The sequence below is a fragment of the Amycolatopsis sp. GM8 genome, assembly GCF_021653975.1.
Taxonomy (GTDB): domain Bacteria; phylum Actinomycetota; class Actinomycetes; order Mycobacteriales; family Pseudonocardiaceae; genus Amycolatopsis_E.
Map to the genome: position 1 here is coordinate 338,890 of NZ_JAJKFK010000002.1, position 110,194 is coordinate 449,083.

Annotated in this window: 120 protein-coding genes and 2 tRNA genes (2 of these 122 running past the window's edge); 59 read left to right on the forward strand and 63 right to left on the reverse strand. The window is 67.2% G+C overall.

The genetic code is table 11. The features are described from left to right. Positions 1-439 carry the 3' portion of a DNA-binding response regulator gene (locus tag LOZ83_RS08855; RefSeq protein WP_236789805.1) on the forward strand. It extends 203 nt beyond the left edge of the window, so only the last 439 of its 642 coding nucleotides appear in the window; the start codon falls outside the window, past its left edge; its stop codon occupies positions 437-439. A gap of 60 nt (positions 440-499) precedes the next feature. Here the strand turns inward: LOZ83_RS08855 and LOZ83_RS08860 are convergent, their stop codons facing one another. The 5 genes from LOZ83_RS08860 to LOZ83_RS08880 all read right to left on the reverse strand — a co-directional run bounded on the left by LOZ83_RS08860 (position 500) and on the right by LOZ83_RS08880 (position 5,761). Continuing rightward, positions 500-1,240 carry a phosphoglyceromutase gene (locus LOZ83_RS08860; protein WP_236789806.1) on the reverse strand — a complete coding sequence of 247 codons (741 nt, stop codon included), beginning with the start codon at positions 1,238-1,240 and terminating at the stop codon, positions 500-502. A gap of 550 nt (positions 1,241-1,790) precedes the next feature. After that, a complete protein-coding gene (locus tag LOZ83_RS08865) occupies positions 1,791-2,627 on the reverse strand; it encodes a DUF4349 domain-containing protein (RefSeq protein ID WP_236789808.1) in 837 nt (278 codons plus the stop codon). 65 nt (positions 2,628-2,692) lie between these two features. Then, positions 2,693-3,208, reverse strand: coding sequence for a YbjN domain-containing protein (locus tag LOZ83_RS08870; RefSeq protein ID WP_236789809.1), 516 nt, complete (start codon positions 3,206-3,208; stop codon positions 2,693-2,695). Continuing rightward, positions 3,205-4,503: a D-inositol-3-phosphate glycosyltransferase gene (gene mshA, locus LOZ83_RS08875; RefSeq protein ID WP_255823627.1), complete on the reverse strand. Its 1,299-nt coding sequence runs from the start codon at positions 4,501-4,503 to the stop codon at positions 3,205-3,207. Before mshA ends, LOZ83_RS08870 begins: the two co-directional genes overlap by 4 nt. 94 nt (positions 4,504-4,597) lie before the next feature. Beyond that, on the reverse strand, positions 4,598-5,761 hold the full coding sequence (locus tag LOZ83_RS08880) for an Ig-like domain-containing protein (RefSeq protein ID WP_236789811.1): 1,164 nt from the start codon (positions 5,759-5,761) through the stop codon (positions 4,598-4,600). Positions 5,762-5,856: 95 nt separating this feature from the next. On the opposite strand from LOZ83_RS08880, the gene LOZ83_RS08885 reads away from it, so the two are divergent. Further along, entirely contained in the window at positions 5,857-6,591 is a 735-nt protein-coding gene (locus tag LOZ83_RS08885) for an SDR family oxidoreductase (RefSeq protein ID WP_236789812.1), read from the forward strand. Here the strand turns inward: LOZ83_RS08885 and LOZ83_RS08890 are convergent. Continuing rightward, positions 6,583-7,623, reverse strand: coding sequence for a UDP-N-acetylmuramate dehydrogenase (locus tag LOZ83_RS08890; protein WP_236789813.1), 1,041 nt, complete (start codon positions 7,621-7,623; stop codon positions 6,583-6,585). The two genes, LOZ83_RS08885 and LOZ83_RS08890, sit on opposite strands and share 9 nt — an antisense overlap. Positions 7,624-7,649: 26 nt before the next feature. Between LOZ83_RS08890 and LOZ83_RS08895 the strand changes: the two genes are divergently transcribed. The 7 genes from LOZ83_RS08895 to purU all read left to right on the forward strand — a co-directional run bounded on the left by LOZ83_RS08895 (position 7,650) and on the right by purU (position 12,693). After that, positions 7,650-8,150, forward strand: coding sequence for a DUF2505 domain-containing protein (locus LOZ83_RS08895; protein ID WP_236789814.1), 501 nt, complete (start codon positions 7,650-7,652; stop codon positions 8,148-8,150). Continuing rightward, a complete protein-coding gene (locus LOZ83_RS08900) occupies positions 8,129-8,920 on the forward strand; it encodes a class I SAM-dependent methyltransferase (RefSeq protein ID WP_236789816.1) in 792 nt (263 codons plus the stop codon). Before LOZ83_RS08895 ends, LOZ83_RS08900 begins: the two co-directional genes overlap by 22 nt. Positions 8,921-9,036: 116 nt before the next feature. Continuing rightward, complete coding sequence (locus LOZ83_RS08905; protein WP_236789817.1) at positions 9,037-9,702, forward strand: GNAT family N-acetyltransferase; 666 nt, start codon at positions 9,037-9,039, stop codon at positions 9,700-9,702. A gap of 109 nt (positions 9,703-9,811) precedes the next feature. Further along, positions 9,812-10,507, forward strand: a complete 696-nt coding sequence (locus LOZ83_RS08910) for a 1-acyl-sn-glycerol-3-phosphate acyltransferase (RefSeq protein ID WP_236789819.1) — start codon at positions 9,812-9,814, stop codon at positions 10,505-10,507. Continuing rightward, positions 10,500-11,213: a DedA family protein gene (locus LOZ83_RS08915; protein WP_236789822.1), complete on the forward strand. Its 714-nt coding sequence runs from the start codon at positions 10,500-10,502 to the stop codon at positions 11,211-11,213. Before LOZ83_RS08910 ends, LOZ83_RS08915 begins: the two co-directional genes overlap by 8 nt. Then, complete coding sequence (locus LOZ83_RS08920; protein ID WP_236789823.1) at positions 11,098-11,805, forward strand: maleylpyruvate isomerase family mycothiol-dependent enzyme; 708 nt, start codon at positions 11,098-11,100, stop codon at positions 11,803-11,805. The genes LOZ83_RS08915 and LOZ83_RS08920 overlap by 116 nt, the downstream gene beginning before the upstream one ends. Before the next feature lie 24 nt (positions 11,806-11,829). Further along, positions 11,830-12,693, forward strand: a complete 864-nt coding sequence (gene purU, locus LOZ83_RS08925) for a formyltetrahydrofolate deformylase (protein ID WP_236789824.1) — start codon at positions 11,830-11,832, stop codon at positions 12,691-12,693. On the opposite strand, the gene LOZ83_RS08930 is transcribed toward purU, so the two are convergent. Beyond that, positions 12,690-13,436: a hypothetical protein gene (locus tag LOZ83_RS08930; protein WP_236789825.1), complete on the reverse strand. Its 747-nt coding sequence runs from the start codon at positions 13,434-13,436 to the stop codon at positions 12,690-12,692. The two genes, purU and LOZ83_RS08930, sit on opposite strands and share 4 nt — an antisense overlap. Before the next feature lie 152 nt (positions 13,437-13,588). Between LOZ83_RS08930 and LOZ83_RS08935 the strand changes: the two genes are divergently transcribed. Further along, positions 13,589-14,605 carry a phosphatidylinositol-specific phospholipase C domain-containing protein gene (locus tag LOZ83_RS08935; RefSeq protein ID WP_236789826.1) on the forward strand — a complete coding sequence of 339 codons (1,017 nt, stop codon included), beginning with the start codon at positions 13,589-13,591 and terminating at the stop codon, positions 14,603-14,605. Positions 14,606-14,657: 52 nt separating this feature from the next. Here the strand turns inward: LOZ83_RS08935 and LOZ83_RS08940 are convergent, their stop codons facing one another. Together LOZ83_RS08940 and LOZ83_RS08945 are read right to left on the reverse strand one after the other, a co-directional pair. After that, entirely contained in the window at positions 14,658-15,092 is a 435-nt protein-coding gene (locus LOZ83_RS08940; RefSeq protein ID WP_236789827.1) for an SRPBCC family protein, read from the reverse strand. A gap of 50 nt (positions 15,093-15,142) precedes the next feature. Beyond that, positions 15,143-16,057, reverse strand: coding sequence for an ABC transporter substrate-binding protein (locus tag LOZ83_RS08945; protein ID WP_236789828.1), 915 nt, complete (start codon positions 16,055-16,057; stop codon positions 15,143-15,145). Between the two features lie 101 nt (positions 16,058-16,158). Here LOZ83_RS08945 and LOZ83_RS08950 point away from each other — a divergent pair, with 101 nt between their 5' ends. Both LOZ83_RS08950 and LOZ83_RS08955 read left to right on the forward strand, forming a co-directional pair. Beyond that, positions 16,159-16,845, forward strand: a complete 687-nt coding sequence (locus LOZ83_RS08950) for an ABC transporter permease (RefSeq protein WP_236789829.1) — start codon at positions 16,159-16,161, stop codon at positions 16,843-16,845. Further along, the gene (locus LOZ83_RS08955) at positions 16,842-17,564 is read left to right on the forward strand and encodes an ABC transporter permease (protein WP_236789830.1); all 723 of its coding nucleotides are present in this window, start codon (positions 16,842-16,844) and stop codon (positions 17,562-17,564) included. Before LOZ83_RS08950 ends, LOZ83_RS08955 begins: the two co-directional genes overlap by 4 nt. On the opposite strand, the gene LOZ83_RS08960 is transcribed toward LOZ83_RS08955, so the two are convergent. The 8 genes from LOZ83_RS08960 to LOZ83_RS08995 form a co-directional block, all read right to left on the reverse strand. Then, on the reverse strand, positions 17,500-18,957 hold the full coding sequence (locus tag LOZ83_RS08960) for an aromatic amino acid lyase (RefSeq protein WP_236790739.1): 1,458 nt from the start codon (positions 18,955-18,957) through the stop codon (positions 17,500-17,502). The two genes, LOZ83_RS08955 and LOZ83_RS08960, sit on opposite strands and share 65 nt — an antisense overlap. Continuing rightward, the gene (locus LOZ83_RS08965; RefSeq protein WP_236789831.1) at positions 18,957-19,508 is read right to left on the reverse strand and encodes a YbaK/EbsC family protein; all 552 of its coding nucleotides are present in this window, start codon (positions 19,506-19,508) and stop codon (positions 18,957-18,959) included. The genes LOZ83_RS08960 and LOZ83_RS08965 overlap by 1 nt, the downstream gene beginning before the upstream one ends. A 21-nt stretch (positions 19,509-19,529) precedes the next feature. After that, positions 19,530-19,826, reverse strand: coding sequence for a DUF2516 family protein (locus tag LOZ83_RS08970; protein WP_236789832.1), 297 nt, complete (start codon positions 19,824-19,826; stop codon positions 19,530-19,532). Positions 19,827-19,938: 112 nt separating this feature from the next. Beyond that, complete coding sequence (locus LOZ83_RS08975; protein ID WP_236789833.1) at positions 19,939-20,508, reverse strand: hypothetical protein; 570 nt, start codon at positions 20,506-20,508, stop codon at positions 19,939-19,941. After that, positions 20,492-20,932 carry a helix-turn-helix transcriptional regulator gene (locus LOZ83_RS08980; protein WP_236789834.1) on the reverse strand — a complete coding sequence of 147 codons (441 nt, stop codon included), beginning with the start codon at positions 20,930-20,932 and terminating at the stop codon, positions 20,492-20,494. The genes LOZ83_RS08975 and LOZ83_RS08980 overlap by 17 nt, the downstream gene beginning before the upstream one ends. A gap of 43 nt (positions 20,933-20,975) precedes the next feature. After that, entirely contained in the window at positions 20,976-21,629 is a 654-nt protein-coding gene (locus tag LOZ83_RS08985) for an AAA family ATPase (protein WP_236789835.1), read from the reverse strand. Further along, entirely contained in the window at positions 21,630-21,938 is a 309-nt protein-coding gene (locus LOZ83_RS08990) for a zf-TFIIB domain-containing protein (RefSeq protein ID WP_308190200.1), read from the reverse strand. Between the two features lie 18 nt (positions 21,939-21,956). Beyond that, positions 21,957-22,328 carry a VOC family protein gene (locus LOZ83_RS08995; RefSeq protein ID WP_236789837.1) on the reverse strand — a complete coding sequence of 124 codons (372 nt, stop codon included), beginning with the start codon at positions 22,326-22,328 and terminating at the stop codon, positions 21,957-21,959. Positions 22,329-22,412: 84 nt separating this feature from the next. On the opposite strand from LOZ83_RS08995, the gene LOZ83_RS09000 reads away from it, so the two are divergent. The 3 genes from LOZ83_RS09000 (at position 22,413) to LOZ83_RS09010 (ending at position 24,670) form a co-directional block, all read left to right on the forward strand. After that, complete coding sequence (locus LOZ83_RS09000) at positions 22,413-22,874, forward strand: CGNR zinc finger domain-containing protein (RefSeq protein ID WP_236789838.1); 462 nt, start codon at positions 22,413-22,415, stop codon at positions 22,872-22,874. A 192-nt stretch (positions 22,875-23,066) separates the two neighbouring features. Continuing rightward, positions 23,067-23,927 carry an SMP-30/gluconolactonase/LRE family protein gene (locus LOZ83_RS09005; protein ID WP_236789839.1) on the forward strand — a complete coding sequence of 287 codons (861 nt, stop codon included), beginning with the start codon at positions 23,067-23,069 and terminating at the stop codon, positions 23,925-23,927. Beyond that, positions 23,918-24,670, forward strand: a complete 753-nt coding sequence (locus LOZ83_RS09010; RefSeq protein WP_236789840.1) for an SDR family NAD(P)-dependent oxidoreductase — start codon at positions 23,918-23,920, stop codon at positions 24,668-24,670. The genes LOZ83_RS09005 and LOZ83_RS09010 overlap by 10 nt, the downstream gene beginning before the upstream one ends. Here LOZ83_RS09010 and LOZ83_RS09015 read toward each other — a convergent pair. Continuing rightward, entirely contained in the window at positions 24,667-25,950 is a 1,284-nt protein-coding gene (locus LOZ83_RS09015) for a DUF445 domain-containing protein (protein WP_236789841.1), read from the reverse strand. The genes LOZ83_RS09010 and LOZ83_RS09015 overlap by 4 nt on opposite strands. Positions 25,951-25,979: 29 nt before the next feature. Here LOZ83_RS09015 and LOZ83_RS09020 point away from each other — a divergent pair, with 29 nt between their 5' ends. Continuing rightward, positions 25,980-27,146: a pyridoxal phosphate-dependent aminotransferase gene (locus tag LOZ83_RS09020; protein WP_236789842.1), complete on the forward strand. Its 1,167-nt coding sequence runs from the start codon at positions 25,980-25,982 to the stop codon at positions 27,144-27,146. On the opposite strand, the gene LOZ83_RS09025 is transcribed toward LOZ83_RS09020, so the two are convergent. Beyond that, positions 27,143-27,694, reverse strand: a complete 552-nt coding sequence (locus tag LOZ83_RS09025) for an RNA polymerase sigma factor (protein ID WP_236789843.1) — start codon at positions 27,692-27,694, stop codon at positions 27,143-27,145. The two genes, LOZ83_RS09020 and LOZ83_RS09025, sit on opposite strands and share 4 nt — an antisense overlap. A gap of 359 nt (positions 27,695-28,053) precedes the next feature. Here LOZ83_RS09025 and LOZ83_RS09030 point away from each other — a divergent pair, with 359 nt between their 5' ends. Continuing rightward, positions 28,054-28,860, forward strand: coding sequence for a hypothetical protein (locus tag LOZ83_RS09030; RefSeq protein WP_236789844.1), 807 nt, complete (start codon positions 28,054-28,056; stop codon positions 28,858-28,860). 323 nt (positions 28,861-29,183) lie between these two features. Here LOZ83_RS09030 and LOZ83_RS09035 read toward each other — a convergent pair whose 3' ends face one another. Beyond that, positions 29,184-29,813 (reverse strand): NeuD/PglB/VioB family sugar acetyltransferase, encoded by a 630-nt coding sequence (locus LOZ83_RS09035; RefSeq protein ID WP_236789845.1) that lies wholly within the window; start codon positions 29,811-29,813, stop codon positions 29,184-29,186. 99 nt (positions 29,814-29,912) lie between these two features. Continuing rightward, positions 29,913-31,322 carry a PLP-dependent aminotransferase family protein gene (locus tag LOZ83_RS09040; RefSeq protein ID WP_236789846.1) on the reverse strand — a complete coding sequence of 470 codons (1,410 nt, stop codon included), beginning with the start codon at positions 31,320-31,322 and terminating at the stop codon, positions 29,913-29,915. A gap of 60 nt (positions 31,323-31,382) precedes the next feature. Here LOZ83_RS09040 and LOZ83_RS09045 point away from each other — a divergent pair, with 60 nt between their 5' ends. After that, positions 31,383-32,015 carry a YitT family protein gene (locus LOZ83_RS09045; RefSeq protein ID WP_236789848.1) on the forward strand — a complete coding sequence of 211 codons (633 nt, stop codon included), beginning with the start codon at positions 31,383-31,385 and terminating at the stop codon, positions 32,013-32,015. On the opposite strand, the gene LOZ83_RS09050 is transcribed toward LOZ83_RS09045, so the two are convergent. From LOZ83_RS09050 to LOZ83_RS09065, 4 genes are all read right to left on the reverse strand, one after another. Beyond that, the gene (locus LOZ83_RS09050; RefSeq protein WP_236789849.1) at positions 31,994-33,805 is read right to left on the reverse strand and encodes a LamG-like jellyroll fold domain-containing protein; all 1,812 of its coding nucleotides are present in this window, start codon (positions 33,803-33,805) and stop codon (positions 31,994-31,996) included. The two genes, LOZ83_RS09045 and LOZ83_RS09050, sit on opposite strands and share 22 nt — an antisense overlap. A gap of 79 nt (positions 33,806-33,884) precedes the next feature. Next, entirely contained in the window at positions 33,885-34,412 is a 528-nt protein-coding gene (locus tag LOZ83_RS09055) for a Clp protease N-terminal domain-containing protein (RefSeq protein ID WP_236789851.1), read from the reverse strand. Next, entirely contained in the window at positions 34,412-34,621 is a 210-nt protein-coding gene (locus LOZ83_RS09060) for a helix-turn-helix domain-containing protein (protein WP_236789853.1), read from the reverse strand. Before LOZ83_RS09060 ends, LOZ83_RS09055 begins: the two co-directional genes overlap by 1 nt. A 52-nt stretch (positions 34,622-34,673) precedes the next feature. After that, entirely contained in the window at positions 34,674-35,387 is a 714-nt protein-coding gene (locus LOZ83_RS09065) for a TetR/AcrR family transcriptional regulator (protein WP_236789854.1), read from the reverse strand. On the opposite strand from LOZ83_RS09065, the gene LOZ83_RS09070 reads away from it, so the two are divergent. From LOZ83_RS09070 to LOZ83_RS09080, 3 genes are all read left to right on the forward strand, one after another. After that, positions 35,364-36,296 carry a zinc-binding dehydrogenase gene (locus LOZ83_RS09070; RefSeq protein WP_236789855.1) on the forward strand — a complete coding sequence of 311 codons (933 nt, stop codon included), beginning with the start codon at positions 35,364-35,366 and terminating at the stop codon, positions 36,294-36,296. The genes LOZ83_RS09065 and LOZ83_RS09070 overlap by 24 nt on opposite strands. Before the next feature lie 59 nt (positions 36,297-36,355). Further along, positions 36,356-37,129, forward strand: coding sequence for a hypothetical protein (locus LOZ83_RS09075; protein ID WP_236789856.1), 774 nt, complete (start codon positions 36,356-36,358; stop codon positions 37,127-37,129). Positions 37,130-37,284: 155 nt separating this feature from the next. Then, complete coding sequence (locus LOZ83_RS09080; protein WP_236789857.1) at positions 37,285-39,102, forward strand: multicopper oxidase family protein; 1,818 nt, start codon at positions 37,285-37,287, stop codon at positions 39,100-39,102. A gap of 43 nt (positions 39,103-39,145) precedes the next feature. Here the strand turns inward: LOZ83_RS09080 and LOZ83_RS09085 are convergent, their stop codons facing one another. Beyond that, the gene (locus LOZ83_RS09085) at positions 39,146-39,595 is read right to left on the reverse strand and encodes a nitroreductase family deazaflavin-dependent oxidoreductase (protein ID WP_236789858.1); all 450 of its coding nucleotides are present in this window, start codon (positions 39,593-39,595) and stop codon (positions 39,146-39,148) included. A gap of 125 nt (positions 39,596-39,720) precedes the next feature. On the opposite strand from LOZ83_RS09085, the gene LOZ83_RS09090 reads away from it, so the two are divergent. Beyond that, on the forward strand, positions 39,721-40,401 hold the full coding sequence (locus LOZ83_RS09090; protein WP_236789859.1) for a TetR/AcrR family transcriptional regulator: 681 nt from the start codon (positions 39,721-39,723) through the stop codon (positions 40,399-40,401). On the opposite strand, the gene LOZ83_RS09095 is transcribed toward LOZ83_RS09090, so the two are convergent. From LOZ83_RS09095 to LOZ83_RS09120, 6 genes are all read right to left on the reverse strand, one after another. Beyond that, the gene (locus tag LOZ83_RS09095; protein WP_236789861.1) at positions 40,394-40,999 is read right to left on the reverse strand and encodes a dienelactone hydrolase family protein; all 606 of its coding nucleotides are present in this window, start codon (positions 40,997-40,999) and stop codon (positions 40,394-40,396) included. The two genes, LOZ83_RS09090 and LOZ83_RS09095, sit on opposite strands and share 8 nt — an antisense overlap. After that, positions 40,996-41,634, reverse strand: coding sequence for a phosphoribosyltransferase (locus LOZ83_RS09100; protein WP_236789862.1), 639 nt, complete (start codon positions 41,632-41,634; stop codon positions 40,996-40,998). Before LOZ83_RS09100 ends, LOZ83_RS09095 begins: the two co-directional genes overlap by 4 nt. Before the next feature lie 235 nt (positions 41,635-41,869). Continuing rightward, a complete protein-coding gene (tsrT, locus tag LOZ83_RS09105; RefSeq protein ID WP_236789864.1) occupies positions 41,870-43,519 on the reverse strand; it encodes a tryptophan 2-C-methyltransferase in 1,650 nt (549 codons plus the stop codon). A 72-nt stretch (positions 43,520-43,591) separates the two neighbouring features. Further along, a complete protein-coding gene (locus tag LOZ83_RS09110) occupies positions 43,592-43,906 on the reverse strand; it encodes a helix-turn-helix domain-containing protein (RefSeq protein WP_236789866.1) in 315 nt (104 codons plus the stop codon). Between the two features lie 51 nt (positions 43,907-43,957). Next, positions 43,958-44,953, reverse strand: a complete 996-nt coding sequence (locus LOZ83_RS09115; protein WP_255823457.1) for an AraC family transcriptional regulator — start codon at positions 44,951-44,953, stop codon at positions 43,958-43,960. Between the two features lie 161 nt (positions 44,954-45,114). Then, a complete protein-coding gene (locus LOZ83_RS09120) occupies positions 45,115-46,482 on the reverse strand; it encodes a tryptophanase (RefSeq protein ID WP_236789868.1) in 1,368 nt (455 codons plus the stop codon). A 208-nt stretch (positions 46,483-46,690) separates the two neighbouring features. Between LOZ83_RS09120 and LOZ83_RS09125 the strand changes: the two genes are divergently transcribed. The 3 genes from LOZ83_RS09125 (at position 46,691) to LOZ83_RS09135 (ending at position 49,736) form a co-directional block, all read left to right on the forward strand. Next, a complete protein-coding gene (locus LOZ83_RS09125) occupies positions 46,691-48,358 on the forward strand; it encodes a GGDEF domain-containing protein (RefSeq protein WP_236789870.1) in 1,668 nt (555 codons plus the stop codon). 224 nt (positions 48,359-48,582) lie between these two features. Continuing rightward, entirely contained in the window at positions 48,583-48,792 is a 210-nt protein-coding gene (locus LOZ83_RS09130; RefSeq protein WP_255823641.1) for a winged helix-turn-helix domain-containing protein, read from the forward strand. A gap of 290 nt (positions 48,793-49,082) precedes the next feature. Further along, positions 49,083-49,736, forward strand: coding sequence for a hypothetical protein (locus LOZ83_RS09135; RefSeq protein WP_236789872.1), 654 nt, complete (start codon positions 49,083-49,085; stop codon positions 49,734-49,736). Here the strand turns inward: LOZ83_RS09135 and LOZ83_RS09140 are convergent. From LOZ83_RS09140 to LOZ83_RS09170, 7 genes are all read right to left on the reverse strand, one after another. Next, the gene (locus LOZ83_RS09140; RefSeq protein WP_236789873.1) at positions 49,733-50,944 is read right to left on the reverse strand and encodes an alanine racemase; all 1,212 of its coding nucleotides are present in this window, start codon (positions 50,942-50,944) and stop codon (positions 49,733-49,735) included. The two genes, LOZ83_RS09135 and LOZ83_RS09140, sit on opposite strands and share 4 nt — an antisense overlap. 11 nt (positions 50,945-50,955) lie before the next feature. Continuing rightward, a complete protein-coding gene (locus tag LOZ83_RS09145; RefSeq protein ID WP_236789874.1) occupies positions 50,956-51,843 on the reverse strand; it encodes a helix-turn-helix domain-containing protein in 888 nt (295 codons plus the stop codon). A 4-nt stretch (positions 51,844-51,847) separates the two neighbouring features. Beyond that, entirely contained in the window at positions 51,848-52,822 is a 975-nt protein-coding gene (locus LOZ83_RS09150; RefSeq protein ID WP_236789875.1) for an AraC family transcriptional regulator, read from the reverse strand. 77 nt (positions 52,823-52,899) lie between these two features. After that, positions 52,900-53,748, reverse strand: a complete 849-nt coding sequence (locus LOZ83_RS09155) for a fumarylacetoacetate hydrolase family protein (RefSeq protein WP_236789876.1) — start codon at positions 53,746-53,748, stop codon at positions 52,900-52,902. A 2-nt stretch (positions 53,749-53,750) separates the two neighbouring features. Then, positions 53,751-55,193: a M81 family metallopeptidase gene (locus tag LOZ83_RS40365; RefSeq protein WP_236789877.1), complete on the reverse strand. Its 1,443-nt coding sequence runs from the start codon at positions 55,191-55,193 to the stop codon at positions 53,751-53,753. Between the two features lie 4 nt (positions 55,194-55,197). Then, positions 55,198-55,563, reverse strand: a complete 366-nt coding sequence (locus LOZ83_RS09165) for a RidA family protein (RefSeq protein ID WP_236789878.1) — start codon at positions 55,561-55,563, stop codon at positions 55,198-55,200. Continuing rightward, positions 55,560-56,834 (reverse strand): aspartate aminotransferase family protein, encoded by a 1,275-nt coding sequence (locus tag LOZ83_RS09170; RefSeq protein ID WP_236789879.1) that lies wholly within the window; start codon positions 56,832-56,834, stop codon positions 55,560-55,562. Before LOZ83_RS09170 ends, LOZ83_RS09165 begins: the two co-directional genes overlap by 4 nt. A gap of 234 nt (positions 56,835-57,068) precedes the next feature. Here LOZ83_RS09170 and LOZ83_RS09175 point away from each other — a divergent pair, with 234 nt between their 5' ends. Beyond that, a complete protein-coding gene (locus LOZ83_RS09175; RefSeq protein ID WP_236789880.1) occupies positions 57,069-57,896 on the forward strand; it encodes an IclR family transcriptional regulator in 828 nt (275 codons plus the stop codon). Here the strand turns inward: LOZ83_RS09175 and neuC are convergent. Together neuC and LOZ83_RS09185 are read right to left on the reverse strand one after the other, a co-directional pair. Further along, on the reverse strand, positions 57,871-59,082 hold the full coding sequence (gene neuC, locus LOZ83_RS09180) for a UDP-N-acetylglucosamine 2-epimerase (protein WP_255823459.1): 1,212 nt from the start codon (positions 59,080-59,082) through the stop codon (positions 57,871-57,873). The two genes, LOZ83_RS09175 and neuC, sit on opposite strands and share 26 nt — an antisense overlap. Positions 59,083-59,158: 76 nt before the next feature. After that, the gene (locus tag LOZ83_RS09185; protein ID WP_236789882.1) at positions 59,159-60,241 is read right to left on the reverse strand and encodes a pyridoxal-phosphate dependent enzyme; all 1,083 of its coding nucleotides are present in this window, start codon (positions 60,239-60,241) and stop codon (positions 59,159-59,161) included. Between the two features lie 156 nt (positions 60,242-60,397). On the opposite strand from LOZ83_RS09185, the gene LOZ83_RS09190 reads away from it, so the two are divergent. Genes LOZ83_RS09190 through LOZ83_RS09200 form a run of 3 tightly spaced genes read left to right on the forward strand, consistent with a single transcriptional unit; the run spans position 60,398 to position 63,935 of the window. Then, positions 60,398-61,684: a glycosyltransferase gene (locus LOZ83_RS09190; RefSeq protein ID WP_236789883.1), complete on the forward strand. Its 1,287-nt coding sequence runs from the start codon at positions 60,398-60,400 to the stop codon at positions 61,682-61,684. Between the two features lie 60 nt (positions 61,685-61,744). Continuing rightward, complete coding sequence (locus LOZ83_RS09195) at positions 61,745-62,752, forward strand: GDP-mannose 4,6-dehydratase (RefSeq protein WP_236789884.1); 1,008 nt, start codon at positions 61,745-61,747, stop codon at positions 62,750-62,752. A gap of 7 nt (positions 62,753-62,759) precedes the next feature. Then, positions 62,760-63,935, forward strand: coding sequence for a DegT/DnrJ/EryC1/StrS family aminotransferase (locus LOZ83_RS09200; RefSeq protein ID WP_236789886.1), 1,176 nt, complete (start codon positions 62,760-62,762; stop codon positions 63,933-63,935). Here the strand turns inward: LOZ83_RS09200 and LOZ83_RS09205 are convergent. Further along, on the reverse strand, positions 63,904-65,091 hold the full coding sequence (locus LOZ83_RS09205; RefSeq protein WP_236789888.1) for an amidohydrolase family protein: 1,188 nt from the start codon (positions 65,089-65,091) through the stop codon (positions 63,904-63,906). The two genes, LOZ83_RS09200 and LOZ83_RS09205, sit on opposite strands and share 32 nt — an antisense overlap. A gap of 187 nt (positions 65,092-65,278) precedes the next feature. Next, the gene (locus tag LOZ83_RS09210; protein ID WP_236789889.1) at positions 65,279-66,340 is read right to left on the reverse strand and encodes a nucleotidyltransferase family protein; all 1,062 of its coding nucleotides are present in this window, start codon (positions 66,338-66,340) and stop codon (positions 65,279-65,281) included. Positions 66,341-66,584: 244 nt separating this feature from the next. Between LOZ83_RS09210 and LOZ83_RS09215 the strand changes: the two genes are divergently transcribed. From LOZ83_RS09215 to LOZ83_RS09260, 10 genes are all read left to right on the forward strand, one after another. Further along, on the forward strand, positions 66,585-67,967 hold the full coding sequence (locus LOZ83_RS09215; protein ID WP_236789891.1) for a transcriptional regulator: 1,383 nt from the start codon (positions 66,585-66,587) through the stop codon (positions 67,965-67,967). A gap of 9 nt (positions 67,968-67,976) precedes the next feature. After that, positions 67,977-68,705 (forward strand): triacylglycerol lipase, encoded by a 729-nt coding sequence (locus LOZ83_RS09220; RefSeq protein WP_236789894.1) that lies wholly within the window; start codon positions 67,977-67,979, stop codon positions 68,703-68,705. A gap of 22 nt (positions 68,706-68,727) precedes the next feature. After that, on the forward strand, positions 68,728-68,985 hold the full coding sequence (locus LOZ83_RS09225) for a hypothetical protein (protein ID WP_236789897.1): 258 nt from the start codon (positions 68,728-68,730) through the stop codon (positions 68,983-68,985). Between the two features lie 234 nt (positions 68,986-69,219). Further along, on the forward strand, positions 69,220-71,559 hold the full coding sequence (locus tag LOZ83_RS09230; protein ID WP_236789899.1) for a PEP-utilizing enzyme: 2,340 nt from the start codon (positions 69,220-69,222) through the stop codon (positions 71,557-71,559). Next, positions 71,556-72,071: an adenylyl-sulfate kinase gene (locus LOZ83_RS09235; RefSeq protein WP_236789900.1), complete on the forward strand. Its 516-nt coding sequence runs from the start codon at positions 71,556-71,558 to the stop codon at positions 72,069-72,071. Before LOZ83_RS09230 ends, LOZ83_RS09235 begins: the two co-directional genes overlap by 4 nt. Then, positions 72,068-72,805, forward strand: a complete 738-nt coding sequence (locus tag LOZ83_RS09240; RefSeq protein ID WP_236789901.1) for a class I SAM-dependent methyltransferase — start codon at positions 72,068-72,070, stop codon at positions 72,803-72,805. Before LOZ83_RS09235 ends, LOZ83_RS09240 begins: the two co-directional genes overlap by 4 nt. Before the next feature lie 44 nt (positions 72,806-72,849). Beyond that, positions 72,850-73,515, forward strand: a complete 666-nt coding sequence (locus LOZ83_RS09245) for a gamma-glutamyl-gamma-aminobutyrate hydrolase family protein (RefSeq protein WP_236789902.1) — start codon at positions 72,850-72,852, stop codon at positions 73,513-73,515. Further along, positions 73,412-74,113 carry an NTP transferase domain-containing protein gene (locus LOZ83_RS09250; protein ID WP_236789904.1) on the forward strand — a complete coding sequence of 234 codons (702 nt, stop codon included), beginning with the start codon at positions 73,412-73,414 and terminating at the stop codon, positions 74,111-74,113. The genes LOZ83_RS09245 and LOZ83_RS09250 overlap by 104 nt, the downstream gene beginning before the upstream one ends. Positions 74,114-74,213: 100 nt before the next feature. Next, positions 74,214-75,035, forward strand: a complete 822-nt coding sequence (locus tag LOZ83_RS09255) for an endonuclease/exonuclease/phosphatase family protein (RefSeq protein WP_236789906.1) — start codon at positions 74,214-74,216, stop codon at positions 75,033-75,035. Positions 75,036-75,087: 52 nt separating this feature from the next. Continuing rightward, positions 75,088-75,990, forward strand: coding sequence for a sulfotransferase domain-containing protein (locus LOZ83_RS09260; protein WP_236789907.1), 903 nt, complete (start codon positions 75,088-75,090; stop codon positions 75,988-75,990). A 6-nt stretch (positions 75,991-75,996) separates the two neighbouring features. On the opposite strand, the gene LOZ83_RS09265 is transcribed toward LOZ83_RS09260, so the two are convergent. The 7 genes from LOZ83_RS09265 to LOZ83_RS09295 form a co-directional block, all read right to left on the reverse strand. Continuing rightward, positions 75,997-76,977, reverse strand: a complete 981-nt coding sequence (locus LOZ83_RS09265; protein ID WP_236789908.1) for an ABC transporter ATP-binding protein — start codon at positions 76,975-76,977, stop codon at positions 75,997-75,999. After that, the gene (locus LOZ83_RS09270) at positions 76,974-77,960 is read right to left on the reverse strand and encodes an ABC transporter ATP-binding protein (protein WP_236789909.1); all 987 of its coding nucleotides are present in this window, start codon (positions 77,958-77,960) and stop codon (positions 76,974-76,976) included. The genes LOZ83_RS09265 and LOZ83_RS09270 overlap by 4 nt, the downstream gene beginning before the upstream one ends. Beyond that, positions 77,957-78,856 carry an ABC transporter permease gene (locus LOZ83_RS09275; RefSeq protein ID WP_236789910.1) on the reverse strand — a complete coding sequence of 300 codons (900 nt, stop codon included), beginning with the start codon at positions 78,854-78,856 and terminating at the stop codon, positions 77,957-77,959. Before LOZ83_RS09275 ends, LOZ83_RS09270 begins: the two co-directional genes overlap by 4 nt. Further along, positions 78,853-79,815, reverse strand: coding sequence for an ABC transporter permease (locus tag LOZ83_RS09280; RefSeq protein ID WP_236789911.1), 963 nt, complete (start codon positions 79,813-79,815; stop codon positions 78,853-78,855). Before LOZ83_RS09280 ends, LOZ83_RS09275 begins: the two co-directional genes overlap by 4 nt. Next, positions 79,815-81,356, reverse strand: coding sequence for an ABC transporter substrate-binding protein (locus LOZ83_RS09285; protein WP_236789912.1), 1,542 nt, complete (start codon positions 81,354-81,356; stop codon positions 79,815-79,817). The genes LOZ83_RS09280 and LOZ83_RS09285 overlap by 1 nt, the downstream gene beginning before the upstream one ends. Before the next feature lie 161 nt (positions 81,357-81,517). Then, positions 81,518-82,540 (reverse strand): MurR/RpiR family transcriptional regulator, encoded by a 1,023-nt coding sequence (locus LOZ83_RS09290; protein WP_255823464.1) that lies wholly within the window; start codon positions 82,538-82,540, stop codon positions 81,518-81,520. A gap of 60 nt (positions 82,541-82,600) precedes the next feature. Continuing rightward, entirely contained in the window at positions 82,601-84,139 is a 1,539-nt protein-coding gene (locus LOZ83_RS09295) for an MFS transporter (protein ID WP_236789914.1), read from the reverse strand. A gap of 291 nt (positions 84,140-84,430) precedes the next feature. On the opposite strand from LOZ83_RS09295, the gene LOZ83_RS09300 reads away from it, so the two are divergent. The 5 genes from LOZ83_RS09300 to LOZ83_RS09320 all read left to right on the forward strand — a co-directional run bounded on the left by LOZ83_RS09300 (position 84,431) and on the right by LOZ83_RS09320 (position 88,327). Further along, positions 84,431-84,520: transfer RNA gene (locus tag LOZ83_RS09300), tRNA-Ser, on the forward strand. A gap of 239 nt (positions 84,521-84,759) precedes the next feature. After that, positions 84,760-85,020, forward strand: a complete 261-nt coding sequence (locus LOZ83_RS09305) for a hypothetical protein (protein ID WP_236789917.1) — start codon at positions 84,760-84,762, stop codon at positions 85,018-85,020. A gap of 84 nt (positions 85,021-85,104) precedes the next feature. Beyond that, the gene (locus LOZ83_RS09310) at positions 85,105-85,269 is read left to right on the forward strand and encodes a hypothetical protein (protein ID WP_236789919.1); all 165 of its coding nucleotides are present in this window, start codon (positions 85,105-85,107) and stop codon (positions 85,267-85,269) included. Continuing rightward, complete coding sequence (locus tag LOZ83_RS09315) at positions 85,269-87,968, forward strand: FtsK/SpoIIIE domain-containing protein (RefSeq protein WP_236789921.1); 2,700 nt, start codon at positions 85,269-85,271, stop codon at positions 87,966-87,968. The genes LOZ83_RS09310 and LOZ83_RS09315 overlap by 1 nt, the downstream gene beginning before the upstream one ends. After that, a complete protein-coding gene (locus LOZ83_RS09320; RefSeq protein ID WP_236789923.1) occupies positions 87,968-88,327 on the forward strand; it encodes a hypothetical protein in 360 nt (119 codons plus the stop codon). The genes LOZ83_RS09315 and LOZ83_RS09320 overlap by 1 nt, the downstream gene beginning before the upstream one ends. Positions 88,328-88,353: 26 nt before the next feature. Here LOZ83_RS09320 and metK read toward each other — a convergent pair whose 3' ends face one another. Then, positions 88,354-89,532: a methionine adenosyltransferase gene (gene metK, locus LOZ83_RS09325; RefSeq protein ID WP_308190201.1), complete on the reverse strand. Its 1,179-nt coding sequence runs from the start codon at positions 89,530-89,532 to the stop codon at positions 88,354-88,356. 144 nt (positions 89,533-89,676) lie between these two features. On the opposite strand from metK, the gene LOZ83_RS09330 reads away from it, so the two are divergent. After that, positions 89,677-89,913, forward strand: a complete 237-nt coding sequence (locus LOZ83_RS09330; protein ID WP_236789924.1) for a hypothetical protein — start codon at positions 89,677-89,679, stop codon at positions 89,911-89,913. On the opposite strand, the gene LOZ83_RS09335 is transcribed toward LOZ83_RS09330, so the two are convergent. From LOZ83_RS09335 to LOZ83_RS09350, 4 genes are all read right to left on the reverse strand, one after another. Continuing rightward, on the reverse strand, positions 89,907-92,291 hold the full coding sequence (locus LOZ83_RS09335; RefSeq protein ID WP_374202656.1) for an endonuclease/exonuclease/phosphatase family protein: 2,385 nt from the start codon (positions 92,289-92,291) through the stop codon (positions 89,907-89,909). The two genes, LOZ83_RS09330 and LOZ83_RS09335, sit on opposite strands and share 7 nt — an antisense overlap. A 407-nt stretch (positions 92,292-92,698) precedes the next feature. Beyond that, a tRNA-Ser gene (locus LOZ83_RS09340) sits at positions 92,699-92,788 on the reverse strand. Between the two features lie 25 nt (positions 92,789-92,813). Next, the gene (locus LOZ83_RS09345; protein WP_236789925.1) at positions 92,814-93,272 is read right to left on the reverse strand and encodes a nucleoside deaminase; all 459 of its coding nucleotides are present in this window, start codon (positions 93,270-93,272) and stop codon (positions 92,814-92,816) included. Next, complete coding sequence (locus tag LOZ83_RS09350; protein ID WP_236789927.1) at positions 93,265-93,753, reverse strand: tRNA adenosine deaminase-associated protein; 489 nt, start codon at positions 93,751-93,753, stop codon at positions 93,265-93,267. Before LOZ83_RS09350 ends, LOZ83_RS09345 begins: the two co-directional genes overlap by 8 nt. A gap of 48 nt (positions 93,754-93,801) precedes the next feature. Between LOZ83_RS09350 and LOZ83_RS09355 the strand changes: the two genes are divergently transcribed. Next, complete coding sequence (locus LOZ83_RS09355) at positions 93,802-95,055, forward strand: M20 family metallopeptidase (protein WP_236789928.1); 1,254 nt, start codon at positions 93,802-93,804, stop codon at positions 95,053-95,055. 21 nt (positions 95,056-95,076) lie between these two features. Then, on the forward strand, positions 95,077-96,030 hold the full coding sequence (locus LOZ83_RS09360) for a prephenate dehydrogenase (protein WP_236790743.1): 954 nt from the start codon (positions 95,077-95,079) through the stop codon (positions 96,028-96,030). A gap of 1 nt (position 96,031) precedes the next feature. Here the strand turns inward: LOZ83_RS09360 and LOZ83_RS09365 are convergent, their stop codons facing one another. Next, positions 96,032-96,286 carry an antitoxin gene (locus LOZ83_RS09365; protein ID WP_374202644.1) on the reverse strand — a complete coding sequence of 85 codons (255 nt, stop codon included), beginning with the start codon at positions 96,284-96,286 and terminating at the stop codon, positions 96,032-96,034. Positions 96,287-96,310: 24 nt separating this feature from the next. Between LOZ83_RS09365 and LOZ83_RS09370 the strand changes: the two genes are divergently transcribed. Then, positions 96,311-96,751 (forward strand): SRPBCC family protein, encoded by a 441-nt coding sequence (locus LOZ83_RS09370; protein ID WP_236789930.1) that lies wholly within the window; start codon positions 96,311-96,313, stop codon positions 96,749-96,751. Between the two features lie 75 nt (positions 96,752-96,826). Next, positions 96,827-97,564 (forward strand): polysaccharide deacetylase family protein, encoded by a 738-nt coding sequence (locus LOZ83_RS09375; protein ID WP_236789932.1) that lies wholly within the window; start codon positions 96,827-96,829, stop codon positions 97,562-97,564. Here LOZ83_RS09375 and LOZ83_RS09380 read toward each other — a convergent pair. The 5 genes from LOZ83_RS09380 to LOZ83_RS09400 all read right to left on the reverse strand — a co-directional run bounded on the left by LOZ83_RS09380 (position 97,561) and on the right by LOZ83_RS09400 (position 103,546). Further along, positions 97,561-99,954, reverse strand: a complete 2,394-nt coding sequence (locus LOZ83_RS09380) for a CHAT domain-containing tetratricopeptide repeat protein (protein WP_255823647.1) — start codon at positions 99,952-99,954, stop codon at positions 97,561-97,563. The two genes, LOZ83_RS09375 and LOZ83_RS09380, sit on opposite strands and share 4 nt — an antisense overlap. A gap of 243 nt (positions 99,955-100,197) precedes the next feature. Further along, positions 100,198-100,677 (reverse strand): carboxypeptidase regulatory-like domain-containing protein, encoded by a 480-nt coding sequence (locus LOZ83_RS09385; protein WP_236789935.1) that lies wholly within the window; start codon positions 100,675-100,677, stop codon positions 100,198-100,200. Beyond that, the gene (locus tag LOZ83_RS09390; RefSeq protein WP_236789936.1) at positions 100,674-101,279 is read right to left on the reverse strand and encodes an RNA polymerase sigma factor; all 606 of its coding nucleotides are present in this window, start codon (positions 101,277-101,279) and stop codon (positions 100,674-100,676) included. Before LOZ83_RS09390 ends, LOZ83_RS09385 begins: the two co-directional genes overlap by 4 nt. Before the next feature lie 291 nt (positions 101,280-101,570). After that, entirely contained in the window at positions 101,571-102,014 is a 444-nt protein-coding gene (locus tag LOZ83_RS09395) for a hypothetical protein (RefSeq protein WP_236789937.1), read from the reverse strand. Positions 102,015-102,397: 383 nt separating this feature from the next. Continuing rightward, complete coding sequence (locus tag LOZ83_RS09400) at positions 102,398-103,546, reverse strand: C1 family peptidase (protein ID WP_236789938.1); 1,149 nt, start codon at positions 103,544-103,546, stop codon at positions 102,398-102,400. A gap of 210 nt (positions 103,547-103,756) precedes the next feature. Between LOZ83_RS09400 and LOZ83_RS09405 the strand changes: the two genes are divergently transcribed. Together LOZ83_RS09405 and LOZ83_RS39730 are read left to right on the forward strand one after the other, a co-directional pair. After that, the gene (locus LOZ83_RS09405) at positions 103,757-103,933 is read left to right on the forward strand and encodes a hypothetical protein (RefSeq protein ID WP_236789939.1); all 177 of its coding nucleotides are present in this window, start codon (positions 103,757-103,759) and stop codon (positions 103,931-103,933) included. Beyond that, positions 103,933-104,055 carry a hypothetical protein gene (locus LOZ83_RS39730; protein WP_255823476.1) on the forward strand — a complete coding sequence of 41 codons (123 nt, stop codon included), beginning with the start codon at positions 103,933-103,935 and terminating at the stop codon, positions 104,053-104,055. The genes LOZ83_RS09405 and LOZ83_RS39730 overlap by 1 nt, the downstream gene beginning before the upstream one ends. Here the strand turns inward: LOZ83_RS39730 and LOZ83_RS09410 are convergent. Next, complete coding sequence (locus LOZ83_RS09410) at positions 104,052-104,687, reverse strand: NAD(P)-dependent oxidoreductase (protein WP_236789940.1); 636 nt, start codon at positions 104,685-104,687, stop codon at positions 104,052-104,054. The genes LOZ83_RS39730 and LOZ83_RS09410 overlap by 4 nt on opposite strands. Positions 104,688-104,775: 88 nt before the next feature. Between LOZ83_RS09410 and LOZ83_RS09415 the strand changes: the two genes are divergently transcribed. Beyond that, entirely contained in the window at positions 104,776-105,339 is a 564-nt protein-coding gene (locus LOZ83_RS09415) for a TetR/AcrR family transcriptional regulator (RefSeq protein WP_236789942.1), read from the forward strand. Here LOZ83_RS09415 and LOZ83_RS09420 read toward each other — a convergent pair. After that, positions 105,323-105,814, reverse strand: a complete 492-nt coding sequence (locus LOZ83_RS09420; protein WP_236789943.1) for a GbsR/MarR family transcriptional regulator — start codon at positions 105,812-105,814, stop codon at positions 105,323-105,325. The two genes, LOZ83_RS09415 and LOZ83_RS09420, sit on opposite strands and share 17 nt — an antisense overlap. A gap of 93 nt (positions 105,815-105,907) precedes the next feature. On the opposite strand from LOZ83_RS09420, the gene LOZ83_RS09425 reads away from it, so the two are divergent. The 7 genes from LOZ83_RS09425 to LOZ83_RS09455 all read left to right on the forward strand — a co-directional run. Continuing rightward, positions 105,908-106,804: an ABC transporter ATP-binding protein gene (locus LOZ83_RS09425; RefSeq protein ID WP_236789945.1), complete on the forward strand. Its 897-nt coding sequence runs from the start codon at positions 105,908-105,910 to the stop codon at positions 106,802-106,804. Next, on the forward strand, positions 106,801-108,396 hold the full coding sequence (locus LOZ83_RS09430; RefSeq protein WP_236789947.1) for an ABC transporter permease: 1,596 nt from the start codon (positions 106,801-106,803) through the stop codon (positions 108,394-108,396). The genes LOZ83_RS09425 and LOZ83_RS09430 overlap by 4 nt, the downstream gene beginning before the upstream one ends. 72 nt (positions 108,397-108,468) lie before the next feature. Continuing rightward, positions 108,469-108,732, forward strand: a complete 264-nt coding sequence (locus LOZ83_RS09435) for a hypothetical protein (protein WP_236789948.1) — start codon at positions 108,469-108,471, stop codon at positions 108,730-108,732. Between the two features lie 165 nt (positions 108,733-108,897). Beyond that, a complete protein-coding gene (locus tag LOZ83_RS09440) occupies positions 108,898-109,083 on the forward strand; it encodes a hypothetical protein (RefSeq protein ID WP_236789950.1) in 186 nt (61 codons plus the stop codon). After that, the gene (locus LOZ83_RS09445) at positions 109,071-109,289 is read left to right on the forward strand and encodes a hypothetical protein (protein ID WP_236789954.1); all 219 of its coding nucleotides are present in this window, start codon (positions 109,071-109,073) and stop codon (positions 109,287-109,289) included. The genes LOZ83_RS09440 and LOZ83_RS09445 overlap by 13 nt, the downstream gene beginning before the upstream one ends. A gap of 185 nt (positions 109,290-109,474) precedes the next feature. After that, positions 109,475-110,005 carry a YbaB/EbfC family nucleoid-associated protein gene (locus LOZ83_RS09450; RefSeq protein ID WP_236789956.1) on the forward strand — a complete coding sequence of 177 codons (531 nt, stop codon included), beginning with the start codon at positions 109,475-109,477 and terminating at the stop codon, positions 110,003-110,005. Further along, a protein-coding gene (locus LOZ83_RS09455) for a type VII secretion target (protein ID WP_236789958.1) crosses the window boundary here: on the forward strand, positions 110,005-110,194 show its 5' portion. The gene runs 137 nt beyond the window's last position; only the first 190 of its 327 coding nucleotides appear in the window; it begins with the start codon at positions 110,005-110,007; its stop codon lies beyond the right edge, outside the window. Before LOZ83_RS09450 ends, LOZ83_RS09455 begins: the two co-directional genes overlap by 1 nt.

Here is a 110,194-nt window from a genome sequence, read left to right on the forward strand (position 1 = left end):
CGACGCCCCACAGGTGGGGCACCTGCACGAGCTGAAGCGACTCGGCGCGAAGATCCGCATCACGCCCGAGGAGATCAACGAGACGATCATCCTCGACCACCGGGTCGCGATCCTGGCCGGTGATCTTTCCCAGGGCGAGCGCAGCTACAGCGTGATCACGCGCCCCGAGGTCGTGCAGAGCGTGACCTCGCTGTTCAACGTGGCCTGGCGCGCCGCGACCGACGTCGAGGTGTTCGAGATGCGGTTCGCCGAGGTGCGGGCGCTGGCACCGCAGATCCTCGACGTGCTCGCCTCCGGCTGCAAGGACGAGACCGCGGCCCGGACGCTGGGCCTCGGCCTGCGCACGTACCGGCGCCGCGTGGCCGAGCTGATGTCGGCGCTGGGCGCCACGTCCCGGTTCCAGGCGGGCGCCCGGGCGCGCGAACTCGGCCTGGTCTGACCCCGGCGAGTCCGACGCTCAGGCCCGCGAGTCCGACGCTCACGACGCCGAGTCCGACGTTCAGCGGCCCTGGTTGGCGACCGCCGCGGCGGCTTCCTTCGCCGCGTCCGGGTCGAGGTACTCGCCGCCGGCGGTGACCGGCTTCAGGTCCTCGGTGAGGTCGTAGCGCAGCGGGATCCCGGTCGGGATGTTGAGCTCCGCGATGGCCTCGTCGGAGATCCCGTCGAGGTGCTTGACCAGGGCCCGCAACGAGTTGCCGTGCGCGGCGACCAGCACGTTCTTGCCCGCGCGCAGGTCCGGCACGATGGCCGACTCCCAGTACGGCAGCAGCCGGGCCACGACGTCCTTGAGGCATTCGGACAGCGGCGCGTCCGCGTCGTAGCGGGGGTCGGTGTCCTGGCTGAACTCGCTGCCGCGCTCGATCGGGGGCGGCGGCACGTCGTAGGAGCGGCGCCACAGCATGAACTGCTCGTCGCCGAACTCGTCACGCACCTGCTTCTTGTTCTTGCCCTGCAGCGCGCCGTAGTGCCGCTCGTTGAGCCGCCAGTCGCGGCGGACGCCGATCCAGTGCCGGTCGGCGACGTCGAGCGCGATGTTGGCGGTCGAGATCGCGCGGCGCAGGAGGGAGGTGTGCACGACGTCGGGCAGCAGGCCGTTCTGGGCCAGCAGCTCGCCGCCCTTGCGGGCCTCGGCCTGCCCCGTCTCGGACAGGGGCACATCGACCCAGCCGGTGAACAGGTTCTCCGCGTTCCAGGTGCTCTGCCCGTGCCGGAGCAGCACCAACGTCCCTAGTTCGGCCATGGCGCCAAGCCTGCCAGACCATCAGCTGGGTGAGTACGACGGGCCGCGCCATGGTGCGCTCTACACACAGTGCGTTACCCCGGGGTAACAGAATCGACCAGGCGGCCCGAAGGCCCTGCAGAACCACGCGGAAAGTGACACTCACTGCGTACTGTTAACACGCGTTATGAATTTCACTCGAATGGAGTATCCAGTAGTCTTGTGATTACTGGTCGATATCTGACAAGTTGACTACGTCCCGCACCGCTGGATTCCACGCACTCCCCAGCGGCAGCGGGGTACGACCGCAGCTCGTCTCCCCCCTGCCGAGCTGCGGCCCCGCCGGCCCCGTTGGCACTCCCCCTCGCCACCGGGTCCACAGCGGCGGGAGCGTCAGCGGGGCGGCTTGAGTTCGCGACTCCCCCTCCCTCAAGCCGCTCCGCCTCCGCCGCAGCGTGCTCGCGGGGCTCGCTCGCTGCTTGTCGGCGGTCGCTCTTTTCTTCTGGGGGTCGAACCCCCAGACCCCCGCCAGGAGGGCTGCGCCCCCTGGACCCCCATCGTGGTGGGCGCGTTAGGTGGTTTGGTGCGGGGTGCGGGTGCGTCGCCGCCAGAGCCAGATCAAAGCGGTGAGTGGGATTCCCAGGATTAGCAGGAACGGTAGGGCTGCGCCTAGGACGTGGAGGGAGGCGGCGCCGAAGGTTTGGAAGCCGTTCCAGCCTGTGGTTAGGCCTGTGAGGAAGCCGGGGTCCTGGGGTGTTAGCGGTGGGGCTGGTGTCGGGGTCACGGTGAGGGTGAGGGTGGCCAGGGTGACGGTGGTGGTTAGGGATTTCTGGCGGGCTTGGAGGGACTCTAGGTCGGACTCGCGGGTCGTTAGCTGGGACTCGATGCTGGTGATGTCGCTCAGGCTGGTGGCTCGGTCGAGTAGGGCGCGTACTCGGTCGACGCTCCGGCGGGCGGTTTCCAGGCGGGACTCGACGTCTACGACCTGGTCGGTCACGTCCGCCGCCGATTGCTGGGTGCTGGTGACCTGCCCGAGCTTCGACAGCCGGGCGAGTACGTCGTCCAGTGAGTCGCTCGGCACAGCCAGTGTGAGCGTTGCTGACCTGGGGTCTGTTTGTTCCGAGCCTGAGTAGCCGCCCGCGGTGACGGCGATCTGCCGGGCTTGTGCGGCCGCCCCGCCGACATCGGGCGCTGTCATGGCCAGTTGCGCCGTGCGCGCCAGTTGCCGGGCCTGGCCTGCAGTGCCGGGCGCCGTGGCTGTTGCGGGCGCGGCCTTGGCCGCAGCGCCATGTTCGGGTTGTGGGGCGCGGCCCACGGCGGCCATGTCACCGGCCGAGTTGCCGGTACAGCCGCTCGCCAGCGTGAGCACCGCCAGCCCGGCCAGCAGCAGCCCTGTTCTCGTTCTCATCCTCGTCTCCCTCCGGTCGCGGCGGGAAGACGGGCGACCGGATCAGACCGGTTGCACGCGGGAGATCACGAATCGGTCAGGGAGCCGGGTTCGTGTGGCTGCTCCGGCTCCACCAGGTGCTTGAACGCCTGCAGGTTCGCCAGGGACTCGCCGCGGGACACCCGCCAGTCCCATTCGCGCTTGATCGACGACGCGAAGCCGAGCTCCAGGATGACGTTGAAATCACCGTCCGCGGCCTCCAGCACCTGGCCCAGCAGCTTGTCCAACTCCTCCTCGGACACGGTGTTCAGACCGAGCTTGCCGACCAGATAGATGTCGCCGAGAGCGTCCACCGTGTAGTGCACGCCGTAGAGCTTCGCGTTGCGGCGCAACAGGAATCGGTAGACCTCTTCGTGCGCCTCGTCGGGGCGGCGGCAGACGAAGGCCTCCACCGCGAAGGCGTGTTCCCGCACGATCAACCAGCAGTTCGTCTGCAGCTTCTTCGTGCCGGGCAGCGTGACGAAGTACCGGCCCTCGGCCTTACGGTCGTACTTCAGCTCCGCTTTGTCCAAAGTGGACTGGACTACCTCGTCGACGCTCAAACCGCGACCTCCGCCCGTAGTGCGTTCCGGAACGAGTGGAAAGCAGCAGCGTAGGTGTCGAGCAGCGCGCCGGTCGTGCGCTCCCAGGAGAACCGCCGCGCGTGGTGCACGGCGTTGCCGGCGAGCTCGGCCCGCCGGTCCGGCCGCAGCGCCACGCTCGCGAGCGCGCCGGCCCAGTCCTCCGCCGAGTGCGACGGCACCAGCAGCCCGGACACGCCGTGCGCCACCGCCACCGGGAGCCCGCCGACCTCGGCCGCGACCACCGGCGTGCCGCAGGCCTGTGCCTCCAGCGCGACCAGCCCGAACGACTCGTTGTAGCTGGGCACCGCCACCACATCCGCGGCGCGGTACACCTCGGCGAGCATCTCGCCCGCCTGCGGCGGCAGGAACCGGGTCTGCTCCTGGATGCCCAGCGTGACGGCCAGCTCGCGCAGGGCCTGCGGCTGTTCGAGCCCGGTGCCCGACGGTCCGCCGACGACCAGTACGACGAGCCGGTCCCGCAGCTCCGGACGTCGTTCGAGCAGTTGCGCCGCGGCACGCAGCAACACGTCCGGCGCCTTGAGCGGCTGGATGCGCCCGGCGAACGCGAGCACGATCGCGTCCCGCGGCAGGCCCAGCGTCGCGCGCGCGGCGGCCTGCGAACCCGGGGTGAACCGCTCCAGGTCGACACCCGGTTCGACGGTGTGCACCGCGTGCGGATCGGCGTCGTACAGGCCGACCAGCTGCCGCGCCTCCACGGGCGTGTTCGCGATCAGGCAGTCCGCCTCGGCGACCACCTGCTCCTCGCCGAACACGCGGGTCCGCGGCTCGGGCTTGTCACCGTCGGCGAGCGCGGCGTTCTTGACCTTGGCCAGGGTGTGCGCGGTGTGCACGAGCGGCACGCCCCATCGGTCCCGGGCAAGCCAGCCGACCTGGCCGGACAGCCAGTAGTGCGAGTGGATCACGTCGTAATAGCCGGGCTCGTGGAACGCCTCGGCGCGCAGCACACCCGACGTGAACGCGCACAGCTGGCCGGGCAGCTCGTCCCGGCCGAGCGGCTCGAACGGGCCGGCCGGGATGTGCCGCACCAGCACGCCGGGTGCCAGCTCGGCCACCGGCGGCTGCTCCGACGACGTCGCCCTGGTGAACACCTCCACGGCGATCCCGAGCCGCGCCATCTCTCTGGCGGTATGCGTGATGTAGACGTTCATCCCGCCGGCGTCACCCGTTCCGGGCTGTTCCATCGGTGAGGTGTGCACGGACAGCACCGCGACCCTGCGCGGCCAAATCGTCGAGGCTGGTCGAGATCCGCGCAGCAAGCTCGTCACCCTGGTTCACTCCCATGTGTGTCGTCGGCCCCTCATCGCAACGTCCGAGGGGTCCCGACATCTTCCCGATGGGGCACGAGAGCTACAGCGCGGACTTCCCGCGCCACGCCGACCAGGAGACCAGCCAGTCCATCACGTCCGAGTTGACCGGACCACCGAGGCGCGAGCCGGTGATCTCCACCGGGTCGCCGATCAGGGCCGAGTCGAAGTAGTTCTTCGCGTCGGCCGCGAGCAGGTTGACGCAGCCATGGGAGTTGTTGGTGTGGCCGATCGCGGCCGCGTTGTCCTGGTTCTCGTGGATGTACTCGCCGTGGTTGGAGATCCGGCAGGCCCACTTCTTGTTGACGTTCGTGTAGCCGTACCGGGCGTTGTCGAAGATCGCGGCCGGCTCCCTGGTCATCACGATGAAGGTGCCGTTGGGCGTGTTCCGGTTCACATCGGAGTCCAGCCCGTTGCTGCACGGGTAGCTTTTGACCTTCGCCCCGCCGCGGTAGACGTTCATCACATGGTCGGGGGTGTTGATCTTGACCACCTGGTTGCGCCCGATCTTGAACTTCGTGGTCACGTCGGCGCGCGCGTAGGCGCCGCCGCCGAGGTCGATGCCGTACAGCTTCGCGGCGGCGTTGATGGTGATGTTCGCCGGCCAGTACTCCTTCGGCCGGAAGTCCACCTGCCGGTCCGAGAGCCACCCCCAGGAGCCCTCGACCTGCTGGCCGGTGTCGAGCGTGAGCGCCTTCTCGATCTCGGCCTTGTTCGACACGTCGGCGGAGAACTTGACGCTGACCGGCATCGCGACGCCGACCTGCGCGTTGTCGGCCGGGTTGATGGTGACCCGGATCTGCTGCTTCGGGTTCAGCGTCGTGAAACTGCCGGCGAGCTGCGCGGGCTTGTTGTCGGTGCCGGTCGCCGACGCGGTGTACGTGTACGTCTTGCCGTAGCCGAGGGTCTCGCCACTGGTCCAGACCGTGCGGTCGGCGTTGAACGAACCCTCGACCGCCTCGCCGTCGGCGTTGGTGAGCTTGACGTCGGCCAGCGCGCCGTCAGCCACGCGCACCGTGACCGGGCCGCGTACCGGGACGTCCTTGGCGTCGACCGCGGGCTGCGCGGTGAGCTTCGCCACCGGTCCGCTCTCGGCCTGCTGCCCGCCGCCGGGAACGGGGCTGTCGTTCCCGCCGCCGGTGCACGCCGCGACGACCACCCCCGTGCCCGCGACCAGCGCGGCTCTGACCACTGTGCGCCTGTCCACGTACTTTCCCCTCCCCTGTCCAGGTCCTTCCAGGTGTCAACGCCTACCGGTCGCCCCGCGTTATCCGGCCTTCCCCCGCTGGGAGTATGGGCGGCATGAGCGAACGAACCGCAGTGATCACCGGAGCCAGTGCGGGAATCGGTGAGGCCACCGCCCGCGCCCTGGCCGAAGCCGGGTTCCACGTCGTGCTCGGCGCCCGCCGCCTCGACCGCCTCGAGAACGTGGCCGCGGAGCTGGCCGGTACCGCGTTTCCGCTGGACGTCACCGACCCCACCTCGGTTGCCGCTTTTGTCCAGCGGGTCCCAGAATGCCACGTCCTGGTCAATAACGCGGGCGGAGCGCGCGGTCTCGAACGGGTCGTCGATGCGGACGAGGACAACTGGCGGTGGATGTGGGAGACCAACGTGCTGGGCACCCTGCGGATGACGAAAGCGTTGCTACCCAAGCTGATCGCGTCCGGTGACGGACACGTGATCACGGTGACGTCGATCGCCGGGCACGAGGTGTACGACGGAGGCTCGGGCTACACGTCGGCGAAGCACGCTCAGGCCGCGCTGCACGAGACGCTGCGCTCGGAGCATCTCGGCGAGCCGGTGCGGATCACGGAAATCATTCCGGGCATGGTCGAGACCGACTTCTCGATGAACCGCTTCGACGGCGACACCACCCGCGCCGCGAATGTCTACCGTGGACTGACGCCGCTCACCGCGCAGGACGTCGCCGAGGTGATCGCCTTCGCCGCGACCCGGCCGTCGCACGTGAACCTGGACTCGATCGTGTTGAAGCCGAGGGCGCAGCTGAACGGGTCGAGGTACGACCGGTCAGAGTGAGCAGTTGATCAGCAGCGGTTCCGGGTGGAGTGTGACGCCGAACCGGGCCTCGACGCCGTCGCGGACTTCCCTCGCCAGGGCGAGCAGGTCGTCGGTGCGGGCCTGGCCGCGGTTGGTCAGCGCCAGGGTGTGCTTGGTGGACAAGGAAACCCGGCCGCCCGGGCCGGTGTGTCCCTTGTGGAAGCCGGCGCGTTCGATGAGCCACGCGGCGGACAGCTTCACCCCGCCGTCGGCCGGGTACTGCGGCGCCGGGGTGTCGACGACCGCGGCGATCCGGGCCAGCACGTCCGGCAGTTCCGGCTCCGGCACGATCGGGTTGGTGAAGAACGAGCCCGCGCTCCACGTGTCGTGATCCCCCGCGTCGAGCACCATTCCCTTGCCGCGCCGCAACCCGAGCACGGCCTCGCGGGCAGCCGCGGCCCGCACCCGTTCGCCTGGCTCCGCGCCGAGCGTCCGGGCCAGCTCGGCGTAGCGGATCGGGGCGGACAGGCCATCGGGCCGCAACTCGAACCGGGCGCTGAGGACGATCCCGCCGGCCAGGCCCTTCAGCACACTCGTGCGGTACGCGAAACCCAGCTCCGCGGCGCTCATCGTGCGGATCTCGCCGGTGCGCCGGTCGAAGCACTCGATCGAGGTGAGCAGGTCGGACACCTCGCAGCCGTAGGCGCCGACGTTCTGGATGGGCGTCGCGCCGACCGAGCCGGGGATGCCGGAGAGGCACTCCAGCCCGCCGAACCCGGCGCCGACCATCGCCGCCACGAACTCGTCCCAGTTCTGGCCCGCGGCGACCTCGACGGACTCGCCGTCGATCCGCCAGCCACTCGTCGCGATCTTGACCACCGTGCCGTCGAATCCGCCGTCGCCGATCACGAGGTTCGAGCCGCCGCCCAGCAGGAGCACGTTGTCCCCCGCCCCGCGCACCGCGCTGAGCAGGTCTTCCGTGGTCTCCGCGACGACGAATCGGCGGGCTGGACCGCCCAGGCGCAGCGTCGTGTGCTCGGCGAGGACGGTCCGGGTTTCGACTGGTGTCACGAGGTCAAACGGTATCGTCTCAGCTCATGGCATCCCGTATCGAGCACCGCGCCGAGTTCTCACAAGGCGTTGACGAGGTGTTCGCCGCCCAGGCCGGAGAGCCCGCGCTGCGGGCCCGGCTCGCCGCGGTCGGCGGCCCGAACGCCGCCCTGCTGGATTACACGACCACCGCCGACGGCGTGAGCTACACGCTGCGCCAGGGTGTCGGCGCCGAAAAACTGCCGTCGGTCGTGCGCACCATCCACAGCGGCGACCTGTTCGTCGACCGGCAGGAGCGCTGGCACAAGACCGGCGCGGGCTATGACGGGACAGCCAGGGCCACGGTGAGCGGCGTGCCCGGGGAGATCGACGTCCGGACCGAACTCAGAGCCGAGGGCGGCAAGACCGTGCTGCGCATGGACGGGGAGGTGAAGATCCGCATCCCGCTCGTCGGGGGCAGGCTCGAGGAGTTCGTCGCGGGTCAGATCACCGGCCTGCTCAAGCGCGAAGTCGAGCTTTCGGCCCAGTGGCTCGCGGAAAGTACTTAGGCTCACCCACTCGAGGCACCACCAACCCCAACCGGCTACGCCGGGTCGACCGCTGGCTCACCGCTTCGCCACGCGTGTCCACCCTGCTGCGGCACGCGGCGGATCCGCTGGTGGTCGACCTCGGGTACGGCGCGTCCGGCGTGACCACCGTCGAACTCGCACACCGGTTGCGCGCCGTGCATCCCCGAGTGCGCGTGCTCGGCCTCGAACTGGATCCCGAACGCGTCGCCGCCGCCCGTCCCCTTGCCGAACCGCCGTGGCTCGACTTCCGGCAGGGCGGGTTCGAACTGGCCGGCACCGCACCGATCGTGGTCCGGGCGTTCAACGTGCTGCGGCAGTACGCCGAGGAGGACGTCGCCGGCGCCTGGAAACTGATCCTCGGCCAAGTGGCGCCCGGCGGGTTGCTCGTAGAAGGTACCTGCGACGAGATCGGGCGGCTCAGCTCGTGGATCACGCTGTCCGCCGACGGCCCGCTCAGCCTGACCGTATCCTATCACCTGCGTACGCTCGACCGACCGTCCACAGTGGCCGAACGGCTGCCGAAGTCCCTCATCCACCACAACGTTCCCGGCGAACCCGTGCACGAGTTTCTGTCCCTTTTGGACAGTTACTGGCTGGCGGCCGCACCACATCAGGCGTTCGGCGTCCGCTTCCGCTGGCTGCGGATGGTCGAGCAGGTGCGGGCGCGCGGCTGGCCGGTGCTCGACGGGCCGCGGCGCTGGCGCCTCGGTGAGCTGACCGTCCCATGGCACACGGTCGCCCCGGCGTGAAGTAGGGCCACCCCTACCCCAGGAGTAGGACGGCTGGTACGGGCGATCCCCGAGTTCTCCCGGAGATCTCGGAAACTCCTGGTCACGATCATGGCCGTGACGCCATGATCTTTCGCATGACAACGCTCACCGACTCGCGATACCGGGCGGTCGTGACCACCGATCCGGCGCTCGTCACCGCCTGCCAGGAACTGCGGCGGAAGGTGTTCTCACTCGAATTCGGTGCCGGCGACGACCGCGACGAGTTCGACGAGATCTGCGAGCACCTGGCCGTGCTGCGCGACGGCGAAGTCGTCGGCACGTACCGGATCCTGGTGCCCGGCCGCAGCGAACGTCTTTATTCACAAGGAGAATTCGCACTCGACAGGCTCGAGCCACTGCGGCCGGATCTCGTCGAGATCGGGCGGTCCTGCGTGCATCCGGGACATCGCACGGGGGCGGTGATCAACCTGATGTGGGCGACGCTCGGCCGCTACGCACGGTCGGCCGGGTACGGCCACCTGGCCGGCTGCGCGTCCGTGTCGCTGGCGGACGGCGGCACCGCGGCGGCCAACACCTGGGAACTGACGCGCACGAAGCATCTCGCGCCCGCCGAACTGCGGGTCGAACCGCACCAGCCGTGGGTTCCGCTGCCGCGCGCCGGAGATCGGCCGAGCTACGCGCCGTACCCCCGCTGCTGCGCGGTTACCTGCGGCTCGGCGCCTGGGTCTGCGGCCCGCCCGCGCACGACCCGGAGTTCGCGGTGGCGGACTTCTTCACGCTGCTGTCCTTCGACCGCGTAGGCCCGCGCTACCAGCGTTACTTCTTCGGGGACAACAGATGAACTCGTGGGCCATCTATTCACCGTGTACACCGCACTGCGTCACCTCCGCGCGACCTGAGGTGACGACAATGCAGACCGTGCGGAGGTGGCGCGGGGCGCTCGCGATGCTGGCCCGGACGGCTTCCACCCTGCGGGACGGCGAATTCCGGGCACCCGCGCGGCGGCTGTTGACCGAACTGGGGGTCGAGGTGGCGACCGACGCCGACCAGCTCAGCGTGCCCGGCGCGCGCGGCACGCTGGTCGTCGCCAACCACGTGTCGTGGCTGGACATCGTGGCGGCGCTGGCGATCGAGCCGGTCGCGTTCCTCGCCAAGCGCGAAGTGGGCCGGTGGCCGATGATCGGCCGGATCGCGCGGCGCGCGGGCACCCGCTTCATCAGCCGCGACGAGCTGCGCGGGCTGCCCGGCGTTGTCGCGGACCTGGCCGACACGCTGCGTTCCGGCCGGTCGGTCCTGGTCTTCCCGGAGGGCACGACGTGGTGCGGCCGGTACGGCGGGGTGTTCCGGCGCGCGGCGTTCCAGGCGGCGATCGACGCCGAGGCGCCGATCCGGCCGGTGACCTTCGCCTACCGCCAAGGCGACGAGCCGAGCACGATCGCGGCTTTCGTCGGCGACGACACGCTGGTGAACTCGCTGCGGCGGGTGACGCGGGCGCGTGACCTGCGGGTCGTGATCAGCGCGCACGAAGCGTTCGCCCCGGTGGGCGACCGGCGCGCGCTCGCGGCGCGGGCCGAGGCCGAAGTGCGTCGGGCCGCCCATGTTTGAGCTTCTCGACGGCATCGGCGAACTGCTCAAGGGCACGCTGGACTCGCCGTGGTTGTGGCTGATCGTGTTCGCGGTGGCCGCGCTCGACGCACTGTTCCCGTTCATGCCCAGCGAAACCACGGTGGTCACGGTCGCGGTGCTGCTGGGCTCGGACCTGCCGCGGCTCAGCCTGCTCGTCGCCGTCGCCGCGATCGGTGCGCTGGCCGGCGACTGCGCGTCGTACTGGATCGGCCGCCGCGCCGGGCCGCGGATGCTCGCCCGGCTGCAACGCGGCGAACGCGGCCAGGCCCGCTACGAATGGGCGCGGACGCAGGTGGACCGGCACAACGCGCTGCTGATCGTCGCCGCGCGGTACCTGCCCGGCGGGCGCGTCGCGAGTGGGCTGGCGACGGGCAGCATGGGCGTGCCGTGGCTCCGGTTCCTCGCGCTCGACGCGCTGGGCACGAGCATCTGGGCGGTGTACAGCGTGTGCATCGGTTCGGTGGGCGGTAATGCTTTCGACTCGCCGGGCAAGGGTTTGCTGTTGTCGTTCGCGCTCGGGCTGTTGCTGGTGGGCGCGCTCGAGATCGGTCGCCGGATACGCTCGCGGTATGCGGCACGACGAGTTCCTGACGGCGATCCGGACCCAGTGCGATGCGCTCCGCTCGGCGGCGCTGGCGGCGGGACCGGAAGCCGACGTGCCGACGTGTCCGAGGTGGACCGTTAGCCGGCTGGTCGGGCATATCGCGCGTGTGCAGTCGTGGGTGGTCAAGGCGCTGGCCGACCCGGGCGGGCGGGATGTGACGCCGGACCGGCCGCCCGCGGACTGGGCCGAGCTGGTCGACTGGTGGGACGCCCAGCGGACGACGATGGTCGACGGCATGGCCGATCCGGAGGCGCCGGCGTGGCTGCCGTTCGCGTCGTACCCGCAGCTCGCCGGCTCATGGGCGCGGCGGCAGGCGCACGAGGCGGCGATCCACCGGCTCGACGCCGAGCACGCGCTGGCGCTGTCCCCGCCGGTGGAGTTCGACGCGGAGTTCGCGTCCGACGGCATCGATGAGCTGATCACGATGATGGTGCCCCGGGGCGACTGGTCGAATTCTTCGTTCGAGGGCACGGTCCTGGTGCGGGCGACGGACACCGACCGCTCCTGGACGGTGCGGCTGTCGCCGGGCGTCCCGCCGTCTCCTGGCGCGGGCTCGCCCGACCTGACGATCGAGGGCCCGGCGGATGCGGTCTACCGGCAGGTCTGGGGGCGGCCGAGCCTGGCTGTGGTGACCGGGGATGTGGCGATGCTGGAGCCCCTCGCGTCGCCCTGAGCTGCGGCCAGGCAGGATGGGGCGGTGTCCGAACGACGTTATGTGATCACCTTCGGCTGTCCCGACCGCACCGGCATCGTGGCCCGGGTCGCCTCGTTCCTGGCGGATGCGGGTGGCTGGATCGTCGAGGCGGCGTATCACACGGATCCGGACACCGGCTGGTTCTTCACGCGCCAGGAGGTCCGGGCGGATTCGCTGGCGTTCGGGGTCGAGGAGTTGCGTTCGCGGTTCGCTGAGGTCGCGTCGTCGTTGTCCGCGGAGTCGAACTGGGGGGTCGAGGACACCGGAGTCCGGCGGCGCGTGGTGATCCTGGTGTCGAAGGACGGGCACTGCCTGTACGACCTGCTGGGGCGCGTCGCTTCCGGTGAACTGGATGTGGATGTGCGCGCGGTGATCGGCAACCACGATTCGCTGGCGGGAATCACCGAGGCACACGGGATTCCGTTCCACCACGTGAGTTTTGGTTCTGGTGATGACCGAGCGGCGGCGTTCGCTTCGGTCCGTGCCCTGGTGAACGCCCATGATCCGCATGCGGTCGTGCTGGCGCGGTTCATGCAGATCCTGCCGCCGGACCTGTGCGACGAATGGACCGGGCGGGCGATCAACATCCACCACAGTTTTCTGCCGTCGTTCATCGGCGCCCGGCCGTACCATCAGGCCCACCAGCGCGGCGTGAAGCTGATCGGCGCGACGTGCCACTACGTGACCGCGGACCTGGACGCCGGCCCGATCATCGAACAGGACGTCATCCGCGTGGACCATCGGGATACGGTGCCTGACCTGGTACGCAAGGGCCGGGACATCGAGAAGGTCACCCTGGCCCGCGGCCTGCGCTGGCACCTGGAAAGCCGAGTCCTGGTCCACGGAAACCGGACGGTGGTTTTTTAGCCGAACAGCACCCACGTTGCTGCGACCAAGATCGCGTAGACAACGGCGACCGCCGCGATGATGCGGGTGCGACGACGCTCGGTCCAGGTCGTGAAGCGCATCAGCCAGGCGAGCGCCGGTACGACGAGAATCGCATGCATGGCGACGAAATGCACGGGCTTCAGCGCGCCCGCCGTCGTATAGGCAAGTTGCGGCTGGCCACCCCGAGCCAGCGACACGCCGTCCGCGATCATGATCGCGCCGACGGCCAGGGCGGCGATCAGGACGACCAGCCCGAACCGCAGCGCAAGCAGCATGCTCGGCGACAGCCCGCTCGTCGACCGGAGCGCGGCGACGGTGAAGCCCAGCACGGTCACGATGATGACGCCACCACCGAGGGCGAGCGTCATCGAGACCACGGTGTCGAAGCCGGTCTCGAAGTTGAAATGCGACGGCACCCCGCGCCAGACCTGCATCGTCACGAGCGCGACCTCGACAACGCTCACCACGGTGAACGCCCCCAGCAGCACGTTTCGCGTCTTTTCGTTCATGCGCAGGAAGGACGCGGCCCACGCGAGCGTCGCCAGGGTGAGCCCGAACGACAGCCCGAACGTCATCGCCTTGCGGTAGGACAGCGGCCCCTCCCACGACGTGCCGGACGAGATCAGCACGACGAGGTGGACCAGACCACTCAGGAACAGGACCGCACCGACCTGATAGGCGATGCGCTCGATCGGACGGGCGTGCGTTTGCAGGATCGTCATGCGCAGAGCGTGCGCCTGCGGCACCGCCGAATCGTCACCCTACGAACGGCTCTGCCGCCTACGTTCCCCGTCGCACTACCTTGGCGTCAGATGTGAAACATTTTCCGGTAACGCTGGTCGGTCAGAGTTTTCCCGATGGGAAGGAGAACCTGATGAGGTTGGTCCGAGTACTGGGAATCCTGGCGGCCGTGGCCTTGCTCACCGCGCCGGAGGCGATGGCGGCGGACGGCGGCGCGCTCAAGCTGTCCGAGGCTACGACAGTGGGCGTACACAACACCTACACCAAGGACGCGTACAACTACCTCGCGCAGGGCCTGGACAGCGGCAGCTCGCTGATCGAGCTCGATGTGTGGGACAACATCTTCACCAAGACCTGGCAGGTCAGCCACCAAAACCCGCTCGGCAACGACAACAACTGCGTCGCGCCGTCGAACCTGTACGGGGGCAACCGCGACCAGAACTTCGGGACCTGCCTCGCCGACATCCGCACCTGGTTGGGCGCGCATCCGGGCGCGGGACCGGTCGTGGTCAAGGTCGAGCTGAAGCTCGGCTTCGACGACCGCGACGGGATGGGGCCCGACGAGTTCGACTCCTACGTCAAGGCCAACGCGGGCAGCGCGCTGTTCACCCCGGCCGACCTCATCGGTTCGTACTCCACTTTGGACGATGCGGCGAAGGCCAACGCCTGGCCGGCCCGCGACGGGATGGCAGGCAAGATGATTCTCGAGGTCATCCCCGGCACCGTCGAGCTGGCCAACCCGACCGACACCCTGCACACCGACGTCGAGTACGGGACCTACCTCAAGAACCTCAAGGCCGCGGGCACCCTGTCCAACGCGAGCGCGTTCGCCAGCGTGCTCGGCGCGAAGTCCGGCGACCCGCGCACCCAGTACGCCGACGCCTCGATCCGGCCGTGGTTCGTGTTCTTCGACGGTGACGCCAGCGCCTACATCGACGGCGGCATCGACACGTCCTGGTACGACACCAACCACTATTTCCTGATCATGACCGACGCGCAGAACGTGGCACCCGCGATCGACGGCGTCAACCCGACCGTCGACCAGGCCACCGACCGCGTGCACCTGCTCGCCGGCCACCACGCCAGCATCGCCAGCGCCGACTGGCGGACGCTGACGACCGTCCTGCCGCTCGTCCTCCCCCGAGGCTGAGCGGACTCCCCGACCGGCCTCCTTCCCGCCCGGGGAGGAGGCCGGTTTCAGTTCAGGCCAGTCCGGCGAGCTTGCCGAGCACGCCGTCGTAGATACGCTTCAGCCCGCCGGGAGCGAAGGTCTTCTCGAAGAACCCGCCGATCCCGCCCGCGCCCTGCCACGTCGTCTCGATCCGCACGATGCTCTTGCCGTCCGCCTCCCGCACGGTCCACGTGGTCACCATGCTGGAGTTCGCATCTGTCTCGACGAGCGTGCCGGGCTCCGGCTCGGTCACGGTCGCCGCGACGTCGCGCACCCGCTTCGACGTGGCCTGCAGCTTCCACGTCGCCTTCGTGCCCGCACCCTTGCCGCCCTCGGTGACCGCGTAGTCGAGGTACTGCTCGGTGAGGATCTTGGGGCGGGTGTCGGCATAGTCGGCGACGAGTTCGCGCACCTTGTCCGCCGGCGCGTCGATCGTCCGTTCCGCGGTGGCCGTGACCTGAGCCATTGCACTCCCCGATTCCGTTGTCGGTCAGTCGTCGAGGGCGACTCTAACGATCAGGCGAGCCCCTGTTTCGACAGCCAGCCCTTCGCCACATCCGTCACGGTGTCACCATCGGAATCGACCTGTTTGTTCAGATCACGCAGCTCCGGCGTGGTCAGTTTGGCACTCACCGCGTTCACCGCGGCCGCGAAGTCCGGGCCGCGCTCGTCAAGCACCTTCTGGTTCACGGCCGGCACGATGTTCTCCGTCGCGACGATGTTCAGGTCGTCCTGCAGCACGGTGTAGTCCGAGTCCGCGGTGGGCGGGCTGACCGAGTCGACCGGGATCACCGTCACCGCACCGGACTTGAGCTGCTCCAGCCGCGGCCCGGCCTCCTGCACGCTCTGGAACGTGACGTTCAGCTTGTAGGTGTCCCGGAAGCCGACGAAACAGTTGGCGCGCGTGCCGCACTCCGGCGGCCCGCCGAGCACGACCTTGTCGAGCTTCTTCAGGTCGCTGATCTTGGTCAGCCCCTGCTGCTTGGCAAGGTCGGACTTGACGATGTAGGTGTTCTTGTTCTCCGCCGGCGCGTAGTTGAGCAGGCCCACGCCCGACGGCTTGAGCAGCTCGGCGAGCTTGGCGTGCTCGGAGTCCGCGTCCTTCGGGGCGTCCTGGTTGAAGCCGGTGCTGATCGCGGCGCCCTGGTACTCCGGGATGAACTGCAGCTCACCGGACTTCAGCGACGGGTACACCAACTCGCGGGAGCCGATGTTGAACTTGCGCGTCACGGGGTAGCCCTTGGCCTCGAGCGCCTGCGAGTACAGCTCGGCGAGGATCTGGCTGTCGGTGAAGTTGAACGACGCCACGACGATCGGGTTCCCGCCCTTGCCCGCCGCGGCCGACTGGTCGCTTCCGCCACCGCACGCGGCCAGCCCGAGCACCGCGGCGGCGAGCACCACTCCCGCCTTGAAGCCCCTAGTCCAGCGCATCCTGTCCTCCCAGTTCGTGTGATCGCAGCCGACCCTAGCCGGGCCCACCGACAGAAACCACATGATGAGAAATCGACTGCTCGACGATCTATGCTCGCTCGGTGCGTGCGATCGTGCTGGCCGACTCCGACCGGCCCCTGTTCGAGTGGCGGTGGGTCGAGCGCAACGCCGACAACATCCTGCAGCGGCTCGGCGAGCATCTCGCGCTGACCGCGACGGCGCTGGCGGCCGGGCTCGTCGTGTCGATCGCGCTCGCGGTGCTCTCGCTGCGGTGGCGCTGGTTCTACCCGGTCGCGCTGGCCGGCGCCGGCGCCCTGTACGTGATCCCGAGCCTCGGCGCGTTCGCCCTGCTGGTCCCGTTTTTCGGGCTGTCGTTCACCACGGCGGTCATCCCGCTCGCGACATACACGCTGCTGATCCTCCTGCGCAACATCGTCACCGGGATCCAGCAGGTGCCGGCGGACGTCCGTGAGGCGGCGGTCGGGATGGGCTTCACGAGGGCACGGTTGCTGGTCAGCGTCGAGTTGCCGCTGGCGCTGCCGGTCGTGATCGCCGGCCTGCGGGTGGCCGCGGTGACGACGATCGGCCTGGTCACCGTCACGTCGATGCTCGGCATGGGCGGGCTCGGGTTCTTCATCCGGCAGGGCATCCAGACCACCACGCCGAACCCGACCGCGATCATCGTCGGCATCGTGCTGTCGATCGCGCTCGCCGTGGTGGTGGACTTCCTGCTCTGGCTGTCGGAACGGCTGCTCGCCCCGTGGGCGCGGAAGAAGGTGCGCGCATGAGCAACATCTTTTCCGAGGCGTGGGACTGGCTCGGCGAACCAAATCGCTGGAGCTGGAGCGACCCGGCGGGCATTCCCTATCGGACTGTCGAGCACCTGAGCTTTTCCGCGCTGTCACTGGTCATCGCGGCGGCGCTGACGGTGCCGACCGCGCTCTGGCTCGCGCATTACCGGCGCGGCGCGTTCCTCGCCAGCAGTCTGGTCAACATCGGCCGCGCGATCCCGAGCTTCGGGTTGATCATCCTGTTCTGGTTCCTCGCGAGCCGGTGGGAGCTGAACACGGATTTCTGGCCGCTGCTGATCGCGCTCGTCGCGCTCGCCTTGCCGCCGCTGTTCACGAACACCTATGCGGGCGTGATCTCGGTGGACGCCGATGCCGTGGACGCCGCGCGCGGCACCGGGTACACGGAGGCGCAGATCATGTTCCGGATGGAGCTTCCGCTGGCACTGCCGGTGATCCTCGCCGGCGCGCGGGTCGCGTTCCTGCAACTGGTCGCGACGGTCGCGATCGGCGCGATCGTGAACGACGGCGGCGGCCTCGGACGGTACATTGTGGACGGTTTCGCACAGGGCCGCGCCGGCTACGGCGAGATCCTGGCCGGCGGCCTCGCGGTGATCGTGCTGGCGCTGCTGTGCGAGGGGGCGTTCTCCCTGATCACCCGGTTCGCGGTGCCGAAGGGATTGAACCTGGAGAACGCAAAGCAGCCGCAAACGCTGTGAGCTCGGGGCCCAGCGAGCGGTCCTCGTTGACGGGCGGCACGAGCGCGCCGATCCAGCGGTAGGTTTCCCGCAGTGCGGGTGCGCCCGGTTCGCTCCGCAGGGCGTGCGCCTGGTGCGCGGTGATCAGCTCGCACGCGGTGATGACGAACAGGTGGTCGCAGGCTTCGCGCAGTTGCTCGCCGGCCTGGAGGCCGAAGATCTGGACGTCCTCCTGTCCGGACGAAGTGTCGAGCGAGCCGAGCGACGCCGCGGTCGCCGACCGGCGGAGGGCGTGGAGTTCGCCGACGGCGCGCTTGTGCAGGGGCGAAAGGCCCGCCTGCGGGCCCGGATCGGGCGTGAGCTGTGCGGGCAGGCCGCTGAAGCGTTCGTCGAGCAGGCGGTGCGTCCGTTGCACGCTGATCTCGCCGAGGTGCACGAGCGCCGCGGCCACGGCGTCCATCCGCAGCCCGAGTTCGGCGGGGTGGAATCCGGCTGTGGAAACGAATTCGCCGTCGAGGAACGATGGCGAGTCGGTCGGGGCCGCGAGCGTGCGCTCAACGGCGTCGGTTAGGTCTGCGACGACGCGGCGCGCGTGCGCAATCGCTTGCGGCCCAACACGAACGGACACCGGAGCCTGCACGACCTGCCGCGCTGTGGCGCCCTCGGTCAGCACCCGGATCCGGTCGAGTACCTCGCCGAGCACCGGATCGGGTCCGGCGAGTTCGGGGCGGTAAATCCCACGTGGGGCGCCGAGTGCGTCAATGGTCAGCGCGGTCGCAAGGATCTGGAATTCGACCAGCTCCGCAGCCGTAGCCGCACGGTGGATCGCGTGCGCGGTCGCGATCGGCGCGCCCTGGATGAGAGTCATACCCTCCTTCGGGCCGGGCCGGTACGGCGGGACGCCACGGCGCGCCAACGCTTCCGCCGCAGCGAGCCCGTCGCGCATCGTGCCCAGGCCGAGAAACGTCTGGAACGCATGGGAAAGCGGGAGGATCTCGCCCGCCGAACCACTTCCGGTCGCGGGCACGGCCGGGATGAAATCGTCGTTGAGGCGGTCGGCGAGAAAGCGCACGGCGTCCGCGCTCGCCCCACTCTCCGGGGTGAGCAAACCACGTAACCGCACCGCGAACAGCGCCCGCACGTCGGCTTCCGGCAACCACGGCGGCCCGCCGACCGCCCGCCCGACGAGCAGGCGCGACTGGTGGTCGGCCTGCTGTTCGGGGGTGAGCGGGGTGTCCGCCAGCCGGCCCATGCCGGTGTTGACGCCGTACACCGGCGCATCGGTGAGCGCGGCGAGAACGATCTCACGCTGCGCGGCGACGGTCTTCAGCAGCTGGTCGTCGAGCTGGACCCGCTCACCCGCGGCGATCCGCCGGATCGCGGCGACGTCGAGATCCCCGGGAACGCGGACGATCACGCGACCGGCTTGGCGAGGCCCTCGATGACTTCGGCGCCGGGCAGCGCGGCCAGCAGTTCACCGGTCACCAGCAGCTTGCTGCCGCGGACGCCACTGCCGATCACGAGCTCGGGCGACTCGGCGACTGCCTGGTCGATCAGGATGGGCCAGTCCGCGGGCAGGCCGACCGGGGTGATGCCGCCGTACGCCATGCCGGTGAGCTGGACGGCTTCGTCCATCGGCGCGAACGACGCCTTGCGCACGTCGAGGCGCCGCTTGATGACGCCGTTGACGTCGGCGCGGGTGGTGGCGAGAACCAGCGCGGCGGCGTAGCGGATCTCGCCCGCCCGCTTGCCGGCGACGACCACGCAGTTCGCCGAGGCGGACATGGGCGAGCCGTAGGCCTCACAGAACGCGGCGGTGTCCGCCAGTTCCGGATCGATCTCGACGGCACCGGCGTCGGGGTTCGCGAGCGCGGCCAGCGCCTTGGCGACCGGCTCCGCGAGAAGGTCCGTGCGCTGCTCGGCCGGTACAACGGTCAGGGTCCCGGCGATGGTCCAGTTCCTCATGACGCTGAGGCTAGCGGGCGGCTACCAGTTCTTGCCGCCGCGCTGGACCTCGATCAGTTTCGGCCGGACGTCGACGAGGTAGACCAGCACGGCGACGATCCCGGCGAGCCAGAACAGGCTGCCCGCGCCGCCGTAGCCGAACAGGCCCATCGCCACGGTGCCGGCGCCGGTGATGGCCAGCCAGATCGGCTTGGTCTTGCGGTCCGCGGCGGTGAACGCGTCGGCCCGCTGGATGAGCGCGTGGAAGAACGCGACAAGCCCTGTGAGGGTCCCGGCGTAACCGATGACCGTCATGATCCATTGCGCGATGAGCGGCACTTGTCCAGCCTACGTCCCTTCACCCCCGCCTGACCTGTCCCCTGTGACCAGAATGCCACGAAGAGCCCGGCCCGCACACGGGGTGCGCGGCCGGGCCGTCCGGAATCGGTGCTCAGTCCTCAGTTTTGGGCGCGGCGGCGGGCTTCTTCGGCGCCTTCGCCGGGGTCGTCTTCGGCTTGGGGGCCACGGCCTCCTCGACGTCCTCGATCTTCTCGGCGACCACTTCGGCGTCCACGGCCGCCTTGTCGCCCTCGGTGCGGGTCTTCTTCGCGGCCAGGCCCAGGACCTCCTCGACCCGCTCGCGGGCGTCGGTGCCGACACCTTCCAGCTGGTCGATGACGGCCTTCACGCGCGGCTCGGCGACGAACTTGTCCCACGCCTGCTCACCGTTCTCGGCGAGCCTGTTGTACAGCTTGAGCGCGGCCTCGGTGTACTCGTCGATCAGCTTCCGCAGCTCCGCCGGGTCCAGCTTCTCGCGCAGCGAGGTCACGTCGGTGGGCAGCTCCTCGAAGTTCTTGCGCGCCGCCTCGCTGCCTTCGGTGACCCGCTCACGGGCCTTGCCGACCACGTCGGCGACGGCCTGGCCGGCCAGGTTGCCCGCGCCCAGCGCGGCGAGCAGCGGGGTGCGGAGCTGCTCCACAGCGGTGTTCACGGCCTTGCGCACGTCATCGGTGCTCGTCATGGTGCTCACTCTCCTCAGGAGGAAGTTCTGTCGGGTGGTTGTTCTCTCGACGGAAGGACCCGTACACGTCGAGCAGCACCTGCTTCTGCCGCTCGGTGAGCGCGGTGTCCGCGCGGATCGCGTCCGGCACGGGCCCGCCGGCGGGTTGGTCGAGAATGCCGGCCTGCACGTACAGCGCCTCCGCGGAGATCCGCAGCCCCTTGGCGATCTGCTGCAGGATCTCGGCGCTGGGCCTGCGGACCCCGCGTTCGATCTGGCTCAGGTACGGGTTCGACACCCCGGCGAGCTTCGACAGCTGCCGCAACGAGATCTTCGCGTTGTTGCGTTGCTGGCGGATGTACTCACCGATGTCCGAAGCGATGCTGCCGACTTTCTCGATCGGCCCAGCCTGCGAGCTGGTGAGGTTGTCTCCCTCGTCTGCCATCCGGCTCATCTCCTCGCGACATCTCTTACGGTACCCGCGAGTGCTAGCTATTGCAAGCGCCCTGCATGCAACCATCGGGTGACCTTGCCTCGAACCAGGAGATCGCCTGGTCCACCGCCATTTCCACGGTCACGGAGGTGGTGTCGAAGAGCTGGACGGACGGGTGGAAGGTACCCGCGTGCTTGCGGAGCCAGTCGGTGAATTCGAGGGTCTCCGCGATGCGCGGCTCGTCCCATTGCCGCCACGCGGGCCGTGCGCGCAGACGCCGCGCGAGCACCTCGGGCTCGGCGACGAGGGCGAGGTAGTGGATCTCCGAGAACAGCGCACGTTCCGGCAGGTTCTCGAATTCGGGCGGCACGACGGTGCCGCACAGCACGACCGGCCGGCCGTTCTGCCCGATCATGGCGGCCATCCGCAGCCAGGTGGCGCGGAACTCGGGGTGGCCGTTGACGTCGTCGCGCAGCCCGCCGGTCCACAGCACGTCCTGTTCGAGCACCACCGCGCGACCACCGAGTCGCTCGGCGAGCGCCGGGCCGACCGTCGACTTCCCGCCGCCGCTGGGCCCGGTCAGCGCGAACAGCGGCAGCCGCCGGAACGGCCAGCGGTGACCGCAGCGGGCGCACACCCTCGTCGGTCCGTCGACGATCGGCGCTTCCGCACGGTCACCGCAGGCCGGGCAGATCCGCGGGTCGAGCATTTAGTCGAACAGGTTCTCGAGAAAACCGCGCCGGCGATGCCCGCCGTGATACGGCCGGGGCGAGTCGTCGTACCCGCCGCCGTAGGGCCGGGGTGAGTCGCGGTAACCGCCACCGCGATACGGCCTCGGCGAATCACCGTGGTCACCCCGGTACGGCGGCGGCGAGCCGTAGTAAGCACTTTCCGCGCCCGCGATCTGCTCCAGCTCACCGCGGTCGAGGAAGATCCCCCGGCATCCCTGGCACTGTTCGATGTGCACGCCGTTCTTGTCGACGGTACGCATGACGTTCTGACATTTCGGACAAATCACCCCGCCAGGGTACGCACGTCAGCAAGCACAGAGGCAGAACGGATGTCCGTCCGGGTCCGCATACACGTGAAAGGTCTCGTGCGAGTCGTCGAGCAGCTTCGCGCCCAGCGCCAGCGCGCGCTCGCGACCGGCCGCCAGATCGTCGACCCGCAGGTCGAGGTGCAGCTGTTGCGGCACATCCTGACCAGGCCATTGCGGCGCCCGGTAATCGTCGACGCGCTGGAACGAGATCATCACGCCGCCGGGGCCGGACAGGTCGGCCCAGTACGCGTCGCCGTCCTGGTTCAGCTCGGGCTGCCCCCAGTCGAGCAGCGCGCCGTAGAACTCGCCGAGCAGCTTGGGGTCGGGACAGTCCAGGACGACAGTGCCGAAGGTCGGTACCGCACTCATACTCCGCTCCTTTCGATAACCAGCGAAGCGAGTATGCGGGTTATGTCGTACGGGCACAACCGGCATCCGGCTTACACTGGTTAGGTGGCCGGTTCATCCGCGGATGCCTCGCTCGTCGTGGACTTCCTCAACACCGTCGACGTCGAAGAGGGCACCGACCTGCTGAACCAGGCCGCGAACTGGCACGAGTGGGCGAAGGAGCGCGGGCTGTCCCCGGACGCACTGCGGACGGTGCGCACCGCGCGCGACGCGTTGCGCGCGGCGGTCGGCGATCCGGACGCGAAGGCCGCGCCGCTCGTGGTGCCCGTGCACATCGAACTCACCGCCGGCGCGCCGACGCTGTCCGCGCCGGGTGCGCTCGGCGCGGTGCTGGCGGCCGCGACCCGCTTGGCGGTACTCGGCGAGTGGGATCGCGTCAAGATCTGCCCGGCGGACGACTGCCGGTGGGCCTTCTTCGACGAGTCGCGCAACCGTTCGCGGACGTGGTGCTCGATGCGCGTCTGCGGGAATCGCGAAAAGGCACGGGCCTGGCGGGAACGCCGGTAACCCCCGAACGAGTTACCCACAGAAGACCCTGTGGATAACTACCCGATCTGTGGACAACCTGCCGAAGTCGCAGGTCAGAGTCGGTGGAAAGAATCACCCGAGCGGCCGAGTGACTTACCCCTGTGGATAGGGCACACGGTCTGCTAGCGTGAAACTCGTATTTCACTGAGAAAACCGACCAGGGCGGTGACAGTGGCCGGAAAGTCTGCCTGCGAAGCCGTGGCCGTGTCCGCGCCGGCGGCCGAGCTGGGTGAGTCGCCGCTGTGGACCGACGGCATCGGACTGCGATGGCTCGACGTCCCCGGCCAACGGCTGCACACGCTCGATCTCGACGGCCGGCACAGTTGTGTCGCCTTGTCGACTCGGGTGACCGCAGTGGAACTGGGGCCGGGCGCGGAATTGCTCGCGGTGACAACGCACGGGTTCGCTTGGCTGGATCCCGCGACCGGCCACGCCGAGCAGTTCGCCTCAGTCGTCGTGGAACCGGTGTCGATGAACGACGGCGGTATCGATCCGAAAGGCCGATGCTGGGCCGGATCCGCCGTCCGCGACGGAAGCCGGCGCGGCGCGCTCTACCGCCTCGACGGTCGCGAACTCACCACGCACGTGGAGCGGCTCGCGATGTCCAACGGGATCGACTGGTCACCCGAGGGCGACGAGCTGTACCACGTCGACAGCACCGCCGGGACGGTCACGGCCTGGGAGTTCGACCTGGAGTCCGGCGAGCTGGGGCGCCCGCGCCTGCTGCGCCAGGTGCCCGCGGAGACCGGCCTGCCGGACGGGCTGACCGTCGACGAGGACGGCGGCGTCTGGCTGGCAGTCTGGGGATCGGGACAGGTGTGGCGACTCGACCCGGCGACCGGCGACCGGACCGCGATCGTCGACGTACCAACGAAATGTCCGACGAGCTGCGCGTTCGGCGGCGCCGATCTGTCCACTTTGTACATTACGACGGCGGACACCGATGGCACCGGCGGCCTGCTGTACACCGCCGAAGTGCCGGCCCGGGGTCTTCATCCCCATCGCTTCTCCGGAGGTACCCGATGCGCGTAGCACTCGTGACCGGCGCGTCCCGCGGGATCGGTGCAGCCTCGGCGCGCCGGCTGGCCCGGGACGGCATGGCCGTGGCGATCAACAGCTATCCCGACGGGGAGATGCTCGCGCAGGCCAAGGAAGTCGCGGAGGACATCCGGTCGGCGGGCGGCGAGGCCGTCGTGTTCGCCGCCGACATCGCGGACGCCGAAGCGGTCGACGAGATGTTCACCGACTGCGAGCAGCAACTCGGGCCGGTCGGCGCGCTCGTGCTGAACGCCGCCGCGACCGGACGGCTGCCGTGGGACGAGATCGCCGAAGACGCCTGGGACAAGGTGTCCGCGGTCAACCTCAAGGGCGCGTTCCTGTGCTCCCGCCGCGCGTTCGGTGGTTCGCGCGGGCAGGACGGCGGCGCGATCGTCACTCTCAGCAGCGTGCACGCGAAAATCGGCGCACCACAGTCCCTGCACTACTCGACGACGAAGGCCGGGATCCTCGGCTTCACCCGCGGGCTCGCCCGCGAACTCGGCCCGCGCGGTATCCGCGTCAACGCCGTGATGCCGGGCGCGATCCAAACCGAGGAAGAGCTGGAATCCTTCCCCGACCAGGAAGAAGTCCGCCGGCGTGTGCTGGACAACCAGATGCTGCAGCGCCGCGGCCTCGCCGACGACATCGCCGCCACGGTCAGCTTCCTGCTCAGCCCGGACAGCGGCTTCATGACCGGGCAGACCCTCTGCGTCGACGGCGGCTGGGTGCTCCTTTAGAAGATCGCTTGCGCCACCGAATAAATCACCAGGCCCGCGAGCGCACCGACGACCGTGCCGTTGATGCGGATGAACTGCAGATCGCGGCCGACCTGGAGTTCGATCTTGCGCGAGGTCTCCTCGGCGTCCCAGCGCTCCACGGTGTCGGTGATGATCGTGGTGATCTCACGCGAGTAGTGAGTGACCACATAAGCGGCCGCACCCTCCAGCCAACCGTCCACTTTGGACCGTAGCTCGTCGTCGGCGACGAGGCGTTCGCCCAGGGAGATCAGGCCGTCGCGCACGCGCAGCCGCAGTTCGCTCGACGGGTCCTCGGCCGCGGCCAGCAGCATGCCCTTCGCGGTGGTCCACGCCGAGCCGATCAGCCGCTGCACGTCGGGATGGTTCACGACCTGCTGCTTGACCTGCTCGGCCCGCGCCATCGTGTCCGGGTCCTTCTGCAGGTCCTGCGCGAACTCGCCGAGGAACTTGTCCACCGCAAGCCGCATCGGGTGGTTCACGTCGGTCTTCACCGCCCACGCGAACGACAGCACCTCGCCGTACACCTTGTCCGCGAGCATCGCGTCGACGAACTTCGGCGACCAGCTCGGTGCCCGGTCCGACACCACGCGCAGCACGGTGGAGTGGTTGTCGCGCACCCACTCGTACGCGCGGTCGCAGATCAGGTCCACCAGCTTGTAGTGCGCCCCGTCGGCGAACACCTGCTCCAGCAGCTTGCCCAGCGGCGGCCCCCATGGCTGGTCGAGCAGCCGCTTGACCACGGCACTCTCGAGCACGGCCTGCACGTCTTCGTCCCGCAACACCGTGACCAGGCCGCGCACGAGCGTCGCCAGCTCGGAGGTCACGCGCTCGGCGTTGTCGCGCTGCGCGACCCACTCGCCGAGCCGCCGCGTGACACCGGCCCGGCGGAGCTTGTCCCGGATCACCTGTTCCGACAGGAAGTTGGTGCCCACGAAGTCGCCGAGGCTGTCGCCCAGTGCGTCCTTCTTGTTCGGGATGATCGCGGTGTGCGGAATCGGGATCCGCAGCGGATGGCGGAACAGCGCTGTCACGGCGAACCAGTCGGCCAACGCGCCGACCATGCCGGCCTCCGCGGCCGCCCGCACATACCCGACCCAGCCGGTCCAGCCGGCGGCCTCGGCCCAGCTCGTCAGGGCGAACACGACCGTCGCCCCGAGCAGGAAGGACAGGGCGACGAGCTTCATCTTCCGCAATCCGCGCCGTTTGGCCTGCTCAGCGGCCAGGCCACCGGGCGGGTCGGCGAGGGTTGTTTGCTCCACACCCCCATTGTCCGTGAGGATCGTCAATTATGCGTGTACCTGCCCTCATCCCCCGGTTGCGACCCTTCAGCTCGACCATCTTCGCCGAGATGACAGCGCTCGCGGTGCGGACCGAAGCGATCAACCTCGGTCAGGGTTTCCCGGACACCGACGGCCCCACGGGAATGCTCGACGCCGCGAAGAACGCCCTGTACGGCGGGGCGAACCAGTACCCGCCGGGCCCCGGCCGCGCCGAGCTGCGCGCCGCGATCGCCCGGCACCGGACGCGCTACGGGCTCGAGTACGACCCGGACACCGAGGTCCTGGTCACGGCCGGTGCGACGGAGGGCATCACCGCCGCGGTACTCGCGCTCACCGAGCCCGGCGACGAGGTGCTCGTGATCGAGCCGTACTACGACTCCTATCCCGCGGCGGTCGCGATGGCCGGCGCGACCCGACGGACCGTGCCGCTGGCGGCGGGTCAGGACGGGCGATTCGTCCTCGACGTGCACGCACTGCGGGCCGCGGTCACCCCCGCGACCAGGGCGATCCTGGTCAACTCCCCGCACAACCCGACCGGCACCGTGTTCACCGCGCCCGAGCTGTCGGCGATCGCGGAACTCTGCGTGAAGAACGACCTCATCGCGATCACCGACGAGGTGTACGAGCACCTGACCTACGACGGCGCCGAGCATCGCCCGCTGGCGACCTTCCCCGGGATGCGCGAGCGGACGGTGTCGGTCTCCAGCGCGGGCAAGACGTTCAACTGCACGGGCTGGAAGATCGGCTGGGTCTGCTCGACCCCCGAGCTGGTCAACGCGGTGAAGGCGGCGAAGCAGTTCATCACGTTCGTCTCCGGCGGCCCGCTGCAGCCGGCGGTCGCTTACGCGCTCGACCACGAGCTGCCCTGGGTCGACGGACTGCGGGAATCGTTGGCGGGCAAGCGTGACCGGCTCTCGGCGGGATTGGCGGAAGCCGGATTCGCGGTGCACCCGAGTCTCGGCACGTATTTCGTCTGTGCGGACGTACGGCCGTTGGGCTATTCGGACGCGACGGAGCTCGCCTGGCAGCTGCCGGAACGGGTCGGGGTGGTCGCGGTACCGGTCAGCGTGTTCACCGACCACCCGGACGAGTGGAAGCACTTGCTGCGGTTTGCTTTCTGTAAGCGTGACGAGGTCCTCGACGAGGGCATCAAACGCCTGCACAAGCTGCGCTAAGCGTGGTCGTACCCCTGTTTCTCGAGCGCCCGGCGGAGGCGATCGAGCGCGCGGCGGCGTAGCGGGCCGACCGAGCCTGGCGGAATGCCCAGCTTGACGGCGATTTCCGCGTGGGTGAGCCGGGCGTCACCGGCGAGCAGGTGGATCAGCTCGCGATGCCGCCCCGGCAGCCGCTCGATTGTCTGCCACAGCACGCGATCCCGTTCGGCCGCCAGCAGCGCGTGCTCGGGTGAGCGCGCCGGCCCGGCCGGATCCTGGTCCGCACAAGGGATTTCCCGCCGGCGGGCGGTCAGCGTGTGCAGGGCCTGGCGGCGGGCCGTCGTCGCGAGCCAGGCCGGCAGGCGCGCCGGGTCGCGCAGTCCCGCCGGCAGCTGCGCGAGTTTGAGCCAGGTGCTCTGGCAGACGTCGAACGCGTCGGCGTCGGCGAGCCGGTAGGACCGGGCAATTCCCAGTACCAGCGCGGAAAGCGCGCGTACCAGAACGCGCCACGCCCCTTCGTCCCCGCTGGACGCGCGGTCGAGCAGGTCGCCGAAATCGAGCTGGGCCATGGTTCTCGTCTCCGTCCTGCCGATCGGCCACTCCACGTATTTCGGACGCGACGCATCGCGACACGGCTCCGGGAAAACACTGGTCAGCGGCAAGTTGAGTAGTCGTACTCAGCGACAGCACCGGATCCGGCCGGCGGAAGGCGATACCCAGAGTGATCGTTGTCTGGTTAGATGCACGCAAGCCGGTGGCTCTGTTCGGCCGTCTGGGGTGGATCGAACGCTTTCGAGATGAAACACTCGCCAGCGATGCTAGAAATGGCCGGGTTCCGCACGGCGGATGACCAGGTCGAACACTGCGTCGACAAGATCAACTCAGGATTCGCCCGGACTGGACCGAGGCCCGGATGGTGGTGATGGCGGTGAGGGATGTGGAGGTCACGCACCGCGCCGTCCCGCCATGGGGCAAGGTGCTGCTGGCCGCGGGCTTCGCGCTCGCCGGCTGGCTCCTCGCCGGATTGCTCGGCGGCGCCACCGCCTCGGCCGATGAGGCACCCCAGGGCAATCCGCCCAGCACGACACAGCCGACCGGGCTCCTCGGCGGGTTGCTGAACACCACGCTGACGACCCTGACCGGCACCATCAACCAGGTGACCAGCACAGTCGCCACCACGGTGCAGGCGACCGTCGGCACGGTCACCGGCACCGTCGACACCCTCACCAGCACGGTGACCGGCACGACCAACTCCATCGTCGCGCCGGTCACGTCGACGCTCATCGCACCCACGACGACGCCGGCCTCGAAGCAGCCCGAAACCACGACACGGACCCGCGTCGACACCGTCGCGCCGCAGCAGCCCGTGGCGGCCGCCGTCCGGCCGGCTCCCAAACCCGAGCCCGCCGCGGTGACCGCCGCAGCCCAGCCGGCCATCAAGCACAAGCAGCAGCCGGCACGGCCTGCCGCCGTGGCGCCGAAGCCGCAGGCACCCGTGCCCGAGCACACGGTGCAGGCGAAACGCACCCCACCCGCGCCGGTGCCGAGCGCGCCGGGCGGGCAGTCCTGCAGCACCGTCGCGGCGCATGACGCCGGCGGCAACTCCAAGCACCACCTGGCGATTCTCGACGCCCGCACCGACGCCGCGCACCTGGCGCCGATCGGTGTTCCCCGCGGGCACGCGCAGGTCGACAACAGCCGCGAAGCGGCGCTGCCGACCACCTCTCCCGACTGACCCCACCTCGGTTCCGCGGGTGACCCACACCCAAAACAAGATCAACTTCACTGGGTTCCGAGGGCTTTCTCATGCACACCACCAAGCTTCCCGACCGGCCGACCACGTCAGGCCGGTTCGGGCTCCGGTCCCGGCGACGCGCTGCCCCCGTGGCGCCGGGACCCGCAGGCACGCGTCGGACCGTGCTCACCGCGCCGAGCACGGCACCGATGCGCGCCTAGCCGCGGCGTCCGCCGGCACGTCGAGGGGCGGTGCCGGCGGACCGACCGCGGCGAAACGACAGCCGGTGCGCCGGGTGAACCCACCTGGCGCACCGGCTGTTCTCATGTCACCGGGCGAGCAGGTACTCCCACGACCACGGCGCCGGGGGCCACGTCCTGGGTGACCACGGCGCCTGCGCCGACCACGGCGTCCGCGCCGACCACCACCCCCGGCAAAATGACCGCGCCCGCACCGAGGAACGTCCGGGGCTCCAACACCACCCCACCGCAAACCGTCGTCAACGGACTCAGCGACGCGTAGTCCCCGATGACCGCGTCGTGGCCGATCACCGCATTCGCATTGACGAAGACATGCCGTCCGAGCACGGAATCCGCTTGAATCCGGACCCCGGCCATGATGAGACATCCCGGCCCCAGCGAAACTCGGGATTCGAGCGAGGAATTCGGATGCCGCAGCAACGCCGGTTCAGCACCGTGGCCCGAAGCGAATTGGTCGAGTCGCTGGCGCACCGACGGTTTCGCAATGCCGATCGTGTAGTTCGCATCAAGCTCGGCCAGACAGTCGTCGTCGCCGATCACGGGAATCCTCGAGCTCGGCTCCCGATCGAGAAAACCGACGATCTCATGGATGCGGCGACGGCCGTTGATGTCGTCGACGAGGGCCGGAAGTTGACGAGCAAGGCCACCGGCACCGAACACGACAAGTGCACGACGTCGCTTGGTTCTGAACATGGATCGGGTACCACCCAGCGTGCGTCCTGGTCGGCGACATCACCAGTGTTGCCTGGTTTCGCCGCCATCCTGAACAGAGCCGACTTGCACCGGCTGTTCTCATGTCACCGGAACGACATTCGCCTCGCCGCGGACGGATGCGGCGGCGAGGCTGATCCGCCGCATGGCTTCGTCGAGACGGTCGGGTGGCTGCGAGAACGGCAGCCGGATCCAGCGTTCGAGGCCGCCGTTCGCGGCGAACCGGGAACCTGGCGCCAGCAGCACACCCCGGCTCGCCGCGGCGACCGCGAGCCGGGTGCTCATCGGCTCGGGAAGCTTGCACCACAACCAGAATCCGCCGTCCGGAAACCGGAACGTCCACTCTGGACAGTGCTCGCGCACCGCGGCCGCCAGCGCGTCCCGTTGCGTGCGAACGGTTTCGCGTCGCCGGCGCAGCGGCTCGGGGTCGATGAGCAGCTCCGACAACACGAGCTGCTCGAACACCGGCGAACCGAGATCGCTGCCATACCTCGCCGAGGACAGCCGGGACAGCAAATCCTCCGACGCCCGCATCCAGCCGATCCGCAGCCCGCCCCAGTACGACTTCGACGAGCTGCCGACGAGGATCGACCAGTCACCGGCGGCGAACGGCCTTGGTGCGACGGCATTTCCGAAGTCCAACTCGACGAGCGTCTCGTCGACGACGACGGGTGTGCGCGCCTTCGTCAGCAGCGCCGCGAGCCGTTGCCTGCCCTCGTCGTCCATCCGCAGGCCGGTCGGGTTGTGGAAGTCCAGGATCAGGTACGCCAGCCGCGGGGCCGCCTGGCGCAGCGCGGCCTCGATGCCCTCGAAGTCCCAGCCGTCCCGGTCCAGCGCGACCGGCACCGGCAGCGCGTGCGCGGCACGGATCGCCTCCAGCGCGTTGGGATACGTCGGCTGCTCGACCAGCACACGGTCGCCGGGGCCGGCGATCATGCGCAGGGCCAGCACGAACGCGTGGTGCGCGCCGTTGGTGATCATGATCTGCGTGGGTGAGGTCGGCAGCCCGCGATCGGTGTAGCGCTGGGCGATCCGCTCCCGCAGCGTGACCAGGCCGCGCTCGCCGTAACCGGTTCCGGCGAACTCGTCGACCAGCTTGCGCCGCGCGGCGTCGACCGCGGCTGTCATGCCGGGAGCGGCGGGCGCGGACGCGCACACGAAGTCGATGTCGTCGGTGTCCGGTGTGGACCGGATCGGCGCGCTGCCCCCACTGCTCGGCGACGTGATCCACGAACCGGCGCCGCGGCGGCTCGCGACCAGGCCGGCCTCACGCAACCGGTCCAATGCGGCACCGATCAACGTGCGGCTCGCGCCGAGCGCGTCGGCGAGCTCGCGCTCGGCGGGCAGCTGGGTGCCGATCGGCAGGTGACCGTCGAGCACCTGCAGTTCGATCGCGGACGCCAGCGCGACCGCGCCTTGGCGCGAGCCGCGGCGCCACGACCCCAGCAGGACGGCCAACCGCTGGCCCGAGATCCGACCGCCGATGTTCATAAGACCAATACTTGCATATTGGCTCTGGATTGACAGTCCAATGCCACGGAGGATCAAGGAGTGGCTTCGCTCGAACTCGACCCGGTGCGCGTGACCGTCAGCCCCTGGCGCCGCTTCCCGCAACTACTGCTCGGCCTCGCGCTCTACGGCGCGAGCATGGCGATGATGACCAGGGCCGGCCTCGGCCTCGACCCGTGGGACGTGCTGCACGACGGGCTCACGAAACGCACCGGCCTCACGTTCGGCACCATCGTCGCGATCACGTCGGTCGCCGTGCTGCTGCTGTGGATCCCGTTGCGGCAGCGGCCGGGCGTCGGCACCGTACTCAACGTCGTCGTCATCTCGATCACCGTGGACCTCGTGCGCGCGGTACTGCCGCCACAGCACAGCCTCTGGGCGCAGATCCCGCTGCTCGTCGGCGGTGTCGTGCTGAACGGACTGGCCACCGCCGCGTACGTCGGCACGCGGCTCGGGCCCGGTCCGCGGGACGGCCTGATGACAGGACTGACCGCGCGGACCGGGTTTTCGGTCCGGGTGGCGCGCACGGCGATCGAGGTCGCCGTGCTGGCGGCGGGCTGGCTACTCGGCGGGAGCGTCGGACTGGGGACCGTGCTCTACGCCGTCACGATCGGCCCGCTGACGCAGGCCTTCCTACCGCTGGTGGTGTGGCGTCACCGCGCGGTCAGGAACTGATCGGGCCGCAGCGCCCGCGACACGATCCGGGTGTCGCCGAGCCAGCCGTAGAAGCCCTGCCCGTACTTGCCGCCACCCTGGGTGCCACCGATCGCGAACGGCTTGCCGACCGTGCTGATGCCGTTCGAGTCGAGGCCCGCGTTGCGCGCGATCTTCGAGCCGTCGACGTAGACCGACGTGTGGTGCCCGTCGTTGACGACCGCGATGTGCGTCCAGCGGCCGGGCGGCAGGGCGTGGCTCCAGCAGGTCGGGTCGTCGTTCTGGTTCACCGGGTAGACGACGAACTGCAGGAAGCGCTCGGACGTCACGTTGAGGCTGCACGGCGCGTCGTCCTGGGACCAGCCGCCGTCCTTGCCCGCGTCACCGGCACGGCCTTCCCAGCTGAAGATGCCCATCCACGCGTGGTCGCCCACGAACGGCTCCGGCAGCTTGATGAACGTTTCGAGGGTGTACCCGCCCTGGAACTTCATCGTCGCCAGCGGCGCGCTCGCGCTCGTGTGCAGCACGGCGCCGCGGTCGTGGGCGCCGTCGAAGCGGAGGCTGCCGTGCGCGGGCTGCGCCTCGTGGTACTCGGCGGAGTACTTCAGCACCTCCGGACCGCTGGCGCCGATCCGCTGCACCGCCAGGTCGTTGCCCCTGCCGGACAGGTCAGGCGCGGCGGTGGCGGCGTCGCCGTCCTTGCCCTCGAAGCGCCAGTACGCGACGGTGCCGGGAACCAGCACCGCGCGCGGCGGCAGTGCGGGGATCGGCTTGCCGGGGAACCGCTGGTGGAAGTCGATCTCGATGGTGAAGCGGTCGACGTCGCCGCTCAGCTCGCGGGTCTCGGCTTCGAGCGTGGACGGGTTCCGCTTCGACAGCAGCCACGGCGAGAACGTCTCGACCTCGATGGCGTTGCGGGCCAGGTCGAACGTGTAGTACCGGATCATGCCGGCGCCGCCGTAGTAGCGGTCCTGGTAGTTGGTGATGTGCAGGTGCACGGGGTTGCCGTGGTCGTTGGTCTGCACCGTGCGCGCGGCCGGCCAGTAGTGGCCGCCCATCGCGAGGAAGATCTGGTCGTAGCGGCGGATCAGGCCGTCCCACATGTGCCGGCCGTTGTCCGAGATCGTCGCGCTGCCGTCGTCGTTCGGCCAGACGATGTCGTGCGTGGTGAGAATCGTCGGTACGCCGGGGTTCTGGTCGAGCACCTGCCGCGCCCAGGCCAGCCCCTTGTCGGAGGTACGCCAGTCCAGCGCGAGCACGAGCCACGTGCGCCCGCCCGCGCGGAAGGAGTGGTACGTGTTGTAGCCGTCCGGGGAGGCGCCGCGGAACGTGTCGGACCGGGCGAACCGGCGCGGGCCGAACGTGCGCAGGAAGGGCGTGTCGCCGCGCTGGTCGTCACCGGACACGTCGTGGTTGCCGCCGAGCACGCTCCACGGCAGCTTGCCGTCGATGGCGCGGAACACCGGGTCGGCCGAGGCCATCTCGGCTTCGGTGCCGTGCTCGGTGACGTCGCCGAGGTGCGCCAGGAACACGATGTTGTCCTCCTGCCGCTGCCGCAGCAGGTATCGCAGCGACTCACGCACCGGCTCGGGATCGGTGCCGCCCTCGTCGAAGAGGTACTGGGTGTCCGGCATGACCGCGAGCGTGAACCGCGCCGCGGCCGGGTCGGCGGGACCGGATGTCGCCTCGGTGGCCTCGGCGGTGGTGCCACCGAGGAGCAGCGAGGACGCCGCCACCGCGGCGGGGGTGCCGACCGCGGCCTGCAGCAGTGCGCGGCGACCGAGACCGCGGGATCTGGGGGGCTGATCCATGACCTTTTTCCTCCTATGTCTGGAATCGGCCCCAGTGTCGTGATCATGGCTGGCCCGGCGGTGAAGCGAGGCGGAACGTTCAGGAAAGGGCGGCCCGCAACTTGGGTGCGTCCACGTCGAAGCGGGCCAGCACGTCGGCGGCGGGTCCGCGCAGCACGGTGAGCGCGACGAGGATGTGCTCGGAGCCGAGGTTCTTCTCGCCCCGCTCGACCACCTCGCGCAGGGTCAGCTCCAACGTCCGCTTCATGTCGTCGGCGAAGGGGAGGTGCCCGGCCTTCTTGTCGCGGCTGGTTCCGGCGAGTGCGCCCGGGCCGTGGAGCTCCTCGATCCGGTCGATGATCTTGTCGACGTCGATGCCGAACTCGCCCAGCGCCTCGGCGTCGGCCTCGCTGATCCCGGCGCGGCGGCGGACCCGGGCGGCCTCCGCGACGACTTCGTCGATCGGGACGCCGAGTCTGATCAGCAGTCGCGCGGCAGCACTCTCCCGCCCGCGAAGCAGCGCGACCAGCAGGTGAAGTGGCGTGACCTCCGGGGCACCGACCTCGGTCGCGTCTCGGTGCGCTTCGACGACGACCTCGCGGGCGTCCTTCGTGAACCTCTCGAACATCAGTTGCCTCCATGCTTCTTGTGCACGGCCTGCCGGCTCACCCCGAGCTCGGCCGCGATCTCCTGCCAGGACCAGCCGTGCCTGCGCGCACTGCGCACCTGCACGACTTCGAGTTGCTCCAGCAGCCGCCGCAGGGCGGCGACGGCCCGCAACCCCACCCGGGGATCGCGGTCGCCCGCGCGGGCGGCCAGGTCGGTTGCCTCAGTCATGATGTCAACATAGGTTGACACCGCGGCGGTGTCAACTTTGGTTGACAGACTGCTAGGCCTGGAGGTGCAGGCTGTTTTCCATGGCCGCGAAGGCGCGTCGCACACAATCGGGCAGTTCGCCCGCAGTGCAGGAGGGCAGCCACTCGTCCAACGCACAGCGCCAGGTAGCCACGCAGAACTCGATGAGCAGTCGCAGTTCGAGACTGCGCTGGTCGCCGAGCCGGTGTGCGATCTCCGACTGGATCTCCGCACAGTGCCGCAAGGAATATCCGTTCAGCGACGGCGACTGCTCGATCAGCCTGAGCGTGACCGGGAAGCGCCGGTACCAGTTCTCGTCCATGCGGTCGAGGGTGGCCAACATCGCGTCGCGGAAGACATCCGCGAGCGACCCGGATTTTTCCGTCGCATCCAGCACGTCGAGATAGGCGCTCCAGAGTTCTTTGACGGCGGTGAACGCCACGTCTTCCTTCGAGCGGAAGTTGCGGAAGAAGGTCCGCTTCGACACCTCGACCGCATCGAGCAGCGCGTCGAGAGGCGTGGTGTCGAACCCGCGCTCGCTGAACATCGAGAGCGATGTTTCCACCAGGGCCTGGTGGGTGCGCATCTTCTTCCGTTCGCGCAGGGTGGCGGGCTGCCCAGAGGTCGTCATCATGGTCAGTCTATCGAACGGGCTCCCACGAAGCATATGCTTCAGTGAAGCAAACGCTACACAGTGGCACATTAAGGCGAAGGAGATCCGACTGTGCGTGCCCTCGTTGTCGACCACACCGCGAAAGCGCACCTCTCGCCGGCCCAGGTCGCAGACCCGGTACTCGCGCCCGGCGAGGCGCTGGTGCAGGTCGAAGCGTTTTCGCTCAACTACGGCGAGGTCGTCGGCGCCACCAACCCGGACACTCCGGACGGCGCCGTGATCGGCTGGGACGCGGCGGGCGTAGTGGCGCAGGCGGCGGCCGACGGATCAGGCCCTGCCGCGGGGACCCCGGTGGTCACGCTGGGCGAGGCCGGTTGGGCCGAGCTGCGGGCGGTCCCGGCCACCCGGCTCGGTATCGTACCGGACGGCGCCGATTTCGGTGCCATCAGCACGATTCCCGTTGCCGGTCTGAGCGCCCTGCAGGTGCTGCGCCGCATGGGGCAACTCCTCGGGCGACGGGTGATGATCACCGGCGCTTCCGGTGGTGTCGGCCGCTACGCGGTGCAGCTCGCCGCTCGTGCGGGCGCGGAGGTCGTGGCGATCAGCGGGAACCCCGCCCGGGAACGCGGGCTGAAATCGCTGGGAGCGCACGAGGTGTACACCGATCCGGCCGAGGTCGGCCGGCCGGTGTTCGCGGTGCTGGACAACGTCGGCGGCCGGCAACTCGTGGACGCCTTCGCCGCGCTGCAGGCCGGCGGTGTGCTGGTGAGCGTCGGCCGGTCGTCCGAGGCGGACGCCGTCCTCCCGCCCAAGGCCTTGCAGGGCACCGACGGACGACACGACCGGTCGATCCGCACTTTCTTCCTTTTCGCCGACCCCACCACCGACTTCTCCGCCGACCTGACCTGGCTGGCCGCCGAGGTGGCCGCCGGCCGCCTCGATCCCGGAATCAGCTGGCGCGGCCCGTGGACCCGCTACGACGAGGCGGCCCAAGCCCTGCTCGACCGCCGCCTGCACGGCAAAGCGGTGCTGGACGTCGCCTGAGCGAGCGTCACCTTGCGGAATCCCGCGAAGCGGAGACCGTGCACGTACCCTCGGAGACCGTGCCCACGATCAAGGTCGCCGAGCAGGCGGGTGTCGGTATCGACGGACTACCCAGGCCGACCGAGGATCACGTGATCGTGCTGGACAACGCGGTGGTGCTGCTCGACGGCGCGACCGCGCCGAGGCCCGACCTGCCGGCGGGTGGCTGGTACGCCGGCCTGCTCGCGGCAGCGCTGGCCGACGTGCTGCGGGCGAAACCGGACGAGGAACTGCGCGCGCTGCTGTCCGTCGCCATCGCCGAGGTGGCACAGGCCCACGGGCTGCGCGCGGGTGCCTCGCCGTCCAGCACGGTGGCGATCCTCCGGTGGGGCAACGATTTCGTCGACGGGCTCGTGCTCGCGGACAGCCCGATCGTCGCGTTCGGTCCGGGCGGTGCGGATCCGCTGACCGACGACCGGCTGGCCCGGCTGCGGCTCGCGGGGTACCTCAACACCACGGCCGACGTCCAGGCGCTGCGCAACAAGCCAGACGGGTTCTGGGTGGCCGAGGCGGATCCGGACGCGGCGGCACACGCGTTGTGTCGCAGTTGGCCGCGTGATGGGGTCGACGCCGTGCTGCTCGCTTCGGACGGTGTGTCCGTCGCGGTCGACGACTACGGGATCTTCGACTGGCCGCACGTCCTGACCACCGCTCGCGATCATGGGCTGCTGTCCGTTCTCGAAGCGGTGCGCACGGCCGAGAGCGCTGATCCGGACGGGGAGCGATGGCCGCGCGCGAAGCGGCATGACGATCAAGCGCTCGTGCTGGTCGACTTCGCCGCGCCGCCCGATTAGACCGATCGGACCAACGGGCGTATCTGCGCGCCCGCGCCCGGCCTCTCCTCCACGACGGCCGCGTGAACGGCGGCCGCACTGGGGGCGCGGGGGGACGCGAATCCGTGGGATGGCAGACGGGTTCTCTCCTGCGCGAAAAACGAGGGAGGCCATCGATGACGGAAGTCATCATCCAACCGGAGCAGCTCAGCGCGCCTGACTTCGGACTCACCAAGTTCCTTGACCCGCTTCACATCCCGCCGGTCATCGGACCGCATCTGTGGTGGCGTCAGGAAGAGATCACCGTCCGGGCGCTGCGCACCCGGGTGCGGCTGCACTCACAGCTGCCCGAAACCGAGGTCTGGGCGTACGAAGGGGAGTTTCCCGGGCCGACGATCGAGGTGCGCAGCGGCAAGCAGCTGCGGGTCGCGTGGACCAACGAGGTCCAGGGCACGATGCCGCTCGTCGCCGTACAGGGCCCGATCGCACAGGCGCCGGGCGACGTGCCCGGCGGATACCGTGACGCACAAGGAAATCTGCTGCCCGGGTTCTCGCTCATCGACGGCGTCGCCGACCTGCCGCCGTGGCACGTGGTGCACCTGCACGGCGCGATGACCGGCGGCGGCAACGACGGCTGGGCGCACAACGCCGTCTTGCCCGGTTTCGCGCAGCTGGCCGAATATCCGAACGGCCAGCAGTCGACCACGATGTGGTACCACGACCACGCGATGGCGGTGACCCGCTTCAACGTGCACGCCGGCCTCGCCGGGATGTACCTGATCCGCGATGCCGAAGAGGACGCGCTCGACCTGCCACACGGCAAGCACGAGATCCCGCTGATCCTGTGCGACCGCAACCTCGACACCGACGCGACCACCGGCCGGCTCAGCGGCCGGCTGCTGTTCAAGATCGCCGTCGCGCCGGGCGGGGCGGCGATCCCGTTCACCGGCCCGTTCAACCTGGTCAACGGGACCATCTGGCCGCACCTGGACGTCGAACGCCGGTGGTACCGGTTCCGCGTGCTCAACGCCGCCAACTCGCGGTTCTACCAGCTCAACCTGATCGACGAGGCGGGCGCGAAGCACAACGACGCGGTGCGGATCATCGGCACCGACGGCGGTCTGCTGCCGGCGCCGGCCGAGCTGCCCGCCGCGGGGCTGACGCTCGCGCCGGCCGAGCGGGCCGATGTGCTGATCGACTTCAGCCGGTTCGCCGGCGAGCGGCTGCGGCTGACCGACACCGGCGTGACCGGCCCGACCGAGCCGGACCTGATGGAGTTCCGGGTCGAGAACTCGCCGCGGCACAACCTGTTCTATCCGCCGGCGAAGCTCTCGGTCTCGTATTTCCGGCTGCAGCACGGCACGACGGTGCCCGACGACCACGACCACGTGTTCGTGGCGCTGGTGCCGCCGGGCACGGCCGGTGAGGCGCACCCGCAGATGTGGGAACTGCGCGAGCTCACCGCGGCGCCTTCCGTTCCCGCGCAAGGGATCCTGCAGGTGAAGGACCCGTCGACCGGCGTGGTGCGGACGTTCGAGAAGGTCGCGAGCCTGTTCGACGACACGACGACCTTCTTCATCGACCACGGCCGGTGGGCGGTGTGGAACCTGATCCACTTCGGCGGTCCCACCCATCCCGTGCACATCCACATGACCCAGCTCCAGCTGCTGACGCGCAAGCAGTTTCCGCTGACACAAGGGAATGTGGCGGGTTTCGACGTGACGGTCGGCGGCACGACGGCGCCGCTCGAGGTGCCGCCGGACGGGCGGCCGATCGAGAAGTACGAGGAGGGCTGGAAGGACACGTTCCAGGTTCGGGCGGGGGAATGGGTGACCGTCGCCGGGCTCTTCGAGGGCGCGACCGGCGAGTTCATGTACCACTGCCACATCCTCGACCACGAGGACGAAGGCATGATGCGGCCGTTCGTGGTGCACCCGCCCGAGGTGGCGAAGTTCCACCTCCACCCCGGCGGCGCGGGTCACGGCGGGCACTGACCGCCCTGGGCACCGGCGGGCCTTCCCCGAGGCCCGCCGGTACTCACTTCACGGTCGTGATGCGGAAGATCGGGTAGCCCGGCGCGATCTCGCGCAGCTTCTCGTCCGTGGCACTGGCGTCCACGCCGTCGAAGAACATGCCGACCTCCCACTTCCAGCGCTTGAGGTACTCGCGCAGCACGGCGGGCTTGTCGTCGTCGGCGAGCTCGGCCGGTTCGAAGCGCTGGACGCGGCGGCCGACCCGCAGCTCGCCCTCCCCGGCGGCGCGCAGGTTGCGCACCCACTGCGTGACCCCGCGGGGCGCGACGAGGTACTGCTCCCCTTGGTAGGTCAGCAGGTTGACGGGGTTCGACCGCAGCTCACCGCTCTTGCGGCCGCGGACGTAGAGCACCCGGCTGCCCAGCAGGCTCATCCCGTGCTTCGTCAGCCACGCGACGCTGTTGTGCATCAGGAATTCGCCTGGGCGGGGCTTGATGTAGCGGGTCTCGTTCATCGGATCTCCTCAAGTTTGGAGAGCAGTGCTCTCGCTTGAGATCAGTGAACACCGACCGGTGCGCCGTGTCAAGAGCAGTGCTCTCGAATTTGTCTGACGCTCTCGACGGTGGCACACTGTCTCGCATGACGGCCATCAAGACCGCGCGGGACCGCGCCCGCGCCGAGCTGACCCAGGAGATCAAGAACGAGGCCCGGCGCCAGCTCGGCGAGGTCGGCGCGAACGGGCTGTCGCTGCGCGCCGTCGCGCGGGAGCTCGGCATGGTGTCGTCCGCGCTGTACCGCTACTTCCCCAGCCGGGACCACCTGCTCACGGCGCTGATCGTGGACGCGTACAACGCCGTCGGCGAGGCCGCAGAGCAAACCGCCGGCGGCGAGGGAAACCCTCGAGTGCAGTGGACCCGGGCCTGGCGCGCGGTCCGCGAGTGGGCACGGGCCCATCCACACGAGTACGCGCTGATCTACGGTTCGCCGATCCCCGGCTACCAGGCCCCGCAGGACACCGTCGGTCCCGCCGCGCGCGTCGCGCTGAGGCTCATCGAGGTGGCCTCGCAGGCACCACTGCAGCCGATCCACCCGGGCCCGCCCCTGCCGCAGCTGCTCGAGGAGCAGGCGAAAACAGTGGGTGAGCTGCTCGAATCGGAGCTGGCACCGGCTGACCTCAGCCGCCTGCTGATCGCCTGGACCCAGCTGTTCGGCACGATCAACTTCGAGCTGTTCGGCCAGTACGTGGGCAGCGCCGATCCCGCGGACGCCTTCTTCACCTACACCTGCGACCAGATGGCGGACCTCGTCGGTCTCAGCTGAGGTGCGTGGTGAACCAGGTCGCGGCCAGCTCGGCGACCGCCTGCAGCGCGCCCGGCTCCTCGAACAGATGTGTCGCACCCGGCACGACGCGCACCTCCGCGTGCCCGCCGAGCTGTTTCGCCGCGTCCTCGTTGAGCCGCAACACTTGCCGGTCCTCGCCGCCGACGATCAGCAACGTCGGCGTGGTCACCTGGGGCAGGTAGTCGCCGGCCAGGTCGGGCCGCCCGCCGCGGGAGACGACCGCCCGCACGTTCTCCGGCCAGGTCGCCGCGACGCCGAGCGCCGCGGCCGCCCCGGTGCTCGCGCCGAACAGCCCGACGGGCAGGCCCCAGTCGCGGCCGCCCAGCACCCGCAGCAGCCGGCAGACGAGCAGATCGACGTCGAACCGGCGGTCGTCCTCGTGCTCGCCGAGCAGGTCGAACAGCAGCGTGCCGAGGCGGTAGTCCTGCAGCGTGCGGGCGACCGCGATATTGCGCGGGCTGTGCCGGGAACTGCCCGAGCCGTGCACGAAGATCACGACGCCGATCGCGCCGGCCGGCATGGTGAGATCGCCGTGCAGGGGCTCGGCGCCGACGTCGAACACGACGGGCACGGTCACGGCTCCCCCAGCAGTTCGATCACCTCGTCGTCGGTGGTCTGCGCGAAATCGCCGTACCACTCGCCGATCGCGCGCAGCTCGTAAGGCATCAGGAGGCACACCACCTCGTCGACGTCTCCCTTGAGCCCGACCACCGCCTCCGCCGCACCGACCGGCGTCGCGAAGACGAGGGTGCGCGGCTGGTCCATCTGGATCGCGCGCGCGGCGGCCCGCGCGGTGACGCCGGTCGCGAGCCCGTCGTCGACGAGGATGACGTCCCGTCCGGTTCGCGGCTCGGGAGCGCGTCCCCGCAGGTAGGCCTGCTCCCGACGGCGGGCCTCCGCCTGCTCCGCGGCGCGGGTCTCCGCCAAATCCTCGGGGCGGAGCCCGAGTATGCGCAGGGCGCGCCGGTCGTAGATGGTCTCGCCGCTCGCGGTGAGCGCACCGACGCCGAACTCGGGTTGCCCCGGCGCACCGATCTTGCGCGCGACGACCACGTCCAGCGGCGCGCCGAGGGTCTGCGCGACGGCGTGCGCGACGACGACCCCGCCACGGGCGAGCCCGAGCACCAGCGGATCGTGCCAGCGGCGCCGGAGTTGCTCGCCCAGGTGCAGACCGGCCGTCCGCCGGTCGGGAAACACCCGTCTACGCCTCATGTTTCCTGGATACCCCAGGTTGAGCGATGGCACACCTGTCCATAATGGACACTGCATGCAAAGGGCCGGCCCGCGCGGCCGGCCACTTCGACGCTGAAGCGGCTGATCGCGCGGGCCGGAGCCACTCGGAGGCGGCTACGCTGCCGTGGGCAACTTCGCCTGACGCTACCCAACGGGTCCCGCCGAGGCGAATACTTGTATTGAAATCGAAATCTCACACCGCTGGGCAGGTGATTTACCCGGCGCTGGCCATGATCTCGTACCGCCGCGGCCAGTGCGACCAGAACGCGCCCGTGTAGCCGAGCTGGATGAGCCTGAGCAGGAACGGGTTGTCGGCGTAGTTGTTGTCGTCCTCGGTCAGCCCGGGCAGCGTCGGGAGCATCACGCGATGCCGCTCCGACTCCGGGACCAGGTCCCACAGCAGTTGCACGGTGTTCGCCCAGCGACCGTTCGGTGCCGCGAGCGTCGCGGGATCCTCGGGCAGCAGCGGCGAAAGGTAGTAGACCGGCCGGAAGTTGCCTTCGCGGTCGAACACGAACTGCCGCTCGTACTCGACCACGCCGGAGCACTGTGCCCGCGGTTTGAGGATGATCGGTTCGGTCGCGGTGTCGGACTGCAGCCCGGGCACCGTCTGCCGGCCGTCGCAGTCCCGCGCGAGCTGGATACCCAGCGGTGAATAGGGAAACGCCCGGATGCCGAGGCTGTACCCGGCGACGGTCACGTTCAGCGCGAGCGTCTCGCGCACCGCCTCGGTAATCGTTTCCCGTGTCTCACCCGGCATGCCGAGCAGCACCTCGACCATCACCGGCAGGTTGTACTGCTCGGTCATGGCCACGATCCGGCGCGTGTCGCTGAAGTCGTAGTAACGGCGGCCGCCGCCGGTCACCTTCCAATCGTCGAGCATGGTGTCGTTGACATGGTCGGGCGCGAGGTTGACCCCGGCACAGCCGGCTTGGATGAGCAACTCCATCAGTTCCTCGTCGAAAGGCGTTGGCTGCGCGTAGATCCACAGTCGCAGCCGCCGCAACGGCGACGCCTGGTCCTCCCGCCGCCGGACCACCTCCCGCAGCACGTTCTTGCTGTGCGCGATCGCCAGGTTGAACTCGCTGTCCGTGGTGTGCAGGTCATAGACACCTTGCGCGCACAGCATTTCCATCTCGTCGACCACGGCATCGACCGCGCGGCGGGTGAAATGCGCGCCCTTGGCGTCCGGCTCGACGCAATGGGCACAGGCGTACGTGCAGCCATTCTTGGTCAGAATATTGCCGAGACCGCCGCCCCGGTAATAACGCAGGTTGTCCACCTTCAATGGGATACCGGACCGGCGGGTGTATTTACTAACAGCGTTCAACGGCTTGAACAATGTTTTTCCGCGAGTGGCGGAGAAAACGATCTTTTCCACGTGCCGCCCGCCATGGTTCAGCAGCAGCCCGGGCACGGTTTCCGGGGATTCGCCGGACAGCAACACGTTCGCGAGTTGCGTGATGATGTTCTCGCCCGGCCCCTTCACGCCGAACGGGATGTCGAAATAGTCCATCAGGGCGAACGGCATCGACGAGAAGCCGACGCCACCGGCCACCAGCGGTGCGCCGGTCAAGCTCTTGATCTCGGCGATGATCGCACGATGGTCGCCGAGGAACACGCGTTGCTGCTGCGCGTAGATGGTGTCCGTGTTCCGCACGGTCACCCCGACCAGCAGCGGATCGCGGCCGGCGAAGTACTCGCGCAGCACGGTCTGCCAGTCGTCGCGGCGAAAGGTCAGGTCGACGACGTCCACGTCGAAGCCGTCGGATTCCAATGAGGTGGTCAGAATATCCAGTGCATACGGTGTGATCGGCGGATGGACAAGGTTCGGGTTGACCAGGGTCACCAGCGCTTTACCCATTTAGTTCTACTCCCAGGGCGAACAAGTTCGCCCTCCCCACAGAAGAAAGTGTGCCTGGGCGAGAAAGGAAAATCAGGGGACGAGCCCGATTTGTTGCCATCTGAGCTCTCTGGCCACCCTGGCGGACGAACGCAACCGGTCCGGCGCGATCCCCAGCACGTTGCCGAGCCATTGCTGCCAGTACGGACCGGGCACCCGCTTGCCCCGCTCCCAGCGGGAGACCTCGTCACGGCCGAGACTGTCGTTCCCGGACACCGAGACCAGCGCGTCCGCCAGCTCGTACTGGGTGAGCCCGCGCTCGCGGCGAACCGATCGGATCAGTCGTCCGATCGGTTCGCTGTCGCTGGATCTGAGGGGAGACCCCGCCCGGGTCTCGCGAGTCAGCATGGACTCGACGTTAGAGACCGGCCACACGGCCCACGATCCGTTTCGCGAACACTATTGTCCTTTTCGTGCATGCTGCCGGCTGAGGGTCTGCCTGGGCGACTCACCGAACCGGTCCCGGTAGACCGCGGCGAATCGCCCGTGATGAGCCATCCCCCACTTGCTCGCGATCTCGCCGACGGTGGTGGTGTCGTACTGCGCCGTGCTGAGCTCGTCGTGCACCCGCTGCAGCCGGACCCCCCGCAGGTACTCGCTGGGCGAGCTGTCGAGCTGTTCACGGAAGGCCTTCTGAAGTGCGCGCACGCTGACGCCGGCCTCGCGGGCCAGGGTCGCCGGCGTGTGCGACCACTCGGGGTGGCCCTCCAGCAGGTCGACCGCGATCCCGAGCAGCCGCGACGGCACCGGGCGGTCGTCCCCTTCGAGCATCGCGGAATAGTTGTGCGGCTGGGCCAGCAGGAGCCCGGTGATGGTGCTCTGCTCGAACTGCTCCATGGTCAGCGGATGCGTCAGGAGCGTCTCGTCGAAGTCCATCTCGGCGATGCCCTGCCGCAGCCCGGCGAACCAGCTGCGCGCGAGCCCCTTCGTGACGTCCATGCCGAGCTGGAACCTGATCGGCTCGCGCAGCGCCCCGTCGATCATCTCGGACAGCCGCGCCTCCACCGCGGCGCGCTCGATCCGGATGACGAGGTTGCCGCAGTCCTTCGACAACCGCATCTGCAGCGACGAGGTGGGCGAGGCGATTGCGATCCGGTGTGCGTCTGCTTGTACATGTTCGAAACCGCTCAGATACTGCCCCCTTCCTGCATCCGGTATCAGAATGGCGAAAAACGAGCCGAGTTCCCCGGGATTGACCCGGGCATCCCAGCCGTAGGAGACATACGTAATCGCCATATTGTGCATACGATGACAGTGCATCCGCGCGTCCAGTTCGGCCTGCCGTCCCACCACATCCATCTTGTGCGGGCAGAAGATCTTCCCTACCAGGTCACGCGTCTCATCGAGGTCTCTGGACTCGAAGAGTTTGTATTTCTCGAGGGGTAACGATGTCATTGTCCCGGGCGTCGTTTTCGATCAAGGTCTAGGCGATGCCGACTCCCACACCTCCAGACTCACCAGCCTCGAACTTTTCGCAGAAGAACTGTACCGACAAACGGGTGGAGTTTGCTGACTGCAACTTGCAGAGAACACCCGGGATGATTGCCGGTGCGTTTTTACGCTTGTTCTAGAACAGCGGTGAACTGCCGCATCGCGCCACCCTGGCGGACCAGCCGGTAGCCCCGCAGTTGCTCGGCCTTCGACCGGACCAGCTCCGCGACGTCGACGACGTATTCGAGATGGCTGGCGGTGTACACGCGGCGAGGCAGCGCGAAGCGGACCAGCTCCCGCGGCGCCGGGGTGTCCGGCGCGCCGTCCTGCCCCGGCCTGCCGAACACCAGCGTGCCCAGCTCGCACACCCGCACCCCGCCCGCCAGGTACAGCTCGTTGGCGAACGCGGTGGCCGGGAACTGTTGCGGCGGGATGTGCTCGAGCAGCACGCCCGCGTCGACGTAGACCGCGTGGCAGCCGGTCGGCTGCAGCACCGGCAGTCCCGCGAGTCCGAGCTGCTCGCCGAACCACCGCGCGGACTCCGCGCGGTAGCGCAGGTAGTCCGGATCCGTGACCTCGATCAGGCCCTGCGCGAGCACCTCCAGGTCACGCCCGGCGAGCCCGCCGTAGGTGGGGAACCCTTCGAACGCGATGACCTGGTCCGCGCACCGGCCGGCGAGCTCGGCGTCGCGAAGCGCGATGAGGCCACCGATATTGGCCAGACCGTCCTTCTTGAGGCTGGCCCAGCAGCCGTCGGCGAGATCGAACATGGTGCGCGCGACCGCGCGTGGCGTGGAGTCGGCGTAGCCCACTTCACGTTCGGTGATGAGATAGGCGTTCTCCGCGAACCGCGACGCGTCGAGGAACAGCGGGATGCCGTGCGTGTCACAGAGTTTGCGGGCACCGGCGATGTTGAGCAGCGAGACCGGCTGGCCGCCGTTGGCGTTGTTGGTCACGGTCAGCACGACGCACCGGATCCGTGGCCCGGATTGGCCGTCGAGCAGCTCGGCGAGCGCGTCCAGGTCGATGTCGCCGCCAAAAGGGTTCTGCACTCCTTCATACGACGGCACCGGCAGGTCGACGGCTTCTGCTCCGGCGGCCTCGACACTCGCCCGCGTGCTGTCGAAATGCGTGTTGCTCACCGAGATGTCGCCGAGTCCCAGCAGGTTGCCGAGCAGGATCCGTTCGGCCGCCCGCCCCTGGTGCGTCGGCAATACCTCCGGGAAGCCGGTGAGGTCCTGGACCACGGACTGGAACCGGTCGAACGAGCGCGCGCCGGCGTAGGACTCGTCGCCGGTCATCAGAGCCGCCCACTGGTCGGCCGACATGGCCGCGGTCCCGGAGTCGGTCAGCAGGTCGATCGTGATCTTCCGGGCAGGCACCCGGAAGAGGTTGTACCCCGCGGTGGTCAGAGCTTCGCGCCGCTCATCGGGTGATGGAAAAGGGATCGACTCGATGGCCTTGATACGGAACGGCTCCATGAAAGACGGCATGCTGAATCTCCTCGCCCCGAGGGAAGCCCAACCCCTCCAGCGTGACCGCCCGATCGCAGCAGCGCCAGAGGCCAATCAGCGCAGCGAAATTGCGCCATTACACCCTGATGAGTGAGCTGGACCACAGCGCTCGATTGAGCGTTACCCACATGTAACTATCGAGCCACGGATGTACGAAAGGGCCTCGCGAAGGGTGAAGATCTGAGTCGTGGAAGTCGCGGTCGAGCAAGTCAGCTTCGCGTTCCAGCCGCTCTACAGCCTGCACACGGGCGGCATCGTCGGAGTCGAAGCGCTCGCCCGGCCGACCTCGGGCAAGGTGCAGGAGCTGCTCCGGTACGCGATGCGGAAGGGCCGCCTGGTCAAGGTGGACGCCGCGCTCGCCGCCCGCGCCGTCGTCGAAGAGTCGTCTTACGAGACCCTGCTCCCGCTCCATCTCAACGTGACCGCAGAGTCGGCCGCCGACCCGCAGCTGGTGCTCGATTCCCTGCTGGAGACCCTCGCCACGACCGGCCGCCGCCCACGTGAGGTCGTCCTCGAAATCGGTTCGCCCTTCCACGGCGTGCCCGCGAAGGCGCTGGTCGACGGCACCGCCCGGCTCGCCGAACTCGGCTTCCGCATCGCGTTCGACAACCTCGGCCACGGCGACATCCCGCTCAACCTGCTCGCCGACGCCCGGCCCGACCTGATCAAACTGGACCGCAGCACCCTGCACCGGCTGCCCGGCGACCGGACGACCGTCGCGCTCATCGAGGCGCTCTGTCACTTCGCGGCGCGCACCGGCATCCGGATCGTCGCGACCGGGATCGAGACCGAAGCGCAGCTGGCGACCGTGCGGCAGCTGGGCATCCGGATCGTGCAGGGCAACCTGTTCGCCCCGGCGCGCGAAGGCGCGGTGCCGGCCAAGGGGCTCGCCGACGTCGTCGAGCCCGGGCCGGCGCGGGTGTCGACAGCCAGCCCGCGCGTCGACGATTTCCTGCACTCCCCCGCGACCCTGCCCGCCGACGCGAACTGCGACGACGTCCGCAAGGTGCTGCTCGATCAGGACGCGCCGACCGGGATTGTCGGGGTGGACCCGGACAACCGGCCCGTCTGGTCGATCGACCGGGCTCGCTTCCTGCTCGACCTGACCGGGCCGTTCGGCCACGCGCTGCACGCGAACCGTCCCGCGGCCCGGCTCGCCGACCCGCCGCGCACGATCCGTTCCGGCGCGGGCGCGCTCGAACTGCTCGACCTGGTCACCGATGCCGCACTGGATCGCACCGGCGACGACGTGATCGTGGTCGACGCGCAGGGGCGGTGTCTCGGCGTCGTGCTGGTGCACGAGCTGATCCGCGCGGTCGCGGAGATGAAGATCGAGGAAGCCGCGGCGCTCAACCCGCTCACCAGGCTGCCGGGCAGTGACGCGGTCGCCCGCACCGTCGACCAGCGGCTCGAGTCCGGGCATCCCCTCGTCGTGGCCTGGCTCGACGTCGACTCGTTCAAGCGGGTCAACGACACCGCGGGGTTCGCCGCCGGCGACGACCTGATCCGGGCGCTCGGGCGCGCACTGTCCGATCTGAGCACGAAGCTGCGCAGCGTCACGATCAGCCACGTCGGCGGGGACGACTTCCTGATCGCCTGCGATATCGACGAAATCACCACGGTGGCCGACAGTCTGCTGGACACCCCGTGGGCCGCCGACGGCATGCCGGTCACGGTCTCGCTGGCGACGGTGGTCTGTACCGGCGCGATGGCGAAGTCCTATCGGGACGTTTCCCGGCTGCTGGCGCCGCTCAAAAAGGCCGCCAAGGACGTTCGCGGGTCGAGCTGGGTGAACGGCTGGCCCGGTTCCGAACGGGTCGAGATTCTTCGTGGCCGGCCTGTTCCGGGGGCGTGAGCAAATTCCTGATCGCGAGCTCCGGATGCGCCGCCCGCCCCTCGGCAGGGCCGCGCCGCCGGCGATTCGCCGAGGATATCCACAGCCTTCATGGGAAGCGCATTGTCGCGCCCTGCCGCAGAATGTCGCACCCGCGCGAATATCGACGTTCAAGCAGGTCGTAGCTTTGCCACGTGGTCATTCCGAAGTTCGAACCCGGCGACACTCCGGGCTACGTCTACGAAATGATGGCCGAGCATCTCGCCGCCCGGATCGAGGCCGGCGAATTGCCCCCGAATACACCCCTGCCCTCGGAACGAAGGCTCGCCCAGGAATATGGGGTGTCACTGGGAACGGCCCGGCACGCGACCCGTCTTCTCCGTTATCGGGGACTGGTGGTCACGATCAGGTCGAAAGGAACTTACATAGCGAACCGGCACGGACGTCCGCAGTAAAAGCACACGCACTCACCCGTACGGGTATTTCTACATTGTCATCTCACTCAGCGCGACCAACCCCTGGACACCCGGCCGGCCCCGGCACCCATTTCAAAATCCCAGCTCCCGGCCCTCGTCAAACCTTTGGCGGTACCAATGTTTCATGTTTGGCGGATATCGTGACGACGATGCGTTCCGCAGCCCACCCGTTGACTGCCGGCCCGCACATGATTAAGACGGTGCGGGTGACCGGCATCCGTGAGCATGCACATGCACGTGCAAGTCGTGCCCGGGTCCGGTGACGAGTCATGGTCCCCGATCTTCCCGCCAACCCGCTCTCGATCGAAGTGAACCTGTCGCATCGGCGGTTCTGGTGGCAGATCGACGACGAGGACGAGCAGCCGGAGCAGTGGCACGCGTCGGCTGACATCTCCGCGCTGGACGTGTGCCCGGAAGGGCTGCGGCATGTCGGCGACATCTCGCTCGTCATCGCCGATCTGACGAAGGAACGTAACCTGCTCGACTCGGTCGTGCTCGGCGAATGGGCGCTGGAGTTCATCGCCGAGACCGTGATCGACCCCGACCAGGGCAGGCTGCATCCCGAGCTGGACAAGGAGATCTCGCCCGGTCCGCCGCGCATGGTCATCCTGCGGCGGGTCGAACTCGTCGAAGGCTGGCGCGGGCACGGCCTCGGCGCGGCACTCATCGCGAGTGCCCTGCGGATTCTCGCGCCGGACGCCCGGATCGGCGCCAGCCGGGTGTCCCCATTGGACTTCCCGTGCCCCGGCGACCGGGTGGCCGCGGAACTGGCGAGCGTCCGCGCCGGCGCGATGCTGGAGCGCATCGGTTTCCGCCGGTGGAACGGGGTGCACGTGGTCGACCTGCGTGACCCGGCGCTGCTCGACGCCCGCATGGAGATCCTCGACCAGTGGTGGCCGGAGTCCGACAGCAGCGACCGTTAGAAGAGCGTCTGCACCGTTCCACAAAGGACATACTCGTCGTCCACCACCGGGAACAGCCGCCACTTGTCGAATGTCGTGCACGGGTGGGAGATGCCGAACCCGACCCGGTCGCCCACGTCGAGTTCGCCGCGGAAGTACGCGTGCTGGTCGTTGAGAGCGGTTAGCTCGCCGGGTGGCGCCGGTTCGACCAGCTGCGAATCACGCCGGATCCGGTGCAGTGGCACGGGAAACCCCGAGTCGGCACCGGTGTCGCGCTTGCCGAAGTCGAGAATGGACAGTCCGGGTTCCGGCGCGGACAGCACGCGGCCCCACAGCTCAAGGCTGGGCCGCAACGGGATCGGCTCGTACTCGGTCGCGACCAGGTCGCGGAATCGCTGATAGGCGCCCGAATCGTGGGTTGCGTAACAGCCGCTGCGGAGCACGACGCGGATCGGCCTTCCTTGTTGCCAGGACGGTCCCAGCTCGTCGGCGACGAGTTCGGGAAACGCGCTGCCACCGATGGACACGAGGAACTCACCGTTGTGTGTCTCGAGCAACTCGTCGGCCGTGTCACGTAATCGACGCAGATAAGCGCGGACCTCGGCGAGCATGCGGGCATCGAGGTCGCCGCCGACGACTCCTTCGAAGCCGCCCACCCCGGCCAGCCGCAGCCGATCCGACGCCGCGACCCGGGCGGCGATCCGGCTCACGGAACCACGGACGCCTGCTCGGCCTCCCGTGAAGCCCAGTTCCAGGATCACCGGCAGCGCGCGGCGGCTTTCCCGCTGCGCCAGTTCCTTTTCGAGGATGTCGATACCGTCCAGCGAGTCGACATAGCAATAGCAGGTGAACTCCGGGTCGGCGTCCATTTCGGCGCTGAGCCAGGCAATCGCCTGCGGGTCGACCAGCTCGTTGGCGAGGACGATGCGCTGCGCGCCGAGATCACGGAACACCCTGATCTGGCTGGGCGTCGCAAGTGTGAGGGCCCACGCGCCGTGTGCCAGCTGCGCATCGGCGATCTCCGGCGACATCGTGGTTTTCACGTGCGGCGAAAGGGAAAGGCCGTGTTCGGCGCAGAACCGGGCCATAGTCGCCAGGTTGTAGTCGAATTCGGTGCGTTTGAGTACCAATATCGGCGTGAGGAAATCGTCGAGTTCGGCGGAAAGCGCTTTCACCGGCCGACCGGCCACGGCGACGGGAAAGCCCTTGTGCCGGACGTCGACCACCACCTCGGGAATCCTCAGCACTCGTCCCCCAAGGCGCCGCGATGCCAGGTGTCCCACGGCCATTCGCCGAATCGCGCGTGGTACCAGCGATACAACGTCGCTCTGTCGCGGAATCCGCACTGCTCGGCTGCTTCGCCCACGGAGGAACACCGGCCGTCCGACAGGATCCGCGCGAGGCAGTCCAGCCGCACGCCACGCAGGTAGAGGTGGGGCAGCTGACCGGACTCCTCGAAAGCCGCGACGAGCGCCGCCAGTGATACCCCGGCCTGCCGCGCGTAGTAGCCCATTTCGGTTCCGGCGAAGGGTTCGGCGTGCATCAGCACTTTGCCGAACGCCGCGAGGTCGTCGGGGTTCCTCGCCGCTTCCCGGCCGGAGTACGCGTACGGCTGGTGTTCGAGTAGCCAGTCGACGAAGACCACCTCGGACGGCCTGGCCAGCCGGGACTCGGGCGCGCCGGTCAGGAACCGCATCAGGCTCTTGGTGACGGTGTCGTTGATGCTGCGCAACGAGGTCACGACCGGCGCGAACGAGACCAGCCCCTCGGGTGGGAATCCGGACCTGCGCGCGTGCACGAAATCGGACGCGATGCGCACGACCCGCACCATGCCGCCGGACACCCACTCGATCTCGAACCGCTGGTGCGGGCCGGCGGCGAGCAGTGAAGCGGGGCCGGCTTCGAGGTACCGGTCGCCATGGCGGCACGCCACGCGTCCATTGAGGACGATGAGTACGACGTAGTCATGTTGTGGTTGCAGGAGTTCGAGCGATGCCTGACTGCGGGTGGCGAGTTTCCCGGCGCGCAGCCGGGTGCTCGCGCCGGGGCTCAGGTACCTGGCGAGTTCGTGTCCGGGCGTGATGCGCAGGACGTGGGGCCCCAGCAGGGCGTCGGTGTCGTCGGCCATCGCCTCACCGGTCCCTGTGCAGGGTCTGGTGCGGCGTCTCGCCGAACTCACGCCGGTAGCAGGGGGCGAAGCCCTCGACGGTGAAGCCCCATCGCTGCGCCACCTGCTCGATCGTGACCGCGCCGGGATCGGCGTCATGCAGGTCGATGTACGCGCGGCGGAGCCGGACGTGGAACAGGTGTCCGGGCACCGTGGTCTGTTCGTAGATCCGGAACGCCGCGTCGAGCGACCGGGCGCTGACGCCGAGATCGCAGGCCAGGGAGCACTCGGTGTGCCATCGCTCGGGCGAGCCGTCCAGCAGCGCCATCGCCTGCCGGAACACCCGCCGCGGCGCCGGTAACGCTGGCGCGTCGAGGATCTCGCTGTAGGTGTTCGGCTGGGCGCGCAGCAGGCCGACAGCGAGTTTCTCCTTGAAATGCGGCCCCCACAACCGCCGCCGCGGGATCCAGTCCGGGCGGCTCGCGCGCCGGTAGCACAGCAGGAGCAGGCTGAACCAGTCCTGGGCCCGGCCCGTGCGGATGTTCATCCCGAGGTCGAACCGCAGCGGCCACGGCGTGTCGATGCCCAGCATCGCGTTGAGCGTGCTGACCAGGAACGGCCACGACAACCGGGTGACGAGCACCTCGGCGTCCTCCGGCAACTCCATTCGTAGCGGCTCGTCCTGCCTGCTGACCAGCATGACGTCCGGGGTCGACTCGATTTCGTCATTCCCGCAGCGGACGTGCGTGATCCCGCGAATCGGGACCTGCAGCGCGATGAAATCCTTGGTACACCCCGGGTCCACCCACACCGACGCGCCATAGTGGACGTAGTTGAGCCCGACCTCGCCCAGCCCCAGCGAGTTCATTCGCGCGTCGAGCACGCCGTCACGGCCACGGATCCCGAACTCGTGCGGGCACAAGACCTGCCCCACCTGGGTGCGAACGTCATCGAGATCCGTCGACCGGAACAGTTCGTGTCCATGCAGCGGTAGAACCATGTTTCCCTGCACCTCCTGGCGCCGGCCGAATCGGGAGTTCGAAGGTCTTGACCAAACCTGCGATGCCGCCTAAATCATCAGGCCTGCCCGCACACGTTCCGCTGGCGGCCCAGGCCGACGACCTCGACCTCGACCACGTCACCTTCGCGCAGGTACGGGAACCGTCCGGACAGTGCGACACCTTGTGGCGTACCGGTATTGACCAGGTCACCGGGTTCGAGCACGAGGAACTGGGACAGGTGCCAGATGATCTCGTCGACGGTGAGGATCATGTCAGCGGTCTTCGAATCCTGCCGCAGCCCGTCGTTCACCCAGGACCGCAGTTCGAGCACCTGCGGGTCGGGCAACTCCTGCACAGGTACGAACCACGGCCCGACCGGGTTGAACGTTTCGCAGGATTTTCCCTTGTCCCACTGGCCGCCCGGCCGTCCAATTTGGAACGCACGCTCGGAAACATCGTTCGACGTCACATATCCCGCGACACACGCACGCGCGTCACGCAGGCTTTCCAGGTACCGCGCGCGTTTTCCGATCACCACACCGAGCTCGACCTCCCAGTCGGTCTTCGTCGAGCTGCGCGGGATGAGGATGTCGTCGTACGGCCCGACGACGGTGTTCGGCGACTTGTGGAACAGGATCGGCTCCGATGGCGGTTCGTCGCCCGACTCGGCCGCGTGCGCCGCGTAGTTCTGGCCGATGCACAAAACCGCTCCCGGCCGCGCGATCGGCGCCCCGATGCGGTTGCCGGCGATGTCGATCTCCGGCAGTTCGCCCGAGTCGAGCGCGATCCGCGCCTGGCGCGGCCCGTCCTGTTCGAGGAAACGCCCGTCGATGTCGGCCGTCAGGGGTTTCAGGTCGTGGTATCGGCCGTCCTCCAGCAGCACCGGCCGTTCCTCCCCCGGCGGCCCGACCCTCAAGAACTTCATCGTCATTGTCCTGTCTCGAAAGGGAACATCGGTTTGCGGCGGTGCTGATAGGTGAATCGCTCCAGCCCCATCGCGGTGACCCCGTCGGTGTCGACGACGATCATCCGCTTCGCGATCGGCCCGTACGCGGCGCGCGGTGAGTTGACGCCTTTCGCGACCACGATCTGGAAGCTGCTCGGATCGACGCCGACGCTGAGCAACTGCTGCAGGCTGGAGTTCAGGATCGCTTTGGTGCTCAGGACAAGCGTGTGCCCGGCGTCGGTCTCGATGACCGCTGCCGGACCCATGTCGAAGAACCGGTAGCCGCCGTGCGTGGGCTTGGGCTCCTCGAACCGTCCGTCGGAAAGCGCTTTCACAACGCCGGTCACCGGCACGTTCCTGGTACCGACTTCGAGTGTGACGGTCGCACCGACCCCGGCTTCGCCGCACTGGCGGACCGATTCCGCATCCCACAGCGTCTGCACCAGCGATCGCCCCCCACGCGCGATCGCCGCTTCCAGAATCACCGTCGAATCGCCGGGTGCGCCGCCGCCGATGTTGTCACCGACGTCGAGCAGCACCACGGGCCCCTGCTCCCGCTCGGCGATGTCGAGCGCCTCGTCAACGGTCGTGCCCCTGGCCTGCAGTTCGCCTCGGCGCCGCCACACCTCGTCCGCGAGTTCCTGTGCGGCGGCCTCTGCCTGCTGGGCGTCGCCGTCGGAAATCGCGATACAGGACATGCCCATCTGCGGCACATCCGCGTACGGGAAGCCCTCCACGACGCTCACCGACAGCAGCCCGTTCTCGAGCTGCTGTGCCTTCTCGACGAGCTCGGACATCGGCGGCTCACTCGTGTCCTGCCGGGCAATGTTGACGACGAGGGGCAGTTGGACGAGCGCTTGCTCCGGCTTGATGGTCCCCTCGGCGGTGGCGAGCACCAACTTGGTACACGCCACCGCCTTCTCCCGGGCGTCGACGTGCGGGTTCGTTTGGTAGACGAGCGTGATGGTCAACGCTTCAACGAGCTTCTCGGAGACGTTCGCGTGCATGTCGAGCACAGCGCCGACGGGTACATCCGGCCCGACGATCTGGCGTACCCGTGCCGCGATTTCCCCGTCCGCGTCCGGAATGTGCTCGGCCACGGCGGCGCCATGGATGTTGAGCAACACGCCGTCCCACGGCCCACGGTCCCGCAACTGTTCGAGCATTTCACCGACCAGCGACTCGAACGCGTCCTCCGTGATCGCCCCGACGGGCGTCACGTTCGCCTGCAGGAGTGGCACGAGTTCCGCGCCACGCCGGCGGCACTCCTCCAGGTAACCACCGATGGGCGTCGCGGATCCGTCGTACTCCGCGATGATCTCGTCGCCGCGGAACACACCCCCGTCCTCGAAGAGCCGTTTGTCGGCCTTGAACGGCGAAAACGTGTTGGCCTCGTGGAACAATCCGAGCGTCGCGAACCGCACCCCGTCACTCCCCCGCGTAACCCACGACGTCGATCTCGAACTTGATGTGACCGCCGAGGCAGCCCGTCAACGTCGTACGCGCCGGCAGCGGTTGGCCGAAATACTCCCGATAGATCCGGTTGAACTCGGGCACATCGGCGGGATCGTCCACATAGGCACCCACTTTGACCACATCGGACAGTCGCAATCCGGTCTCGCCCAGCACCTTGCGGACGTTCTCGATCGAACGCCGCATCTCCTCCTCGAAGGTGCCAGGCACGATCACCCCGTTCTCGACGGATGCCTGCCCTGAGACGAACACGAAGTCACCAGCGCAGACGTACGGTGAGAAGTTGGCGGTGTTGCCGTTCAGCTTGATATCGCTGGTCATCGCGCCACCCACGCGGTCAGCGCCTTGTCGAAGCGGGTCAACGCGGTCTCGAGTTCGCGCGGCCCGTGGCTGGCCGACACGTACCAGACACCGCGGCCCGCCACCCAGATTCCGTGCTCGACGAGCACGGCCGCGAGCTTTTCGTACAACGCGAGGTCGAGTTGTTGCAGCGAGCGGTAATCGATGACGTCGGCGTCCCCGAACGACACGTGGAACGCTTGCGGCAGCCCGGATACCCGCAATGGCACGTCGTGGTCCGCACTGATTTCACGCAGCCCGGTCATCAGCGCGTTACCGTGCGTAACAATCCGGTCGTACGGCGGATCGTCGACGAGGCTGGTCAGCGTCGCGGTCACGGCGGCCGTCGCCATCACGGAACCGTTGAAAGTGCCCGCGTGGTTGACCTCGCCGGTGCCGAACCGGTTCATCAGGTCAGCGCGGCCGACCAGCGCGGCGACGGGGAATCCGCCGGCGATGGCCTTGCCGTACGTGGCGAGATCCGGCGTGACGCCGTAGCGGCCGGCGCCACCTCCGAGCCCGAGTCGAAAGCCCGAAATCACCTCGTCGAAGATCAGGACGCACCCGTGCCGCGTGGTGAGTTCCCGCACCGCTTCGAGATATCCCGGCAGCGGCTCGATCACACCGGCGTTGATCATGATCGGTTCCATGATGACCGCGGCGACTTCGTGCTGGTCAAGGGCGTCCGCGAGCTGATCGGCGTCGTTCCAGGGCAGGATGACGGAGTCCTCGAGATGACGGGCGAGCTGTCCGGTGCTGGCCGGACCCCAGTTGCCGTCGCGCTGGCCGATCAGGACATTGTCGAGCCAGCCGTGGTAGTGCCCCTCGAACCGGATGATCTTGGTGCGGCCGGTGGCGGCGCGGGCGAGCCGCAGCGCCGCCTGGACCGCTTCGGTGCCGGTCACGCTGAACCGGATCATGTCCGCCCAGCCTGTCGCGTCGCACACGAGCTCGGCGGCGCGGACCTCGAGTTCGTGCTGGCCGCCGAAGATCACGCCTTCCCGGCAGGCGCTGAATACGGCGTCGATGATGTGTTTCGGGGCGTGGCCGAGGAAGTTGGGCCCCTGGCCGAGGAGGTAGTCGACGTAGTCCTGGCCGTCGACGCTGTAGAGCCATGCGCCGCGGGCACGTTTGATGAAGTCCTGCGAGCCGCTGAGCCTCACGTTGGAATGCACCCCACCCGGCGTCCGCTTGAGCGCTCGTTTCCTGAGCTCGTCGGACTGGGTGAGAAGCCGCGACCCTGCGTCGTCCATCGAAGGTCCCTTCGAGCGAGTTTCAGCTAGTGAAACGGCAGATCTGCCAGATAGGTTCAAACTACGACTGCGGGGAGTGGATCGTCAAGGGGGCCGTTACTCGGCGCAATATTGCACTAATGGTTGACACTGGACCCCTAGCTGTCACCCTGAGTGTTCTGGCCCCCTGACACGCAGGTTGCCAGAGCGGTAACATCTGAAACGCAAAGGTTAACTCTCGAAATGGGGTAGATCGTGGGCCGCCGCCGGAAGCAAGATCCCGAAGACCTCAGTCCGCAGGAAGACTCCGACGAGGAGCGCGACTATTCGGTTCGCGCGGTCGAGCGGGTTTGCCTGATCTTGAACCTGTTGCAGGAGTCCGTGGACGGGATCACGCTGAACGAGGTGGCCCAGACCACCGGCCTGCCGAAGTCCTCGGCATTCCGTTACCTGTGGACGCTCGAAAATCACCGCTATGTAGAGCGCGACGAAGAGGGTGGCTTGTTCCGGCTGGGTCTCGGTTTCGTCGGGATGCAGTCACGCCATCTGGAAATCCTGCGCGAGCGCGCGCGTCCGTCGCTGGAACACCTGCGCGACGAGTTCGGCGAAACGGCGAATCTGGGATTGCTGGATGGTGATCACGTAATCTACATCGACATCGTGGAAAGTCGCCGGGGCGTCCGCCTGGCCGCCAGCCGCGGTGACCGTGATCCGATCCACTGCACGGCCCTGGGGAAGGCGATCGCGGCGCAACTGCCGGAAGACCGCGTGCGGGACCTGTTGACGCACACCGGTCTGTCGAAGCGCACGGGCAACACGATCACGGATGTCGAGTCATATGCCGACGAGCTGGCGAAGGTCCGCAAGCAGGGCTACGCCCTCGACGACCGCGAAAACGAAGACGACGGCCGTTGCGTCGCCGCACCATTGCTAGGCACCCACCTCCCCGTGGCGATCAGCATCAGCGGCCCGTCCTCGCGCTTCTCCCTGGCGGACGCCAAGAAGGCAGCGAAGACACTGATCGACGTCGCCTCGGGAATCGCCACCAATCCAGTCATCATTGGCCACCGGGCGAATCCGTAGGAATCGCCGCCCGGCCGAGTTGGTAGCCATTCGAACGATTCAGCGTGTGAAACCGCTTCGGCAACGTGCGTCGGAGGTCCACTTCTTTGAGAACGCGAACGATACGCTCGGCTGCGTGCCCGTCACCGTAAGGCGACACAGCCGGACCGGCCAGCGAACTCCGAGAGTACTCAAGGGCGCCTCTGATCGCACGTTCGATCTCGTCGACATCCTCACTACAATCGAAAATTGACCTCACCCGGGGTCGACCCTCTTGACGACTACCGATGTTCACCGTGGGGGTTCCCAGAGCTGGAGCTTCGTATATCCCACTGGACGAGTTGCCTACCACCATGGCTGCGCACTGTACGAGACTGAGATAAAACTCCTGCCCAAGGGAACCAAGAAGCTTGGCAGGTTTATCACGCACGTATGAATCGATCAACGCAGCTATTTCCGCGCCGCCTTGATCAACATTTGTTCGGGTAAAAACGATAGTCGCCCCGGGGAGCCTGTCCAAGGCATCAAGAAGGCCGAGTAGACCCTTCCGGCTTCCCTCCGGATCGGCAGTCGCCGGGTGGTACGTCACAACAATTACCGGCTTCTCGAGGTCAACCTGCAGCATATCTCCGACCTGGGAACGATCCAGCAGACGCATCTGTCGAAGCAGATCCAAAGCGGGCGCGCCCGTGTTGTGCACCATGATCGGATTCTCGCCCATCTGAATTACCCTTTGCCTGAACTCCTCCGTCGATGTGAAATGGATGTGAGCCAGTTTCGTGATCGCATGTCGACACCAATCATCGGTCGATCCGGTCGTGATCTCGCCACCGCCGATATGCGCGATCGGTATCAATTGAAGAGCGGCCACCACGGCGACGGCAAGAGCCTCATACCGGTCACCAAGGAGAAGCAGAATATCCGGACGGAGGCGGGACAAGCTGTCGGCATAGCTGATTGCCCCCAGCCCAAACGATTTCGCGGCACTACTTGAGGTGTCGCCGGCGACAACCACCTCAACCTGTTCGGATACGGAAAACCCGTCGGATTGAACCTGCTCAATCGTACGCCCCTGCTCTGGAACGAGATGACCTCCACTGACCAGGAGCTTCAAGTCGACGTCCGGGTCGCGATCAATAGCCTGGAAAACGCTGAGCAACGGACCGTAGTCGGCCCGCGAACCAGTGAACCCACATATTGTTCGCATGTATCGACTAGTAGTCAATACGCTTCTTCATACGAAGGAGGCGAATTAAGCCGCTGGAGCAATTTTACAGGACTCCTCAGGCCGCGACCCACCGGGCCACCTGGTCGGTCACCTCGTCCACCGTCACAGGAGCCAACCCAGCCGACGACCGAAACCGACTCAAGTCCTTCCAGCCGGCACCCGTGAGTACAATTACCGGATAATCAGAAGGTGTGAGCTTGCCATCTTCGGCATCACGACGGACCGCGGCGAGGCACGTCGCGGAGGCCGGCTCCACGAATACACCCTCCGTCTCGGACAGTTCCCGCTGCGCGTCGAAGATCTCACGATCACTGATCGAGCGCCCCCAACCACCACTGGCGGCAACCAAGTCGACAGCGAGACCACCATCCGGTGGCATTGGAATCTGCAAACCGGAAATCTCAGTCTCGCACAAATCGACGACCGGATGGGGAAGTTCGCCGTCCAGCGTGCGGACGATAGGGGCGCACCCTTGAGGTTGACACACGATCACGCTCGCAGCAGACCCGCGATGCGCCAGCCCTCGCGCCACCGACGCCGCGAGCCCGCCACCACCTGCGGGTACATACACATGCGTCGCTTCTCGAAGCTGTTCCACGATCTCGTAACCGATCGTATCGACGCCCCGCATACCGTCAGGATTCAACGAGTTGGCAGTCACACCGAGAAACAGATTATGTCGACATGAAGCTTCCTCGACGCGTCCAAATAACTCCTGCAGTGCGCCCGGAGTCCCACCACTCCCGATACCCTCGACGGGTAAGACAAATACATTGTACGGGTTAACCGCCGCTATCTTTTCGGCGGGCGCAGTCGAAACAATGCAGAGGAACCCGGGCATGCCGGCTTTTGCGCCAAAAGCTGCGAATGAATTACCGGCGTTACCTGAACTCGTGGCTATCCAGCCTGCATGATCTCGGCTGACGGCAAGCGAAATCGACATAGCAGCGACGCGATCCTTGTACGAACCGGTCGGGTTGTAGGATTCCATTTTGGCATGAAGTTCCGCCACCCCGATTCTGCCGGCAATTCGTTCGAGAGGAAGCAGCGGAGTTCCGCCTTCGCCAAGGCTGACGAATCGATCGACGCGCGGAAGGTCCGCCGCGAACCGAGTCAAACCGCGATAGAGCTCGGGCACAGCGCCCTCCGATCTGCCAAATGACCGCATCGAGTACGCGAAATTAGGCTCCTAGCATCCGCAGACGCGTCATAAAACACTATCACCACCACATTCCGGCATGTACAGCGTCGTAAAAAGTAAAACACAACTTTCATTGCTGCGAGGTCCATCCCCTTGAACGTACTGATTTTCACTCACGGAAGCCGTGGGGACGTCCAACCTTTTGCCGCGTTGGCCGCGGCCCTCGACGACGCAGGCCATCACGCCATACTGTGCGCTCCAAAATCTTCTGTTCTGCTGCCCACCCACAGCGGCGTCGAATTAATCCCTTTGACGGAAGATCTGGGCAAGTGGATGACCGAGCCCGAAGTCCTCGAGGCCGCAGAGAGCAACTATCGCGGACTGAGCGGGAAAAGAATCCTCCTCCAGGTTGTTCGCAAGGTTCGCGGCATGATGGCAACCGTACTCGATGAAATGGCGTACATCGCAATCGAATTGCACGATACTGGGACACGAATCGATGCCGTCGTGCACCATGTTGACCTACCAGCCCATGAGATCGCCGAAATGCTCAGGGTGCCAGCGATACCGGTCTGCCTGCAGCCGTCCTGGGTGCCCACCTCAAGCTTCCCAAATCCTGAAGTTCCCTTCACTATTCCGAAAGTGCTTAACCGACTCTCGTACACTACTACCAGATTGAGATTGCGCACCTTCACCGGAAACACCTCGTCGTGGCGCTCCAACTCGCTGAAACTTCCACGCAGACGTGGTCATCAGAACTTCCTCCGTACGCCTGGCGGAAAACAATCCACTATTATCCAAGCGTTCAGCCGGCATCTGCTACCAAGCCAGTTAAACTACCCGGCCCAGGTGCATACATCTGGTTTTTGGTTCACGCCTCGGGTTGAGACGCAGGTGCCAAGCAACGGCCTTCGTAGCTTTCTTCAGACGGGCCCAACACCCGTCTATATTGGTTTCGGCAGTATGGTCGGCACCAGCCCGGAGCGAACATCCAATTTGATAGTAGACGCAGTCGAGCGGACAGGGATACGCGCTGTTGTGGTGACAGGCTGGGGAGGGATAAAAGAGACCAAGAACGACAATATATTCTACCTGAAACAGGCGCCGTTCGACTGGCTGTTTCCGAAGGTTGCAGCCATTATACATCATGGCGGTAGCGGCACCACCGGAATTGCGCTCGTAGCAGGCCGACCACAAGTTGTCTGCCCGTTTCTTCCTGATCAACGGTACTTCGGCAACCGTATACACGCACGCGGGGTAGGTCCGGAACCCATACCCCAACGGGCTCTTGATGCTTCGCGCTTGTCGATGTCGATCCAGTCCGCACTCGGCGAGTCTCACTTCGCGGAAAATGCCGATGAGCTGGCAGCTCAAATCCGCTTGGAAGACGGTGTCCGTACAGCGGTAAAGATCATCGAGTCCGTTACTTCGCGCGATTAATGCAGTTTCCCGCGCGGAAATCATTCCAACGATCCCCACCTTGGCGGAGGTTCTTTCGAAATGAGCTCCGGACCTTATCAACTCAAAGGAAAAAAGGTGCTGGTTACTGGCGCTGACGGATTTATCGGGAGCCACTTGGTTGAGCGCTTGTTGCTTGAGGGTGCGGATGTGAGATGCCTCTGCATGTACAACTCGAACGGTTCGTACGGTTGGCTCGACGACCTGGATCCACAACTTCGCGCCGACATCGACTTCAGGCTCGGCGACATTCGTGACGCCAGGTTCGTGCGCGAATGCATTGAAGACGTGCAGATAGTTTTTCATCTCGCCGCCTTGATCTCAATACCCTACAGCTACCTGGCGCCGCACTCCTTTGTCGAGACGAACATCATCGGCACCTTGAACATTCTGGAAGCCGCGCGGGTCCTCGACGGCGTGCGAGTCATCCATACGTCGACGAGCGAGGTTTACGGTACACCGAAGACAGTGCCGATTCGCGAAAGCCACGAACTCCATGCACAGTCCCCTTATGCTGCCAGTAAAGTGGCCGCAGATCAGTTGTGCGGGTCGTATGCATGCTCCTTCGGTGTCGATGTCCTGACCTTGCGGCCATTCAATACCTTCGGCCCACGGCAGTCGACGCGTGCGATAATCCCGACGATCTTGACACAACTTCTGGCCGGTCGGCGCAGTATCAATTTGGGTAGCCTTACCCCGAAACGGGACTTTACGTATGTGTCAGACACGGTCGACGGTTTCGTCAAGATGGGAACAGCGAAACTTGCTCCCGGTACCACGGTGCACCTCGGGACCGGGACGGCTGTCTCGATAGCAGAGCTGTTCGGCTTGTGCTGCGAGGTAACCGGCGTGGAGGCAAGTGCGGTCCCAGATGATATTCGATTCCGGCCGGAATCGAGCGAGGTCGAGATCCTCCTCTCCGATCCGAGTAGCGCGGCCGAGAAACTGGGATGGAAAGCCGAGACAGCCTTTAGCGATGGATTGGTTAGTACTACGGAATGGTTACGCCTTCGGGTCGGCGGCGAGCAAGCCGTACGGTTTCATCGGTGAGCCCGGTATGAACATACCGCTCAACGCACCATATATCGGCCGCACGGAGTTCAAGTATGTTGAAGAATGCCTTTCCAGCACATACGTCTCGTCCGCGGGTCCCTTTGTAGGACGGTTTGAATCAGCTTTTGCCAAGTCCGTCGGCAGCTCCTTTGCGGTGGCCTGCAGCAGTGGGACAGCAGCCCTCCACGTAGCGCTCAGACTTGCTGGGGCACAGCCAGGGGCGACGATTGCCGTGTCCGATTTCACGTTTATCGCGTCGGCCAACGCGGCCGCCTACACCGGCGCTGATCTACTGCTTGTCGACAGCGAGCCCCAAACTTGGAATATGAACACCCAACTGCTCCTGGAAGAAGTGCACCGGCGTGCCCGACTCGGTAAGAAAATTCCGCAGATCGTCGAGATCGTTCATGTTCTTGGCCATCCAGCGGACATGGCTCCCCTCCTCGAACTCCGCGAGAAGTACGGCGTACGGATAGTCGAAGATGCTGCCGAGGCGCTGGGTTCCCGGTGGATATCTGGACCGCTGGCCGGCCGACAAGTAGGCACAGTCGGTGATTTCGGTTGCTACTCCTTCAACGGTAACAAGGTCATCACCTCGGGGGGCGGTGGCATGATCGTCACTGGCGATGAAGGCCTCGCCGATCACGCAAGACACCTCACAACACAGGCGAAAATTGATCAACGAGAGTACTTGCACGATGAGATTGGCTATAATTATCGACTGACGAACCTGGCCGCCGCACTGGGATTGGCGCAACTGGAGCGGCTTCCCGTAATGTTGGAGGAGAAACGTCGCATCGCGGCGTCCTACTCCGAGCTTCTGCGGGGACTCGACATCAGTCTCGCCCCCGACGTCGCATGGGCTCAATCATCATACTGGCTTTACTCGGTCTTGTTGTCCGCTGGCGCAGCCTCGCCGGCGTCGGTTGTCGCAGACTTAGCAGCAGCTGGCATCGAGGCCCGACGAGTCTGGCCACCACTGCATCAACAGCGACCGTACGCATCCACCGAACGGGTCGGTGCCGACGTCGCTGATAGGCTCTATGGACTGGGTCTATCCCTGCCCAGTTCAGTCGGCCGTGCGACTAGTGAACAGAGACACGTCGCACACGCGCTGTCCATGATCCTGCAAAATCCGGATAAAATTGCTATGGAGACCGCGCGATCGATCCGTTCTTAATTACCAGGACGACATTTTGTAAAGATCCGATGTCAACGAGCGGGTTGCCTTTGACACCGACGAGGTCAGCTACTCTACCAGCTTCTATGGTGCCAACCCGGTCAGCGACTCCCAGTGCCTGTGCCGCATTCGATGTCAATGCTTCGATTGCCTCGCGGTTGGTCAACCCACAGCCCACCAGTTGGCGTGCTTCATTTGCCACCCGCCCGTGCGGCGTGGCCGTGCTTCCCGCATCTGTTCCAGCGGCCATGACCACACCCGCAGAAACAGCTCTAGCGATACTTTCACGATGTGCGGGCAGTACGATCTTCACCTTGTCCCGAATGTACCGGGGAATGTTCTCGTCCTCGAGAAAGCCGGACGGAAGATCTGTTGCGGTCAGGGTGGGAACCAGAATTGTGTTATTGGCTACGAGCTCGTCCAGCGCAGGTTCGTCGATCATCACCGCGTGCTCTACGGTGTCGACGCCTGCCGCGGCCGATATACGTACAGCGTTGGCGTTACTCGCGTGGGCCGCAACCCGAAGCCCCAGATCATGCGCGACATGGACCCCACGGCGCAGCTCGGGCTCGTTGAACTGCACGGCGGTCAGATCCGATCCGGGAGTGCTTACGCCACCGCTTACCGCGAATTTGATGCAATCAACACCGGACGCGGACAGTTCCGAAATTGCATCAACGATGTCGGCTTCATCCTTGACCACTCTTCCAACAAAGTGACCGTGCCCATTGGGGATCGTAAGCAGAGGTCCTGCGGCAAGCAATCGTGGCAGAGTGCTACCAGAATTGCTCGCCCTTTCCTTCAGAAAGTAGATTTCAGGCGACGGTGCGCCTAGGTCGCGCACCGTAGTCACCCCTGCCTGAAGATGAGCGACGGCTCGTCTCGCAGCGCCCGCAACGTCACGGTCGATCCCGCTGATCATGTCACGGCCACCATTAAAAAAGAGGTGGACGTGGGCGTCGATGAATCCGGGCAGTATCGTTGCCTGGGCTGCGTCGAGAACCGCAACCTCGCCCGCCGCCACCAATCGAGCGTCTTGCAGTGAATCGTAGACGCCGTAAATATTTTCATCTTTGATCAGCAGAGTTTGCCCGGGACGTTCTAAGTAACCGTAGGGGAGAAAAATATTCACGTTCGTCAAGGCAATGAATCCCAATGCCGGCCTCCGCGCGGTATGCTCCTGCCGACTGCGACCCAAAATATATGGGAAGACGGAGGCCGGACAGGAATCTATGATCGCCTGCGATGACAATATTCGTATACTACCACGTAGTATACGACATCATTGGAGGCGGCGCACCTGCGATATAGCAGGCGTGGTTGTCGCAGGCGTGGCCCGTCGATCAGACTTGCCCTCTCGCTTGCGCAAGTTCCGCGGGTCGCCCTATGTCCTGCCAGTCATCTCCCAGCGCCCACAGGTTGACACGTTCCTGACGCGACAGACAGTCGGCGAACAAGCTGGTAATAGGAAAGAGGTCGCTACGGGGAATACGCGCCAGCAGGGTAGGCTCAAGCACATAAATTCCGGCGTTCACCCACCACGAAATAGTCGGTTTTTCGACTATTCTGTCGAGGCTACCATCAGTCGATTCCAGAACACCGAACGGCACTTCATGCCTATATTCACTCACGGCAATCGTCGCCGCCGCGAGCTCGCGCGCATGCGCCTTGAGCAGGTCGTCAACCTGAAAGTTCGTGATCAGATCGCCGTTCATCGCCAAAATCGGCGCGGACGGCTGGTAGCCCAGGTCTCCGAGCAGTCGCAGCGATCCTCCTGTCCCCAGGGGATGCTCCAGGTCTTCCCGCAGATATTCGATCGTGCAGCCGAATTTCGCCCCGTCCCCGAAATGCTTTTCAATAATATCAGCAAGATAATTTACGGACAGGAAGATCGTAGACACCCCGGCGCCGACCAGGTGCAGCACCAACCGTTCAAGTATCGGCCGCCCAGCAACAGGTAGCATCGGTTTCGGGACGTCCTTGGTCAGCCGGCCCAGCCTGGTGCCGCGACCGCCGGCCATGATCACGGCCCAATTTGGTAATTTCCGCATGCCGACGATCTGATTCTCGACATGGATACTGGACAATCGCCCTGTCTCGTCAACAACGGGGACTTCGCGCACCTTTAATGCCTGCATCAGGTCCAGGACTTCAGCCCTTCCGTCCTCGGGCCCAGTCAGCATGGGCGGTTTCGAAACCAGAGGCGTCACCGGCTCGTCGAGTGACTGCCCGGTGAGCAAGGACCGCCGGATCGCACCTTCACGAACCACCCCTTGAAAGATGCCGTCATTGCCGACGACAAAGGCCGCAGAAATACGTTGATGGTCGATCAGTGAAAGTGCGTCGCGTATTGAAGCAGAGCTTCCGATGATGAAATCCGAAAGGTTCGCATTATGGTGAGTCACAGCCGCTCCCAGTGGTACCTCTGCACCTACACTTCAGGTTTGTCTTCAAGGCTTGGTCGCAACCAGGGGACGAGTTCCGTCTGCCCCACGGCCGCCAGCCACGCCCAGCGGGGCCGCCGTGCGCGAAATCGCCAATACTGTGCGCAAAGCGGACAGCCGGAGGGCCTGTCCCCGGGTTAGCGTCGATGGCTCGCAGACAGATCAGGCGATGCACAGACCCCGACCCGAGGAGCGAAGAGCGATCATGGAAGTTGACTTCAACCAGCCGATCTCACAGGTCATCCGTGCCGCTCGGCGCAATCGTCAGCTCAGCCAGTACTCGCTGGCCCGCGAGCTCGCGACCATCTCCGGACGGCCGACCATCACGCGGGATCTGGTCGCGCGGTGGGAGCGCGGCCACCAGATCCCCCGGCTCGGCACGCGCCAGTGGCTGGCGGTCGTTCTCCAGGTCCCGCAGGAAAGACTCGATATCGCGGCGGCCGCGGCGCGCAGGCGTAGCCGGCTCGGGCACGCGGTCGTAACCGAGAACGCACCCGCCGGACCCGGACCGGCCAGAAGGGCTCAGGGCACTCCCGCGCTGCTCCCCGTCTTCCGGTCGCGCGTTCAGGCCGGCATCCTCGCCGCGACCCTGATGAACCCCGACCGCTCCTTCAGTCTCACAGAGCTCGCCGAGCATGCGGGCAGCTCACTTGCCAGCGTCGACAAGGAGAACAAGCTCCTCGAGAAGGCCGGGATTCTGACCAGCCGTCGCGAGGGCACGATCCGCCTGATGCGCGCCAACTGTGACGGCGGCCCGCTGGCAGGCCCGCTGACCGAGTTGATGCGTATGACCTACGGCGTACCCCAGGTCGTCGGCGAGGAGTTCGGGTGCGTGCCGGGTGTGGTGCGGATCGTGCTCGGCGGTGTGTGGGCAGACCGGTTCGCGGGCATCGCCGGCTCGGCTCCGGAAAGCATCGAGCTGCTGGTCGCGAAGCCAAACGGACGCACGCTGGACGCACGCGCGCTCGCCACCGCGGCGAAGCGCACCGAGGAACGGCTCAAGCGACCCGTGCACTTCGCCGTCGCCGCGATCGAGCCGGACCCCGACACACTGCAGATTCCGCGGCAGCGCCCCGGCCACCCGGTCGTCGAGGTCGCGCCGATCCGACCACGTGTCGTGCCGCAGATCGCGGGCGTCGAACTCGACGGCAAAGAGGTCATCGCGCAGCTGCTGCGCATCGGACAGCTCGAGATGGCAATGGGGCCGGCGGCCAACAGCCAGCCATTCTTGGAGCTCGCGGCCCGGCACATCGCGTCTGCCGAGTGCCTCACCGAGGACTCACCCGACTCGTCCTTCGTCCTGCTGTCCCAGGCCGCGCACCTCATCGGTTCGGCGATGCTGGCGCAGCAAGGGCTGCGGACGTCGGCGGCAGCGCCGGATCATGTTCTCGGCACGGCCGTCACGGCACAGTTCGGGCACCAGTTCTCGCAGATCGAAGCACTCCGCCAGCGGGCCAAGGAACTCCAGCTGCCGACGAGCCGGGACAGTCATGTCATCCCCGCCGAGGCCAAGACCTACCTCGGCACAGTGCGGTCGCTGCTGGCCACCGCGACGGAGGTCATGCCCAAACTGGGACTCTTCAGCTGAGGTGGAGCAATGCTGCGCAACATGGCCGTGGAGCTCGCGAGCGTGGTCGACCGCCTGGTGCGTTACCCCGCAGGCATCGGCGCCCGCTGGGTGATGACGCATCAGGCCCGGCGCCCGCTCGTCATGCTCCCTGGCCTGGCGGACAACACCTCGATCTTCACGCAGCTCAAGGCCGCCCTGGACGCCAGGGATGCCGGGCCTGTCGTGTCGTTCAGCTACAGCCCACTCGTGGGCAAGGTCCAGACGGCGGCGGCCCGGCTCGCGAACCAGATCGAGCAACTGTGCGTGATCAGCGGCGGGGGTCAGGTCGACCTGGTGGGGCACAGCCTCGGCGGCCTGATCGCTCGCTACTACATACAGCGCTTGGGTGGCTCTGCTCGCGTCGGCACCGCGGTGACGATCGGGACGCCGCACTGCGGAACGCTCGCCGCACGGCTGCCGTCACCATTACCGCTGGTCCGGCAGCTTCGCCCGGGCAGTGACCTGCTCGCCGAACTGGCCGGACCGGCGCCAGGCTGCTCGACTCGGTTCATCGCCTATGCGGGTGACAGCGACCAACTGGTCCTGCCGAGCCGCAACGGGCTGATCGACCATCCGGACCTCGACGTGCGCAACGTCGTCATCCCTGGCGCCGGGCATCTGTCGCTCGCAGTGCACCACCAGGTCATCACCGAGATCTGTGCGTTGTTCGGCCGGCCGGATACCGTCGAAGACGTACCAGTTCAGCGATCAGCCTGAAACGCCCTGAGGTGGAGGCCGCATGAGCGCGGTTCCTTCGGATAGAGCCCTCGCGATCCTGCGCGCGGTCGCGCATGGCCGCGCCGAGATGACCTGCAGCTGCGAGCCGGACCTGTTCATCGATGGTCTCGCCTGTTGCGACCAGGCGACAGCCCGGTTTCTCGCGCATTCGAACCTGATCCGCCCGGCTCGTCCGGGCGAGGTCGGCCAGCGCGTCCCCGTGCGACTCACCTCGGCCGGCCGCGACGCCCTGGCTACGGAACCACTCGAAGCCGCTTAGAGCCCGTCGCCGACTTGTGTGGCCCCCCAGTTCGAAGCGATCGCCGGCGTCCAGGCGAAACCACTACGGCGTTACGCCGAATTGCCGTGCACAGCCCCCGGCAGCCGTTACCTAAAGATCGCCACAGCAGAATTCGGCCCCAGTTGTTCCGGCACATTTCCGCATATGTTTGGTAGGCGGGCATTGTCCCGTCATCGTCTGTTCTGACGCCAGCAATCCGGAAGTGGGCCGCACATGCGTGGTTATCTCGATACCGCTACCCGGTTCGAGTTCGGCACGAAAGCCGAAACCCTCACCAGGTTAGCCGAACTCGTCCGGACGGCCGTGGTGCTTCCGCTCGAATATTTCACTGTCGCGGAATGGCGCGGCGAACCGGAACAGGTGCTGACGCGACTGTGCTCCCAGCAGTGGTCCGCGGCGCCGCTGATCGTTCGTAGCAGCGGATACGACGAGGACAGGACGGGTTCTTCACTGGCCGGCCGCTACCTGTCCCAGGCGCACGTCAGCGGCAGGCGCGAACTCCGCCTCGCCATCGAGAAAGTCGTCGATTCGTTCGACAGCGACCATCCGGAAAACCAGGTCCTGGTCCAGCCACAATTCGAAGTGGCGACGGCGAGCGGTGTCGTCTCGTCGTACGAACCCAGCTGTGGCGCGCCTTATCGAGTGGTCAACTGGACCAGTGGATCCGATACAACAGAGGTGACTTCCGGCGGCTCGGTGGTGAAGACGTGGTATTTCCTCGACGGAAACGCGGCAGTTCCTCCCGCCGCCGAACTCGAAGGAATACCGGAGCTCGTACTGGAACTGGAAGAACTGATCGGCGACGAACCGTTCGAGTTCGAATTCGCGGCCACCGAATCCGGCGCCCTGATCCTGTTCCAGGTACGGCCGCTGGCCGGGGTACGACCGATCCCGCGTGGGCAGCGGCACGCCGAGATCGTCGCCGAGTGCCAGGGACAGGTTCGGGCACTCAACCGCGAACAGTCCGTCGCGCTCGGCAAACGGACCGTACTGGGGATCATGCCGGACTGGAACCCGGCCGAGATGATCGGCGTGCGGCCGAGGCCGCTCGCGACCTCGCTTTACCGGACTCTCATCACCGACAGCGTGTGGGCGGAGTCGCGGGCCCGCTACGGCTACCGCGATCTGCGCGGTGTGCCGTTACTCGTCGATCTCGGTGGGCTGCCGTACATCGACGCGCGCGCCAGCTTCACGTCGATGGTCCCGGCGTCGCTCGACGATGTTCTCGCACGCCGACTGGTGGAGCACTACATCGAAACGCTGCGCGGCAACCCCCAGCTGCACGACAAAATCGAGTTCACGATCGCGCTCACGTGCTATCACTTCAACACCCCCGATCACGTGCGAGAACTGATCGAGTCCGGGATTCTTCCGGCGACCGACTCAGCGCTGCTGACGAAAGGCCTGCGCGAACTGACCATCGCGATCATGGCAGACCACGGGCCGTTCGCCGCCGATCTTCGTGCCTCGGAACACCTCGCCAGAACCCCCGTCACGAGGCCGGCCGAATTCTCGCTTTCGCATCTGGAATACCTTCTGACCACCTGTCGCCGCCGAGGGACTCTCCCATTTTCCGGCTTGGCCCGCGCGGCATTCGTCGCCACCAGCATGGTGCGCAGCCTTGTCGAACTGGGCGTTCTCACGGCCACCGAGGCAGACGCCCTCCTCGGCAGCGCGAACACGGTCAGCACCGTCTTGTTGCACGACTTCGCGACGCTGACCAGAGACGAGTTCCTGGCACGATATGGGCATCTGCGACCGGGCAGCTACGACATCCTGTCACCACGCTACGACGAAGCACCCGATCTTTATTTCGACTGGTCGCGGGAAGCTCCGCCGGCGTCGGCGAGCACGCAATTCGAGCCGAGTGCGGAACAACTGCGAGCGATCCGTGAGCTGCTTGTTTCCCATTCACTTCCGGGCAGTCCGGAACGCCTGCTCGAGTTCGTCGCCCAGGCCGTCGCCGCACGCGAATACAGCAAGCTGCACTTCACCCGTTTCCTGAGCGAGATCCTGGTCGAGGTCGCCCGCGCCGGTGCGCGGCTCGGATTCACTCCCGATGACATGTCGTATCTGACGATTTCAGCGCTTTGCGATTCGAGATCGGCAGACCGCCGGTATATCTCCGAGCTCGTCCGAGCAGGCAAAGAGCGGCACGAGATGACCGAAATCCTGTGTGCGCCAGCGGTTCTGACCGATCCGGCAGAACTCACGACGTTCGTGGCCGGCAACGGCGCGGCCAACTTCGTCACCCAGTCGCGAGTCATCGCCAGGGTCGCTGATGTGGCCGCCGGCGACGATCCGACCGACGCGATCGCCGCGATCTCGGCGGCGGATCCGGGATATGACTGGATCTTCACCAAGCGCGTCAAGGGTCTGCTGACGGCGTTCGGCGGCGCGAACTCGCATATGGCGATCCGGGCTCTCGAACTGGGCATCCCGGCAGCGATCGGCGTCGGGAAGGAACAGTTCGAGCAGTGGCAGCGGGCCGGCGTGCTCGAGATCGATGCGGGCAACCGGATGGTGCGGGCGGTCGGGGCGGGCAGATCGTGACGAAGGGTGCGGTGATCTGGATAACCGGCCTGTCCGGCGCCGGAAAGTCGGCGGTCGCGAGCGCTCTGGTCGCACAGTTGCGGGAGGAAGGCAGGGCGCCGGTCTTCCTCGATGGCGACGAAATCCGGGCGGCGCTGGGGGCGGAACACGATTTCGCGATGGAAAACCGGCGGCGGCTCGCCGGGACCTACGCGCGGCTGTGTCGGCTGTTGTCCGACCAAGGGCATGTTGTCGTGTGCGCGACGATCTCCTTGCAGCATCGGGTTCACGCCTGGAATCGGGAGAACATTCCGTCCTATGTGGAGGTTCTACTCGATGTGCCGCTGGGGGAACTGCACCGGCGCGACCCCAAACGCATCTACCGGCAGGCCGACGGACACATCGTCGGCATCGACCTCGCCGCCGAGTTCCCGGTGACTCCCCATCTCCGAATCCCCAATCACGGACCCACCTCGCCCATGGTGGCGGCCGATCAGATCCGGAACTACTGCAGAACACAAGGAGTGTTATGACAACCTGGGACTACACCACGCTCGCCGCCACCTACTCGCTGCGGCCGCCATACGCGCCGCGGGCCATCGACCAGATCGTAGGGCTCAGCCTGACGCCGAACCCGCGGGTCGCGGACATCGGCGCAGGCACCGGTCATCTCACGCTCGACCTGCTGGCGCGCCGCTGCGAGGTGGACGCGGTGGAACCGAACGCCGCGATGGCCGAGATCGGACGGGCCCGGACCGAGGGCCGGGCGTCGTGGTCGACCGGAACCGGCGAGGCGTCGGGACTCCGCTCGACGTCGTACGACCTCGTCACGTTCGGATCGTCGTTCAACACCACGGATCGGCAAGCGGCACTGCAGGAGTCGGCACGTCTGTTGGTGAACAGTGGCCACATCGCGTGCCTGTGGAATCACCGGCAGCTCGACGACCCGCTGCAGTTCGAGATCGAGTCGCTGATCCGCTCCCGGGTCCCCGAATATTCGTATGGGCTGCGCCGGCAGGACCAGGCGCCCGTGATCGACGAAAGCGGGCTCTTCGGCGAGACGTCAGTGGTGGAGGAGCCGATCGTGCACCGCGTTCCGGCCGACGACTGGATCGCCGCTTGGCGTTCGCATGCGACACTCCAGCGGCAGGCGGGCGACCAGTTCGACGATCTCGTAAATGAGATCGCGAAGATCGCCGGCAGCGGCGAACTCGAGGTCCCGTATGTGACGGTCGGGTGGACCGCGCGGCTGAAGGACCGGCATTGAAACCGATCGGGGTCACACAGCGCGTCGTGTGCGAGCCGCGGGAGGTGCGGCTCGCGCTCGACGTGCGGTGGTCCGGGTTTCTGGCCGCGTGCGGATTGTTCGCGGTGCCGCTGCCGATCGAACCCGATATCGCCTGGTCGGTCGTGCGGCGGACCCGTTGCGTGGGGTTGCTGCTGTCGGGCGGGAACGATCTCGGCTCGGTGCCCGAACGCGATACCCTCGAATACGGGCTCGTGTCCAACGCGATGGCGGCCGAATTGCCGGTGATCGGGGTGTGCCGGGGGATGCAGGTGCTGCTGTCCGCGTTCGGTGGGGAGCTGCACCGGGTCGAGGGGCACGTGGCACAGACGCATCCGGTGAGTACCGGCCGGATGGTCAACAGCTACCACGAGTGGGCGGCATTCGAGGCCCCCGAGGAATTCCTCGTCACGGAACGCTGTGGCGCGGTCGTAGAAGCCATTCGGCACCGGACGGCGCCACTCACCGGGATCATGTGGCATCCGGAACGGATGTCGCCCTTCGACGAGCAGGATCTCGCTTTTTTCATGGAGACATTCGGGAGCAGCCATGAGGGCCGTCATTCTCGCGGCAGGACGCGGATCCCGCATGGGTCCGCTCACCGCCGATCGTCCGAAGTGCCTGCTCAAGATCGGCGGGCACACGCTACTGGAACGCCAGGCGGCGGCCCTGCGGATGGCCGGCGTCGATGAGATCGGAATCGTGACCGGCTGGCAGGCGCAGCAGTTCGCGGGAATGCCTTTCCGGCTTTTCCACAATGCCGACTGGGCGACCACTTCCATGGTGGGTTCGTTGGCTTGTGCGGAAGAATGGCTGTTGACGGAGCCGCTTGTGGTTTCTTACGGGGATATCGTCTACGCCTCCTCGACCATCACCGGGCTGCTGGCCTCGGCTGCACCGATCACGATCGCCTATGACCCGGATTGGCGCGCGCAGTGGTCGTCCCGCTTCGAGGACCCGCTTTCAGACGCCGAGACGTTTCGGGTGGAGGCGAACGGACATCTGCTGGAAATCGGCGGCAGGCCGAGAACATTCGACGAGGTCGAAGGCCAATACATGGGACTGTTGAAGTTCACGCCCAGCGGCTGGGCAGCGTTGAAACGACTGCATGTCACCGAGACGGATCGCCAGGACATGACCGGACTGCTCCGGCGTCTGGTCCAGACTCAGCGGCCTGCGATCGCGACGATCAAGAACACCGGACCATGGCACGAATTCGACCACAGCTCGGATCTTGCAACAGGACGGACGGCGATCAACCACCTGGACCGGATCCTGGGCAAGTCGTAGCCCACCGGAGCGCCATCTGGTTTCGTTCAATGAAACGTCAGTTTTCCCCATGGTAGACTTTGCGGGTATCGTAGTCGACCCGCGAAGGCGTACCATCGACATGAACGATCCACTGCTCTTGCGTGTGCTTACGGTTAACATTTGGAACGTCGAAGGCGACGACAAACGTCAACAACTCCTGCGCGACGCTATCACGGATCTTCGGCCGGACCTCGTCGCATTGCAGGAGGTTACTCGCAACGCTGATTATGACCAGCTTGCCGCCGTTCTCGCCGACACAGAACTCCACGCTGTACATCAGGTGGACGTGTTGCGCCCGACTGCGGCTGCTTCCCTGGCGGGAACCGCACTCGCGTCGCGCTGGGAACCGACGTCGGTAACCGGGATAGAGCTACCGCAAGGTATCGGCGCGGAGTGCGCGCTCGCCGCGACTGTGCCATTACCCAACGGCCTCGACCTGCTGTTCATGGCCGTTAAACCGACCTGGCGGCTCGACTCCGAGGTTGTTCGTACCACGCAGGCTCAAGCCATAGCCCAGTTCGACGCGAAGCTACGCCAGACCGTGCCGACCATCATCGCAGGCGATTTCGACGCGACACCGGACGCCGATTGCATGCGTTACTTGACCGGGAAAACAGTGGTCGAAAACACGAGTGTACATTATCACGATGCTTGGACAATTGGCGGAGATGGCGGCCCCGGCTATACGTGGACGAGTGACAACACGCTGGCCGAACCATTGATCCGGAATACCCTCGGACAACTGCGACACGCGCGCAGAATCGACTACATCTTGGTCGGCTCCTTCCACAACCATCCGCTCGCCGCAGCACGAGTGCTGGACAGCCGAGTCGTCATGACGGATCCGCCCGCAAGCGACCACTACGGGGTCCTCGCCGACATCGAAATCGAGGCGCGCTGAGTTGAATTAAACTCCGCGAACGCGTACCTTACCCGCCCCTATGCTCGACAGAATGATCACAGGATTCTTTGTCGAGGATCAAGAGGGGCACCGACGACTCAACGACGAGTTCCGTCGATTCCGCGAAGATGGCTACGGGTTGCCGCCGGACAATCTGCGCGCGATCGGCGACAAGGATGTCATCGTCGCCAACTATGGTAGCGCTGGAACGGTGGCCATCAACAATATTCTGGCCGAGCTCGGTCTCAACTACGTAGCGAGCAATATCGCGACGCTCCATGCCGACGGAACCAGCAGCGCGACGGAATCCTATACGGAACGATGGCAGCAGCTCATCACGACCAGGCAAGCCGCCACCACCCTGTGGCCGCGCTTCACGAAAACGCACCTCCCCCACGAATATTTCTCGTCAAAGAGACTGGGCGGTGTCTGGATCGTGGTACGGGACCCGCGGGACGCCCTTTACTCGCTGTACCGCATACTTCATCAACAAGATGATCCCGCAACCGACCCGTACGAGACGTGGAATCATTCATTCGACGACTGGATCAACGACAACAGCGTACTCAATCGCCGACCGGTCGATATGTGGGTCGAATTCTACTCGAGCTGGCTCGAGCGCGCCGGCTACCAAGACGAGCTGACGATCACCAGATTCGAGGACTTCAAACGGAATCCAGCGCAGACAATCGGCGCTGCCCTCGAACGTTTCGGTGTCAAAGTAACAAGACAACAGCTCGACGCGGCCGCTTCAGCCAGTTCTTTCGCCGCCATGCAGACACACGAGAGTGCTGTGAGTACTGGGGCGCAGGTCATACGCCGTGGCATGATCAACGAATGGCGTGAGTGGATGGATGACGAGAAATGGCGCGCTTTTTCGGGAGACGACCTCAGGGAGCTTGCGGGTAAGTTGGGCTACGACCTCACGTTCACGTCCGACCTGAGCCACAGCTGAATGCCGTTATTCATTGACGGATTGCGTGCCCGAACCGACGATCGACAGGTCACCGGCTGCCGCGGAACGCACTTCCGACACCAGCGGGTAGTGACAGCGCCACGAACGGTCGTCCTGCTCGCTGATACCAGGCTCGTCACGCCGGCAACGGTCAACGGCGTACGCGCACCGAGATGAGAAGGCGCACCCGTTCGTCGTTTCAACCCTCTCCTGGGGTGCACCACTTTGCGTAGCGGTATGCGCGCCTGGAATCGAGTCCAGAAGGAGTCGCGTATACGGGTGCTGGGGAGCACTCCAGACCTCGCGAGTTGATCCGGTTTCGACGATCTGCCCTCGGTACATGACGAGCACACGGTCGGTGAGGTGCTGCACGACACTGAGGTCGTGAGAGATGAGGACGATCGCCATCCCTGTTGTGCTTTGGATATCCACGAGCAGGTTCAGGATCTGGGCCTGGACCGACACGTCGAGGGAGGAGGTGGGCTCATCGGCGATCAGCACATCGGGACGGCAGGCGAGCGCGCGCGCGATCGAGGCTCGCTGACACTGGCCCCCACTGAGTTGTCGCGGCTTGCGGCCCCGTTGACTTCGATCAATTCCGACCCTGGCAAGGAGATCGGCAGCGAGTCGTCTACTCCCGGACCTTGTCGTTTTGTCATGCGCGGCGACCGCTTCTGCCACTGCCGACATGATCGTCTGCCGCGGATTCAGGGAGCTATAAGGATCCTGGAACAACATCTGGACACGTCGCCGACGTTCGTCCTTGCTCGTGAGCTTTCCCCACGGCTCGTCGAAAGCCAGCAGTTCGCCGGATGTCGGTTTCATAAGGCCGGCAAGTAGCCGCCCGAGCGTGGTCTTACCGCATCCACTCTCACCAACGATCCCCAACGTCTCGCCGTAACTCAACGAGAGCTCGATGTCGCGAAGGACCGACTTACCACCGGGGTACGCGAATGCCATATGTCTGGCGTCGAACAGCTTGCTCATATTCTGTTCACCTCATCAAGCGACGCATCGACGACGTCGTGCAGGAAACATGAAGCGAAGTGTGCGTGCGTGTCGATTCCCGTCAACGCAGGGACAGCGGAGGAACACTTGTCGAATACGGACGGGCATCGTGTCCGGAAGGCGCAGCCGCTCGGCCGATCTTCGGGCGATGGCGGAGAGCCAGGTATTGACTCGAGCCGTGCTCGGTGTTCTGCCATGTGTGGTCGAGAGCGGATCAAGGCTCTGGTGTACGGATGACCGGGATCGGCGAGTATGAGACCGGTGGGCCCACTTTCGACGATGCTGCCCGAATACATGATCGCGACGTCGGTGGTGAGTTGCTCGATGACGGACAGGTCGTGCGAGACAGCCAGCAAGGCCATACCTCGTTGCTGCCGTAGTTGTTCCAATAGTTCGAGGATGGATTTCTGTACTGTGACGTCGAGGGCCGTAGTGGCCTCGTCAGCAATGATGAGTTCAGGGTCGCCAGCTAGTGCCAACGCTATCATGACACGTTGACGCATTCCACCGCTCAATTGGTGAGGATACAGATCCAGAAGGGCCGCAGTGGCGTCGAGCTGTACCGCATGGAGCAGTTCCCGCGTTCGCCTCGCGATGTTCGGTGCGCGATATTCTCGTAGCGTTTCTTCGACCTGGGCGCCGACCGGCATCAGCGGGTCAAGGGCCGACTGGGAGCTCTGTGGCACCAATGCGATGCGTCGACCGCGATAGCGCCGCCACTGACGTTCGCTCCACCGGCCGGCGTCCTCGCCTCGGTACTGGAACGTGCCACGGGACAGTTGCCCGCCGACGACCGCAAGAGTTCCGGTGAGCAGACGGCATGTCATGCTCTTACCCGATCCGGTCTCGCCCACCAGACCAACGGCCGCGCCTCGTCGGACCGTGAGGCTGACGTCCCGGAGGATCTCGGCGGACCGGATCCGGACGGCAACATTGTCGAGGGCCAAGAGAGCATCGGTCATCTGCGCACATCACTCTCTGTGGCGAACGAATCAGCGACCAACGAGAAACCCAGTCCTACCAGGACGATGATCGCGCCGGGAAGAAGTGCTGCCCACCAAGCAGTTTGTAGTGTGTCGCGGGCTTGGTACATCAAGCTTCCCAGCTCGGGTGTGGGCTCCTGCACGCCGGTGCCCAGGAAGGCCAGGCTCGCTGTGGTGACCATGACGAAGACGGCATCCGCTGCCACATAAGTCAGGGAAGCACCGGTCACGTTCGGGAGCATGTGTCGAAAGAAGACTCTCCGGCGTGAATAACCGAGTAGCGACGCCGCGACGATGTACTCCCGGTTCCGCACGCTCAGGGTTTCCGCGCGTCCGAGCCGCGCGTAAACCGCCCAGCCCACCGTCCAGATCGATAGCAGGATGGTCGGCACGCCTCGCGGCAGACCCGGTATGTCCGGCCCATTGCCGATGACGACTGTCAGCGTCAGGACCAGAATTACGAAAGGGATCGCCAGTACCGCATCGATCAACCTCGTCGCGACAAGGTCGACGACTCGATTCCGAGCGAGCCCGATCAGCATGCCGATACCCTGGCCGACTACCAGGCTGATGCCGACGGCAAGGACGATGATCGTGAGATCTGTGTGTAACGCGCCGGCGCATCTGACCAAAAGGTCGCGGCCAAGGGCATCCGTGCCGAACGGGTGCGCGGCCGAAGGGGCCAAGTTGGGGGCGGCTACAAGCGCATCCTGCGAATACGGACTCAGGATCGGCACAATGACCGACGCCACGACGAATACGAGCAGTATGCCCAAGCCTACGATGGCCTCACCCCGCGAGGAGAGTGCCGTCAGGACGCGGCGACGGGCCGTGCGCCGCCGCGTCCTGAGCGATGTGATCTCGACGCTCGTCATCGCAACCTCGGGTCGATCAGACGATATGCGATGTCCGCCAGCAGGTTCCCGAAGACCACGAACATGCCGGTGATGATCGCGACGGCCTGGACCACCGGGTAGTCGCGGGAATTGGTCGCGTTCACCAGGGTGGTACCCACCCCGGGCAGGCCGAACACGGCTTCGACCACGACGGCTCCACCGATCAGACCGCCGATGTTCAGGCCGACCAGCGTGATAGTCGGCAATGCACTGTTCGGCAGGACATGGCGCAGGACAAGTCGGGACCGGGAAAGACCGCGGGTCATGGCTGCTTCGATGAACTGCTCGCGGAGGGTGTCGCGCGCTTTTTGCCGCACAGCACGTGCAATGAGTGGCGCCAGATACGCGCTGAGGACCAGGACAGGTAACCACAAGTAGCTGAAGTTTTCCGGATAGTGTCCCGCCCACCCGCCGGCCGGAGCGATCTGTGCCTGTACTGCCAGGACCAGGATGCCGACCAGCCCCACAAAAAATGCCGGTGTCGCCAATAGCACTACGGCCGAGACACGGATGCCATAGTCGAGCCAGCGTCCGCGCGACATGGCCGCGAGCAGCCCGATGGCCGCTCCCGAGATCAACGAGAAGACGATCGTCGCCGCGACCAGCGTGAGCGTCACCAGAAGGCTGCTGCCCACCAGCGACACTACCGAAACACCGGGATAGGCCAGGGACTGTCCGAGGTCGCCGTGGGCGACCCCGGACAGATACTTGCCCAGCTGAGAAACGAGAGGATCATCCAGGTGCATCCGCTGGTGGAGCTCGGCCACCTGACTTTCCGTTGCCTGCGGCCCCAACAGCTGACGGGCCGGGTCACCAGGTACCAGATGGATCAGGAGGAAGGTGATGAGGAGAACACCGAACGCGACCGCGACCGCCTGGACGACCAGTACCCACAGGGGCTGCCCGCTCTGCTTGAGCTCGGAGTTGCGTCCTGGCATCACTGTCCGGCGCCACCCACGAGCAGCCTGAACGCGACCTGCTTTACGGCGTCCGGCGATACATTCGTCGCGCTCACCATTGCGAAGTCCGACAGTGCGACGAACGGCCGGTCGGCTTCGAACTGATCACTGATCGCTTGAGTGATCTGTGGTAGCTGATCCGCCTTCGTCGTATTCAACTGCCCGACGAGCGAATCCATGGCCGCCGACTCGTAGTTCGTCAGACCGGCATGCAGCCCACCCTTGGGGTCCAACGTTGACGCCACCAGGTGGCCAGGGTCAGGCACGTCCGACGTCAGCGGCCCGAGCAGAGTTTGGAACTGTCCCTTCAAGGCGCGGTCGATGCCGACGGATTGCTGCTGAGCATCAAGATTTATGTTGACACCGATGTCTTTCAGGTTCTGTTGGATGATCGTCGCCGTCGGCTGCGCCCACGGGATGCTCGTGTAGTACAAGAGATCGACCGAACAACCAGTGGCGCATTGGGTTCCGGCAAGGAGATCTTTGGCCTTGGCGATGTCGCGTGCGCCATTGGTCTTCGGCTCGTACTGAGGCATGGTCGAAGGCCAGTAGCCGGCGCGGGGCGTCGTCTGGCCCTGCCACACGACCTGGTCGATTTGCTGCCGGTCGATGGCCAGGTTGATCGCCTGTCGTATCTTCACGTCGCTGAGCAACGGATCTTTGTTGTTGGGGATCAGCTCGATCGTCCCGAACTGCTTTACGACGACACTCTTGACGTCACCCGTCATCTGCGGGATGAGTGACGGCGGAAGATCGAGCGCCCAGTTGGCCTGTCCGGTGCGGACCTGAGCAAGTCGAGTGCCCGCGTCGGCGACGACGGTGAACTTGACGGTGTCCACCTTGGGTTGAGCGCCCCAATAGTTGGGGTTACGCGTCATCGTCACGCCGGCGCCGGCGCTGATCTCACTGAGCACATAGGGCCCCGCGGAAACGGGCTTCTTGAAGAAGTCGGCCTGGCCGATCTTGTCCTTCGGAAAGATCGTGAACGCGTAGCCGGACAAGACCGTCGGCAGCGCGGCATAGGGAGCGCTGAGCTTGACGACGACAGTGCTCGCCGATGGCGCAGTGACTTCGGTGACGGGTTTGAGGAGAGAAAAACTCTGACCGGCGACATCGTGGCGGACCCGGTCGAGCGTTGCGACGACGTCAGCCGAGGTCAGTGGAGTGCCATCGGAGAACTTGAGATCGGGTCGCAGCGTGAAGGTCCAACTCAACTGGTCGGCTGCCGGGGTGATCGAGGCGGCAAGTGCCGGACCTCCGACGTCAGGACCATCGCTGTAGCTGGTCAGGCGCGCTCCGAACAGCGAGATGATGAACGCATCTTCGGTTGCCCCGGTCGCGTCCGGGTCGTAGCCGGATGGAGCGGCACCGAGTGCGATCGTGACGGTCGCGGGCGTTGCCGAGGATTGTTCGGTCTTGGCAAGATTGCTGGGTGTGCTACACGCGGCGAGCATGAAGGCGACTACGCCGAGCACGCCGATCGCGAGACGCGAGCGGCATCGCGTACCTCTGGGCGCCATCTTTAGCTCCTGGTTCATCTGATGAAAGACCGGTTTCAAAACATGCGTCTCACTGGCAAGGATTTTTGCCTCATGGAGCCATACATGGCAAGCGGGCCGGAGTGAACTCGCGGTAAAACTTGGACTGGTCGTCGGCAGCTACGTCGTGGCGTACAGTCAGGTCAGAGTTGGTGTTGAGCGGCCACTTGGTGGTGTTGCTCGAGAGCGAGCAATCCGCGTTGCTCACTTCGGAAGGCGACGTCGACGTAGAGCGCGTCGATCACTGCCAGATGCGCCATCCGGCTGGCCATGGCCTCGACGCGATAGCTGATCCCCCGGCCTCCGGCAATGATCGGGTGGTCGACCACGCGGGTCAGCGGGCTCTTGCTGAAACTGGTGATCGCGATGGTGGTCGCGCCGCCGTCGCGGGCTGCCGTGGTGGCCGCCAACGTTTCCTTCGTCGCGCCCGTGTGGCTGACGGTCACGCACACGCCACGAGCGCCGAGGGTACGTGCGGCAAGGTGCTGGGTGAGTGCGTCGACCGGCGCATCGACCGGCAGGCCGAGCATCCGGAAACGGTACGCCGCATCCTGCGCGATCGGGCTGCTCGGCCCTAGCCCGACCAGCACCAACCGCCCCGCTCCGGCGATAGCGCGCGCCGCTGCCGCGAACGCGGCGTGGTCGACAGTCGCCAGGCAATCGGACAGCACAGCCGCGCTCGACGAGACGACCTTCTCCAGGACTGCCGAGCTGTCGTCAGCAGCGGAGATTTCCTCGTACACCAGCTTGCCCCCCGGACTCGCGCTGCGCACCACGAGGCGCTTGACGTCCTGGAACCCGCCGAACCCCATCCGCTGACATGCGCGCACCACCGTCGATTCCGCAACACCCGCCGCGGCCGCCACCTCGGTAATCGACAAGTACCCCAGGCCCTGAGCACGATCCAGCAACACCTGTGCGACTCGGCGATCCGCCGGGCGGAGGGAAGGCATCAGAGCACGGACTCGACCGAGCACGTCGTGACCTACCCGTGGTGCCGGGTTGGCATCCGCCTTTTCGAGACCGCGAGCGCTTGGCGACACGGCAACTATCCTTGCCCAGATATACGGCAGAAGGCAAATGACAGTTTGATCTACCGAGCAGGAGGCGGTGACGGGGGTGGCCACGACGGCGCGACGGTCCTCGTGGCCGGCTGTCGAACGCATCACAGGTGGCCTGCCGACGGACTGCGACGTGCTCCCAGGTCGGGTCGTCAACTGTCCCGTTCAGTCCTGAACCGCTTTGTGCTCATCGGACAGTCGCCGGGTTCGTATCGTCACGGCGGCAACCACAGCAGCAGCACAGGCAATGGCCGCGATGAGCAGCATCGTATGCTGAAAAGCTGATTGATACGCTGCTGCCGCCACCTCAGCAATACCTCGATTCGAGGACGCCATCGAATCCGCTGGCCGAACAATACGACCGATGACAACCTGCGCGGCGAGCTCATGCAGGGCAGTCCCCGGCGGAAGTCGTTCTCGCATATCGAATAACACGCTCGATACCCGTGCTTGAAAGAACATGCCTGTCAGACTGATCCCTAGCACGACACCAAGGTATTCGATTGATTGATTGTAGCCCGACGACATACCGGCACGACCGGGCTGAGCCCTGTCGATGACGACCATGAGCCTGATCGGATTCCACAGCCCCAAACCAAAACCGGAGATGACCATCATGAGCACGAGTGTTGTCCAGAGCTCGAAAGGTCCGCTCGTCGCGCCCAGCGCGGCACCCACAGCGACGAGCGAAGTGGACAGCACGAGTAATGCACGAATGGAAACTCGCTTCGCCAGGCTCGCCGACGAGATGTTGCCCACCCACACCAGGAGGGTCAACGGCAGCATCGCCACCCCGGTCAATCCCGGTGAAAGGCCGATCTTGTTCTGCAGGTAGACAGTCGAGAAGAATATTATCGAGATAGAGGTGGTGCCCGTCACGAGCGCAAGGATCAGCATGCCGTTGGTCGTGAGATCGCGAAATTCAGCTACGTCGAAAAGGGCGTGTCGGCCACGTCTCCGCTCTATGAACACGAAGGCAACCGCTGCCGTGGCAGTGGTCCCGACCAGGAGCCACGTCGTCCCACCGGCGCCGGCCGGGTTCCCGACCTGCATCGCCAAGCCGACGAACGAACTCATTCCCACGATTATGAGCGCCCCACCGCCCCAGTCGATGGGCGCTGACGGCCGGGTGGCCGGTGAACCGGCAAACCTCCTGAGCAGCCAGGCTATGGCAACGCAGGCCGGCACGTTGACCAGAAATATCGAGCGCCATCCGAAGGAACTGATCAAGGCGCCGCCAAACATCGGCCCGAAAGCCATGGCGAAACCCGCCACCGAGCCGTAGATCCCTAGCGCGAAACTCCGTTGCCTGCCCTCGAAGACTTCACTCAGCAGGGCCGGGCCCACCGCGAGCAGCGCGGCTCCGCCAATGCCCTGCACCGAGCGCGCCGCGATCAGCAACGTGGCATTAGCCGAGATTCCACAGAGCAGGGACATGACACAGAAGACCGCAAGTCCTGCGGTGTACGTCCTCTTCCTGCCCCAACGGTCTGATATCGACCCGACCAACAAGAGAAATGTGGCAAGACCAGTCGAGTAGGAGTTGATCACCCACTGTAGATCGTCGAAGTCGGCGTGGAGCGAGACACCGAGCGCCGGTACCGCGAGTTGAGCGCCTATCACGTCGAGTTGCACGATTCCGGCGGACGCCGCAACCGCGGCAAGGATTCGGCGTTGACCTGTTCTCTGTGTCGTGATCTGCACGAGGACTCAGACCGTCCACCGACGAGAGATCATCGGAACGATGACAACCGGCCTATCCTCGCCGGATCCTGTCCGAAAAAGCAGGCGTCGGTCGGCATGTCGTCCTGTTCCGCACGCGGGCCGAGCTCTGGTCACCCCGACTACGTTTCCTGAGCTGCCGCAGTCCAGCCAGGGGGCTGAGTTCACCCGTTCCCGACCATCATCGCAGTCAAGCTGCCTCGAGGCACCGGGGTAGGCAAGCCAGCCTTCCCCCGTCTCGGCGCTGTACATCGCCCGTGTAAGCTCTTCGGCGGAGGATTGGCCGAGCGGCCTAAGGCGCACGATTGGAAATCGTGTTGGGTGTTACAGCCCTCACGGGTTCGAATCCCGTATCCTCCGCCAGCTACCGGGCAGAACGCCGGGCACCTCGCGTGCCCGGCGTTCTGTTGTAGCGGACCGCGGTGGCGACTGCCGAACCAGCGGAGCGGCACGTCAAAATCACCCTAACAGTGCCACCACCAGCACAAGAGTCACCTGAACGGCCTAGTGCGATCATCGCTCGGAGCTACCGATAGTTTTACGTGGGTCGTCACCAACGACGACCAACGCAAAGCTCGACAGACCGAGGAGAACCCGCGCCGATGGCCGGAGTGGAAGAGATCCGTGCAGGGATCGCGATGGCGAACGAGAAGTGCAACGCCAGCGTCGCCGCCCTGCAACAGGCCGCCCAGGCACTCGAGGAGGCTCAGCAGATCCTGGGACAGGTCACATCCGGTAGCACCCAGCCCGAGGTGACTCAGGCACACGGGTTACTCGCGGAAGCCGTTCAGGGGATCAACGGTCAGCAGAGCACGATTCAGGCCGCAGTGTCGTCGGCCGAGTCCTACTCCGCTCGGCTGTAGATGTACTCGCTGGGCGAGCTCCATGCGCAACTGGCCGCATTCCGTGCGAAACTGGCTGAGGCAACCGGACACACCAATCGTGCGGTGGAGCTGCTGGATGAGGCACGCGAAACGATCGTCACGGCCTTCGAGCAGGCGGAGCCCTGGCTACCGCCCGAGCTCGCACTCGCCGCGGACCGGCTGCGCCAGGACGCCGACCGGCTCGCTGCCGCCGACCAGCTGGTGAGCGGCTACCAGGCCAGCCTCTGATGAAGCTCGCGAAGTCCAGCACGCAGCGCGGCCGGGTCCTGACCGCGCTGAACGCGATACGCCAGCAGCTCGGCCTCGTCCTCGGTGCGGCGGACGCCGCGCGCCAATCCGCCGAGGCCGAGCTGGACCGGCTCCAGCTGGAACAACGCATCGTCCGGGGCGGCGGCAACGACGAGGACCTGCGGCACCCCGCGCTGGCCGGCGTCCGCGAGCAGCTGGACACCGTGCGAGCCGCGTTCTACCAGGACGCCGCCACCGTCCCCGGCCGTCTCCGCGAGCTGGTCGCCGAGACGGCACCCGGGCCGCCGAGCCGCCCGCCGGGTGACTGGCTCGGCCGCATCGGCAACGCAAAGCTCACCGTACCGCCATTGTGGCGCATCGGTTCGTCCACTGTGGACTCGACGGGGCCGTTCCCGGTCGCCGTTCCACTGCTGGACGAGTCGCACCTCGCGATCACCACCGCGCCGAAGACCCGCGACGCGGCCGAGTCGCTGATCGAGGGGCTCCTGCTGCGAGTCCTGACCAGCATGGAGCCCGGCGCGGTCCGCGTGCACCTGTGGGACGTCGGCCAGCTCACCGCCGTCCTGCCCAACCTGTACCCGCTGAGCCGCACCAGCGCGGTCACCACCTACGACCCCGCCCGGCTCGACGACCTCCTCGACGAGCTCGCCGGGTACATCCGCCGCACGCACGCCCAGAGCATGCAGGCCGGGCACCATTCGCTGCGCAGCATGCGCGAAGCCCTCGGCCAGCGCACCGATCCGTGGCGCATCGTGGTGTTCTTCGGCAACGGCGAGGAGTGGACGCGCGAGCAACTCCGCGAGCTCAAACGCATCGCCGGGGGCGCGCTCGCCGCCGGGATCTCGCTCATCGGCGTGGACCTGCCGACGATGTTCGGCGGCGGCGTCGAGAACATCCGGCTCGTCGACGAGCAGCACGCCGTGACCAGCATGACCGGGGCGGACATCGTCGTCGACCTCGATCCGCCGATCCCGGCCGTGGAGGTCAGCGGCGCGGCCCACCGGCTCGCGGACGCGCTCATCGCCAAGCAGGGCGGGCCGCGATCCTTCGCCGATCTGCTCCCCACCGAGTTCGGGCAGGAAAGCTCCGCCCGCGAACTTCGTGCGCCCGTCGGGTTTTTCGAGGGTGACCCGGTCGAGGTGGTCATCGGCGACGGCACCCCGCACGCGCTGATCGGCGGCCCGAGCGGCTCCGGCAAGACGAACTTCCTGTACTCCCTCATCGGCAGCCTCGCCGCCCGCTACCCACCCGGTGAACTGGCGCTCTACCTGCTGGACTTCAAGGAAGGCGTGTCCTTCGCGGGCCTCGCGCCCGGCCGCCGCGACGCGAGCTGGCTGCCGCATGCCCGGCTCATCGGGGTCAACGTCAACACCGACCGCGAGTTCGGGCTGGCGCTGCTGCGGTTCCTCGCGGACGAGCTGCGGCGCCGCTCGGCCGCGGCGAAGGAGCACGAGGTCACGGACCTGGCCGAGCTGCGCAAGCAGGACCCGGATGGCCACTGGCCGCGGATCGTCGCCGTGATCGACGAGTTCCAGTACCTGTTCGCGGGCCGTGACGCGGTGACGAACCAGGCGACCGCGCTGCTCGAAGACATCGCCCGCCGCGGCCGCGCACAGGGCATCCACCTGATCCTCGCGAGCCAGGACATCGCCGGGATCGACGCGTTCTGGGGCAAGCCCGCGGTGTTCGAGCAGTGCACGCTGCGGATCGCGATGCCGAAGGCGCGGCGCGTGCTGGCCGAGACGAACAACGCCGCGGTCGCCGCGCCGAAGTGGCACGCCGTGGTGAACCACGACTCGGGTGTCGCGCACGGCAACCAGCTCGCGCACGTGCCCGACGCCAGCAGCCGTGACATCTTCTCGTCCCTGCAACGAAAACTGTGGGAGCAGTACGCCGACGAGCATCAGCGCCCACGTCTGTTCGACGGCGCGCATTCGCCGACGCTGGAGCACATCCCGGCGTTCGCCGCGCTCACTCCCGGTGGCCGGCCGCGGGCGCTGCTCGGCCAGTCGATCGACGTCGAGGACGCGGCGTGCGCGGTGGACCTGTTCAGCGCACCGGGCCGGAATCTCGCCGTGCTCGGCACGGCCGCCGCCGAAGCACTGTCCATTCTGGACGCCGCCGCGAAATCCCTGGCGCGGCAGTACCAACCGCACGAGGTCGAGTTTCTGGTGTCCTGTTTGGTCGATCGCTGCGCACCGCCGGTGGACCACCTGGTGCAGACGCTGAAGGCCGAGGGGCACCTGGTCGAGATGCTGCACGAGGACGAGCTCGGCGCCCGCATGCTCAGGCTCACCGAAGAGCCGTCCGCGCACACGCGGATGTTGTTGCTCTACGGCGTCGACGCGGCGTTGCCGTTGCTGGAAGCCAAGAAACCGGGCGAACTCAAGAGCGGGCTGGACCACTTCCGCACCGTGCTCAAGCAGGGCCCGACGAAGAACGTGCACACGCTCGGCTGGTGGCGCAGCACGGCGCGGCTCAAGGACACGCTGGGCTTCGGCGGCACCGACGACATCGGCGCCTGGGCCGCGCTCGACGTGCAGGGCGCCGAGCTGAGCCAGTTCGCGGCCGGACAGGTCGTGCAGTGGTCGCCGCGGCCGGGACGCGCACTGTTCTTCGACCGCAGCACGCACGTCTCGCCGGAAGTCATGATCCCGTTCGACCGCCCGGAGTACTGATGGAATCGCCGGCCATGCGCTACAAGGAAATCGTCGGGCTCGCCGGGAAAGCGGCCGAGGAATTGCGCGCGTGGGAGCTGCGGCGCGGCCAGGAACTCGATGCCGAGATCCTGGCCGCCGAGCAGGCCGTCGCGGAGGCGGCACAACGCGAGCAGCGGACCGCACAGACCGCGCACAACTGGTGGCGCATGGCGGAGGACAACGTCTCGCGGCTGCCGTGGCTCGAGGTCGCCGACGGCCCCACCCCTGCCGCTCACGCGCACGCCTCGTGGCTGGACCGCTACCTCAACGAACTCAAGCCGATGTACCAGGAGCTCGTGGATTCGGTGCTGTCACTGGGCTGGCGCGCCCGGCGCTGACCGGGCGGCCACGAACCCGAAGTGAGCTACGCCAGGTCCTTCAGCGCCGCCGCCCGATCGGTGCGTTCCCACGGCAGATCCAGATCGTCGCGACCGAAATGGCCGTACGAAGCGGTTTGCGCGTAGATCGGGCGCAGCAGGTCCAGGTCCCGGATGATCGCCGCCGGGCGCAGGTCGAACACCTCGCCGATCACGGTCTGGATCTTCGCCGGGGAAACCTGTTCGGTACCAAAGGTTTCCACGAACAGCCCGACCGGGGCTGCTTGCCCGATCGCATACGCCACCTGGATCTCGACCCGCTCCGCGAGACCCGCGGCGACCACGTTCTTCGCGACCCACCGCATCGCGTACGCCGCCGAACGATCCACTTTGGACGGATCCTTGCCGGAGAACGCGCCGCCGCCGTGCCGGGCCATCCCGCCGTAGGTGTCGACGATGATCTTCCGGCCGGTCAGGCCCGCGTCGCCCATCGGGCCACCAACGACGAACCGGCCGGTCGGGTTGATCAGGATCTTCGGGTCCTCGGCGGCCAGTCCGAGCGAGGCGATCTCGGGCGCGATCACGTGCTCGCGCAGGTCGTGCGCCAGCATCGTGTCCAGGTCGATGCCCTCCGCGTGCTGGCTGGAGATCACCACCGTGTCCAGCCGCACCGGCCGGTCCCCGGCGTATTCGATGGTCACCTGCGTCTTGCCGTCGGGGCGCAGGTATGGCACGGTGCCGTTCTTGCGCACGGCCGTCAACCGGCGCGACAACCGGTGCGCCAGCGCAATCGGCAACGGCATCAGCTCCGGCGTGTCCGAGCACGCGTAGCCGAACATCAGGCCCTGGTCGCCCGCGCCCTGCCGGTCGAGCTCGTCCAGCGTGTCGTCCACGCGGGACACGCCCTGGGCGATATCGGGCGATTGCGCACCAATCGCGACGTTCACCCCGCACGAGTGACCGTCGAAGCCCTTCGCCGACTGGTCGTAGCCGATGTCCAGGATCTTCTCCCGGACCAGCGTCGGAACGTCCACATAGGCCTCGGTCGTCACCTCACCGGCGACGTGCACCTGTCCCGTCGTGATCAGCGACTCGACCGCCACCCGGCTCCGGGGATCGGCGGCCAGCAACGCGTCCAGGATCGTGTCGCTGATCGCGTCGCACATCTTGTCGGGATGTCCCTCGGTCACCGACTCACTGGTGAACAATCGCCGGTCTGCGTGCACGGTGCCGTCTCCTCGGTCGTGGGTGCTGTTGCTCGAAGGTCGGCCGTGGCGCGCAGTTGTTACACCTCCCACCTACCGGACGGTTCCGCGGAACCACGGCGGTGCTCCGTCCGTCGTAGCCGCTGAAGTGGAAGGGGGACGTCGATGGAGCGCGAGCGAAAACCGCTGCCCCGGCGCCGGCAACGCGAGCCGCGCATCACCGTCGCGGAGGACGACTGGGGTCTGGTCGAGGTCGGGGTGACCAGAACCGGTGAGATCGTCGAGGTCGCGATCAACACGGCGCTCGCCACCGAGGTCGAACTCACCGACCTCGCCGAGGCGATGCTGCAGGCGGCCCGGGCCGCTCAGCACCGGGCCACCTCCTTGCGCTCCGTTCAGTGACAGGGGCGGAACCGGATGATCTGCGGATCGTGATCGGACGCCTGCGTGGCGAACTCGGCGTTGATGTGCACGACGTCGTAGTCCACGCCGCGCGGGTCCGCGGTCAGGATGTGGTCGAGCACCTGCGAGTTGCCCTCGAAGACGTAGCTGTAGCGCTCGCGGGCGGGCAGCGTGTTGATCAGGTCCGTCAGCTTGCCGCCCTGGGTGAGCGTTTGCAGCGCCGGTGAGAACTGGTAGTCGTTCAGGTCCCCGGCCACGATCACGTTGGCGTTGTGGTCGGCGGCCAGCAGCTGGTCGACGAAGCCGCGCAGCACCTGCGCCTGCTTTCCGCGCTGCACCTCGGAACTGCGCGTCGGCGGCTGGAAGCGGCCGTGCGTCGGCTGGTCGCCGCCCTTGGAGTTGAAGTGGTTGGCGATCACGAACACGGTGCGGCCGCGGAAGACGAACTCACCGGCCAGCGGTTTGCGGCTGTCCTGCCACGCGTCGTTGGCCGGGTCGACCCGGCCGGGCGAGATGGACAGGTGCGCCTTGTTGTGGTCCTTGACGACGGACACCGCGGTGGTCGCGTCACCGCCCGGACGGTCTACAAAGGACACGCGCTTCGGGTTGAACAGGAAGCCGACGCGGATGTTCCCGCCCGGCTCACCGCCGTCCTTGCCTTCCTGCGGGTCGATCTCGCGCCACTGGTAGCTCGGGCCGCCGGCCGCGACGATCGCGTCGGTGAACCGCTTCAGCGTCTGGTCGGCGGCGACCAGCCCGTCGCCGTTGCCGTCCGCGCCGTTGTTGTCCTGGATCTCCTCCAGGGTCACGACGTCCGGCGAGGCGAGGTTGTCGACGATGCCGTGCGCCAGCTGGTCGAACTTGTCCTGAGTGTCCACAGCGGACAGGTTCTCGACGTTGTAGGTCGCCACCGCCAGCTCGTCCGGACGCTGCTTGCGGGTGACCTCCTTGGTGATTCCTCCACTGTGGACATCACCGAGGACGTTGGCCTGCAGCGTGTAGCCGCCGAACGAGTCGTACTCGATGGGGCCGGAGGTGACGCCGGTCAGCTCGTCGCCGGTGTTGACCGTCGGGAAAGGACGCTGCGCGAAGGGGATCAGCGACTCGACCTTCAGCACGCCCGTGTTGGGGTCGTTGTAGGCCGTGTAGAGCGTGCCGCCGCGCTTGGTCGGGTTCTCGTCGGGCTTCGTCGTCACGTACAGCTCGTTGAAGGAGTTGCTCGGGCCGACGACGCGCGCGTTGCTGATGCTGACCGTTTCGCCCTCGTGCGCTTCCCAGAAGTCGAGGGAGTACTTGGCCGGCTCCAGCGGGAGGCTCTCGGTGTTGCCGCCCACCTGGGGGGCGAGGCTGTCCGGCACGGTGTTCGGGGTGATCACGGTCGGCGCGGGGACGGGGTTCCCGCTCGACTGGATCGTCCACTGTGGACCGGTCAGCTCCGTGGTCGACTGGTAGATCGAGTTGGTCGGGCTGTCCGGGTAGAACTCGGAGACGGTGCCGGTCACGGTGACCGCATCGCCCACGGCGACCGCCGGGGTGGTGGACCCGGTGAAGACCTGCAGGCCCTCGCTGGTGCGCGGGTCGTTGTCGGGCTGGGGGTCGGTGATCCAGAAGCCACGGGCCGAGCCGAACGCGCGGATCGCGGTGACGATGCCCGTGACACCGGTGACCTTCTGGCCCTTCAACGGCGAGATCCGGGTCGTGCCCTGGATGTCGTGGACCTTCGCGGCGACCGGCGGGGTGCCGCCGCCGGGAGTCTCGCCCTTGCTGTTGGTGGGTGAGGGCTCGCCGGCGGTGAAGTCGGCCGCGTTGTCGTCGGTGTCGGCGCCGGTGCGGGAGACCGAGGTGGTGTTGCTCGCGGCCGGGGCCGGGTTGGCTTCGCGGACGGTCGCGGCGCCGTACCCGACGAGATCGTGGATCGACGCGTCGGCGGTGCAGTCGGCGGCGGTGAGGCAGGTCAGCGCGGTGGTGGCGTGCACGAGTGCGACCGTTCCGGCGCCCGCGGCCATCGCGATGGCGCCGGTCGCGTCGGGGGTCGGCAACGAGACGGTGCCACCCGATCCGGTGGACTCGGCGACGAGGTAGCGCGTGCCCGGCGCGACGCTGCCGGCCAGCGGCGTGACCTGCCACTTGCTGGAGGCGCTCGGCGAGGCGGGCAGGTACTGCACGCTCCAGCCGTCGAGGCTCACCGCGGCGGCGCCGGCGTTGTTCAACTCGATGAAGTCGCTGGTCAGCGTGGCTCCGGAGTTGCCGCCACCGCCGTAGACCTCGCCGATGAGCACGTCGGTGCTCGGCGCGGCCAGCGCGGTGGAAGTGGAAGCGACCAGTCCGGCGGCGGCCACGAAGGCGAGCACACCTACTCTTCGAGAGATCACGCTCAGTTCCCCTCAGTCTCGATCAGTCGAGGCATCCTCCCTCGGACTGGTGAGACAGGGGCAGACCAAACCGTAACAACTGGTAACGGTTGGGTTGTCGCGGGTTAAAAGGCCTTTCGCCGGGAGCCCCGGCAACGGTGGGATTTGAACCCACGGACGCGTTCAACCGTCACATGATTTCGAGTCCCGATCCAAGCCGTTCGAACCTCGTCAGACCTACGCTGACGTGCGGTCTTAGCCGCTGGTGCGAGCGGGGAAGGAGCTGGCGGCCTGGACCTGATCGACGTACTTGACGACGGTCGTCACGACATGCGGCCGGGGCCCACGTCAGAGGGTGGCGCGGCGTCGTCTGAAACAAAACGACAGAACGCCCGTCCCTGCTCAACCCAGGGGCGGACGTTCTGCCTGCTCAATGGCGGTAGCGGTGGGATTTGAACCCACGGACGGGATCAACCGTCACACGATTTCGAGTCGTGCTCCTTCGGCCGCTCGGACACGCTACCGTGGGCCAGCGTACTGCACGGACTTTCACGGAGAGCCATCGCCCCGGTGCCGGGTGAAGAACGCGTCGAGCAGTGTGGCGCATTCCGTTTCGAGCACGCCACCCACGACCTCGGGCCGGTGGTTGAGCCGCCGGTCCCGCACCACATCCCACAGTGAACCGACCGCACCCGTCCGCGGCTCCCAGGCGCCGAACACCAGCCGCGACACGCGGGCGAGCACCAGGGCGCCGGCGCACATCGTGCACGGCTCGACCGTCACCGCGAGCGTGCAGCCTTCGAGCCGCCAGCCGTCACCGTGCACCCGCGCCGCTTCGCGGAGGGCCAGCACCTCGGCGTGCGCCGTCGGATCGCCGAGCTCCTCACGCGCGTTGTGCGCGGACGCGAGCAAATCCCCGCCAGGCCCGAAGACGGCGGCACCGATCGGCACGTCCGGACCGGCTTCACGGGCCGCGGCTAGAGCGACGCGGACCAGATCGTCATCCATCAGCCTCGTCGAGCAACGCCCCGAACTCGTCGGCGAACCCGCAGCGCTGCGCGATCATCTGCAACTGCTCGTCCGGATAGAGATCCTCTTCACCGGCGATCACCTCGAGCTCGGGCGCGGGCAGGCCCACGTCCGCCAGGATCTCCAGATCGCCCTCCGGCCAGATCGCGTCGTCGGCGTCCTCCGGGAAGTCGACCCGGAGCACATCGAGCACGTCCGCGGCGATGTCGTAGTCCAGCGCCGCCGACGCGTCCGAGAGCAGCAACGACGGGCCCCGCGGGCTCGGCCGGACGATCACGAAGAACTCGTCGTCCACCGCCAGCAGTGCGAACACCGCCCCGGTCGAACGCAGCTTCCCCAGTGCCGTGATCGCCGCGTCCAGATTCGTCAGCGCGTCGGTGTCCAACGCGCCGCACCGCCATCTGCCGTCCTCCCGGACAACAGCCACGGCCAGCCCCGCGACCGGCTCCTTCACCGACATGCGCACACCGTATACCTGCCCCGACGGAACATGGGTCAGTATCGACCTATGACGGGACCCACCGAGTTGCCCTCGCTGCCCGACGCCCGCTTCGCCGGCTTGCTCGCCGAGGCACGCGCACTGCAGGCGACCACAGTCGAACTGCGGCGCGAAATCCACCGCCACCCGGAACGCGGTCTCCACCTGCCGCGCACCCAGGCGGCGATCCGGCGCGCACTGGCCGATCTGCCGCTGGAGATCCAGCTCGGCAAGTCGACCACTTCGGTCACCGCCATCCTGCGCGGCGCCCGGCCCGGGCCGTCGGTGCTGTTGCGCGGGGACATGGACGCGCTCCCCCTGCACGAGGACACCGGGCTGGAGTTCGCTTCACTCGAACCGGGCGCGATGCACGCCTGCGGTCACGACACGCACGTCGCGATGCTCGCGTCGGCGGCACGGCTGCTCACGGCGCACGTGAGCGAGCTCGCCGGATCGGTCGTGTTCATGTTCCAGCCCGGCGAGGAGGGCTTCCACGGCGCGCGGCACATGATCCACGAGGGTGTGCTGGACGCGGCGGGCGACCGTGTCGAGCGGGCGTTCGGGCTGCATGTGTCGACCAACATCGCCTCCGGCCAGCTGCGGACCCGGCCCGGTTCGATCATGGCCTCGGTGGACAACTTCTTCGTGCGCGTGATCGGCAAGGGCGGCCACGGTTCCGCGCCGTACCAGGCGATCGACCCGATACCGGCCGCGGCGGCGATGGTCGGCGCACTGCAGACGATGATCACCCGGCGGGTCGACGTGTTCGATCCGGCGGTGCTGTCGGTGACCCGCATCGTCAGCGGCACCACGACCAACATCATTCCCGAGGAGGCCAACCTCGAAGGCACTTTCCGGACCCAGTCGGAGGCCAGCCGGGCGCTGCTCCGCGACGAGCTGCCGAAGGTGTGCGAGGCGATCGGCACGGCGCACGGCTGCCGCGTCCAGGTCGACATCGAACCCGGCTACCCGGTGACCGTGAACGACGCGGTGGAGGCGCGGCGGGTGCTCGACCTAGGCCGCGAGGTGCTGGGCGCCGACCAGTCCGTCCCGATGCCCGCGCCGCAGATGGGCGGCGAGGACTTTTCCTATGTGCTGCAACGGGTTTCCGGCGCCTTCGCGTTCCTCGGCGTCTGTCCACCCGACACCGCGCCGGAAGACGCCGCGTCGAACCACTCCAACCGGGTGCTGCACGACGAAAGCGCTTTCCCCGCGGGTGTCGCGATGTACGCCGCGTACGCGATGGACGCGTTGCGCGCGCCGGTGCGACCACTGGCAGGATGACGCCCCGTGCGTGACGTATGCGTGATCGGACTGGGGTTGATCGGCGGCTCGCTGCTGCGCGCGGCCTCCGCGGCAGGGCGCGAGGTCTGGGGCGCGACCGCCTCGGAAGCCGACGCCACCTCGGCCGCGGCCGAGGGTTTCGACGTCTCCACCGACGTCGAAGCGGCCCTCGAACGAGCCGCCGCGCAGGACGCTCTCGTCGTGCTCGCGGTGCCGCTCACGGTGATCGACGAGGTGCTCCGCCAGGTCGGTCGCTGTGCGCCGCGGTGCCTGCTGACCGACGTCGCGAGCGTCAAGTCGTCCGTGCTGAGGGCGGCGCGCTCGTTCGCACCCGAGACCCGGTTCGTCGGTGGGCATCCGATGGCCGGCACGGCCGAGTCGGGCTGGCGGGCGGGCAACGCGGCCCTGTTCGGCGGCGCGGCGTGGGTCACGTGCGTCGAGGCGGACACGGATCTCGCGGCCTGGGCCGAGGTGTCGCGGCTGGCCCTGGACGTCGGCGCGCATGTCGTGCCGCTCACCGCGGACGCGCACGACGAAGCCGTCGCGCGGATCTCACACCTGCCGCACCTGCTGGCGGCGGTGCTCGCGACCATCGGCGCGCAGGGCGGGCCGGTGCCGCTGGCGCTGGCCGCCGGGTCCTACACCGACGCGACGCGGGTCGCGAACACGCGGCCGGAACTGGTGCGTGCGATGACCGAGGGCAACCGTGACGCGCTGTTGCCCGTGCTCGACGACGCGCTCGGCCGGCTCGGCGCGATGCGCGGCTCGCTCGCCTCGACCGGCGGCCTGGCGGCCACGATCAACGCGGGTCATGACGGCGCGCAAGCGCTTGCTCAGGCTCGTGGCACGACGCCGACCGGGGTGCGAGTGAACCTGAGCGCCCCCGACGCGCGCGACGGGCTGCGTGCGCTCGGCGAACGCGGCGGCCGGATCACCTCGATCACCGACGACACGGCGATCGGCGAGGTCGCCTGAGCTACGGCTGCGCCGGACCCGGGCCGTCCCGGTGCGGATCGGTCCCGCCCTGGCTCTTGTGCAGCAGGTCCTTCGCCTTGTTGCTCACGTTGTCGATCTTGTCGGAATGCTGGCCGAGCTTGGACTTGGCGAACCCGCTCGCCTTGTCGATCCCGTGCTCGATCTTCTCCGCGTTCTGGCCCAGCGCGTCCTGAGCCTTTTTCTTGATCTCATCGAAGTTGATGCCCATGGCACCATCGAACACCGAATCGGACACCAGCGCACCGCGAGAAGGGCACAGATGTCACCGAAGACGTTTTCGTTCGAGGTCAACCGCACCAGCACCGCACCGCCGGGCATCCTGTTCCGGCTCGAAACCGATGGCGCGCGCTGGTCGGACTGGGCGAAACCGCTCCGGTCGAGCTGGGCGCGGTGGGCCGATCCGGTGGGCGGCGTCGGCGCGATCCGCCGCGTCGGGCTGTTCCCGGTGATCATGTACGAGGAGACCATCGAGTACGAACAGGACCGGCGCCACGTCTACACGCTCGTCCGCCGGACTCCGGTGCACGACTACCGCGGTGAGGTGACCTTCACCCCGAACGCGGCGGGTGGCACCGACCTGCGCTGGCGGGGTTCGTTCGGGGAGCGGTTCCCGGGCACCGGTCCGGTCATGCGGCGGTTCCTGCTGACGGTGATCACGATCATCTCGCGGCAGCTGGTGCGGGCCGCCGAACGCGACTGAGATCACGCCCGGGTAGGTGCAACACGAACGTTCCCCGCCACGACTTGATTGTGGTTCGAGAAAGGGGAACGCGGGATGACCCGAGGCGCCATCGCCGCCACGCTCGCGCTGGTGGTCTTGACGAGTGCCTGCACGCCCCGAGTCGACGCGGCGGTCGTGCCCACTGAAGCGCCCGTGGTCGTACCGCCGACGACTCAGCCGTTCGAGCAGGTCCGGCAGACGGCCGGGCCGGTCGTCGACGGGAAGGTGCCGCAGGTGCGGCGGATCGCGGTGACCGAGCCGTTCGTGTTCCTCACGATCGACGACGGCGCGGTGCCGGACCCGGACGCGCCGCGGCTGATCCGCGAATCGGGCGTGCGCCCCGTGTTGTTCCTCAACGAGATGTACGTGCGGGGGCACGAGGACTACTTCCGGCAGGTGCTCGCGGCGGGCGCGACACTCGGCGACCACACCGTGAACCATCCCGATCTGCGCGGGAAACCGCTGGCGTTCCAGCAAAAGGAGATCTGCGACGACGCCGATGAGCTGGCCCGCGGGCTCGGCGTCCGGCCGGTGCTCTTCCGGCCGCCGTTCGGCTCGTGGGACGAGAACACGTTGAAGGCAGCGGCGAACTGCGGGATGCGCGTGAGCGTCCTGTGGACGGCGTCGGTGAACGACGGCCGGGTCGACTTCCAGGACGGAAAGCGCTTACAGGCCGGGGACATCGTGCTCATGCACTTCCGCAAGACGTTCGCGGAGGATTTCGCGGCGTTCGTGAATCAGTCCAAAAAGGATGGTCTGACTCCGGTGTCGCTGACCGATTTCCTCGGCTAACCCGCGCCGAGGCACAGGAACGGCCGGCGCAGGGGGTCGGCCGCGATCGCCTCCGCCAGGGCCAGCGCCGGGGAAATACCCTTCGCCAGCAAGCGATGCAGGTCGGTCATCGCCTGCGCGGCGGCTTGGTCACCAACCCGCGCGATCGCACCGACGATCGTGCGCGAGCCGCCCGCGAGGAGGGCGCCCGCGAAGCCCAGGGCCTCCTCGCCCGGCCGGATGTGGCTCATCGCCAGCTCACACGCCGCGAGCACGACCCGTTCCGGCGGCCGCCGCAAGCGGGTGGTTTCGTGCGCGAAAAGTGGCCCGTCGACCAGATCCAGCCGGGAGAACAACGCGTTGGCCGGCTCGTGCGCGCCATGCGCGACCAAGTGCGCCAGGGCTGAACCGTCCAGCGCCGCCAGCACCGTCGCACTCGTCGCGCCCTCGCCGTCGACCAGCCGCGCCTGCGGGTACACCGAACGCAGTTCCCGCACTTCACCGATCGCGCCCGGCACACCCGGCCCACCGACGAGCACCACCGGCTCCGTCTCGACCTGGGTCGCCGCGCTGCGCCACGCGGTCGCCGACGGAGCGACCGACAGCGGGCGCCCGCGCAGCGACGGCAAAGCCGCCCACGGCAACGCGTACAGCGGCCCGAACGGCACGACCACGAGCTCCCGGTCCCCGATCGCGTCCGCGAGCGGCTCCACCAGCAGCCGGTCGAGCAGCCGCGCGCGTTTCTCCGCCGACTGCGTCACCGCGGCGACCAGCGGCGCCGGCAACTGGTCGGGCGCGAGCACGTTCAGGTCCGCGTGCAGCTGCCTGGTGATCTCGACCGTTTCCTCGAGCGGGCCGAGGGGAACGAGCCGGAACCGGCCGTCCCGCACGACGAGCGCGGAGAGCCTGTCGCCGTACCCGGTCAGGCTCACCAGCACGCGATCGCCGAGCGCGGCCGCCACCTCGTCCGGAGTCGCGACCGGGCGCGGCCGGCCCCAGGGGCTGGTGTACCAGCCGAGCCTGCCCGCTTCCCGCTGCAGCCGGCGGTAGCGTTGCTCCAATGTGGACACGCTCTTGCCCTCGAGCCGGTTCTGCTGGGCGATGCGCTGCACGTGCCGCATTTCCGTGATCAGCCGGGCCAGCACGGGATCGGCGATCTCGGGCAGCGGCTCGTACCGGTAGACCTGCGCCCGAGTGCGCTCCTGCCAGGCGAAAACCCTTCTGGCGCCGGCGTTTCCGCGCGCCCGGCCGAGTACCAGCCCGGTCGCGAGGCTACCCAGCTCCTGCCCGTGCACGGCCGTACCGCACACCAGGTCCAGACCACCCATCCGGTCGCGGACCCGGCTCAGCTCGACGAAACCGGCGCGCGCCTGCGCGAGCGCCGCGCGTGAATTCCCTTGTGCCACCGCGAGTTCCGCGCGGCACAGGCGCAGCAGCATCACGTGGTCGATCGGGGTGGTCTGCCGCGGGTTCGGGATCCGCGCGAGCATTTCCCCGGCGGCTTCGACCGCGCCACGGCGCAGGTTCAGCCGCACCGCGAGCAGCCGGGCCACGGACGCCTCGTCGCGCAGGCCCAGTTCCGCCAGGCGGGCGGCCTGCTCGGCGAGCTGCACCGGCAACCGGGCGGGTGGGCGCCGTTCGGAGTCCAGCGCCTCGGTCGCGGTCGCGCGCAGCTTGGCGAGCGCGGCGACCTCGGCCCATCTTTCGTTGCCACGACGGAGGAATCTGCGGTGTGCGCCGGTGGCCAGGCGCCGCGCGAGCGGGAAATCCCGTTCGAGGATCGCGGCGGCGGCGCGCGCCACCTCGGCTTCGGCCACGTCCTGGATCGCGCGGTTGCGGCGGAGTTCCGGCAGTGCCTCGTCCAGCTGCCGCGCCGCTTCCTCGGCGAGCCCCGCGGTCAGCAGCGCGCGCCCTTGGTCCAGCCGCAGCCGCGGCAGCCAGCCCGGGCTCTCCGCCTCGTAGCTGCGCGCGGCCTGCTCGTAGTAGTGCAGGGCCGCCGGGATATCACCGACCAGTTGCGACTGGTCACCGAAATTATGCCGCGCCTTGCCTTCGATCCGGGTCAGCCCGTGCCGCTCGGCAAGATCTATGCAGCGGCGCAGATCGGAAAGTGCGGCATCCGGCGTGTTGAGGTTCATGTGGACAAGCGCGCGGTTCATCAGGTTGCGCGACAAGGGAAGCGCGTTCTCCTCGGCGTCGCTCTCGAGCACCGGGATGATTTCGTCGAACAGCTGGAGCGCTTCGGTGAACCGGCCGATCCGGCTGAACACCAGGGCCCGCTGCGCGCCGATGACCGCGCTGAGCATTCGCGACTCGGCGTTTTCGGGCAGCAGTCCCGGCAATGCGGCGGCGTCGTCGAGGTGGCCTAGACCAGTTGTCGCCGAACCGACCTCGGCTTCGGCCATCGCCATGCTGATGAGGATCCGGGCCCGCAGCCGCACCCAGTCCGGTTCGGCGCGGGGGCCGGCGGAATCCAGCAGTTTCAGCGCCCGGCCCAGCAGGCGGACGGCCTCCACGTTCAGCAGATTCCCGGACGCGTCAGCCGCCTTGACATGCAGCCGCGCCACGCGTGCGAGAACGCGTTCCAGTTCGCGGGGGCCTGCCACGGTAACTATCTGAGCACACCGCGCCGCAGGGGTATACAGCCGGTGAGGTCAGAGCACGACGGCCGGCGTGACTACGGTGCGTCGACTGGCCGCGCCGCCGACCGAAATGACGATCTGCGTGGTCCCCCGGGGCACACTGTCGAGTACGAACCGGCCGCCTTCGTCGGACACTGTGGACGACGAACCGTGCCCGGCGACGCGCACCTCGACCCCGTGCTCACCGGCCGGCACCAGCCAGCCGTCGATCCGGTGCACCTGGCCCACCTTGGTCAGGTTGATCATCACGGTCAGATCGCTCACGGTGAAGGTGATCGTGCCCTGATCCACGCTGCTGCGGACACCGGCGAGCTGGCCGGCCCGCTCCCACCGGGCCACCTCGACGTCGATGTTCTCCAGCTCCAATGCGAACTGGACCCGTTCGACGAGCCCGTCCGGAGGTGAATCACAGGCCGCGAGCACGCGGCCAAGGTCCGCCAGCAAGGCTTCGTCGCTGGGATGCGCCTCCTCCGGCACCTGTATCTCGTTCATGCGCTGCCCCCTTCGATGTCCAGCAGTTCGCGCATCGTCTTCAGACAGCGGCCTCGGTTGGGCCCGATACTGCCGCGCGGCATCTGTAATGCCTCGGCGACAACCCGGTACTCCGCGCGTCCGGCGAGCACCGTGAGCCGCAGCAGTTCCTGACACCGCTGCGGAAGCTTGCCGAACGCCGCCCAGATATCGCGATCCCGCTCGGTGCGCAGCGCCTCGGCTTCGGGCGCGGGCAACGTACTGGGCACGGTTTCGGCCATTTCGTCGGTCAGTGGGACGGGGGGTTGCTTGCGGCCGTTGGCGCGTTGCGCCTCGTGCCGGGCGGTGGTGACCAGCCAGCCCGCGAGCGCCTTGGGCTCGCGCAGTTTTTGGAGGTGGCTCAGCAAGGCGAGCCACACCGTCTGCACGACGTCCTCGGCGGTGTGCCTGTCCAGGCCGTGGCCGCGCGCGACGTTCCACACCAGTGGTGTCAGCTCCGCGACCAGCCGGTCGAGGCCCCGTTTGTCACCTTCACGGGCGGCGTGCAGGCATGCTTCGAACAGCTCCGGGCCGCGCAGACCCTCCCAGGGAGGACCCGCTTCGGCGGTGTCGACGTCCGTCACACCATTCGCCCCCGCTCTCCGTGGCTCTCCTCGCCATGACGCCCGCAGTATCCCGCCTACGTCGTATGAGAGAAGCCTCGCCGCCGTCAGATACAAACACCACCCATTTGGCGTAGTGTCGTCCGTCACATACAGCACCGGCCGGTGCCGACGACTGTCGACACCGGCCGGGCTCCCCCTTACTGCCGGTGGCCCTCCCCGTGGCCACCACACCCCGTGGTCGTCCCCCTCGACGACCACCGGAAGGTGACGGCCGGCGGCCCCCTCGGCTGCCGGCCGTCACCAGCTCAGTCAGACCAGCAACTGGTCGATCTGGCCGAACGCGTTCTCGTGGAAGGAGACGGTGAGCCCGTTCGCCTTCGCCAGCACCGCGAGCCCGGTCAGCGGGCTGCGGCCGGTCTCGACCGCCGCGAGCTGCTTCCAGCCCAGCCCCGCGACGAAGACCCACACGCCGGGACGGCCGCTGGAGGACCACAGCTGCGTGATCACGCGGTTGCGGATCCACAGGCCGGTGGCCACCGGCATGGCGCCGTTGCCGGTGTGCGGCTGCGGCCCGGGCCGCGGCGGGGTGTTGGGATCCCAGGCACCGGCCGGGACCGGTGGCGTGTTCGGGTCCCACGCACCGGTGGGCGGAGGCGTGTTGGGGTCCCAAGCGCCCGTGGGCGGAGGCGTGTTGGGGTCCCACGCGCCAGTCGGCGGAGGCGTGTTGGGGTCCCACGCGCCAGTCGGCGCCACAGGCGGCGGGGTATTCGGGTCCCACGCACCCGTCGGCGCCACAGGCGGCGGAGTGTTCGGGTCCCACGCACCGGTCGGTGCGACAGGCGGCGGGGTATTCGGATCCCAAGCACCCGTCGGCGCCACAGGCGGCGGAGTGTTCGGGTCCCACGCACCCGTCGGCGCGACAGGCGGCGGAGTATTCGGATCCCACGCACCAGTGGGCGCCGCAGGTGGCGGCTTGTTCGGATCCCAGGCACCGGTCGGCGCCGGCGGCGGGGTGTTCGGGTCCCACGCGCCGGTGGGCGCACCGGCATGGACGGTTTCGGGCTCTTCTTCCGGGCCGGTGTCCGGGTTCTGGGTCTCGCTCGCGGTCATCGCTGCAGCTCCCCTTGCTCACACGATCAGTAGATGGTCTGGACCATTAGTAACTCGTCGTTCACGACATACGGCAGGACGGGGTAGCCACCTGCCCGGGCGTCGGCGAGCAGCGCGAACTGGTTCGTCCCGCTCGCCCCCGCGGAGAGCCGGGTCCACCCCAGGTCCTCCAGGAACGCCCATCCGCCCGCGTCCCGCGCCGACGCGAACAGGCCGAGCGCGCGTTGCGGCGGTAGCCATGCGCGCAAGGTCGTGCCAATGCAACCGATGGTGGTCGGCCGTTCCTCCGGATAGTCCTCGATGTACGACTCGCCGTACGCGATCCGGAAGTAGCCTTCCTCGCCCCAGCCCGTGCCCCACGAGTTCTTCCCGATCCAGCAGCCCTGATCGTCGTCCCAGCCGACGAGCGCGACGCAGTGCCCGCCCTTGGTCTCGTCGGTGGTGTGCCGGTAGACGCCGCTGGTGTAGTGAAAGAAGTCTTCGTAGACCACCATGCAGGTGGTGACCGGTCCGTGCCCGTAGATGTGGTGCTTGATCCCCGACGGATCCCGGGTCAGGTCGACCATCTGTTCCGCATGGACGACGCGGTTGCGCCAGTTCGGGTTCAAGTGCCCGGCACCGGTGTCGGTGTAGGGCCAGTAATCCTCGAACGTGACACCGTTCGCCACGCAGTCGCCCAGCAGATCGTCCGGCCAGGTGCCGTCCTCCCCGCTCAGCTGTTTCTGCGTGGCCTGCCCGAAATAGAGGTGCGCTTCGGACAGGTCCAGGTCCAGCCGCGCCGCCCGCCGCGCGTAGGCAGCGGTCCCCTCCAGCACGGCGATGACCCCGAACGCGGTGCACGAACCGCGCTCCCCCTGGTCCTTGACGGGCGTGGTGTAGTCGCCGTCGCGGGTGCGCCGCAGGTCGAACGACCGCGGCAGCCTCTCGGTCGGCGCGTGCCTGCCGGTGCACTTCTGCCCGGCGGTCCCGAGCGCGGCCTCGGCCATCTGCCCGGGCAACTCCACCCGGGCCTCGACCGCGGCCGCGCTCGGGGCCGGCACCCCCAGCCGCACCGCACGCGACCGGCCCCCCAACCTGCTCAGCAAGGTCTCCCCTACTTGCCACGGATCCCCAAGCGTGGCAAGGGAATCGCGGATCGCCGCGATCTCCTCTTCGCATGAGCTTTCGGAGCTCACCTGAGTTCCTCCATCGGGGGGTGTGTTCAACCAACGCTCCCTATGACGCATGAGGCGGCGTTCCAGATACACACCGGCAGAGTTTTTTTGGAACCCCCTGCTCGGGCGCCGGTACTTTCACCCGTTCGGCCCAGCATCCGCCTACCCGGGGTGGTCCGGCGTCCGGTTTGTTCAAGCGCCTGCCGTCACCCTTCGGGCACACTTCGCCACATGATGATCATGACGTGCCGAACCGTCGGCATCAGCATCGACCGGCCCTGCGCCGAGGTTTACCACTTCCTTGCACAGCCGGATAATTTCGCGCAGTGGGCGTCCGGTGTGGACACCACCGCGAAGATGACCACCACGCCGCCCACCTACCCGATTGACAGGACGTGTAGGTACTGATGGGCGTCGTGGGCAACGGATCCGGCGCCGAGGTGCTGTTCGCCCGGTTCCGCCTGCCGCGCATGGACGCCGAGACGGTGCTGAAGGATCTCCGCGCCCTGAAAGGACTTCTCGAGTCCTAGCCGTTGGCCACGGAGACGGCCTTGCCGATCAACGCATCGTCGGCGGCCGCGCGCAAGAGGTAGTCGGCGAGGTTGGCCCGTGAGATGGAGAAGCTGCCGCGTACGTTTCGCCCGATGCTGCTCGCGATCCGGCCGGTGTGCGGGCCTCCGGTCAGCCGCGGCGGGCGGACGATCGTCCATTGCAGACGGCTCGCGACCACCCCGTCCTCCATGGCCTGCATGTCCAGGTAACCCTCGCGCAGCACCCGGATCAGGATCGGCTTGACGATCCGGCGGGTGAACACGCCGTCGCCTTCGGTGTGCATCCCGCTGTTGCTGACCACCAGCAACCGCCGCACGCCTGCGGTGTCCATGGCGGACATGACGCTCGCGGCGCCATCGCGGCAGACCGTGGTGGGACCGCGACCGCGCGGCCCGAGCGCGGACACCACCACCTCGCGACCGCTGACCGCCGCGATCAGCTCCGCAGGCTCGAAAACGTTGGCGCGGAAGACTTCCAGCTGTTCGTGATCGGGCACCTCGAGCCGCGCCGGGTCACGGACGACGGCGGTCACCTGATGCCCCAGCGCCAGCGCCTGGCGCACCACTTCGACACCCGTACCACCGGTCGCGCCGAAAACGGTGAGCTTCATGATTCCCTCCCGGTTAGTGTTCACTCACCAGTTATAGTTAGTGAGCATTCACCCACTCGTCAACCGACAGCTGAGAAGGGACTCAGGATTGGGCACCCGGGACGAAATCCTCGCGGCGGCGCGGCGGATCATGCGCGAGCGTGGCTACGCACGCGCCACGACCAAGGAGATCGCGCGTGCGGCGGGCTATTCGGAAGCCGCGCTGTACAAGCACTTCACGGACAAGACCGAGATCTTCCTCGGCGTCCTGTCGGAACAACTGCCTGCGTTCGGCACTCTGCTCACCGCGCTCGAAGCCGGCACGGGCACGGTGCGGGGAAACCTGACCAAGGTCGCCCGCACGGCGCTGGACTTCTATCTCGAAGGCTTCCCGATCTCCGCGTCGCTCTTCTCGTCGCGAGAATTGCTGAGCGCGCATCGAGACGCTATGCGCGAACTCGGTACCGGGCCACGTTATCCACAGCGAGCGCTGAGTCAGTACCTACGCGCGGAACAGCGGCTCGGCCGGCTGCCGCGGGCGAGTGACGCCGAGACGATCGCCGCACTGTTACTCGGGGCCTGCTTCCAGCAGGCGTTCCTGCTCTCCTTCGACGGCGAGCCGGTGGCCGACCTCAACGCGCTGGCGAGAAGACTCGTCAAGACCCTTCTTTAGTCAACCGCCGGGTCCGCCAGCGTTCGACCATCTTCGGCATCTCCTCGGCCAAGTACGCGAAGAAGTCGTACGTCTCCTTCAGTCGCTCGCCCGCCGGGCTCTCCGCGCCGACGGCCTGGATCCCGTCCGCCAGCGAGCTCAGCAGGTGCTGGTAGCGCTTGTCCTGGCTGCTCACCATTTCGTACCAGTAGTCGGTGCGGACGATGAAGATGTCCCGCCGCCCCCCTGGTTTCCGGGCGCGCCGCACGAGCCCGATCTGGTCCAGATACCGCACCGCGCCCGACACCGCGGCGGGGCTGATCTTCAGGATCTCGGTCAGCTCCCGCGCGGTGAGGTGCCCTTCGGGACTCGCGAGTCCGGCGGCCAGGACGCGGGACGGCATGCGCGGCATCCCGGCCTCGGTGAGCCATTGCGCGAACTCCTCCACGAAGCGCAGGGTGGCCTCGTCGAGGGGTGCGGCGGGGTCGGTCGACATCTGATCATCCTCTCGCATCCACCTACAGCCTTCACTCTTTATTGATATTTTCCTAACTTCACAAGTTTGTGAAACAAGTGTAGCTTCCGAGCCATGGACAACGCCATCTCCATCTCCGGCCTGCACAAGTCGTTCGGAGCGACGAAGGCTCTCGACGGCCTCGATCTGGAGGTCGCCACGGGCGAGGTGCACGGCTTCCTCGGCCCCAACGGCGCCGGCAAGTCGACCACGGTGCGGGTCCTGCTGGGCCTGCTGCGCGGCGACGCCGGCCAGGTCCGGCTGCTCGGCGGCGACCCGTGGCGCGACGCCGCGGCCCTGCATCGCCGCCTCGCCTACGTCCCCGGGGACGTCAACCTCTGGCCCAACCTCTCCGGCGGCGAGGTCATCGATCTGCTCGGGCGGCTGCGCGGCGGGCTCGACCCGCGCCGGCGCAAGGACCTCATCGAGCGCTTCGACCTCGACCCGAAGAAGAAGGGCCGCACCTACTCCAAGGGCAACCGGCAGAAGGTCGCCATCGTGGCGGCGCTGTCGTCGCAGGTGGACCTGCTGCTGCTCGACGAGCCGACCTCGGGGCTCGACCCGCTGATGGAAGCCACCTTCCAGGATGCCATCCAGGAGGAACGCGAGCAGGGCCGCACGGTGTTGCTGTCGAGCCACATCCTGGCCGAGGTCGAGGCGCTGTGCGACCGGGTGAGCATCATCCGCAACGGGCGCACCGTCGAGACCGGCACCCTGGGCGACCTGCGGCATCTCACCCGCACGTCGATCACCGCCGAGCTCGCCGGGCATCCGAACGGGCTGTCGAGCCTGCCCGACGTGCACGACCTGAAGGTCGAAGGCAACCGGGTGCGGTTCGACGTCGAGACGCACTCGCTCGACAAGGTGCTGCGGCAGCTGACCGAGGTCGGCGTGCGCAGCCTCACCAGCCAGCCGCCGACGCTCGAGGAGCTGTTCCTCCGGCACTACCAGACCGAAGCGGGTGTGCGATGAACCCGTTCGTGGGCACCGGGCACCTGATGCGGCTCGCGCTGCGGCGCGACCGGGTCGTGGTGCCGATCTGGGCGGTGCTCATCGGTGTCATCCCGGCCGCGTCCGCCGGGAGCTACGACACCTTCTATCCCGACGCCGCCAGCCGCGCCTCGCTCACCGCCGGCGCGAGCAGCAACCCGTCGGTCGCGCTGTTGTACGGCCCGGCGTTCGACCTGTCCACCGCGGGCGGGTTCACGGCGTGGCGTTTCTGCACGTTCCTCGCCCTGTTCATCGCGCTGGCCTGCATCTTCACCGTCACCCGGCACACTCGCCAGGAGGAGGAGACCGGCCGCCAGGAACTGCTGTCCTCGGGGGTCATCGGCCGGTACACCGCGCTCACGGCCGCGCTGCTCGTGTCCGGTTTGGCCTCCCTCGTGACGGGGTTGATCGCGATCGCGTCGCTGGTCGCCTCGGGCCTGCCCACGGCCGGTTCCATCGCTTTCGGGCTCGGCATCGTGCTGACCGGGTGGGTGTTCACCGGGGTTTCGGCCGTCACCGTGCAGCTCGTCGAGTACTCGCGCACGGCCAACGGGCTGGCGTGCGCGGTGCTCGGCGTGGCGTTCCTGCTGCGCGGGGTCGGCGACTCGGCGAAAGACGTCAGCTGGCTGTCGTGGATTTCGCCGCTCGGCTGGTCCGCGCAGATGCGCCCGTACGCGGGTGAACGCTGGTGGGTGCTGGCCATGCCGCTCGCGACGACGGTGGTGCTGTGCGGTGTCGCCTACTGGCTGCTGCCGCGGCGTGACGTCGGGCTGAGCGTCTTCCCGGCGCGTCCCGGTCCCGCGACCGCGTCGCCGCGGCTGCGGTCACCGCTCGGGTTGGCCTGGCGGTTGCACCGCGGCCTGCTGATCGGCTGGATCGCCGGGTTCGCCGTCTCCGGTGCGCTGTTCGGCGCGCTGGCCAGCGGGATCGGCGGGCTGGTCGGTAACAGCGAGCAGGTGCGGGAGTCGTTCGAGCGGCTGGGTGGCTCGGCCGGGCTGGTCGACGCCTACGTCGCCGCGATCGCGGGCATCGCCGGCATGATCGCCGCCGTGTTCGCGGTGCAGGCGAACCTGCGGATGCGCGGCGAGGAGACGGCGGTCAGGCTCGAACCGCTGCTGGCCACCCGGGTGCGGCGCCTTCAGTGGGCCGGGAGCCACCTGGTGTTCTCACTGCTCGGCAGCGCGCTGCTACTCGCCGTCTTCGGCACGTTCGCCGGGCTGCTGCACGGGTTGCGCATCAGCAACGTGAGCGGCGAGGTACCGCCGGTGCTGGGCGCGACGATGGCGCAACTGCCCGCGGTCTGGGTGGTCGCGGGACTTTCCATGCTGCTGTTCGGTTTCCTGCCGAAATACATGAGTGTGAGCTGGTCGGTGGCGTCGCTTTCGCTGGCGATCGCGCTGTACGGCCCGGTGCTGCGGCTGCCGCAGCCGGTGCTGGACATCTCGCCATTCACGCACGTGCCGAAGCTGCCGAGCGCGCCGCTCACCGCGACGCCCATACTCTGGCTGACCGGAATCGCACTGGTCACCCTGGTCGCCGGATTGGCAGGTTTCCGGCGGCGGGATATCGGGTAACCGCCACCGGGGGCAAGGAGAAGCCCGGGCTACGTCGGGGGGCCCGGGCTTCTTTCCGGTACAGCTGTAGTGGTGACCGGGGGACTGCTGCGGCAGCGGGATTTCCGCCGGCTGTGGACAGCCGACCTGCTGAGCCAGGTCGGGGACCGGATCAGCGTGCTGGCGGTCCTGCTGCTGATAGGCACGGACCTTGGTCGCTTCGCGCCGTACGCGTCGCTGCCACTGGCGGCCACGTTCGGGGTGCTCTCGCTGTGGCACCTGTTCGCGGTGGTGGCGTTGGCCGGGGTGCTGGCGGTGTTCTTCGAGGTCGGCCACCAGACGTTCCTGCCGACTTGATCTCGCGGGACGAGTTGCTCGAGGGAAACGCGAAGCTGCAGACGAACATCTCGATGGCGGCCGTCGCCACACCCGGCGCGGGAACCGCTGCGGCGTGAGATCCGGGAGGGGCTGCGGTTCGTCTGCCGGCACCCGATCCTGCGCCCGCTCGCCGAGGCGACGACGTTGACCTCCCTGTTCCAGTCGGTGCAGATCGCGCTCGGCGTGCTGTTCCTGCTCCGCGAGATCCACCTGTCCCCCGGCGAAATCGGCTTGGTCAACACCACAGGTCCGGCCGAGGCACACTGGTCGGCGCGTTGTACGGCCGTCGCGCGGGACAGCGGCGGGGTGAGGCGCGGATGCTGTGGCTGACCGGCGTGCTGATCGCCGGCGGCTATGTGCTGATGGCGCTCACCAGATCGGGCTGGGCGATCGCGTGCTATCCGGTCGGCAACTTCGTGACCACATTCGGTGTCGTCGTCGCCAACATCTTGCAGATCAGCTTCCAGCAGGCCGTGACCCCGGAGCGGCTGGGCTCGTCGCCGTTGCGGCGGATGCGGGCGCTGCCACTCCATTGAGGACGGTGCCGGACCGCCGACGCGCTTGAACGCGGCGCGCCACCACAGGCGGAAAACCGTTTCGGATGAGAAGGCGGAAATCAGGGCATTACGGAATATCCGACCTGAAGGAATGACCATTTCGGACAATTCACGTTTTCGCTTGTCCGTGGAACCACAATGGACTTAGCTCCATCAGAGTGAGCATGAATTCGCCCGGAGACGCGGGAATAGCAGACATCAAGCACAAAGCGGAAGTGGCCAAAGCGCAGCTTCAGCAGTTGTCGGCCACCCTCTCCAGCCACGACGGCGCCGCGACCGTGACCGTCAACGCCAGTGGGGCGCTGCAGAAGGTCACCTTCGGCGCGAAAGCGCGCGAACTTCCGCTCGAACAGCTGGCGGCGACGGTCGTCACCACCGCGCAGCGTGCGCAGGCGCAGGCCGCGCGCCAGATCACCGCGATCATGGCGCCGGTGGTCGGCAACGACAGCGACGCGATGCATTTCCTGGAAGAGCAGCTGCCCGCGCCCGATGTGCCGGACGAACAGCCGCCGCCCGCGGCGCAGGATCGCCGGCTCGTCCTCAACGAGGAACGCGCCGCGCCGCCGGTCCAACCGCCGGCACCGCCGAGGCCGCCCGCGCCTCCGGCGCCGCCGAGGCCGCAACGCGCGCGCCCGCCGGCCCTGGACGACGACGGTGACGACGGCTCCGGCTCGATCATGCAAAGGGGATGGTGATGGCACGCGGATACCAGGTGGACCTGCAGGCACTGGCCGGGCACGAGCCCGAGGTCCGGAGTGCCGCGGACAAGATCCACGAGGCGATCGACGCGACCGGCGAGGCAGGGGCGTTGTTCGATATCAACGCCTTCGGCCTGATCGGGCAGATCTTCGCGGGCGGCATCCAGTACTGGGTCAGCTCGGCGA

Excerpts from the sequence above, each read along its gene's own strand:
- LOZ83_RS08860 (WP_236789806.1), bottom strand. The coding sequence starts at position 1,240 with ATGGCCGAACTAGGGACGTTGGTGCTGCTCCGGCACGGGCAGAGCACC.
- LOZ83_RS08865 (WP_236789808.1), bottom strand. The coding sequence starts at position 2,627 with ATGAGAACGAGAACAGGGCTGCTGCTGGCCGGGCTGGCGGTGCTCACG.
- LOZ83_RS08885 (WP_236789812.1), top strand. The coding sequence starts at position 5,857 with ATGAGCGAACGAACCGCAGTGATCACCGGAGCCAGTGCGGGAATCGGT.
- LOZ83_RS08895 (WP_236789814.1), top strand. The coding sequence starts at position 7,650 with ATGGCATCCCGTATCGAGCACCGCGCCGAGTTCTCACAAGGCGTTGAC.
- LOZ83_RS08905 (WP_236789817.1), top strand. The coding sequence starts at position 9,037 with ATGACAACGCTCACCGACTCGCGATACCGGGCGGTCGTGACCACCGAT.
- LOZ83_RS08910 (WP_236789819.1), top strand. The coding sequence starts at position 9,812 with ATGCAGACCGTGCGGAGGTGGCGCGGGGCGCTCGCGATGCTGGCCCGG.
- LOZ83_RS08915 (WP_236789822.1), top strand. The coding sequence starts at position 10,500 with ATGTTTGAGCTTCTCGACGGCATCGGCGAACTGCTCAAGGGCACGCTG.
- LOZ83_RS08920 (WP_236789823.1), top strand. The coding sequence starts at position 11,098 with ATGCGGCACGACGAGTTCCTGACGGCGATCCGGACCCAGTGCGATGCG.
- LOZ83_RS08930 (WP_236789825.1), bottom strand. The coding sequence starts at position 13,436 with ATGACGATCCTGCAAACGCACGCCCGTCCGATCGAGCGCATCGCCTAT.
- LOZ83_RS08935 (WP_236789826.1), top strand. The coding sequence starts at position 13,589 with ATGAGGTTGGTCCGAGTACTGGGAATCCTGGCGGCCGTGGCCTTGCTC.
- LOZ83_RS08940 (WP_236789827.1), bottom strand. The coding sequence starts at position 15,092 with ATGGCTCAGGTCACGGCCACCGCGGAACGGACGATCGACGCGCCGGCG.
- LOZ83_RS08945 (WP_236789828.1), bottom strand. The coding sequence starts at position 16,057 with ATGCGCTGGACTAGGGGCTTCAAGGCGGGAGTGGTGCTCGCCGCCGCG.
- LOZ83_RS08955 (WP_236789830.1), top strand. The coding sequence starts at position 16,842 with ATGAGCAACATCTTTTCCGAGGCGTGGGACTGGCTCGGCGAACCAAAT.
- LOZ83_RS08965 (WP_236789831.1), bottom strand. The coding sequence starts at position 19,508 with ATGAGGAACTGGACCATCGCCGGGACCCTGACCGTTGTACCGGCCGAG.
- LOZ83_RS08975 (WP_236789833.1), bottom strand. The coding sequence starts at position 20,508 with ATGACGAGCACCGATGACGTGCGCAAGGCCGTGAACACCGCTGTGGAG.
- LOZ83_RS08980 (WP_236789834.1), bottom strand. The coding sequence starts at position 20,932 with ATGGCAGACGAGGGAGACAACCTCACCAGCTCGCAGGCTGGGCCGATC.
- LOZ83_RS08985 (WP_236789835.1), bottom strand. The coding sequence starts at position 21,629 with ATGCTCGACCCGCGGATCTGCCCGGCCTGCGGTGACCGTGCGGAAGCG.
- LOZ83_RS08995 (WP_236789837.1), bottom strand. The coding sequence starts at position 22,328 with ATGAGTGCGGTACCGACCTTCGGCACTGTCGTCCTGGACTGTCCCGAC.
- LOZ83_RS09010 (WP_236789840.1), top strand. The coding sequence starts at position 23,918 with ATGCGCGTAGCACTCGTGACCGGCGCGTCCCGCGGGATCGGTGCAGCC.
- LOZ83_RS09020 (WP_236789842.1), top strand. The coding sequence starts at position 25,980 with ATGCGTGTACCTGCCCTCATCCCCCGGTTGCGACCCTTCAGCTCGACC.
- LOZ83_RS09025 (WP_236789843.1), bottom strand. The coding sequence starts at position 27,694 with ATGGCCCAGCTCGATTTCGGCGACCTGCTCGACCGCGCGTCCAGCGGG.
- LOZ83_RS09035 (WP_236789845.1), bottom strand. The coding sequence starts at position 29,813 with ATGTTCAGAACCAAGCGACGTCGTGCACTTGTCGTGTTCGGTGCCGGT.
- LOZ83_RS09040 (WP_236789846.1), bottom strand. The coding sequence starts at position 31,322 with ATGAACATCGGCGGTCGGATCTCGGGCCAGCGGTTGGCCGTCCTGCTG.
- LOZ83_RS09050 (WP_236789849.1), bottom strand. The coding sequence starts at position 33,805 with ATGGATCAGCCCCCCAGATCCCGCGGTCTCGGTCGCCGCGCACTGCTG.
- LOZ83_RS09055 (WP_236789851.1), bottom strand. The coding sequence starts at position 34,412 with ATGTTCGAGAGGTTCACGAAGGACGCCCGCGAGGTCGTCGTCGAAGCG.
- LOZ83_RS09060 (WP_236789853.1), bottom strand. The coding sequence starts at position 34,621 with ATGACTGAGGCAACCGACCTGGCCGCCCGCGCGGGCGACCGCGATCCC.
- LOZ83_RS09080 (WP_236789857.1), top strand. The coding sequence starts at position 37,285 with ATGACGGAAGTCATCATCCAACCGGAGCAGCTCAGCGCGCCTGACTTC.
- LOZ83_RS09085 (WP_236789858.1), bottom strand. The coding sequence starts at position 39,595 with ATGAACGAGACCCGCTACATCAAGCCCCGCCCAGGCGAATTCCTGATG.
- LOZ83_RS09090 (WP_236789859.1), top strand. The coding sequence starts at position 39,721 with ATGACGGCCATCAAGACCGCGCGGGACCGCGCCCGCGCCGAGCTGACC.
- LOZ83_RS09100 (WP_236789862.1), bottom strand. The coding sequence starts at position 41,634 with ATGAGGCGTAGACGGGTGTTTCCCGACCGGCGGACGGCCGGTCTGCAC.
- tsrT (WP_236789864.1), bottom strand. The coding sequence starts at position 43,519 with ATGGGTAAAGCGCTGGTGACCCTGGTCAACCCGAACCTTGTCCATCCG.
- LOZ83_RS09110 (WP_236789866.1), bottom strand. The coding sequence starts at position 43,906 with ATGCTGACTCGCGAGACCCGGGCGGGGTCTCCCCTCAGATCCAGCGAC.
- LOZ83_RS09115 (WP_255823457.1), bottom strand. The coding sequence starts at position 44,953 with ATGACATCGTTACCCCTCGAGAAATACAAACTCTTCGAGTCCAGAGAC.
- LOZ83_RS09120 (WP_236789868.1), bottom strand. The coding sequence starts at position 46,482 with ATGCCGTCTTTCATGGAGCCGTTCCGTATCAAGGCCATCGAGTCGATC.
- LOZ83_RS09130 (WP_255823641.1), top strand. The coding sequence starts at position 48,583 with ATGATGGCCGAGCATCTCGCCGCCCGGATCGAGGCCGGCGAATTGCCC.
- LOZ83_RS09135 (WP_236789872.1), top strand. The coding sequence starts at position 49,083 with ATGGTCCCCGATCTTCCCGCCAACCCGCTCTCGATCGAAGTGAACCTG.
- LOZ83_RS09145 (WP_236789874.1), bottom strand. The coding sequence starts at position 51,843 with ATGGCCGACGACACCGACGCCCTGCTGGGGCCCCACGTCCTGCGCATC.
- LOZ83_RS09150 (WP_236789875.1), bottom strand. The coding sequence starts at position 52,822 with ATGGTTCTACCGCTGCATGGACACGAACTGTTCCGGTCGACGGATCTC.
- LOZ83_RS09155 (WP_236789876.1), bottom strand. The coding sequence starts at position 53,748 with ATGAAGTTCTTGAGGGTCGGGCCGCCGGGGGAGGAACGGCCGGTGCTG.
- LOZ83_RS09165 (WP_236789878.1), bottom strand. The coding sequence starts at position 55,563 with ATGACCAGCGATATCAAGCTGAACGGCAACACCGCCAACTTCTCACCG.
- LOZ83_RS09170 (WP_236789879.1), bottom strand. The coding sequence starts at position 56,834 with ATGGACGACGCAGGGTCGCGGCTTCTCACCCAGTCCGACGAGCTCAGG.
- neuC (WP_255823459.1), bottom strand. The coding sequence starts at position 59,082 with ATGCGAACAATATGTGGGTTCACTGGTTCGCGGGCCGACTACGGTCCG.
- LOZ83_RS09195 (WP_236789884.1), top strand. The coding sequence starts at position 61,745 with ATGAGCTCCGGACCTTATCAACTCAAAGGAAAAAAGGTGCTGGTTACT.
- LOZ83_RS09200 (WP_236789886.1), top strand. The coding sequence starts at position 62,760 with ATGAACATACCGCTCAACGCACCATATATCGGCCGCACGGAGTTCAAG.
- LOZ83_RS09215 (WP_236789891.1), top strand. The coding sequence starts at position 66,585 with ATGGAAGTTGACTTCAACCAGCCGATCTCACAGGTCATCCGTGCCGCT.
- LOZ83_RS09220 (WP_236789894.1), top strand. The coding sequence starts at position 67,977 with ATGCTGCGCAACATGGCCGTGGAGCTCGCGAGCGTGGTCGACCGCCTG.
- LOZ83_RS09225 (WP_236789897.1), top strand. The coding sequence starts at position 68,728 with ATGAGCGCGGTTCCTTCGGATAGAGCCCTCGCGATCCTGCGCGCGGTC.
- LOZ83_RS09230 (WP_236789899.1), top strand. The coding sequence starts at position 69,220 with ATGCGTGGTTATCTCGATACCGCTACCCGGTTCGAGTTCGGCACGAAA.
- LOZ83_RS09240 (WP_236789901.1), top strand. The coding sequence starts at position 72,068 with ATGACAACCTGGGACTACACCACGCTCGCCGCCACCTACTCGCTGCGG.
- LOZ83_RS09250 (WP_236789904.1), top strand. The coding sequence starts at position 73,412 with ATGGGTCCGCTCACCGCCGATCGTCCGAAGTGCCTGCTCAAGATCGGC.
- LOZ83_RS09255 (WP_236789906.1), top strand. The coding sequence starts at position 74,214 with ATGAACGATCCACTGCTCTTGCGTGTGCTTACGGTTAACATTTGGAAC.
- LOZ83_RS09260 (WP_236789907.1), top strand. The coding sequence starts at position 75,088 with ATGATCACAGGATTCTTTGTCGAGGATCAAGAGGGGCACCGACGACTC.
- LOZ83_RS09265 (WP_236789908.1), bottom strand. The coding sequence starts at position 76,977 with ATGAGCAAGCTGTTCGACGCCAGACATATGGCATTCGCGTACCCCGGT.
- LOZ83_RS09270 (WP_236789909.1), bottom strand. The coding sequence starts at position 77,960 with ATGACCGATGCTCTCTTGGCCCTCGACAATGTTGCCGTCCGGATCCGG.
- LOZ83_RS09275 (WP_236789910.1), bottom strand. The coding sequence starts at position 78,856 with ATGACGAGCGTCGAGATCACATCGCTCAGGACGCGGCGGCGCACGGCC.
- LOZ83_RS09280 (WP_236789911.1), bottom strand. The coding sequence starts at position 79,815 with ATGCCAGGACGCAACTCCGAGCTCAAGCAGAGCGGGCAGCCCCTGTGG.
- LOZ83_RS09285 (WP_236789912.1), bottom strand. The coding sequence starts at position 81,356 with ATGGCGCCCAGAGGTACGCGATGCCGCTCGCGTCTCGCGATCGGCGTG.
- LOZ83_RS09290 (WP_255823464.1), bottom strand. The coding sequence starts at position 82,540 with ATGCGTTCGACAGCCGGCCACGAGGACCGTCGCGCCGTCGTGGCCACC.
- LOZ83_RS09305 (WP_236789917.1), top strand. The coding sequence starts at position 84,760 with ATGGCCGGAGTGGAAGAGATCCGTGCAGGGATCGCGATGGCGAACGAG.
- LOZ83_RS09315 (WP_236789921.1), top strand. The coding sequence starts at position 85,269 with ATGAAGCTCGCGAAGTCCAGCACGCAGCGCGGCCGGGTCCTGACCGCG.
- LOZ83_RS09320 (WP_236789923.1), top strand. The coding sequence starts at position 87,968 with ATGGAATCGCCGGCCATGCGCTACAAGGAAATCGTCGGGCTCGCCGGG.
- LOZ83_RS09330 (WP_236789924.1), top strand. The coding sequence starts at position 89,677 with ATGGAGCGCGAGCGAAAACCGCTGCCCCGGCGCCGGCAACGCGAGCCG.
- LOZ83_RS09345 (WP_236789925.1), bottom strand. The coding sequence starts at position 93,272 with ATGGATGACGATCTGGTCCGCGTCGCTCTAGCCGCGGCCCGTGAAGCC.
- LOZ83_RS09350 (WP_236789927.1), bottom strand. The coding sequence starts at position 93,753 with ATGTCGGTGAAGGAGCCGGTCGCGGGGCTGGCCGTGGCTGTTGTCCGG.
- LOZ83_RS09355 (WP_236789928.1), top strand. The coding sequence starts at position 93,802 with ATGACGGGACCCACCGAGTTGCCCTCGCTGCCCGACGCCCGCTTCGCC.
- LOZ83_RS09370 (WP_236789930.1), top strand. The coding sequence starts at position 96,311 with ATGTCACCGAAGACGTTTTCGTTCGAGGTCAACCGCACCAGCACCGCA.
- LOZ83_RS09375 (WP_236789932.1), top strand. The coding sequence starts at position 96,827 with ATGACCCGAGGCGCCATCGCCGCCACGCTCGCGCTGGTGGTCTTGACG.
- LOZ83_RS09380 (WP_255823647.1), bottom strand. The coding sequence starts at position 99,954 with ATGGCGATGGCCGAAGCCGAGGTCGGTTCGGCGACAACTGGTCTAGGC.
- LOZ83_RS09385 (WP_236789935.1), bottom strand. The coding sequence starts at position 100,677 with ATGAACGAGATACAGGTGCCGGAGGAGGCGCATCCCAGCGACGAAGCC.
- LOZ83_RS09405 (WP_236789939.1), top strand. The coding sequence starts at position 103,757 with ATGATGATCATGACGTGCCGAACCGTCGGCATCAGCATCGACCGGCCC.
- LOZ83_RS39730 (WP_255823476.1), top strand. The coding sequence starts at position 103,933 with ATGGGCGTCGTGGGCAACGGATCCGGCGCCGAGGTGCTGTTCGCCCGG.
- LOZ83_RS09410 (WP_236789940.1), bottom strand. The coding sequence starts at position 104,687 with ATGAAGCTCACCGTTTTCGGCGCGACCGGTGGTACGGGTGTCGAAGTG.
- LOZ83_RS09420 (WP_236789943.1), bottom strand. The coding sequence starts at position 105,814 with ATGTCGACCGACCCCGCCGCACCCCTCGACGAGGCCACCCTGCGCTTC.
- LOZ83_RS09425 (WP_236789945.1), top strand. The coding sequence starts at position 105,908 with ATGGACAACGCCATCTCCATCTCCGGCCTGCACAAGTCGTTCGGAGCG.
- LOZ83_RS09430 (WP_236789947.1), top strand. The coding sequence starts at position 106,801 with ATGAACCCGTTCGTGGGCACCGGGCACCTGATGCGGCTCGCGCTGCGG.
- LOZ83_RS09445 (WP_236789954.1), top strand. The coding sequence starts at position 109,071 with ATGCTGTGGCTGACCGGCGTGCTGATCGCCGGCGGCTATGTGCTGATG.
- LOZ83_RS09450 (WP_236789956.1), top strand. The coding sequence starts at position 109,475 with ATGAATTCGCCCGGAGACGCGGGAATAGCAGACATCAAGCACAAAGCG.